Source organism: Streptomyces sp. NPDC046870 (assembly GCF_040704595.1).
Taxonomy (GTDB): Bacteria; Actinomycetota; Actinomycetes; order Streptomycetales; family Streptomycetaceae; genus Streptomyces; species Streptomyces argyrophylli.
Window position 1 is genome coordinate 227415 of sequence record NZ_JBEYXM010000007.1, and the last position, 110749, is coordinate 338163.

The window sequence follows — 110749 nt, forward strand, 5'->3', positions numbered from 1 at the left end:
GTTGTCCCGGTTCCACTTCTGCCAGCTGGTGGGCCACTTGGCGTCGGCGCACTCGACGGCGGTGTAGACGGCGTTGCCGTTCTCCGCGCTGATGTTGCCGGCCGTGTCCGACAGGTCGGGGGCGGCGGCGTCGACCAGCGCCTGGGTGTCGCCGGCGAAGTACTTGCTGAACACGGTGGCGACCGGCACCCAGGAGGAGTCGTAGTACGGCGCGCCCTGGAAGAAGGAGATCAGCTCGGCCGGGCCGACGACCCCGCCGATCGGGCTCTTCTTGGCGGTGGCGCGCAGCTGGAGCCACTTGTCCTGGACGGCGGCGCGGGTGGTGCCGAGGTGGAAGGCGGCGTCGTTGGCGGCGACCCAGTCCTGCCAGTCCTTCCAGCGGCCCTCGAAGGCGACGTCCTGGTCGAGGTTGGCCTCGTACCAGATCTTCTCGCGGGAGGGGTTGACCACGCTGTCCACGATCATGCGGCGGACGTGGCCCGGGAAGAGCGTGCCGTAGACGGCGCCCAGGTAGGTGCCGTAGGAGACACCGAGGTAGTTGAGCTTCTTCTCGCCCAGCGCGGCCCGGATGACGTCGAGGTCGCGGGCGGTGTTCGGCGTGGTCATGTGCGGCAGCATCGCGCCGCTGTGTTCGGCGCAGCCCTCGGCGTACTCGCGGGCCAGCTTGCGCTGCGCGGTCTTGTCGGCCTCGCTGTCGGGCACCGGGTCCATCTTGGGTGCCTTGACGAACTCCTGCGGGTCGACGCAGGAGATGGGCGCGGAGTGGCCGACGCCGCGCGGGTCGAACCCGACGAAGTCGTAGGCCTTGGCCACGTTCGCCCACACCGGGGCCTTGGTCGTGACCCGGCGCGGGAAGCGCAGACCGGAGCCGCCGGGGCCGCCCGGGTTGTAGACCAGCGCGCCCTGGCGCTCCTTCTTGGTGCCGGTGTTGCCGATGCGGTCCACGGCGAGCTTGATCTGCTTGCCGTAGGGGTGGGCGTAGTCGAGCGGCACGCTGACCCAGCCGCACTGGATGGGCTTCTCCAGCCCCCAGTCGGCCGGGCAGTCCTGCCAGTCGATGCCCGTCTTGGCGGCCCGGGCGGCGGCGATCTCTGCGCCCTTGGCCTCCCGGTCCTGCGCGGGCCGGCCGGTGGCGCCGGCCGTGGGAGCCGAGACCGCGCCGGCGATCAGGGTGGCGGTGACGAGTGCTCCAGCGGAACCGAGTGCCATCAGGCGGCTCTTCGGTCTGTTCTCCCTCAAGTGGGGCCCCTCCCCGTACTCGCTGCCAGTTGTCAGGCGGGGATCCTCTCGGCTGTGAGTCGGCTGAGAACAGGGGTCGTCACCTATCTTTACCAATCCGATAACCGGATGATCATGTTCGGTTCCTCGGGTGACCGGACGCCTCACCGGACGGCCCGCATGCCTCGGCCGAGCTCGGCCAGTGCCTCGTCCAGGAGCCCGCGCAGTCGCAGCGCGTCCGGCGCGACGGCGGTGACAAGGGCGGCCGGCCCGGTCAAAGGTACCAGCGAGGCACACTCCCCCAGCATCCGTGCGGCCACCGGCTCCTCGGTGAACTCCGGTCGCACGACCACGAGTTGTCCCAGCGCACGGCACCCCGACAATACGGCCGGCCCGTCCCAGCCGCCCGGTGCGCCGGGTCCGCAGGCCAGTTCCTGGTCCAGTACGGTCCGGCCCGCGACCCGTACGGTGAGCCGGCTGGTGAGGCGCCCGGGCGTCTCCCCGGCCCGCCCCAGCACCTGCTCCTCGCGCAGCACGAACCGGGCGCCGGCGGCGAGGTCGGCACGGGTGGTGACGCGCAGGTCGCTGCCGCCCGCGGAGATCAACTGCTCGGGCAGCCAGTGCAGTTCTGCACCGGCGGCCACCTCGAGCCGGACATCGTAGCGGGCCTCGCCCTTGGCCTGGCCCGGCAGGGCGAGGGTGGCGGCGGCCGACCCCACGTGCAGCCGGGCACCCTCCTCTACCCGTGCGTCCAGCGTGAAGCGGTCACCGCCGAGCGGCCCGCTCATGGCGCCGACGACCATGACCCTCGCCTCGGCTCCGGCCGACCGGGTGCGGCGCGGCGCCAGGGGGCCCTCACCGTCCAGGACGGGCAGGGCCGTCCCGCCGCGACCGTCGGCGCGGGCGACGATACGGGCGTGTCCCCGGACCCCGGCGACGGTCACGCCGTCCACGCGGCGAGCCGCTCACGGACCCAGGCGGCCACGTCGGCGACGCCGGTCTCCCCGCGCAGCGACTGGAAGACGACGGGGAGTTCGGCCCGTTGCGCCTTGGCGTCGGCGGCCATCCGGGCGAGGTCGGAGCCGACGTGCGGGGCGAGGTCGGTCTTGTTGACGACGAGGAGGTCGGCGGTGGTGACGCCGGGTCCGCCCTTGCGCGGGATGTCGTCGCCGCCGGCCACGTCGATCACGAAGACCTGGGCGTCCACGAGCCCCTTGGAGAAGGTGGCGGTGAGGTTGTCGCCGCCGGACTCGACGAGGATCAGGTCCAGGGGGCCGACCGCGTCCTCCAGGTCCTCCACCGCTTCGAGGTTGGCGGAGATGTCGTCGCGGATCGCGGTGTGCGGGCAGGCGCCCGTCTCGACGGCGGTGATCCGCTCGGGCGGCAGCACGGCCTCCCGGAGCAGGAACTCGGCGTCCTCGCGGGTGTAGATGTCGTTGGTGACGACGGCGAGGGAGAGCTCGTCGCGCAGCGCCCGGCAGAGGGCGGCGACGGTGGCGGTCTTGCCCGAGCCGACCGGGCCGCCGAGCCCGATCCGCAGGGCGCGCCGGGTCCCGTCGGGGCGGCGCGCGTCCGCGCTGAGGGCGGCGGGGGCGGGGTGGGTGTGGTCGAGGTGCATGTACGGCTCCTGTGATCGGTGGGTTCTCAGCCGAGCGCGTTGCGGGTGGGCGGACTCATGACGCGAACAGCCGCACGGGCCAGCCCGCGTGCCACTCCGCGCCCACCTCCAGCAGGGGTGCGGAAGCCGCGGGCAGCGCGTCGGCCCCCTCGCCGGCCACCCTGCGCGCCGCCTCCACGGCGGAGTCCGCCACGCGGTCCAGTTCGGGGGCCAGCCGGGCGAGAACGCCGGTCGCGTCGAACGGGTCGAGGCTGAGCAGCCGCACGGTGGCCGTCGCCGGCCCGCTCACGCTCTCGTACACCGCGCAGTGGGCCGCGTCCTCGGGAGCGAGTCCGGCCGCCCGGGCGGCGAGACCGAGCACGACGGGCTGATGGGCGCCCTTGGGGAACCGGCGGGCCAGGGCGTCCAGTTCGGCGGACGGCCAGGTCGACCTGGCGGCCCGCAGCAGCTGCCGGCCGAGTCGTCGCGCGGCGGCCCGCAGGGCCGGGGACGGCGTACGCGCGTCGGCCGCCGCGTCCAGCTCGCCCGGGTCGGCGCCGAGGACGGCCGCCGCCGCCAGTGCCGCCGCGACGAGCCCGGCGGTGTGCAGCCGGCCCCGGCAGAACTCCTCCAGGCTCGGCGCGTCGGTGACGCGGCCCGCCCTGACGGCGGCCTCCGCGCCGCCGGAGTGCGCGTGGCCCCCGGCGGGGAAGCGGCCGTCGGCCAGGACGAGCAGTGCTGCCCTGGACATCAGAAGAGGAAGTAGCGCTGGGCCATGGGCAGTTCGGCGGCCGGGGCGGCCTCGACGAGTTCGCCGTCGATGTGCACGGCGAAGCTGTCGGGGTCGATCCGGACGTCCGGCCGGGCGTCGTTCTCGCGCATGTCGGCCTTGGTGATCGCGCGCGTGGACTCGATCGCCGCGAACCGCTTGCCGAGTCCCAGCCGTTGCGGCAGCCCGTCCTCGATCGCGAGGTCCGCGACGAAGTTGACGGAGTTGGCGGCGGGTGCCCGGCCGATGGCGCCGTACATAGGGCGGGGCAGGATCGGCTGCGGAGTGGGGATGGAGGCGTTGGCGTCGCCCATCTGCGCGTACGCGATCTGCCCGCCCTTGATGACGAGGAGCGGCTTGACCCCGAAGAACGCGGGTTCCCACAGCACCAGGTCGGCGAGCTTGCCGGGCTCGACGGAGCCGGTCTCGGCGGCGAGGCCCTGGGCGAGCGCGGGGTTGATCGTGTACTTGGCGACATAGCGCCGGACCCGGTGGTTGTCGGCGCGGCCGTCGCCCGGCAGGGCGCCGCGCCGGCGCTTCATGACGTGGGCCGTCTGCCAGGTGCGCAGGATCACCTCGCCCACCCGTCCCATCGCCTGGGAGTCCGAGGAGATGATCGAGATCGCGCCGAGGTCGTGGAGGATGTCCTCCGCGCCGATGGTGGAGGGCCGGATCCGGGACTCGGCGAACGCCAGGTCCTCGGGGACGGCCGGGTTGAGGTGGTGGCACACCATCAGCATGTCGAGGTGTTCCTCGGTCGTGTTGACCGTGAAGGGCCGGGTCGGGTTGGTGGAGCTGGGCAGGACGTTCGGCTGCGAGACGACCGTCATGATGTCCGGGGCGTGGCCGCCGCCGGCGCCCTCGGTGTGGTACGAGTGGATGCCCCGGCCCGCGATGGCGGCGAGGGTGTCGCCGACGAACCCGGCCTCGTTCAGGGTGTCGGTGTGGATGGCGACCTGGATGCCGGTGCGGTCGGCGACGGTGAGCGCCGCGTCGATGACGGCGGGCGTGGAGCCCCAGTCCTCGTGCAGCTTGAGACCGACGGCGCCGCCGCGGATCTGGGAGAGCATGGCCTCGTGGCTGACGGTGTTGCCCTTGCCGAGGAAGCCGACGTTGACCGGGTAGGCCTCCATCGCCTCCAGCATCCGGGCCAGGTGCCAGGGGCCGGGGGTCACCGTGGTGGCCTTGGAGCCCTCGGCGGGTCCGGTGCCGCCGCCGACCAGGGTGGTGACGCCGGAGGCCAGCGCCTCGTCGGCCACCTGCGGGCAGATGAAGTGGACGTGCGCGTCGATGGCGCCGGCGGTCAGGATGCGCCCGTTGCCCGCGATGATCTCCGTCTCGGGGCCGATGACAAGGTCCGGGTGGACGCCGTCCATGGTGTCCGGGTTGCCGGCCTTGCCGAGGGCGGTGATCCGGCCGTCGCGGATGCCGACGTCGGCCTTGACGACGCCCCAGTGGTCGACGACGACGGCGCCGGTGATCACGGTGTCGGGGGTGCCCTCGGCGCGGGTGGCGCGGGACTGGCCCATGGACTCGCGGATGACCTTGCCGCCGCCGAAGACCGCCTCGTCCCCGGAGCCGCCGGGGCCGCCGCAGCGGTCCTCCTCGATCTCGATGAGCAGGTCGGTGTCGGCGAGCCGGATGCGGTCGCCGGTGGTGGGGCCGAACAGGTCGGCGTAGGCGGCGCGGGAGATCTCAGGCATCGAGGGCGCCTCCGGTCTCCCCGCGCAGCCCCGGCACGATCCGGGCACCGGTCAGGGGGACGAGCTCGACCGCCACGGGGATGCCGGGCTCGAAGCGGACGGCGGTGCCGGCGGCGACGTTGAGCCGCTTGCCGCGGGCGGCGGCGCGGTCGAACTCCAGACCGGGGTTGGCCTCGGCGAAGTGGTAGTGGGAGCCGACCTGGACCGGCCGGTCGGCGGCGTTGAGGACGGTCAGCCGGGTGACCTCGCGGCCCGCGTTGCAGACGACGGGGTCGTCCGCGAACAGGATCTCTCCGGGAATCATCGCGTCCCCTCAGACGATCGGCTCGTGGACGGTGACGAGCTTGGTGCCGTCCGGGAAGGTGGCCTCGACCTGGACGTCATGGATCATCTCGGCGACCCCGTCCATCACGTCGTCCCTGGTCAGGATCTTGCGGCCGGAGGACATCAGCTCGGCGACGGTGCGGCCGTCCCGCGCGCCCTCCAGGATGTGCGACGTGATGAGGGCGACCGCTTCCGGGTGGTTGAGCCTGAGCCCGCGGGCCCTGCGCTTCTCGGCCACGTCGGCCGCCACGTGGATGAGCAGCCTCTCTTGCTCATGCGGGGTCAGTTGCACGTCCCACCTCACAGTCCTTGCTCCGGACCGTGCGGGGTCCGGTCGCCGCGGCCACCACGACGGGGACAGATGTAACACACAGACAAATCCCCGGAGTTTCGTCAATCCGGGCAGAAAAACCCCTGGTGGCATGGATCGGCAGGCTAGAACGCCGGAGTTTCAACGACGTTAACCAGACCTTGGCCGACGCATGACCGGCCGATGGGCTCCCGCGGGGGCGCGGGACTCAGGAGGCGCCCGGCCCGCGGTGCTCCGCCGCGATCCCGAAGCGCCGCTGTTCGCGGGAGGCGGAACCGGCCTCGCGGACCCCGGAGACGGAGCTGATGATCTGCTCGTCGGCCGGCTCGTCCAGGGCGTCCAGCCGTTCCAGATCGGCGGCCGAGACCAGCGCGACCAGCGGCTTGCCGTGCCGGGTCACGACGACGCGCTCACCGCCGTACACGACGCGGTTGATCAGGTCGGCGAGTTCAGCCCTGGCTTGCGTCACCGGAATCTCGTAGGCCATACCCCCATCATAACGTCACGTACGTCCTGTACATTTTTTACAGAAGTCGAGCCCATCGGGGCCTCGTCATGAGGAGGGGTACGTCCATGTCCCGACCGTCCGCCCGCCATGTCCTGCCCGAGTACACCGAACGCACCGGGAGCGCCGTGCGCACCCTCGACCCGTACGCGAAGCTCTTCGAGGACCGCATCGTCTTCCTCGGCACGCCGGTCGACACCGCGGCGGCGAACGACGTGACCGCGCAGCTCATGTACCTGGAGCACGCGGCGCCGGACCGGGACATCACGCTGTACGTCAACTCGCCGGGCGGCTCGTTCGACGCCATGACGGCGATCTACGACGTGATGCAGTACGTCGGCTGTGACGTGGCGACCTACTGCCTGGGCCAGGCCTCCGCCTCGGCCGCGGTGCTGGTCGCGGCCGGCACCCCGGGCAAGAGGTTCGCGCTGCCCGGCGCCCGCATGGTGATCGAGCAGCCCGCGCTGCCCGAGCCGGTGCGCGGACAGCCCAGCGACCTGCTCATCCAGGCGGAGGAGCTGACCCGCATCCGCGCGACGCTCGCGGAGATGCTGACGCGGCACACGGGGCGCACGGCCGGGCAGGTCCACGAGGATCTGGAGCGCGACCTGATCCTGGACGCCGCCGGGGCGGTCGCCTACGGTCTGGTGGACGGCATCGTGCCGAGCCGCCGGGGCACGCCCGGCGCACCGGACGCGAGGTGAGCCGCCCATGCTGCCGGACCTCCCGCCCCTTCCCGCGCTGACCCGCGCCGAGGGCGAGTTGATCGACCGTTACCTGGAGGCGGTCGACCTGCTGGGCCGCATCAACCCGGCCCGGCCCGGGGACACCTACCGCGGGCTGCGCGCCGCCCAGGCGCTGGTGCGCAAGGCGGCGGAGCTGCGGGACGCGCTCGCGCTGATGCACCAACGGGGTGAGACGGAGCTGCACGGGGACACGCTGGCACGGGCGTTGCGGGTGCTGGACGGCGAGCGCCGGGCCGCTCGCGTCGCGCTCCCGCCGGACGGCGCCGGCTGAGGGGGACGCCCCGCCCGGCCCGGCCGGCCCCGTGCGTCGACACGCTTCGTCCGGACGGGACTTGAAACGGTCCGAACGACGTACCGCCGACCGGTGTACTTCCAGATCGCTTTCCGGGCCTCCCGAGTTGCGCCAAGCGCCGTCGCGTCGGCCGCCGGGAGGCGCATCGCCCCAGGTCGGGGGCTACGTCCGGGATCTGACGGAGGCTCGAACAGGGCAGTGTCCACCCGAACGGGTGAGTGGTGAGTAACACCACAAATCCCCGATTCCGTTGGGATTTTCCGACGATCGTGAGCCAAGATCCGTGTCTGACGACAAGCCCCCGCCACCGCGGCGGGGCGATCCGGGCGGACGCCGAGTCCTGCCGCCGCCCGGATGACCGGTCGACGGAGTGGATCGGCAGGAGTGGAGGACCCAAGCAAGGCGGGTCGCCGGAACAGATGTTCGTCCGTACGACACGGACGGTCGTCGGCTCCGGGCGACCCTTGGGGTGAAGCCGTGGCAACACGGCCGGGCAACTTCGCCAGCCCGAATCCGACAGGTCATCCTTCACAGGCGGCTGACGAAGGGTTGCGCATGACTGCGCTCAATCGTGTCCCGTCGCTGATGGCCCGGGCTGGCACGGCCTCGGCTCTGACCCTCGCCGCCGTGGGCGGCTCGATCGCGGTGCCCGGCCTCGCCACCGACGCCTCCGCCGCGACGATGGCGACGAAAGCACTCAAGGTCGCGGCCTCCAAGAAGGGCGCCCCCTACGCGTGGGGAGCCACCGGCCCGCGCCGGTTCGACTGCTCGGGGCTGACGCTCTACTCCTACAAGAAGGCCGGCAAGAAGCTGCCGCGCACGGCCGCCCAGCAGTACAACAAGACGCACCACATCTCCTCCAGGAGCCGCAAGGCGGGCGACCTGGTCTTCTTCCACTCGGGTTCGTACGTCTACCACGTCGGCATCTACGCGGGTCACGGCAAGATCTGGCACGCCCCGAAGACCGGGGACGTGGTGAAGCTCGAGAGGATCTGGACGAAGAGCGTCTGGTACGGCCGGGTGAGCTGACCCGCCTCGGACCAGCAGCGGCTCCAGCAGCAGGGCCGCCGACGCCGCCCCGGCGCCCGCCCGCACCCCACGGACGCGGGGCGCCTGGGCGGGCCGCCTGAGCGAGCCACGGGTGAGACCCCGGAACCGCGACGCCGCCCGGCGCCCGGGTGGCTGCCGCAGGGTTCCGGGGAAGTGACGTCGGGCTGGGGCTCCCAGGCGCCGCCTCGCGCCCACGGCACGCCCCGCCACCGGCCAGACCGGGCGCGACGCCGCGCACTGCCAGGGCTGCCCTCAGCGAGGCTCCACCCGCGACGCCGGCCCGCAGACCGCGCCGACGCCCGGGCGGGCCACCGATGCGTCCCGGTAACGAGACGCCAAGCTGGGGCGCGCAGGCGCCGCCTCGCGCCCACGGCACGCCCCGCCAGCCGCCCGGCACCGCCGCGGCGGCGAGTACTACGGCTCCGCCCCGACGCCGGCCCGCAGACCGAGTCGACGCGCGGGCGAGCCATCGCACCTCCCAGGGGCGAGACGCCGTACTGGGGCACGCAGGCGACGCCTCGCGCCCCGGCACGGCGGGGACGGCCGCGACGCCGGGCACCGCCAAGGCGGCCTGCGCGGGGGCCGTGACGCCGAGCCGCAGACCGTGTCGGCGCGGGGCGGGGACTCGCGCGCGAGCGCGTGACGTCGGCGCCCGGCCTGGCGCCTGTACGGCCCTGGTCCCGGCGTGCCGGTGACGGAGGCCGGCACGATCGGCCGGACCGCCCACCGGCTCGGGCACGCGCCGCCCCTCCTCTCCCGGCAGTCGGCCCCGGCACGAGTCGGCGTGGTTCACCGGCGCCCCGCTGCGGCTCGGGTGCTCCCGGCCGCCGGGGGTGCATGCGGCGCACCCCGACGTACGCGTCGGATCTGGCGCTCACCACGCCTACCGGCCGGCCTGGGCACGCGCGGCCAGCCTCCTCTGTCGGGGCAGCCGCGATGCGCGTGGTGCCGCGCCCTCCGGACCGGCGGGAGATCGAGGCACTGCTCGCCGGGGCGTACCGGACGTCGTGGCCGGGCCCCGGCCGGGGAAGAGTGGCCGGGCGTGCCTGCCGCGCCGGCGCCCGGCCGGTCAGGAACGCCCCCGCCCCGCCCGGAGGGTCACTGCTCCTGCTGGCCCGCCGGTACCGGGGTCGCCGGGATCGTCCAGGGCAGTTCGATCGAGACCGTCTTGCCGCCCTCGCGCGTGGGGCGGACGCGGAGTCTGCCGCCGCACTCGGCGGTGAGACAGCGGATGATGACCATGCCGCGGCCGTTGTCCTGCTGGACGGCGGCGGGCAGTCTCTTCGGGAAGCGGGGATGGCTGTCCGTGACGCCGATGCGCAGGTGTTCGTCATGGTGCAGCGCGACGTCGACCGTGAAGGTGGGTGACTGGCCGAAGGTGTGCTGTACGGCGTTCGTGGCGAGTTCGGAGACGATGAGCCGCACGGTGTCGGCGACGTCGGTGTCGGACGGCAGGCCCCACTCCGCCAGGGTGCCCACGACGTAGGAACGGGCCGCGGAGACCGAGGCCGGATCGCTCGGCAGAGTGACGGATGCTTCCAGGTGGTCTGCCATGGCGACGTCGTCCCTTTCCCACGGGGCCGTGGTCCGACATGTGGCGGAGGGTTCGAGTACGGTCCCGGACTGGTGCTTGTTCGCCAGACTGCCACCAACGGGCGGTCACGGGGAGCGATCCACCAAGATATGCATATATCTGTCGCTCGAAGCGGTGAACTCTGCGACGCGAGACCGTATGTGGGCGGCCCGGAAGGAGTAAGGAGGAGCCCATGCAGAACGGTCCGGCAGTGCGCCGCCGCAAACTGGGCGCCGAACTGCGCACGCTGCGTACCGGTGCGGGGCTCACGAGCGGTGAGGCCGCCCGGCTCGTCGGATGGCACCAGTCGAAGGTGAGCCGCATCGAGACCGGCGCCAGCGGTGTGAAACCGGCCGATCTGCGGTTACTGCTCGACGCCTACCAGGTGCGGGACGCACACCTGCGCGAGTTGCTGCTGACGCTGGCGGGGTCGGAGGACGCGGGCGGCCGGGACCGCTGGTGGCACGCCTACCGCGGGGTGCTGCCCCCCACCTACCGTGACTTCATCAGCCTGGAGTCGCAGGCGAGCGCGATGCGCACGCTGGAGACGACCGTGGTGCCGGGGCTGCTCCAGACACCGGAGTACGCCCGCGCGGTGACCCGTGCGGCCGTGAAGGACCTGGACGAGGACCGCCTGGACACGCTGGTGGAGGTGCGCCTGGCCCGGCAGCACGTGCTGCGTTCCGACCCGCCGCTGGTGCTGAGCGCCGTACTGGACGAGGCGGTGCTGCGCCGCGAGGTCGGTGGTCCGAAGGTGATGGCCCGGCAGCTGGAACGGCTGATGGAGGCGGCCCGGCTGCCCCAGGTACGGCTTCAGGTGCTGCCGTTCGCGGCCGGGGCGCACGTCGGACTCACCGGGCCTTTCGTTATCTTCTCATTTCCGAGCACTTCTGATCTGGACGTGGTTGTTCTCGACCAGTTGACGAGTAGCCTCTACCTGGAGCGGAAAGAAGACCTCATGGCCTACTCCGAGGCCTTCAACTCCCTTCAGTTCCACGCCCTTTCCCCCGAGGAATCGTTGGACTACATCGCCGGAATAGGTGACGGCGCGTAAGGAGGCACCATGTCAGCTCTGCCTCGGAACGTCCCAGCCAGTACCGACCTGCACGCCGTGCGCTGGCTGCGCAGCAGCTACAGCACGGGCGCGAACAACTGCGTGGAGACGGCCCGGCCGCGCTCCGGCCCCGGGGCCGGACTGCTCGCCGTGCGCGACTCGAAGAACCCCGCCGGACCCGCCCTGCTCTTCTCCGCCGGCAGCTGGTCGGAGTTCGTCGTCACGCTCTGACCGCGGGCCGGCCACTCCGGCCGGAACCGGTCACCCGTTCATCACCCTCGTGCGGCACACGGCCGTGTACGCCGACTCATGGTCGCGTTTCGCCGATGACTCGTACAGCGCGTTCGATCTCCGCCCCGGAGAGGTCCGCCCGGGCGGTCAGCCTCAGCCGTGAGACGCCGTCGGGCACGGAGGGAGGACGGAAACAGCCCACGGCCAGGCCTGCCGCACGGCAGTCGGCCGCCCAGCGCACCGCCCGCTCCGGGGACGGAGCCCGCACGGAGACCACCGCGGCGTCCGGACGCACCGCTTCCAGACCCGCGGCGGTCAGCCGTGCGTACAGCTCCGCGGCCACCTCACGGGCCCGCGCCGCCCGTTCGGGTTCACGCTCCAGCAGCCGCAGCGCGGCCAGCGCGGCGCCGGCCGCGGCCGGCGCCAGGCCGGTGTCGAAGATGAACGTACGGGCCGCGTTGACCAGGTGGTCGATCACCCGGGCCGGGCCGAGCACCACCCCGCCCTGGCTGCCCAGCGACTTGGACAGGGTGGCCGTGACGACCACGTCCTGCGCGCCCGCGAGCCCGGCCGCGTACGGAGCCCCCCGGCCACCGTCGCCCAGCACGCCGAGCCCGTGGGCGTCGTCCACGACCAGCCCGGCGCCGTGCTCCCGGCACGCCTCGGCCAGCGCGGTCAGCGGCGCCCGGTCCCCGTCGACGGAGAACACCGTGTCGGACACGACGATCGCGTCTCCCGCGTGTCCGGCCAGGGCCTTGCGCACGGCCTCCGGATCGGCGTGCCCCACGACCTGCGTCTCGCCCCGGGCCAGCCGGCAGCCGTCGATGAGGGAGGCGTGGTTGCCCGCGTCGGACACGATCAGCGAACCGTGCGGACCGAGCGCGGTGACGGCGGCCAGGTTGGCGGCGTACCCCGAGGAGAACACCAGGGCCGCCTCGAACCCGCAGAACGCGGCCAGCGCCCGCTCCAGTTCGGTGTGCAGGGCCGTGGTGCCGGTGACCAGCCGGGAGCCGGTGGAGCCGCCGCCCCAGGTCCGGGCGGCCCCGGCCGCTCCCTCGACGACCTCCGGATGGCGGGTCAGGCCCAGGTAGTCGTTGCTCGCCAGATCCAGCAGCGGCGTGTCGGCGGAACGCGGACGCAGGGTGCGCACGAGTCCGGCGCTGCGGCGCGCCCCGGCCTGCTCGTCGATCCAGCCGAACGCCATGGGTCCTCCGGTGCTTTTGTAGGTAGCGGACAGACCCTAGCGGTACGACCAGCCGCCCAGTGTGTGGCAATACCCACACGGTGAACCTGCTCCGTTGTGCGAAGTCTCCTTGGCCCGGGGCGGTCCCGTAGGACAGGATCAGGGCTCATGGACCTGCTGAACACGCTGGTGGACAAGGGGCTTCGGCGCGAGCTGCCGACCCGCGAGGAAGCGCTCGCCGTGCTGGCCACCTCCGATGACGACCTGCTCGACGTGGTGGCCGCGGCCGGCAAGGTGCGCCGGCACTGGTTCGGGCGCCGGGTGAAACTCAACTATCTGGTGAACCTCAAGTCGGGCCTGTGCCCGGAGGACTGCTCGTACTGCTCCCAGCGGCTCGGTTCCAAGGCCGACATCCTGAAGTACACCTGGCTCAAGCCGGACGAGGCCTCCCAGGCCGCCGCCGCGGGCCTCGCGGGCGGCGCCAAGCGGGTCTGCCTGGTGGCCAGCGGACGCGGACCGACGGACCGGGACGTGGACCGGGTCTCGCAGACCATCAAGGCCATCAAGGAGCAGAACGAGGGCGTCGAGGTGTGCGCCTGCCTCGGCCTGCTCTCCGACGGCCAGGCCGAACGGCTACGCGAGGCCGGCGCGGACGCGTACAACCACAACCTCAACACCTCGGAGTCCACGTACGGGGACATCACCACCACCCACACGTACGCCGATCGGGTGGACACGGTGCAGAAGGCGCACGCGGCCGGTCTGTCCGCCTGCTCCGGACTGATCGCGGGCATGGGCGAGAGCGACGAGGACCTCGTCGACGTGGTGTTCTCGCTGCGGGAGCTGGACCCCGACTCCGTCCCGGTGAACTTCCTGATCCCGTTCGAGGGCACTCCGCTGGCCAAGGAGTGGAACCTCACCCCGCAGCGCTGCCTGCGGATCCTCGCGATGGTCCGGTTCGTGTGCCCGGATGTGGAGGTCCGAATCGCGGGCGGCCGCGAGGTCCATCTGCGCACGATGCAGCCGCTGGCACTGCACCTGGCCAACTCCATCTTCCTCGGCGACTACCTGACCAGCGAGGGCCAGGCCGGCAAGGCCGACCTGGAGATGATCGCGGACGCCGGGTTCGAGGTGGAGGGCGCCGATCAGGTGACGCTGCCGGAGCACCGGACGGAGGCCGCGGCCTGCGGGGACACCGGGGGCTGCCACGAGGGCGGCGGCGTCTGCGGGTCGGCGCCGGCGGTGGCGGGCGAGCCGCGGACCGACCTGGTCGCGGTCCGCCGCCGGGGCGCCGGGACGGACCTCGCGCCCAATGCCTGAGCTCGGCGTGCCGGAGCTGCTGGAACTGGACCGGCGGCACGTGTGGCATCCGTACGGCCCGATGCCCGGCCGCGCCGAACCGCTCGTCGTGGAGGCGGCGAGCGGGGTCCGGCTGCGCCTGGCGGACGGGTCCGGCGAACTGGTCGACGGCATGTCGTCGTGGTGGTCGGCCATCCACGGCTACCGCCACCCGGTCCTCGACGAGGCCGTGCGCGAGCAGCTCGGGCGGATGAGCCATGTCATGTTCGGCGGGCTCACGCACGAGCCCGCCGTCCGGCTCGCGAAGCTCCTTGTCGACATGTCGCCTGACGGTCTGGAGCACGTCTTCCTGGCCGACTCGGGGTCCGTGTCGGTCGAGGTCGCCGTGAAGATGTGCCTCCAGTACTGGCGTTCGCTCGGCCGGCCGGGCAAGCAGCGGCTCCTGACCTGGCGCGGCGGCTACCACGGCGACACCTGGAACCCGATGTCCGTGTGCGATCCCGAGGGCGGGATGCACCAGCTCTGGACCGGTGTGCTGCCCCGCCAGGTGTTCGCGGACGCGCCGCCCGCCGGGTACGACGAGGCGTACGCGGACCACCTGCGGGAGCTGATCGGGCGGCACGCCGACGAGCTGGCCGCGGTGATCGTGGAGCCGGTGGTGCAGGGCGCGGGCGGGATGCGGTTCCACTCCCCCGCCTACCTGCGGGTGCTGCGCGAGGCGTGCGACGCGCACGACGTGCTGCTGGTGTTCGACGAGATCGCCACCGGCTTCGGCCGCACCGGCGCGCTGTTCGCGGCGGACCACGCCTCCGTCAGCCCCGACGTGATGTGCGTGGGCAAGGCGCTGACCGGCGGCTATCTCACCATGGCGGCCACCTTGTGCACCGCGCGGGTCGCCGACGGCATCTCGCGGGGCGAGGTGCCGGTGCTCGCGCACGGACCGACGTTCATGGGCAATCCACTGGCCGCGGCCGTGGCCTGCGCCTCCGTCGAGCTGCTGCGGGGCCAGGACTGGCTCGCCGAGGTCAAGCGGATCGAGGCGGGACTGCGGGAGGGCCTGGCGCCGGCGCTCGACCTGCCCGGGGTGCGGGACGTCCGCGTCCTCGGCGCGATCGGGGTCGTCCAGCTCGACCACGCGGTGGACATGAGGGCCGCGACCGACGCCGCCGTACGGGAGGGCGTGTGGCTGCGCCCGTTCCGCGACCTGATCTATACGATGCCGCCGTACGTCACCTCGGACGAGGACGTGGCACGGATCGCGCGCGCGGTGTGCGCCGCGGCGCGGGAGGGATGACATGCCGGTACTGGTGATCACGGGGACGGGCACGGAGATCGGCAAGACCGTCACCACCGCCGCCGTCGCCGCCGCCGCCCTCGCGGCCGGGCGCTCGGTGGCCGTGCTGAAGGCCGCCCAGACGGGTGTGGGGCCGGGCGAGCGCGGGGACGCCGACGAGGTCGCGCGCCTCGCCGGGCCGGTCACGACCGGTGAACTGGCGCGGTTCCCCGAGCCGTTGGCGCCGGGTACGGCGGCCCGGCGGGCCGGGATGGCGCCGGTGCACCCGCACGAGGTGGCCGAGCGGGCCGCCAAGCTGGCCACGGAGCACGATCTGGTGCTGGTCGAGGGGGCGGGCGGGCTGCTCGTCCGCTTCGACGCGGCCGGCGGCACGCTGGCCGACGCGGCCAAGCTGCTGGGGGCGCCGGTGCTGGTCGTCGCCCAGGCCGGACTCGGCACGCTCAACGTGACGGAACTGACGGCACGTGAACTGCGGCGCCGGGAGCTGGAGCTGGCCGGTGTCGTGATCGGCAGCTGGCCCGCCACGCCCGATCTCGCCACCCGCTGCAACGTGGCCGACCTGCCGGAGGTCGCCGCCGCCCCCCTGCTCGGCGCGCTGCCCGCCGGCGCCGGCACCCTGCCCCCCGCGGAGTTCCGCACAGCGGCCCCGACCTGGCTGTCCCCCCGCCTGGACGGCACCTGGGACGCGGAGGCGTTCCGGGTACGGCAGACACCGTAGCCGCACCGGGGCCGGGCGTCGGCGGGGCAGCGCGGCGGCGCCGGGCGGCCGAGGCCGACGGGGGCAGCGCCGCGGTACCGGGGCCGGACCTCGGCGGGGCACAGCGGTACCTGGCAGCCGAGGCCGACGGGCAGCTGCCTCCGCCCGGCGACGGGCACCCGCGTCGGCGGGCCGCTGGCGCGCACGGCCTGCGGTCCGCGCCCGGCCGGACGTGCCGCAGGCTGATCGGTGGGGTGCGTCGGGGCGGGTCTGGGGACACTGTTCCCAGGGGCGTGCTGTCCAGGGAGGTTGCCATGCGGCTGCTGTCCGCCCGTTCCGGCCAGGTGGGCCGGGGTCCCGTCCACCATCCGCTGTTCGCTCGCTACTACGCCCGGATCAGCGTCGGCGCCGAGTCCCGGCTCGGGATGGCCGGAATGCGGGAGCGGCTCCTCGCCGGGCTGTCCGGGAGGGTGATCGAGATCGGCGCGGGCAACGGGCTGAACTTCCGGCACTACCCCGGCACCGTCGCCGAGGTCGTCGCGATCGAACCGGAGCCGCTGCTCCGGCAGTTGGCGCTGGAGTCCGCGCTGCGCGCCGAGGTGCCGGTCGACGTGGTGCCGGGCGCGGCGGAGGCCCTGCCGGTCAAGAGCGAGGCGTTCGACGCGGCCGTACTGTCGCTGGTCCTGTGCAGCGTGCGGGATGTCGCGCGGACGCTCGGCGAGGTACGGCGGGTGCTCCGGCCCGGCGGCGAAGTGCGGTTCTTCGAGCACGGGCGGGGCGGCGGCCGGATGATGACGGTGACCCAGCAGGCGCTGGACCGCACCCTGTGGCCGGTGCTGAACGGCGGCTGTCACCTCTCCCGGGAGCCGGTCTCCGCGCTGCGCGCCGCGGGCTTCCGCCTCGGCCCGCACCGCCGGGTACTGCTGCCGGAGAGGGGACCCACGCTGCCGGCCTCCTACTGCGCGCTCGGCGTGGCCTGGCGGCCGGACGAGCCGGAGGCCCGCTGATCACAGGCTCCAGCCACGCAGCTCACGCGCGATGTCGTCGACGCTCGCGGAGCCGTCCTTGACCAGCCGCGCCAGGTCCCGGACCTGCTCGGGTGTGGGGGCGGCCTTCTCGCCGCTGGCCACCAGGTAGGCGTAGGCGACCGCGGAGGCGAACAGTGCGTTGGCGCGTTCCAGCGCCGGGACGTGGATCAGGAGCTGGAGCAGGGAGGCGGCGCGGGCGTGCGGGGTGTCGTACACGGGCACGCCGAATATCTCGGCCCGGTGCCGGGCGACGGCGGCGACCAGGGCGCCCCAGTCGGTGACCTGCGGGTCCCCCGGGGTCCTCTGTTCGGCGAGCATGAGCAGCCAGGCGAGGTCGATGCTGAGATCGTTCAAGGGATCAGCGGCGGCCTTCACCGGCGTCGGTGCCGCGGGTCTCGGCGAACTCCTCGGCGAACACGGCCTCGTACTGCTTCATGAAGTCGGCGGCGGCATCGACGAAGGTGCGGCCCGCCTCGCCGGTGTCCTGTCTGACCAGCTCTTCGATGTACCGGTTGACGCTCATGCCGCGGGCCAGGGCGCGCTCGCGGGCGGCCCGGGCGGTGCCCTCGTCCACGCGCACGTTCAGCTGGGTCTTCGCCATGCCTCGACGCTAGCGCCGGAACGCTAGCGGCGGCAAGGGCGCACGGAAGCGCGGCGCAGGGCCGGGGCCGGACGAGCGAGCGGGTGCCGCGCCTGACCCTCGCCCGCGCGCACATCGGGGCCACCGGCGCCCGGCCGGGCAGGACAACGGCACGCTCGATCGGCTCGGTGCCGGGGAGCCGGACGAGCGGGTGGGCCGCTGCCGCGCGCCGGCGGCGGACCGGGCGGTGCCCGCCGAGCCGAACCCGCCGATCCCGGCCGTGGCCGTCACCGACAACCTCGAGCCGGTGCTGGAGCGGCTGCCAGGGACGGCCGTGGACCGGGCGCCGGCCCTGCCCCTCGTGCCGGCCGGTCCGCCGGCGGAGGTGGCCGCGGCGCGGGCCCGGCGGGAGCGGTCCGGGTCCTCGTACCCGACCGTGCTGGAGTTCTTCACGGAGGCGTTCGCGCCGGTGACGGAACGGCCGCGCGCGGAGTCCGGATGACGGAATACGGGGTGGCGCGCGGACGGCGCCGATCATGATGAGCGCATGACTGATCTGCGTCTGCGCGCCGCCGTGTCCGACGATCTCGACGCCGTCCTCGCGTTCTGGAGGACGGCCGCCGAGGGCACCAGCATCAGCGACGACCGCGCCGGGCTGGAGCGGCTGACCGACCGCGACCCCGGGGCCCTGATCCTCGCCGAACGGGACGGTGAGCTGGTCGGCACGGTGATCGCCGGCTTCGACGGCTGGCGGTGCCATCTGTACCGGCTCGCGGTGCACCCGCGGCGGCGGCGGCAGGGCATCGCCTCGGCGCTGCTGGGTGCCGCCGAGGAACGGTTCGTACGGCTCGGCGGGCGGCGCGCGGACGCGATGGTGCTGGTGCGCAACGAGACCGCGCACCACGCCTGGGGAGCGGCCGGGTACGGGCCGCAGGAGCAGTGGCGGCGCTGGGTGAAGCCGCTCACGGAATGAGACCGCAAAGCTTCTTTGCTCATCCTTTACCCTGGAGGGAGCACTCGGCCCTCTATGAAAGGTTGTGAGCGTCCGCCCATGGGCGAGCCTCCCAGTCCGCGACACCGCGCGTTCTCCCGAGCCCTGTCCGATCCTGGGACGGGGGTGAACCGATGACCGAAGTGCTCCTTCTTCTGCTGGCGGTCCTGCTGTCGCTGGCCTGTGGCGCCTTCGTGGCGGCGGAGTTCTCGCTGACCACGGTGGAACGCGGCGAGCTGGAGCGGGCCGCCGCGCGTGGCGAACGCGGCGCCGCCGGTGCCCTGAAGGCCGTACGGAACCTGACCTTCCAGCTGTCCGGCGCGCAGCTCGGCATCACCGTCACCAACCTGGTGGTCGGCATGCTCGCCGAGCCGTCGGTCGCCAAGCTGCTCGCCGGGCCGTTCCGGGCGGTGGGTCTGTCCCGGACCACGGCGAGCTCGGCCGCGCTGGTCCTGGGCACGGCCCTGTCGACGGTGGTCCTGATGGTCGTCGGCGAGCTGGTGCCCAAGAACTGGGCGATCTCCTCGCCACTGACCATGGCCAGGCGGGTCGGCAACGCCCAGCGCCTGTTCAGCGCCGCTTTCCGTCCCTTCATCACCCACCTGAACAACACCGCCAACCGCTTCGTGCGCCGGCTCGGCATCGAGCCCGCCGAGGAGCTGGCCTCCGCGCGCGGACCGCAGGAGCTGGCCGCGCTCGCCCGGCACTCGGCCAAGGAGGGCGCCCTGGAGGCGGACACCGCCGAGCTGTTCGTCCGGACGCTGAACCTGGCCGACCTCACCGCGGAGAACGTGATGACACCGCGTGTCCAGGTCATCGCCCTGGACACCCAGGCGACCTGCGAGGACGTGGCCAACGCCACCCGGGCGACCGGCCTGAGCCGGTTTCCGGTCTACCGGGGCAGCCTGGACTCGGTCGTCGGCACGGCCCACATCAAGGACGTGCTGGCGGTTCCCGCCGACCAGCGGCGGCACCGCACGGTCGCGCAGGTGATGCGCGAGCCGCTGCTGGTGCCCGAGTCCCTGACCGTCGACCGGCTGCTGGACCGGCTCGGCGGCAGGCGCACCATGGCCGTCGTCATCGACGAGTACGGCGGTACGGCCGGGGTGGCCACTCTGGAGGACATCGTGGAGGAGGTCGTCGGCGAGGTGCGGGACGAGCACGACCCGCACGAGACGCCCGACCTCGCCCCCGCGGGCGCGGACGAGCGGGGCCGGGCCCTCTACATGGCGGACGGCGCCGCCCGCACCGACCAGCTCGCCCGCGTGGGGCTGCGCGTGCCGGAGGGTCCGTACGAGACCCTGGCCGGCCTGGTGGCCACCGAGCTGGGCCGGATACCGGCCGCCGGTGACAGCGTCGAGGTGGCCGGCTGGCTGCTGGACGTCGTCGACGCCTCGGGCCGCAGGGCCGCCCGGGTGCTGATGCACGCGCCGCTGGACGACGAACGGCCCGTCGGACCCGACGGGACCGATCGCTCAGGACGCCGTGGGACCGAGGGGCACCGCGGGACGCGGGAGGGGACGCGATGACCGCCGTACAGCTGCTGATCGGTCTGGCGACCCTCGTCGTCAACGCCTTCTTCGTCGGCGCCGAGTTCGCGCTGATCTCCGTGCGCCGCTCGCAGATCGAGCCACTGGCCCAGGAGGGCGACCGGCGCGCGCGGAGCGTGCTGTGGGGTCTGGAGCACGTGTCCGCGCTGCTGGCCGCGGCCCAGCTCGGCATCACGCTGTGCACGCTGGTGCTGGGTGTGGTCGCCGAGCCGGCCATCGCACATCTGCTGGAGCCGGTGTTCCACGCGGTGGGCGTGCCCACGAGCGCGGGACACGCCGTGTCCTTCGTGATCGCGCTGACGCTCGCGACCTATCTGCACATGCTGCTGGGCGAGATGGTGCCCAAGAACATCGCGCTCGCCGAACCGGTGCGCAGCGCGCTGCTGCTCGGCCCGCCGCTGGTCGCGCTGTCCCGGGCGCTGCGTCCGGTGATCTTCGCGATCAACGCCTTCGCCAACGGGCTGCTGAAGCTGCTGCGCGTGGAGGCGAGGGACGAGGTCGCGGCGACCTTCACGGACGCCGAGCTGGCCGAGATCGTCAAGGACGCCAGCGAGGCCGGCCTGATCGACGACCGTGCGCAGGAGCGGCTGCACGACGCGCTGGAACTGGGCAGCCGGCCGGTGCGGGACGTGGTCGTACCGCTGCAACGCGTCGTCTACGCGCGCGTGGGCGTCACCCCGGAGCAGTTGGAGCGGCTGTCGGCCGAGTCGGGGTTCTCCCGTTTCCCGGTGGTCGACACCGGCCGCCGGATCGTGGGCTACCTGCACGTCAAGGACGCCCTGGACGCCTCGCCACGGGACATGGCGTTCCGCCTGGGCGACATGCGGCCCATCGCCCGCGTCCGTGAGAACACCCCGCTGGACGACGTCCTCACCGCGATGCGCGGCGGCCGCACCCACGTGGCGGCCGTGCTGGGCGACGACGGCCGGCTGGCGGGCCTGGTGACGATGGAGGACGTACTGCGGGAACTGTTCGGCCAGCCGGTACAGGGCTGAGGCGGCTGACGCGGGTCGGCAGCGGCGGCTCCCGGGGGCGCCGGTGCCGGCCTGCGGCTGTCCGACGCGGCTGGGCCGGACGGGCGAGACGGGCCGACCGACCGGCAGGTATCGGCCTCGGGATACCATCTCTGTCGCCATGCAGACGAACCCCACACCTCCCCCGTACACCAGCCTCGTCGCGGTCGGCGACTCCTTCACCGAGGGCATGTCGGACCTGCTTCCCGACGGCTCCTACCGTGGCTGGGCCGATCTGCTCGCCGCGCGGATGGCCGCCCGCACGCCCGGGTTCCGGTACGCCAACCTGGCCGTGCGCGGGAAGCTGATCGGGCAGATCGTCGACGAGCAGGTGCCGGTGGCAGCGGCCATGGGCGCCGACGTCGTCACCCTGGTCGGCGGGCTGAACGACACCCTGCGCCCCAAGTGCGACATGGGCCGGGTCCGGGGCCTGCTGACCGAGGCCGTGGAACAGCTCGCGCCGTCCTGCAAGCAGCTGGTGCTGATGCGCAGTCCCGGCCGTCAGGGGCCGGTGCTGGAGCGGTTCCGGCCGCGCATGGAGGAGCTGTTCGCCTGCGTGGACGAGCTGGCCGAGAAGCACGGCGCGCTGGTGGTCGACCTGTACGGGGCGCCCGCGCTGGCCGACCCGCGGCTGTGGGACGTGGACCGGCTGCACCTGACGGCCGAGGGACACCGCCGGGTCGCCGAGGCGGTGTGGCAGACGCTCGGCCACGACGCCGAGGACGCGGAGTGGCACGTGCCGATGGCGGCGACCACCCCGCCGGGCTGGGTCACGCGCCGGGTCGCGGACGCCCGGTTCGCCCGGCAGCACCTGCTCCCGTGGATAGGCCGCCGTCTGACCGGCCGGTCCTCGGGCGACGGCCGCCCGCCGAAGCGGCCGGATCTGCTGCCGTACGAGGGCCAGGCGTAGCCCCTCCGGCACGACCGGGCGTGTCATCCGGGCCGATGGAGGGCCGGGACCCGCCCGGCCCCCGCCGCACGCTCCCCGCTCCCGCTCCCGCGCCACGGGGCGGGCCGGCGCCGACGACGTGACCGGGGTCTCGTAGCTTCCGCCGAACACACCCATGGCGCTGGCCTGCACGAATCGCCAGTAGACTCTGGACACGTGACTTCTGCGCCCGCCAAGCCCCGCATCCCGAACGTCCTCGCCGGACGCTACGCCTCCGCCGAGCTCGCCACGCTCTGGTCGCCCGAGCAGAAGGTGAAGCTGGAGCGCCGGCTCTGGCTCGCCGTGCTGCGGGCCCAGAAGGACCTCGGCATCGAGGTGCCGGACGAGGCCATCGCCGACTACGAGCGCGTCCTCGACACCGTCGACCTGGCCTCGATCGCCGAGCGCGAGAAGGTCACCCGGCACGACGTGAAGGCCCGGATCGAGGAGTTCAACGACCTCGCCGGGCACGAGCACGTGCACAAGGGCATGACCTCCCGCGACCTCACGGAGAACGTCGAGCAGCTGCAGATCCGGCTCTCGCTGGAGCTGATGCGCGACCGTACGGTGGCCGTGCTGGCGCGCCTCGGCAAGCTCGCGGGCGAGTACGCCGAGCTCGTCATGGCGGGCCGCTCGCACAACGTGGCCGCGCAGGCCACCACCCTCGGCAAGCGGTTCGCGACCGCCGCCGACGAACTGCTCGTCGCCCACGGCCGGGTGGAGGAGCTGCTGGCCCGCTACCCGCTGCGCGGCATCAAGGGCCCGGTCGGCACCGCGCAGGACATGCTGGACCTGCTGGGCGGGGACGCGGCGAAGCTGGCCGAGCTGGAGAACCGGATCGCGCGGCACCTGGGCTTCTCGCAGGCGTTCACCTCCGTCGGCCAGGTCTACCCGCGCTCGCTGGACTACGAGGTCGTCACCGCGCTGGTGCAGCTGGCGGCGGCCCCCTCCTCGCTGGCCAAGACGATCCGGCTGATGGCCGGGCACGAGCTGGTCACCGAGGGATTCAAGCCGGGTCAGGTCGGCTCCTCGGCGATGCCGCACAAGATGAACACCCGCTCCTGCGAGCGCGTCAACGGCCTCATGGTCGTCCTGCGCGGCTACGCCTCGATGACCGGCGAGCTGGCGGGCGACCAGTGGAACGAGGGCGACGTGTCCTGCTCGGTGGTGCGCCGCGTCGCGCTGCCGGACGCCTTCTTCGCCCTCGACGGGCTGCTGGAGACCTTCCTGACCGTCCTGGACGAGTTCGGTGCCTTCCCGGCCGTCATCGCCCGTGAGCTGGACCGCTACCTGCCGTTCCTGGCCACCACCAAGGTCCTCATGGGGGCCGTGCGGGCAGGGGTCGGCCGCGAGGTCGCCCACGAGGCGATCAAGGAGAACGCCGTGGCCACCGCGCTCGCGATGCGTGAGCAGGGCGCGGAGCGCAACGACCTGCTCGACAAGCTCGCCGCCGACGAGCGGCTGCCGCTCGACCGCGAGCAGCTGGCCGCGCTGATGGCCGACAAGCTCTCCTTCACCGGTGCGGCCGCCGACCAGGTCGGTGTGGTCCTCGGCCGCGTCGAGGAGATCGTCAAGCAGCACCCGGAGGCCGCCGGCTACACCCCGGGAGCGATCCTCTGACCGGCGCACCCCGTTCACCACGCTCCCCGCGCTTCACCAAGGCGGAGCTGGAGGCCGCCCGCGACCGTCTCGTCCCGGACGTCGTCGCGGACGGCCTCCGCGTGCTCTTCTGCGGCATCAACCCCGGGCTGATGACGGCCGCGACCGGCCACCACTTCGCCCGCCCCGGCAACCGGTTCTGGCCGGTGCTGCACCTGTCCGGCTTCACGCCCCGGCTGCTGAAGCCGGCCGAACAGCGGGAGTTGCTGTCGTACGGGCTCGGCATCACCAACGTGGTCGCGCGGGCCACCGCGCGGGCCGACGAGCTGACCGCCGAGGAGTACGTCGAGGGCGGACGGCTGCTGGCCGAGAAGGTGACACGGCTGCGGCCGGGGTGGCTGGCCGTGGTCGGCGTGACCGCCTACCGGGCCGCCTTCGGTGACCGCACGGCCCAGGTCGGTCCGCAGGAGCGGACGATCGGGGACACCCGGGTGTGGGTGCTGCCCAACCCCAGCGGGCTGAACGCGCACTGGACGGCGGCCACCATGGCGCAGGAGTTCGCCCGGCTGCGGGAGGCGGCGGGCGCGCCCGGTCACGGCGGGTCGGTCTCCGTCACTATCCCGAGCAGCTGAAACGGCAGTTCCCTGTCCCACTGGGACACCCCGAGGGCGATCCAGCGGCCCGTCTCCGGCGCCCGCCACAGGTGGACGTCGGGGACGTGACCGCTGAGCCCGGCCCACGGCTCCGCGACGTCCTCGCCCGCCAGGGTCCGTTCGAGCACGCTGTACAGGCTGAACCGCTGTGGCCGGCCCCAGCGCTCCCCCAGCCGCTCCGCGAGGCCGTCCCGGTCGGCCTCGTACTGCGCTTCCGTCTCCTCCCGTGCGCTGCCGTCGCCCTCCCAGAACTCCTCGCTCGTCCGTAAAGCGGCTATGTGGTAGCCGGGCCCGCTCTCACCGTGCTCCGTCCTGCCGTGCGCCGGCGGGAACTCCCGGGCGCACAGCAGGTCGATGAGGGTCAGGCACGTGGCGATGTCCATGGGATCCAGTAAAGCGGGGGCCACTGACAATTGGCGGTGCGTCAGTCAGGCGTCCCTGCGCCGCACGCTCCACGCGCCCGCCACCAGGGCGGAAGCCGTCCACAGCGCGCTCACCGCGAGCCCGCTCCAGGGGCCGAGGGTGCCGTCCCAGGTGCTGTGCAGGGCCACTTGGCCGGCCCGGTCGGGGAGGAAGTCGGCGGCGGAGCCGGACAGATCGCCGACGACGAAGGAGACGATCAACAGGAACGGGATCAGCACGGAGAGGGTCGCGACGGCGCTGCGCAGCACGGCCGCGAGCCCGGCGGCGAACAGGGCCATCAGGGTCAGGTGCAGACCGCAGCCGACGGCGCCGCGCGCGCCGTCGCTCCAGCCGGGAGCGGACGCGCCGAGCACCGCCCGGCCCGCCAGGAGCGTGACGAACCCGGTGAGCAGCCCGACGGCCAGCGCCGGCAGCGCGATCGCCGCCGCCTTGGCGGCGAACCAGCGCCCCCGGTCGGGCATCGCCGACAGCGTCAGCCGCAGCGCGCCGTCGCGGAACTCCGACCCGACGGCCGTCGTACCGAAGGCGATGGCGGCGATCTGCCCGAAGTTGACACCGAAGAACACCGAGAACAGCGGGTCGGCGTCGTCGGCGTCGACCGCGGCCGGCACCGAGAACACGACGGTGGCCACGAGGACCGCGGCGAGCGCGCCCGGCAGCGAGCGCAGGGTACGGATCTTGATCCACTCGGCGTGGAGCGCGGGTACGAAGGACATGGTCAGGTCTCCAGGGGCTGTGCGGTGAACTCGGCCTCGGCCGCGGTCAGATCGAGGTAGGCCTCCTCCAAGGTGGCCTCGCGGGCGGAGAGTTCCAGGACGGGCACCCCCGCCTCGGACATCAGCCGACCGAGGTCGTCCACGCGCGCGTGCCGCACCGTCCAGGTCCCGTCCTCGTCCCTGGAGGCGTCGTGGCCGTGCCGGGCGAGGAGGTCGGCGAGGGCCGCGGGGTCGGTGGTGCGGACGCGGACGTGGGGCCGTACGCGCGCGTGGATGAACTCCCGCACCGGTGTGTCGGCGAGCAGGCGGCCCCGGCCGAGGATCAGCAGGTGGTCGGCGAAGGCGGCGGTCTCGCCCATGAGGTGACTGGAGACCAGGACCGTGCGGCCCTCGGCGGCGAGCCGGCGCAGCAGTGCGCGGATCCACACGATGCCCTCGGGGTCGAGCCCGTTGGCGGGTTCGTCGAGCAGGACGACCTCGGGGTCGCCGAGCAGGGCGGCGGCGATGCCGAGCCGCTGGCGCATCCCGAGGGAGTACGTCCGTACCCTGCGCCGCGCCACGGACGCCAGGCCGGTCTCCTCCAGGACCGCGTCGACCCGGCGGGCCGGGACGCGGTTGCTCACGGCGAGGGCCAGCAGATGGTCACGGGCGGTGCGGGAGCCGTGCGCGGCACCCGCGTCGAGCAGGGCGCCCACCCGGCGCAGGGGTTCACGCAGCCGGGAGTAGGGGTGACCGCCGATCGTGGCGGTGCCGGCGGTGGGCCGTTCGAGGCCCAGGACGAGGCGCAGGGTGGTGGACTTGCCGGCGCCGTTGGGGCCGAGGAAGCCGGTGACCCGGCCGGGCCCCACGCGGAAGGTGAGGCGGTCCACCGCCCGCCGGCCGCCGTGCTCCTTGGTGAGGTTCCGTACGTCGATGCTGGTCATGGCAACAGCCTGGCCAGGACGGGCGATCGGCTCCTCCCCCGCCGGTGCGGACCGTCTCCCCCGTGCGGGGGAGGTCCGGTGCCGGTGCCGCCTGCGACGATGAGGCCATGGCTCGCCTTCTGCGCCCGCTGCTGCGCGGGACGACGTACACGCGCCTGCTGCACCTGTGGGTGCCGATGCTGGTGGTCAGCGTCTGGCTCTTCGTCGTCCCGTCGGCGCCCTGGGTGCCCGCGCTGTTCCTCGTCCCGCTCGGTCTGGTGCCGGCGGTGCGCCGGGGCGAGGGTGTGCAGGCGCGGCTGCTGCTCACGCCCGGCGAGCCGGAGCCGGGCATCTCCGAGGCGCCGGCGGCGACCTGGCGGGACCGGCTGCGCACGGTGCTCTGGCTGGAACTGCGGATGCTCCTCGGCCTCGTGGCCGTGTTCGCCTCGGTGTGGCTGCCCGTCCTCTGCTTCGAACTGGCGCGATGTGCCTGGGGCGCGGCGCCGGAGGGGGTCGCGCTGCTGGACCGGCTGCCGGCGCACCGCGCCTGGGCGTTGCTGGCGCCGCTGCCCCTGCTCGCCCTGTACGGGCTGGTCGTCGGGCTCGGGGAGCTGGTCACCGCCGGTGCGCGCCGGCTGCTCGGGCCGTCGGCGGCCGAGCGGCTGGCCGCGCTGGAGGAACGCACCGAGCAGTTGCTGGAACGCGCCCGGATCGCGCGGGAGTTGCACGACTCGATCGGGCACGCTCTGACGGTGGCCGTGGTGCAGGCGGGCGCGGCGCGGGCGGCGGGCGATCCGCGGTTCACCGACCGGGCGCTGGGGGCCATCGAGGAGACCGGCCGGGCGGCGCTGGAGGATCTGGAGCGGGTGCTGGGCGTGCTGCGGGAGGCCGAGCGGCCGGTGAGCGCGCGGCCCACGCTGGCCGACGCGGGCCGGCTGCTGGAGTCGGCGCGGGCCTCGGGGGCGAAGGTCGACGCGGAGGTGACCGGTCCGGTGGAGGCCCTGCCGGGCCCGGTCTCCCGCGAGGGCTACCGCATCCTCCAGGAGGCGCTCACCAACGTGCTGCGGCACGCGGGAGCCGTGCCCGTGCGGGTCCGGGTCGCGGTCGGCGACGGGACGCTCGCCCTGGAGGTCCGCAACCCGCTGCCGGGAGCTGTACCCCGCTCCGGGCGGGGCGGCGGTCTGCGGGGCATACGGGAGCGGGCCGCGCTGCTCGGCGGCACCGCCCGGACCGGCCCGGACGAGGGCGACTGGCAGGTCCGCGCGGAGCTGCCGGCCGGCTGATCTACGCTGGCCGGATGCCGGTGACCGTACTCCTCGTCGACGACGAACCCCTGGTCCGCGCGGGTCTGCGGGCCGTGCTGGAGGCGCAGCCCGACATCGAGGTGGTGGGGGAGGCGGCCGACGGCGCGGCCGTCATCCCGCTCGTGCGGCGACTGCGGCCGGACGTGGTCGCCATGGACGTACGGATGCCCCTGATGGACGGCATCGAGGCCACGCGCGCGGTGCTGCGCACCGTTGCGGAGCCACCGAAGATCCTGGTGGTGACCACCTTCGAGGACGACGAGTACGTGTACGAGGCGCTGCGCGCGGGCGCCGACGGGTTCCTGCTGAAGCGGGCCCGCCCGGCCGAGATCGCGCACGCGGTGCGGCTGGTCGCGGAGGGCGAGTCGCTGCTGTTCCCGGCGTCCGTACGGCGCCTCGCCGCCCGGTACGGCGACGGCGCCCGGCCGGCGCGGACCGTGCTGGAGCGTGCCCGGCTCACGGAGCGGGAGGCGGAGGTGCTGCGGCTGATGGCACGGGGGCTGTCGAACGCGGAGATCGCCGCCCGGCTCGTGGTGGGCGCGGAGACGGTGAAGTCTCATGTGAGCGCCGTGCTGGCCAAGCTCGGCGCGCGCGACCGCACCCAGGCGGTGATCGCGGCCTACGAGTCCGGGTTCGTGGAACCGGGGTGAGCGAGGGCCGGCCGCGGGCGGGGCCGGGCACTCGCCGGGGGCGGACCGGGCCGAGTACGATCCGGCCAACACGGCCGCGAGCTGGGAGGACGGACGGTGGGGCAGCTGACCGGTGGCGATCCCTCGCTGCTGCGAAGGATCAATTCCGCGGTGGTGCTGCACGCGCTGCGTGCCACGGACTGCGCGACGCTCACCGAGATCACCCGCGTCACCGGACTGTCCCGGCCGACCGTGGAGGGCGTCGTGGAGGGCCTCATCGAGGGCGGACTCGTCGTGGAGGCGGCGGCCGAGGACGGCGCGCGGCGGCAGGGCCGGCCCGCCCGGCGGTTCCGGTTCCGGGCCGAGGCGGGGCACCTGCTGGGTCTGGAGATCGGTCCGCACCGGGTCGCCGCGCTCCTGTCCGACCTGGACGGGCGGGTGCTGGGCGCGCAGGCCAAGGAGGTCGACGAGACGGCTCCGGCGGACGAGCGGCTGGACCGGCTGCGCGGCGCGGTCGCGGAGCTGCTGCGCCGGGCCGGGGTCGCGCGCAGCTCGCTGCGGGCGGTGGGCGTGGGCACGCCGGGCATCGTGGAGGCGGACGGCACGGTACGGCTGAGCACGGCCCTGCCGCAGTGGACGGGCCTGAAGCTCGGGGAGCGGCTGAGCCGTTCCTTCCGGTGTCCGGTGCTGGTGGAGAACGACGCCAACGCGGCGGCGGTCGCCGAGCACTGGAAGGGTGCGGCGAGCGAGACGGACGACGTGGTGTTCGTTCTGGCGGGGCTGAGCCCGGGGGCCGGTTCGCTGATCGGCGGGCGGCTGCACCGGGGGTACGGCGGGGCGGCCGGGGAGATCGGCGCGCTGCACCTGCTGGGCCGGGAGGCGAAGCCGGAGGCGCTGCTGTCCACCACCGACGAGCCGCTGCACCCGCTGGACGAGCAGGCGGTCGCCGAGGTGTTCGCGCTGGCGCGCAAGGGTGACCAGCGGGCGCGGGCGGCTGTCGAGCGGTTCATCCAGCGGCTGGTGCACGACGTGGCCGCGCTGGTGCTGGCGCTCGATCCGGAGCTGGTCGTGATCGGGGGGTGGGCGGCCGGTCTGGACGGCGTCCTGGAGCCGCTGCGGTGCGAGTTGGCCCGCTACTGCCTGCGGCCGCCCCGGGTCGCGCTGTCCATGCTGGGCGAGGCCGCCGTGGCCACGGGGGCGCTGCGCCTGGCTCTCGACCATGTGGAGGAGCAGTTGTTCGCGGTCGACGGCACGGTGACCGCGCGCCGGTGAGCGAGGCGTCCGGCACCGCGCGCGCCCGGCGGTGGGACAGCGGGGCGCCTGGCGCGGCGATCGCCGCGCGGCGCGGCGGTCGTGCCGGATACGGCAGCTGCCGCCCGGAGGGGTGATCCGGCTTCTGCCCGGTGTCAGGGCCCTGCGCAGCGCGGCGTCCGCCGGTGCGCAGGGCCCTGACGCGCAGAGCGGCTGACCGCGTAGGGCGGCGCCAACAGATCCAGTGGCCCACCGCGTAGGCGGCCCCACCAGGTCCAGCCGCCCACCGCCGTGGCCGTCGTATCGGAGACGCGGTGGCCTCGTCGCCGGCCGCGTCCCCCGCCGCGGGGCCGCACTGACTGAATGCGGCCCTCGCCCCTGGGCCGGTTGCCCGCCCGGCGTCAGGACGCCCGCTTCTCCGGGTCGTGGTGTATTTCCACTCCGGCCGACTCACCGAAGGTCAGCCGGCAGGTGTCGGCGCGGTAGGTCGCGACCGAGAGCGCCGCGGTACGGCCCTGGACGAAGAAGCGCGTGGTGACGACGAGGACGGGTGAGCCGGGGAGCCGGTCGAGTTCCTTGGCGTCGTCCGCGCGCGCGGAGCCGAGCTCGACGGCGCGGTCCTCCCCCTCCAGCGGCAGGTGCTGCAGCTCGCGCAGCACCGCACGCGCGCGCGCCGCGCCGGACGGGGCGTCGATCGCGGTCAGGCCGGGCACGGAGGCCGCCGGGATGTAGAGCAGTTCGGTGGCGACCTGCTGGCCGTGGGACATGCGGGAGCGGCGCACGGTGTGGACGGACTCGTCCGCGCCGGTCTCCAGGGCCGCGGCGACGGCGGCGGGCGGTGGCGCCTGGACGCTGTCGAGGGGCTGCCAGGCGTCTCCGGCGGCGCCGGGCCAGGTGTGCTGCTCGGTGCCGACGGCCACGCCCACGCGCGGGGGCGCGACGGTCGTGCCGACCCCGCGGCGGCGCTGGAGCCGGCCCTCCAGCTCCAGCTGTTCGAGTGCCTGGCGGAGCGTGGCGCGGGCCACGCCGAAGCGGGCCGCGAGATCACGCTCGTTGGGCAGGATCTCGCCGACCGAGAACTCGGAGTCCAGTGCCTCGGTGAGCACGGTCTTCAGATGCCAGTACTTCGGTTCCGGTACCGATTCCAGCTGCGTGGTCCCCACCCTGTCCTCCGCAAGAGCCGTGGTCCGGCGGTTTTTAGCGCCCTTGTTTATTAAAGGTTGTTGCACTTCTCTGCGACGATAGGGCGGCCGTCACCCTTGGTCAAGACCAATCCTCGGTCCCCGCGTGAACAGTCGGGCGGTCCGCACGCGCAGCGTTCACGCGGCGTTCGTGTGCGGCGGTGCGTGTGACACCGCGGCAAAGCTCCCGTCGCACGGCGCAGCTCGCGTCGCACGACGGAGCCCCCGCCGGACGACGGGGGCTCGGGCGCGCGCGGGCGGTGGCTCAGTGGCCGGTGAGGTGCCGCAGCTTGTCGGGGTTGCGGACGACGTAGACGGCGGTGATGCGGCCGTCGGCGACGTCCACCTGGAGGAGGCTGTCGGGCTTGTCGCCGGACAGGAGGAGGAGGGCCGGACCGCCGTTGGCCTCCAGGAGGCGGTAGGAGATGTCCGCGGGGGCCGAGCGCGCGGCGCCGACGAGGAAGCGGCCGACCTTGTCGGCGGTGTGCAGGACGCGCACCGGCGCCTTGGCCTTGCCGCCGCTGTCGCCGACCAGCCGGACGTCCGGGGCGAGCAGGGACATCAGCCCCGCGAGGTCGCCCTCGGAGGCGGCGGCGAGGAAACGTTCGGTCAGGTCCCGGCGCCGGACGGGGTCGACCTCGTACCGGGGGCGTCCTTCCGCCACGTGCCGGCGGGCGCGCCCGGCGAGCTGCCGTACCGCCGGCTCGGCGCGGTCGAGCAGCTCGGCGATCTCGGCGTACGGGTAGCCGAACGCCTCCCGGAGCACGAACACGGCCCGTTCCAGCGGGGACAGCGACTCCAGGACGACCAGGACGGCCAGGGAGACCGTGTCGGCGAGCACCGCGCGGTCCGCGCTGTCCGGTGCGGTGTCGGCGAACTCGGTGAGGTACGGCTCCGGCAGCCACGGCCCGACGTACGCCTCGGCACGCGACCGCACCTGGCGCAGCCGGTCGATGGCCAGCCGGGTGGTGACGCGCACCAGGTAGGCGCGCGGTTCGCGGACCGCCGCGCGGTCGGCCTGGTACCAGCGCAGCCAGGCCTCCTGGACCACGTCCTCGGCGTCGGCGACCCGGCCGAGCATGCGGTACGCGACCCCCATGAGCAGGGGCCGGTGCTCTTCGAACACATCGGTGGCGAGGTCGGCGGTCACGGGTCCATCCCAGCCGACACGTCGTGCCCTGTCCACCCGGAATGCCCGGCTCCAGGAGCGGTCCGGATCACAATGACCGCGGGCCGCCGGCGGTCGGCGGCCGGTGACCGTGAGGTGGGCGATGCGGTACGCGGTGCTGGGCACGGGCGAGGTGGGCCGCACGCTGGCCGGCCGGCTGCTGGAGCTGGGGCACGAGGTGACCCTCGGGTCCCGCTCCCGGGACAACCCGGTGGCGGTGCAGTGGGCGACGGCCGAGGCCGGCCGGGCGCACGCGGGAACGTTCGCGGACGCGGCCGCGGCGGGCGAGGTGGTCGTCAACGCGGTGGGCGGCCGGGTGGCGCTGGACGCGCTGCGGGCGGCGGGTGCGGAGCACCTGGACGGCAAGGTGCTGGTGGACGTCTCCAATCCACTGGCGTTCGAGGACGGTCAGCCCCGCCTGGACCCGGTGGAGTCGGACAGCGTGGCCGAGCGGATCCAGCGGACGTTCCCGCACGCGCGCGTGGTCAAGACGCTGAACACGGTCAACTGCCAGCTGATGGTGGACCCACGGCGCGTCCCGGGCGACCACCACGTGTTCGTGTGCGGGGCGGACCCCGACGCCAAGCAGCAGGTGACAGCGCTGCTCGGGGAGTTCGGCTGGCCGGCCGGGCGCGTGCTGGACCTGGGCGGCATCCGCTCGGCACGCGCGGTGGAGATGTACCTGCCGCTGTGGCTCGCGCTCTTCGGCCGTTTCGGGAACGCCGACTTCAACGTCGAGGTCCACCGGACGCGTTGAGGACCGCACGACGGGGCCGTGGGGCAGGGCCGCACGACAGGGCCGTACGACGGGCACGAGCCCGGGGGCTACCGGCCGGTAGTAATTGCTGACAAGCTGTCTACGGCGTCCGTCAGCAGCCCAGCCGAGGAGCACCCCCATGTCCGCCACCGTCTCCTTCAAGGTCCCCACCCCGCACGGCCCCCGCGATGTGAGCGTCTCCTACGCGCGCGTGGGCCGCGGCGAACCCCTGGTCCTGCTGCACGGGATCGGCCATCACCGGCAGGCCTGGGACCCGGTCGTGGACATCCTGGCCACCGAGCGGGAAGTGGTCGCCGTCGACCTGCCGGGCTTCGGCGCGTCCCCGGCGCTCCCGGACGGCCTGACCTACGACCTGCCCACCACCAACTCCGTGCTCGGCGCCCTGTTCGAGGCGCTGGAGCTGGAGCGTCCGCACGTCGCCGGCAACTCGCTGGGCGGCCTGCTCGCCCTGGAACTGGGCCGGGAGAAGCTCGTACGGTCCGTCACCGCCCTCTCCCCCGCCGGGTTCTGGTCGGAGGCCGAGCGGCGGTACGCCTTCACGGTGCTGCTCGCGATGCGGGGCATCGCCCAGCGGCTCCCGCTCCCGCTGGTGGAGCAGCTGTCCCGCACGGCGGCCGGCCGTACCGCACTGACCAGCACCATCTACGCCCGTCCCGCCCGCCGTTCGCCGGAGGCGGTGGTCGCCGAGACGCTCGCGCTCGTCGGCGCCACCGGCTTCGAGGCGACGTTGCGCGCCGGCGCCACCGTCCGGTTCACCGACGACCTGTCGGGCCTGCCGGTCACCGTGGCCTGGGGCACCCGGGACCGGATCCTCGTGCGCCGCCAGGGCGTCCGCGCCAAGCAGCTCATCCCGCACGCCCGGCTGGTGCGGCTGCCCGGCTGCGGCCACTGCCCGATGAACGACGACCCGGCACTGGTCGCGCGGGTCATCCTGGACGGCAGCCGCTGAGCACGGCTGACCGCCCTCCGGCCGGCTGGAGTTCACTTCCGGTTCGTGTGCGCGCCGCGGCGCCCCAGTAGGTGTGGCTCTGCACACTGGCCGGATCCCGTCCCTGGAGGCGCAGCCATGTCCCACCGTCCGCTCCCCGGTCGCCGCAGCGTTCTGCGCGGCTCCCTCGCCGCGTCCGCGGCCCTGACCCTGCCCGTGGGCCTCGGCGCGGCCCCGGCGTTCGCCCGCTCCGGACGGCCCACGGCGGGCTGGGGCGTGCAGACCGGTGACGTGACCGCCGACTCCGGTCTGGTGTGGGTGCGTTCCGACCGTCCCGCCCGGATGATCGTGGAGACCTCGGCCACCGAGTCGTTCCGCGACCCGCGCCGGTGGCACGGTCCGCTGCTGGGCGCCGGCACGGACTTCACCGGCACCACCCGGCTGCACGGCCTGCCCTCCGGCGAGCAGATCCACTACCGGGTGCTGCTCGCCGACCCGGACGACCCGCGCCGCACCGGCGAGCCCGTGACCGGCACCTTCCGCACGGTCTCCCGGCGCCGCCGTGACGGCGTGCGCTTCCTGTGGTCGGGCGACCTGGCCGGCCAGGGCTGGGGCATCAACCCCGACGTCGGCGGCTACCGCATCTACGACGCGATGGCGAAGCTGGACCCGGACTTCTTCCTGTGCAGCGGCGACAACATCTACGCCGACGGCCCGATCACCGCCACCCAGGCGCTGCCCGACGGCAGCACCTGGCGGAACATCACCACCGAGGAGAAGTCGAAGGTCGCCGAGACCCTCGCCGAGTACCGGGGCAACTTCCGCTACAACCTGCTCGACGCCAACCTGCGCCGCTTCAACGCCCAGGTGCCCGCGATCATCCAGTGGGACGACCACGAGGTGCGCAACAACTGGTACCCGGGCGAGGTCATCGCCTCCTCCGACACCCGGTACACCGAGAAGAGCATCGACGTCCTCGCCGCGCGCGCCCGGCGGGCGTTCAGCGAGTACTTCCCCCTGTCCACGCTGCGTCCCGGCGCCAAGGAGGGCCGCGTCTACCGCGTGCTGCGCCAGGGCCCGCTGCTGGACGTGTTCGTGCTCGACATGCGGACCTACCGCAACGCCAACTCCCCCGACGACCAGACCGTGGACCCGCAGGGCATCCTCGGCCGGGAGCAGCTGGAGTGGCTCAAGCGGGAGCTGGCCCGGTCGCGCGCGGTGTGGAAGGTGATCGCCGCCGACATGCCGCTCGGCCTCGTCGTCCCCGACCCGGTGGAGAACAGGCCGAACTTCGAGGCGGTGGCCCAGGGCGACCCGGGCGCCCCGCTCGGACGGGAACTGCAGATCGCCGAACTGCTGCGCTTCATCAAGCACCGGCGGATCACCGGCACGCTGTGGCTGACGGCGGACGTGCACCACACCTCCGCCCAGCACTACCAGCCGTCCCGGGCCGCGTTCACCGACTTCGAGCCGTTCTGGGAGTTCGTCTCGGGACCGCTGAACGCGGGCGCCTTCCCGGCCAGCGCGCTGGACGGCACGTTCGGCCCGGAGCGGGTGTTCGTGAAGGCTCCGACCGCGTCGAACGTCTCGCCCGCGGGCGGCTACCAGTTCTTCGGCGAGGTCGACATCGACGGGGACAGCGGCGAGCTGACGGTACGGCTGCGGGAGCAGGACGGCACCGTGCTGTTCACCCAGACGCTCCAGCCGGGCCGGGTCGGTCAGTAGCCGGCGACATCGGCGGGCCGTCGCCAGGGGCCCCGGACGCCTCGGACCGCGCCGCGCGTCGGTGCCGTCTTCCGGTACGCGGCCCGGCGCCGCGCCTGCCGGCGTGCGGATCGTCGTGGAGCCGGGGGCCCCGGAGCGTGGGCGGACTTCGGGAACGAGGCGATACGTCGGCACGGAGCGGCGGGGCCGGACGCCCTGCTGGTGCTTACCGCGCGCTGCTCCGACGAGGGGCGGTGAAGGTGCGACGGCCGGTGCGGGAGGTGCTCCGCCACGCCTTGCCCGTGCCGTCGGCGCGTCTCGCGACCGCCTGCCCGCAGGCGGCTGCCGTGGCGGCCGGGAGTCCACCTCCCGGCTGCTCACCCAGGTGCGGCGACTGCGGGCCGGCCTCGCCTGCCCCGGACAACGACGCCCGCGCCCGCTACCCCCGCCGCGCTTCCGCTTCGCCCCCGTCCCGCCTCCGCCTGCGCCTGTGCTTCCGCCCCCGATCCCGCCGCCGCCCCGATCCCCTCCCGCCCCCACGGCCAGTGGAAAATGCAACAAAGAGGACGGAAGCATGCTTTACCCATCGGTCACAATCAGTTCGTGATCACGCAACACCCTTCCTTCACAGTGGCTGCATGACTCCAGACATTCCTGATGTGACCCGGGCGAGGCACGGGCGGCCCGTGCACCACTGGCGGCGGGACGTCGTCGAGCTCGCCGCGCTGTTCACCGCCGTGGCCGTCGCGGACGCCGTGGCCAACCTGATCGGGCACGGGCCCGACGGCCCGGCCCTGCTGATGATCTCGGCCATCGTGCTGGCCGCGACGGCGGGCTTCCACGTGTGGTGGTCACGCCGCCATGGACACGCCCCGCCGGTGAGCGATACCGGTGCCCGGACGGCCGCCGCGGCGCGGCCCGCCGGGCCTTCCGAGCAGCCCGCCGCCGACGAGGTCGCGGGCGTGCTGTGGCGGATGCGGACCACGGTGAAGGACGAGCCGGGCTCCCTCGCCGCCCTGTGCACGGCGCTCGCCGAGCGGCGGGTGGACATCCTCAGCCTGCAGACGCACCCGCTGGCCGACGGCACCGTGGACGAATTCCTGCTGCGGGCGCCGGGCACGCTCGTGGCGGCCGAGATCACCCGCGCGGTGGCGCAGGCCGGCGGCACGGCCACGTGGATCGAGCGGGCGGACGCCCATGACCTGGTCGACGCGCCCACCCGGGTGCTCGGGCTGGCCGCCCGCACCGCCCTGGACACCGCCGAACTGCCGCTCGCGCTGCGCCAGCTGCTGGGCCGCTGCACGATCCGGACGCTGCCCGGCGCACCGGCCGGCGGCGGCCGGGGCCCCGAGCCGGTGCCGGCCGGAGGGGTCCTGGAGGACACCGTGATGCGGCTGCCGGCGCCCGAGGGCGGGGTGCTCACCGTGGAGCGGCCGCATCTGCCGTTCACTCCCACCGAGTTCGCGCGCGCCCGGGCGCTCGTGGAGCTGGACACCCGGCTCGGACCCCGGATCCCGCGCGGTCACGATGTGCTGACCCTGCCCGAGGGCGACCACATCACCGTGCGCCGGGTCGACACCGGGGACCTGGCGGCGGCCCGGGCGATGCACGACCGGTGCTCGCCGCACACCCTCGGCCTGCGCTACAACGGCCCCGTCGGCGACGCGGACCGCTATCTGAACCACCTGCTCAGCCCCCGCTTCGGCCGGACGCTGGCCGCGCAGACCGCGTCCGGCCGGATCGTCGGCCTCGGGCATCTGCTGTGGGACGGCGACGAGACCGAGGTCGCGCTGCTGGTCGAGGACGCCTGGCAGCAGCGCGGCGTCGGCGGTGAGCTGCTCGGCCGGCTGGTGGCGATGGCGGCGGAGGCCGGCTGCGAGAGCGTGTACGCCGTGACGAAGGCGTCCAACACCGGCATGGTCGCCGCGATGCGCGGCCTGGGCCTGCCGCTGGACTACCAGGTCGAGGAGGGCACCCTGGTCATCACGGCCCGCCTGGACCCCACCCCGGTCGCCACCGCGTCCGGCCCCCAGCCGCCCCGCCTCGGCTGACGGCCCCCGTCGACGGTTCCCCCCTCAGCGCACCGCCTCCCGCAGTGGCGTCACCCGGCGTGCGCCGGGGGCGCCCAGGGCCTGGTCCAGGTCGGACCACAGGTCGTCGACGTCCTCCAGGCCCACCGACAACCGCAGGAGCCGGTCGCTGACGCCGGCCCCGCGGCGGTCGTCGGCGTCCACGATGCGGTGGCTGATGGAGGCGGGGTGCTGGATGAGCGTGTCGACGCTGCCCAGGCTGACCGCGGGGGTGACGAGCCGGACCCGGGAGATCACCTCGTGCGGGTCGCCGTGCACCTCGAAGGCGATCATCGCGCCGCCGAGCCGTGGATAGCGGACCCGGGCCACGCGCGGGTCGGCGGCGAGCCGGCGGGCCAGTTCGGCGGCGTTCGCCGAGGCGGCCCGCACCCGCACCGGGAGCGTGGACAGTCCCCGCAGCAGCAGGTAGCCCGCGAGCGGATGCAGGACTCCCCCGGTGGCGAACCGTATCTGCCGTAGCCGCCCCGCGAACTCCTCGTCGCAGGCGACCACCCCGGCCAGCACGTCGCCGTGGCCGCCCAGGTACTTGGTGGCGCTGTGCAGCACCAGCCGGGCCCCCTGCTCGGCCGGGCGTTGCAGCACGGGCGTGGCGAAGGTGTTGTCGGCGAGCAGCGGCACCGAACCGCAGGCGTGCGCGACGGCCCGCAGGTCGAGTTCGGCGAGGGTCGGGTTGGCCGGGGACTCGACCATCACCAGACCGGTGTCCGGGCGCAGCGCGTCCTCGATGCCGGCCGGGTCGGTCCAGGTGACCTCCGTGCCGAGCAGCCCCGCGGTGAGCAGGTGGTCGCTGCAGCCGTACAGGGGCCGTACCGCGACGACGTGGCGCAGGCCCATGGCGGCCCGGGCGAGCAGGACCGCGCTGAGCGCGGCCATGCCGCTGGCGAACGCGACGGCGGACCCGGTGCCCTCCAGCCGGGCGAGGGCGGTCTCGAAGCGGGCGACGGTCGGGTTGCCGAGGCGGCCGTAGACGGGCGGCCCGGCCGGGTCGGCGCCGTCGGTGGCGAAGGCGTCGATGCGGGCGGCCTCGGCACGGCTGTCGTAGGAGGGGTAGGTGGTGGACAGGTCGATCGGCGGGGCGTGCAGGCCCTGGCGGGCGAGGTCGTCGCGGCCGGCGTGCACGGCCTCGGTGGCCAGCGCTCTCGATGCGGTGCGTACGTCGTCGTAGGCACTCGTGCTCGATGTGTCCATGACCGGAAGGGTGAACAGGGAACGGTACCTGGGAGCCGGGTGCCGTGCTACGTTCGGCCGGTGGCCGAATCTGTCGTACTGGATCCGGTCGATCTGCATCTGCTGCGGCTGTTGCAGAACGACGCCCGGACCACCTACCGCGACCTCGCCGCGCAGGTGGGCGTGGCACCGTCGACCTGTCTGGACCGGGTGACCCGGCTGCGCCGCTCGGGTGTGATCCTCGGGCACCGGCTGCGGCTCGACCCGGCGAAGCTCGGGCGCGGTCTCCAGGCGCTGCTGTCGGTGCAGGTGCGGCCGCACCGGCGGGAGCTGGTGGGACCGTTCGTGGACCGGATCCGGGCGCTGCCGGAGGCGCGGTCGGTGTTCCATCTGACGGGGCCCGACGACTACCTGGTGCACGTGGCCGTCGCGGACATGGCCGATCTCCAGCGGCTGGTGCTCGACGAGTTCACGGCGCGGCGCGAGGTCGCCCGGGTGGAGACCCGGCTGATCTTCCAGCAGTGGGAGTGCGGGCCGCTGCTGCCGCCCGGCCACGCCCAGAGCTGAATCCCGGCGAACCCGGATGACGCGGCGATCGTCCTCGTACGAGGATGGGCCGCATGTCTGATACCCAGAGCCCGCTGCCCCGTCAGATCGCCGACGCCTATGTGGACGACCTCGTCTCCCTCGACCCGGTCATCGGTACGTACCTCGGTGTGAAGGAGAGTTCGAGCAGGCTGCCCGACTACTCGCCGGCCGGTCGCGAGGCCCTGGCCGAGCTGGCACGGAACACCCTCGCGAAGCTGGACGAGGCCGAGCGGCGGCCCGGTGCGGACAGCGACGCCGAGCGGCGCTGCGCGCGGCTGCTGCGGGAGCGGCTGACCGCCGAGATCGCCGTGCACGAGGCGGACGAGCACCTGCGGGCGGTCGGCAACATGAGCACGCCGGGCCACTCGGTGCGGGACATCTTCACGGTCACCCCGGCGGACACGGAGGAGGACTGGGCGGCGATAGCCGAGCGCCTGCGCGCGGTGCCCGGCGCGGTCGCGGGTTACCGCGCGTCGCTCGAACTCGGCCTGGAGCGCAAGCTGTTCGCCGCTCCCCGGCCGACCGCCACGTACATCGGCCAGCTCACCGAGTGGACGGACACGGACGGCACGGGCCGCGGCTGGTACGAGGACTTCGCCGCCGCGGGTCCGCAGGCGCTGCGCGCGGAGCTGGACGAGGCGGCGCGTGCGGCGACCGGCGCCCTGGTGGAGCTGCGGGACTGGCTGCGGGACGTGTACGCGCCGGCGATCGAGGGCGCCCCGAACGTGGTCGGCCGGGAGCGGTACGCGCGCTGGGCCCGCTACTTCAACGGCACGGACCTGGACCTGGACGAGGCGTACGCGTACGGCTGGGCGGAGTTCCACCGCATCCTCGGCGAGATGAGGACGGAGGCGGAGAAGATCCTGCCCGGCGCGGAGACGCCCTGGGCGGCGCTCGCGCACCTGGACGAGCACGGCCGGCACATCGAGGGCGTGGACGAGGTCCGGGAGTGGCTCCAGGGCCTGATGGACAGGGCGATCGAGGAGCTGGACGGCACGCACTTCGAACTGGCCGAGCGGGTGCGGAAGGTGGAGTCGTGCATCGCCCCGCCCGGTGGTGCGGCGGCGCCGTACTACACGGCCCCGTCCGAGGACTTCTCCCGGCCGGGCCGCACCTGGCTGCCCACGATGGGCCAGACCCGCTTCCCGGTCTACGACCTGGTCTCGACGTGGTACCACGAGGGCGTGCCCGGCCACCACCTCCAGCTCGCGCAGTGGGCGCACGTGGCCGAGAACCTCTCCCGCTACCAGGCGACGGTCGGCGGGGTCAGCGCCAACGCGGAGGGCTGGGCGCTCTACGCGGAGCGGCTCATGGACGAGCTCGGGTACCTGACGGGTCCGGAGGAGCGGCTCGGTTACCTGGACGCGCAGATGATGCGGGCGGCCCGGGTGATCGTTGACATCGGCATGCACCTGGAGCTCCCGATCCCGGCGGACTCGCCGTTCCACCCCGGGGAGCGGTGGACGCCCGAGCTGGCCCAGGAGTTCTTCGGCGCGCACAGCAGCCGTCCGGCGGACTTCGTGGAGAGCGAGCTGACCCGGTACCTGACGATCCCGGGCCAGGCGATCGGCTACAAGCTCGGGGAGCGGGCGTGGCTGCTGGGCCGGGAGAAGGCGCGCGAGCGGCACGGTGACGCGTTCGACCTGAAGGCCTGGCACATGGCGGCACTGTCGCAGGGCTCCCTCGGCCTGGACGACCTGGTGGACGAACTGTCCCGGCTGTGACGCCCGCGCCGCCCCGCCGTGACCGCCTGTCCCGTCTCAGTACCGGAAGCCGCCGTCCGAGGTGATGACCTGCCCCGTGATCCAGCCCGCCTCGTCCGTGGCCAGCCAGGCGATGAGGCGGGCCGGGTCGTCGGGTGCGCCCCAGCGTCCGGCGGGGAACCGCGCGGCCACGGCCGCGTGGACCTCGCCGGTGGCGTATCCGGTGTCGACGGGGCCGGGGTTCACGGCGTTCACCGTGATCCCCCGTGCCGCGAGCGTCGTGGACAGGGAGCGGGTGACGGAGGCGAGGGCGCCCTTCTGGAGGGCGTAGGCGATCTCGCCCGGCATGCCGCCGCCGAGGTCCTGTCCTGACGTCATCAGCACCACGCGTCCGCCGGGCGTGCCCGGCGGCAGGGCGGCGCGCGAACGGGCGTACGCCTGGACGAGCAGCAGCACGGAGCGGGTGTCCACGGCCCAGTGGGCGTCGAGCATCGCGGCGTCGATGTCGTCGAGGGTGCCGTCGGAGCCGCTGAGGGCGTGGTTGGCGACGAGGATGTCGAGGCGGCCGAACTCCTCGATCACGGTGTCGACCAACCGGGCCGGTTCCGTCCGGTCCGCGAGGTCACCGGGGCCCCGCACCACCCGCGCCCCGGGGTCGCCGAGCGCCTCGCGCACGGAGCCGGCGACGGCGTCGGGGTCGTCGGCGCCCCAGGGCATCGCGGCGTCGTGCGGCACGTGGTGGTGCAGGTACACACTGGCGCCGTGGGCGGCCAGCCGCCGGGCCACCGCGTGCCCGATCCCGGCCCGCCGGCCGGCGCCGGTGACGAGTGCGGTACGGCCGCGCAGGGGCAAGGGATCACGGCGGAGTTCGGCGGGGGCCGGCTGCGGGGGTGTGGGCACGGACGACGACCTTAGGGAGGGCGGCGCGCGAGCGCGAGTGGATTTCCGCTCGGCCGTACGGCCGCGTCCCGGGTGGCGCCGGCGGCATCCGGACGGCTAGCTGGTGCCGGGGGCCGATGCGGAAGGCGGGCCGGGCATGCGGGAGATCGGGCCGGGGCAGCGGGCGCTGCGGACACCGCGCTCCGCGGGGCTGGCCGGGGTCGTCTTCGCGCTGCTCCTGGCGGCGGCGATCGTCCTGGTCAGACTGGGCATCCCGGAAGGGGCCGACGCGGTGACCGCACACGGCTTCACGGACTCTACGCAGCGCCGGGCGTTGCGGACGGCCCTCGCGCTGGTGCCGTTCGCCGGCATCTTCTTCCTGTGGTTCATCGGCGTGATCCGCGCGCACGTCGGCGCGGGCGAGGACAAGTTCCTCGCCACGGTCTTCCTGGGGAGCGGGCTGGTCTTCACCGCCACGCTGTTCGGCGCGGCCGCGGCGGCGAGTGCCGTGCTCGTGCTGGCCCACCCGGCCGGCGTGTCACCGCCGCCGGCCACCTGGGACTTCGGCCGTCACCTCGCGTACACGCTGATGACGGAGTACGCGATGCGGATGGCGGCCGTCTTCGTGTCCTCCATGTCGGTCATCGGCCACCGCCTCGGTGTGCTGCCGCCCTGGCTCACCGTCCTCGGCCTCCTCACCGTGGTGACGCTGCTGTTCGTGTCGTCCAACGTGCCGTGGGCGGAACTCGCCTTCCCGGCCTGGTCGCTGCTGCTCAGCGTGCACATCCTCATGGCCGGCCGCCGTGAGGGTCCCCGGACCCCCGTCGCCGGATGACGCCGGGACCGCCGGCCGCTCACCCGATCGGCGTGCCCGGCGCGCGGCCACCGCGCCCGGGCTCGCATGCTGGCGGGCGGGGGACGACCGCCGTCCGCAGCCGCCCGCGCTCGCCGCGCGGTGCGTCCGGACCTGGCCATGGGAAGGGCGGAGCGTCGATGAGGCTCGTCGTCGATCTCAACAAGTGTCAGGGGTACGCGCAGTGCGCGTTCCTCGCGCCCGACGTCTTCGCCATGCACGGCGAGGAGGCGCTGATCTACAACCCTCGCGCGGACGAGGAGCAGCGCGAGCGGGTCGCGCGTGCCGTGGCCGCGTGCCCGGTGCAGGCGATCACGGCCGACGGACTGGAGCGCACGGGTGGGACGCGGGAGGCGTCCGATGGCCGCTGACTACGTGGAGTGGCTCAGGCGCGAGGGCCGGATCGTGATCGTCGGTGCCTCGCTGGCCGGTCTGCGGGCCGCGGAGACCCTGCGCGCGGAGGGTTTCGCCGGTGAGCTGACCCTGATCGGTGACGAGCCCCACGAGCCCTACGACCGGCCGCCGCTGTCGAAGTCCGTGCTGCTGGGCAGGGCGTCCCCGCACCACACCGAGCTGCCGCACCGCCGGGAGATCGACGCCAAGTGGCGCCTGGGCGTGGCGGCGGCCGGCCTGGACCTGACGGCCAAGCGGGTCCGGCTCGCCGACGGTGACGAGGTGGAGTACGACCGGCTGCTCATCGCGACCGGCGTCCGCGCCCGGCCGTGGCCGAAGGAGGAGGAGGCCCGGCTCGACGGGGTCTGCCTGCTGCGCACCCGGGAGGACGCGGCGGACCTGTACCGGCGGCTGAAGGCGGGGCCGCGCCGGGTGTTCGTGATCGGCGCCGGGTTCGCCGGTTCCGAGGTCGCCTCGGCGTGCCGGGAGATGGATCTCCAGGTGACCGTGGCGGAGCGCGCGGGCGCGCCGCTGGTGGGCGCGCTCGGCGGGGTCGTCGGCGCGGTCGCGGCGGACCTGCAGACCGAGAACGGCGTGGACCTGCGCACCCATGTCACGGTGACCGCGCTGGAGGGCGACGGGGTCGGCAGGGTGCGGGCCGTCCATCTGTCCGACGAGAGCGTGGTCGAGGCGGACGTGGTCGTGGTGTCGCTGGGTTCGCTGCGGAACACCGAGTGGCTGACCGGGTCGGGGCTCGGCGCCGGGCCCCGGGGCGTCGCCTGTGACGCGGGCTGCCGTGCCTTCGACTTCCGGGGGATCGTCACGGACGACGTCTTCGTGGCGGGCGATGTGGCGCGGTCCCCGCACGCGCTCTTCGGCTACCAGTTCCTGTCGCTGGAGCACTGGGGCAATGCCGTCGCCCAGGCGGAGACCGCCGCGCACAACATGATCTGCCACGGTGCCGACCGGCGGCCGCACCTGTGGATGCCCGCCTTCTGGTCGTCGATGTTCGGCGTGAACATCAAGTCGGTCGGGGTGCCGCCCATGGGCGAGGAGCTCATGATCACGCAGGGCTCGCCGGCCGAGCGCCGGTTCGCCGGCGTCTACGGTCACCAGGGCCGGGTCGTGGCCGCCGTGACCTTCGACAACACGCGGTGGCTCGAGTTCTACCAGAGGCAGATCGAGCGGGGGGCGCCGTTCCCGGTGGAGTACCCGACGGTGGACCGGCGTCCCGAGGGCCGACAGCCGGTGCCGGCCGGGTTCCCGGACCCGTCCCTGCCGACGCACGGCGCGATGGTCACCCTCAGCGGCTACTCGCCGGCCGACCAGCAGCTGGTCTTCCACCCCGCCCGCCACTGACCCCGTCACGGCCCCGACGCCCCGAGGACCCGCCATGCCGCACGCATCGCTCACACGCCGGATCACCGACTACGCCAACCGCGCCGACCCGTACCCCCTCTACGAGGAGCTCCGCAGGACCCCGGTGCTCCACGAGGAGGAGGGAGGGCCGTACCTCATCAGTTCCTACTACGACATCAAAGCCCTCCTCCACGATCCCCGGATCAGCTCCGACGCGGCCAACCTGGCCGCCGCCGGACCCGACGAGCTGGACCAGACCGAGGAGACGGGAGGACTGCCGCCGTCGTTCCTGCGTCTGGACCCGCCCGAGCACGACCGGTTGCGGCGCATCGCGAACAGCGCCTTCGGACCGCCGCACCGGCCGCGGCGGATCGAGGACATGCGGGGCGCGATGCGGGAGATCGTCACCGGGCTGATCGACGGTTTCGGCGACGCGCGTCAGGTGGACCTGGTCGACCAGTTCGCCTACCCGTTCCCCGTGACGGTGATCTGCCGGCTGCTCGGGGTTCCCCGGGAGGACGAGCCGCGGTTCCGCACCTGGGTCGACCCGCTGGTCGCCGGCCTCGAACCGGCGGCCGGCCCGGACCAGGACGCCGACGCCCAGAGGACGGCGCGGGAAGCCCGGATGCAGCTCGGCATGTACCTGGCCGGACTGGTCGAGGAGCGCACCAAGGAGCCACGGGACGACCTGCTGTCCGACCTGGTGGCCGGCCGTGGCCCGGACGGCTCCCTGTCGATGATGGAGGTCCTCAGCACCTCGGTGCTGCTGCTGATCGCCGGTCACGAGACGACGGTCAACCTGATCACCAACGGCATGCTCACCCTGCTGCGCCACCCGGAGATCCTCCAGCGGCTGCGGGAGGACCCGGGGCTGTCGGTCACCATCGTGGAGGAGCTGCTGCGGTACGAGCCCCCCGTGCAGTTGCTGCCGCAGCGCACCAGCATCGCCGACATCGAGGTGCGCGGGGTCACGATCCCCAAGGGCTCGCGCATCTGGCTGGTGCTCGCCGCGGGCAACCGGGACCCGGAGCGGTTCAAGGACCCCGAGCGGTTCGACCCGGACCGCGGTGACATCCAGCACCTCGGCTTCGGCAGTGGCATCCACAGCTGTTTCGGCGCCCCGCTGGCGCGGCTGGAGGCCCAGATCGCGCTGTCCGAGCTGGCCCGGCGGCTGGAGGGGCCCCGGCTGGTCGAGGACCCGCCGCCGTACCGCCGCAACGCCGTGCTGCGCGGCCCCCGTCACCTGGGCGTCGCCTTCGACGCGCTGCGCTGAGCACGTCGTGGCTGGGCGTCGCCCTCGACGCGCTGCGCCGAGCACCTCGTCCGCTCACCCCGTGACTTCCGCCGGCAGCACCACGCAGACCTCGTAACCGCCGTCGCTCGTCGGGCCCGCGGTCATGGTGCCGCCGAGGAGTTCGGCGCGCTGGCGCAGCCCGATCAGGCCGTGGTGGGCGCCGGGCAGCGGCAGCGGCGGCTGGGTCGGCGCGGTGTTGGTGACCCGGACCCGGATCGACCCGTCGGTGTGCAGCAGGTCGATGCGCGCCTTGGCGCCGGGGGCGTGTTTGCGGGTGTTGGTCAGCGCCTCCTGGACCGTGCGGTAGACCGCGCGCTGGACGGTGGCCGGGAGTCCTTCGGGCAGGTCCGTCCTCAGCTCGGTCTCGATGCCGCAGCTGTCGGCAAGCCGCTGTATGTCGGTGAGCGCCGGCTGCGGGGTCAGCTCCGTGGGGTGGCCGCCGGAGGCGCGCAGGACGCCGACCATGTGGCGCAGCTCGTCCAGCGTCTGCACGCTCAGCCGCCGGATCGTCGCCGCGGCCTCCTTGGTGTCCGTGTCCTCCGCGCCGACCTGCAGCGCTCCGGCGCGCACGGCGATCAGGCTGACCTGGTGCGACACGACGTCGTGCATCTCCCGCGCCAGCTGGGCGCGCTCCTTGGCCAGGACGGCCTGGGCCGTCAGCAGCTGCTGGTGGTCGCGCGCCTCGGAGATCTCGGTCAGTCTCAGCGACAGGTCGCGCCGGGTCCGCACGAGCTGTCCGAGGAACACGGCGGCGGCCGCGGTGGCGGCGCTGTAGCCGAACGGGATCAGCCTGCCGAGCGCGGTCAGATCGAAGTTCGGTGACGGCAGGGCCGTCGTGTCGCAGAACGCGAAGGCCAGGACGCACAGGAGCAGCAGCGTCCGGGGGCGGCTGAGGGAAGCGAGGGTGTACAGCGCGGCCAGGCAGGCGACGACCGAGTCGGACAGCAGGACGGCCGGAAGGGTCAGCAGGAAGGTGAGCAGCGGCTGGCGCCGGCGCAGCAGCAGGACGACGGCGGCGGCCAGGGCGCACGCCATCCGAAACGGCTCGGCGATGTCCCAGTGGGCCCACACGTCGAGGAGGGCCATGGCGATCGCCACGCCGTCCAGCAGCAGCGGGGACGGACGGCGCAGCGGGGACGGACGGCGGGTCATCCGGTCCCCTCCGCGAGGAGTCCGGCCCGCTGGGCGAAGAGGGCGGCCTGGACCCTGCCGCTGACCTCCAGTTTGGTGAGGATGGCGCTGACGTGGTCCTTGACCGTGCCGGTGCTCAGGTGCATGCGGGCCGCGATCTCGGCGTTCGACAGGCCCTCGGCGAGGAGGAGCAGCACCTCGCGCTCCCGGCCGGTGAGCCGTTCGAGGGCCTTGGGCGGGCGCTCCGGCCCTCCGGCGCTCAGATAGGCGTCCACCACCGTGCGCGTGACCTTGGGCGACAGCACCGTGCCGCCGCGGGCCAGGTTCTGCACGGCCAGCGGCAGCGCCTCGGGGTCGGTGTCCTTGAGGAGGAATCCGGCGGCGCCCGAGCGCAGCGCCGTCTCCACGTACTCGTCCATGTCGAACGTGGTCAGCATGGCCACCACGGGTGGCTCCCGCAGCCGGCGGATCTCGCCCAGGACGGTGAGCCCGTCCACGTCCGGCATGCGGATGTCCAGCAGGACCACGTCGGGGCGCTGTTCGCGCACCGTCCGCAGGGCCTGGCCGCCGGACACGGCGCCGACGACCTCGATGCCGTCGGCGGCGGCCAGGATGCGCTGGAAGCCCGTGCGGATCAGGGCTTCGTCGTCGACCACCAGTACCCGGATCACGTGCGCTCCAGCCTGTATGGAACCACTGTCCGATTCGTACCACGCCCGGGGCGGCTTCGCCGCTGGGCGCCGTACGGACAGGCGTCGACGGCTCCGGTGCCGTGATCAGGTGGTGGCGCGTGTTCCCTTCGGTGTCAGGGGCGGCCGGTGAGGCACACGCGCTGTCGCGTGGTGGGCGTGGTCGGCACCGCCACGGTGGGGACGCCGTCGGCCGACGTGCGGTGCCGGGGGACGGTGATCCGGTCGAACCGGGTGCTCCAGCGGCCGTCGCTCAGCGTCAGCGTGACCGCGGAGCCGGGCGGGATCTGAAGGTGACGGAAGGAGCGGACGGGTACGGACAGGGCGTGGACCAGCGCGGCCCTGATGACGGACAGCTCGGTGATGACGAGGACGCGTCCGGTGCCGGCGGGCAGGCCGTCCAGCCACGCGGCCGTCCGGCGGCACAGCTCGCGGACGCTCTCGCCGCCGTGCGGTGCGGCGTCGGGATCCGTCAGCCAGACGGACAGCCCGTACGGGTCGACGGCCGCGATGTCCTCGGGGGTACGGCCGTTCCAGGTGCCGTGGTCGAGGTCGCGCAGCTCGGGCTCGGGCACGGCCGCGACGGCGAGGGCCTCGGCGGTCTGCGCGCAGCGGGCGGAGGGCCCGCGCAGGGCCACCGCGTACGGCGGAAGGGTCGCTGTCATGGCTGCCAGCTCACGCCGGCGGCGCTCGCTCACGGCACCGTCCCCGAAGACCCGGCCGAGGCCGTCTTCCGCGGTGGTCGCGCAGAGCATCGTCAGTCGCACCGTCACTGTCCGACCTCCTTCTCCGATCGGGAGGGCCACGCGGCCGGCGGACCAGCCGGGGCAGAGCCGTTTCCCTTGGTCACAACGTTCCAGGAAAGGTGCTGCTGCAACCTCCGGCAGGTGGCCGGACCACCCCCGCCGGTCGGGGGGTCACCCCACCGGCCCAGGGTGTTTCGCGCGGATCCGGCCTGATCCGAACGAAAGACCCTAGCGCCGGAGCGTGGCCAGGTCGCACTGGTACCAGGTGCCCGGCTTGCCGCCGAGGTCGGCGGGGTCGGCCGGTCCGATCGGGATGAAGCCCGATTTGGTCAGCACCCTGTGGGACGCGACGTTCTGGTGGGAGGTGGCCGCCCGCAGTACGCGCAGTCCGTGCCGGCGGGCCGCCAGGCGGCACAGCTCCCGGACGGTCTCGGTGGCCACGCCGCGGCCGGCGGCGTGCTCGGCGACCCGGTAGCCGAGTTCCGCGGTGCGGTTCTCGATGTTGACCAGATTGAACCGGCCGAGGACCGACCCGTCCTCGGCGAGGAGCACGTAGAAGGCGCAGCTGCCCGCCTCCTGCTCGGCCAGCAGGGCGTTGTAGCGGTCGGTGAACTGCTCGAAGTAGTCGTCGCCGCGGTCGGAGACGGAGGCGGCGAAGTAGGCGCGGTTCGACAGCTCGAAGTCCAGGACCGCGGGGGCGTGGCTGGCGTGCAGCCGCTTCAGCTCGGGCACTGCCCGACTGTACCCGGACGGGCTGCCGGGGCCGCTCCACGCGGAGGCGCGCCTCAGCAGCCGCACTCGCCCGCCACGGGTGCCGTCAGCGGATCGGCGGCCCGGCGCGCCGGGCCCTGCCAGGTCTCGTAGGGGAAGCCCTCGCGGGCCCAGTACTCGAAGCCGCCGAGCAGTTCCTTGACCCGGTAGCCGAGTTCGGCGAGGGCGAGGGCGGCGCGGGTGGCGCCGTTGCAGCCGGGGCCCCAGCAGTACGTCACCACCGGCACGTCGGGATCGAGGAGCCGTGCGGCCTGCTGCGGGACGAGCGCGGTGGGCAGGTGGACGGCGCCGGGGATGTGGCCCTGGTCCCAGGACTCGGTGGAGCGCGAGTCCACGACGACGAAGCCGGGGTCGCCGCCGGCCGCCAGCGCGGCGGCGACGTCGGAGACGTCGGCGTGGAAGGCGAGGTTCGCCCGGAAGTAGGCGGCTGCGTGTGCGGGGGCTGCCGGGGCGACGCGCAGGACGGGGTTCTCGGAAGCGGTGTCGATCATGTGGGAAACCTACGGTCCGGCAGCCGCCTGCTGAAGGGACGATCCCCGGGTCCGCCCTTGCCCGGCCGGGGATTCCCCTGCTATCCATCCGGGATGACCGCGCATTCCCCGGACGCCACCGACTGGCGCATCCTCGACGTCCTCCAGCGCGACGGACGGGCCAGCTACGCCGAGCTGGCGCGGGCGGTTTCCATGTCGCCGAGCGCCGTCACCGAGCGGGTACGACGGCTGGAGGAGGCCGGCGTGATCCAGGGGTACGCGGCGGTGGTCGACCCCGAGCGGCTGGGCCTGCCGATCCTGGCGTTCGTACGCCTGCGCTATCCGAACGGCAACTACAAGCCGTTCCACGACCTGGTCGCGGTGACGCCGGAGATCCTGGAGGCGCACCACGTCACGGGCGACGACTGTTTCGTCATCAAGGTCGCCGCGCGGTCGATGTCCCATCTGGAGGAGATCTCGGGACGGATCGGCGCGCTGGGCTCCGTGACCACCAGCGTCGTGTACTCCTCCCCGCTGACCCGGCGTCCGCTGGGGGGCCGGACCGCTCCCTGACGCCCTCCCCCGGATGCGCCGGCCTGGTCCCCCGGGCCGCGTCCTGCGCATGCGCGGCGCCGCCGAGCGGGGTACAGCCCTGCGTCCTACGGTGGAAGTGGGGCCACTGCCATGGCCGGTGGGGCCTCGCTCCCCCCAGTCCGCGCGAGCCGCGGGAGATTGCAGATGACACCGGACACCACACCGTTGAGCCGGATAGACCATCTCGTGGTCCTCATGCTGGAAAACCGTTCCCTGGACAACATGCTCGGGTTCCTCTACACCGACCAGGACAACCGCTCGCCCTCCGGCGATGCCTTCGAGGGACTGACCGGCGCGGAGGCCAACCCCGACGGGAACGGCGGCAAGGTCACCGTCTTCCGGATCGACCCGGCCAGACCCGGGGCGTACTTCATGCCGGGTTCCATCCCCGGGGAGGAGTTCGACCGGGTGAACGTCCAGTTGTTCGGCACGGAGCATCCGCCCACGCCCGTCCCCGACGCGACCAACGACGGCTTCGTCATCGACTACGCGCAGGTCTATCCGACGCGGAGCGGCAACTCCCCGGGCGTGAGCGCGAGCGACATCATGGGCTGCTTCACCCCGGAAGGGGTGCCGGTGCTGTCCGGACTGGCCCGGGGTTACGCGGTGTGCGACCACTGGTACTGCTCGGTTCCGACCCAGACCCTGCCCAACCGGGCTTTCGCCCTTGCCGGGACCAGCCTGGGCTACCTGCTCGACAGGACCAGCCTGCACCTCGCGGAACAGACGAAGCGACCCTTGTTCGACACGCCGAGCATCTTCGGCCGACTCGGTGAGGAGATCGACTGGATGGTCTACGGGTACAACAAGTGGCCGAAGACCATGGCTGATTTCCCCGACACCCAGCAGGCCGGTATGCGCCACTTCGGCCAGTTCATGGACTTCGCGAAGGCGGCCGCCACCGGCCGTCTGCCCGCCTTCACCTTCCTGGAGCCCTCATGGGGGACCACGGGAAACAGCCAGCACCCCAACGATGACGTGGCTCTGGGCGAGCGCCTCGTGTACGACACCTATCAGGCTCTGCGCCGCGGACCGGACTGGGCCGGCACCTTGCTGGTCGTCACCTACGACGAGCACGGCGGCTGTTACGACCACGTACCTCCGCCTGCCGGCGCGACGCCACCCGACGACATCAAGGGAGTGGAGTTCGACTTCGACTTCACCCGGTTCGGGGTACGCGTGCCCACGGTGCTGGTCTCGCCCCTCATCAAGCCCGGGACCGTCTTCCGCGTCCCCGACGACAGCGTGCCGCTGGACCACACTTCGCTGCTCAAGACGATCGAACAGAGATGGGGTTTGGAACCGCTGACGGGTCGTGACGCCGCCGCCCCCGGCATAGGGGACGTCCTGACCCTGGAACAGCCACGCGACGACGATGCGCTGTCCGATGTCCTCGTCCCCGTTTCCAAGGGCAGCAACCCCGCCCGGACCGAGACTTCACACCTCGACGCCGCGTACCACAGCCTCGTCGCCGCGAACCTCATCCCGAGCATGTGAGGACGGCGGGAACCCGGCGACCGGAAACCTCGCGCGCAACGCGTCACCTGACACCCCGCTGCCGCAGTGTCGAGCCCGAGCGGTCCTTGACGATCTCCAGCTGGGCGTGGATGCGGCGGCGCAGGTCGGCGACGTGGCTGACGATGCCGACGCTGCGGTCGCGTTCGCGCAGGGAGTCCAGGACGTCCAGGACCTCGTCCAGGGTCTGGTCGTCGAGGCTGCCGAAGCCCTCGTCGATGAAGAGGGTGTCCAGGCGGACGCCGCCGGCCTCGTCGGTGACGACGTCGGCGAGGCCGAGCGCGAGCGCGAGGGAGGCGAAGAACGTCTCGCCGCCGGACAGGGTGGCGGTGTCCCGTTCCCGTCCGGTCCAGGCGTCGACCACGTGCAGCCCCAGCCCGGAGCGCCCGCGCCCGGTGCGGTCGTCGGAGTGGACGAGGGTGTAGCGGCCCGACGACATGCGCTGGAGGCGGACGGTCGCGGCGGCGGCGACCTGTTCGAGACGGGCCGCCAGGACGTACGACTCCAGGCGCATCCGGCGTTCGTTGTCGGCGGAGGTGCCCGCGGTGAGGGCGGCGAGCCGGGCCACCCGGTCGTACTCCTCACGCAGCGGGCCGAGCCGGCGTACGGCCTGGGCGGCGCGGGCGGAGAGGCGGTCCAGCTGCGCGCAGCAGCGGGCGGCGGCGTCGCGCGCGGAGGCCGCCTCGCGCAGCCGCCGTTCCGCCGCGGCCGCGTCCCGCTCGGCCGTGGCCGGGTCGGCGGGCGGCTGCTGGGCGGCCGCCGCGGTACCGGGTTCGGCGAGGACCGCGCGGACGGCGGCCTCCTCGTGCTGCCAGGCGTCCAGACGGTGCTGGAGTTCACGGTGGGCGGCCGGGTCCAGCAGCGCCGCCGCGGCGGCCTGCGGCGTGTCGAAGCCGGCCCGGTAGGCGGCGTCGGCGAGGCGGGCGTCGGCGTCCTTCAGCCGCTGGGCGGCGTCCTCGGCGGCGCGCACGGCGTCGGCGGCCTCGGTGAGCAGGGCCGCCCGCCGCTCCAGCTGGGCGGCGCGCGCGGCCACGCTGCCGGCGTCGCCCCGTGCCTGCTCCAGCTCCGCCCGCAGCAGGGCCTGTTCCCGCTCCAGGGTGTCGCGGCGGGTGAGCCGGGAGGCGGCCCGTACGGCGGCCTGCTGGCGGTCGGCGAGCCGCTGCTCGCGCTCCCGCTCGGCACGCCGCAGCTCCTCCTGGGCGGGGTGCAGCGCGGAGGCCGCGCGGCGGGCGCGGGCGTAGTCCTGCTCCAGCAGGTCCGCCTCGGCGGCGAGTCGGTCGGTGGGCGTGTCCCCGGCCTCGGCGGTGGCGGCGGCCAGGGCCTCACGGACCTCGCCGAGCCGCCGCTCGTCCCCGGTGTGCTGCTCCTCGGCCCGCCGGCACGCGGCGAGGGCCTGGTCCTCGGCCTCGCGGTCGACGTGTCCGGCGACCTTGCGGGCGGGGGCGGGGTGTTCGGTGGCTCCGCAGACCGCGCAGGGCTCGCCGTCGGTGAGGTGGGCGGCCAGTTCGGCGGCGATGCCGTTCAGCCGCTGTTCCTTGAGGTCGAGCCAGTGGGTGCGGGCGTCGAGGGCGCGCTGCCGCGCGGTGTCCGCGCGCTGCCGGGCCTGTTCGAGGTCGGCGGCGAGCCGGTCGCGGGTGCGGGCCGCGTCGAGCCGGCGCCGCATGGGGTCGCGCTGCACGGCGAGCTGTTCGGCGCGGGTGGCGGCCTCCTGGGCGGAGTCGACGCGGGACCGTAGGGCCGCGCGGACGCCCTCCCAGTCGGCGAGCCAGGCCTCGGCCTCGCGCAGGACGTCCTCGTCGGCGCGCTCCTGCCGGTCGAGTCCGGCCCGCTCCTCGGCGAGTTCGGCGAGCCTGCGTTCGGCGCGCCGGGCCGCGTCCAGGCCGCCCAGCTCCTCGGCGGCCCGGCGGGCGGCGGCGGCGAGTCCGCTCGCGCCGGCGTCGGCGAAGGAGTCGGGCAGCAGTCCGCGCGCGCGTGCCTCCGCCGCGGTGGCCCGGCGGTGTTCCGCCTCTGCGTCGTCCCGCAGCTCCAGGGCGGGGGCGACCGCCTCCGCCTTGCGCGCCCGCTCCATGCGCCGCTGGTTCTCCCGGTGGGCGCCGGACCGCTCCTGGAGGCGCTCGGCGCGCAGCCGGGCCTCGGCGAACCGGGCCTGAAGACGGGCGAGTTCGCGTGTCTCGTCCAGGGCGCGGCGGGCTTCGGCGTGCGCGGACTCGGCGGCGGAGAGCCGGCAGTAGGCCACGGTGAGGCGTTCCCGGGCGGTGCTGCGGGCCACGGCGGCGGCGCCGAGGACGGCCTCGGCCAGTCCCGGGTCGCCGGGGGCCAGGTCGGGCAGCTCCATGGCGTCGCCGGCCTCCTGCTGCATGCGGTGGGCGTCGGCGAGGAGGGCCGTGTCGCCCTCGCGCACGCGTGCCTCGGTGCCGCGGCGGCGTTCGGCGAGGCGCTTCTCGACGTCGGCGAAGCGCTGGGTGTCGAAGAGGCGGCCGAGGAGTCTGCCGCGGGCCTCGGCGTCGGCGCGCAGGAAGCGGGCGAAGTCGCCCTGGGGCAGCAGGACGACCTGGCAGAACTGCTCCCGGCTCATGCCGAGCAGCTGGGTGATCTCCTCGCCGATCTCCTGGTGGGAGCGGCTGCGGTCCTTCCAGACGCCGGCCGTGCCGTCGTACTCGCGCAGCCAGGTCTGGGCCTTGTCGACGGTCGTGCCCGTGCCCCGCAGCTTGGGGCGCTCCCACGGGGGCTGCCGGGTGATCTCCAGCCGGCGTCCGGCGACGGTGAGTTCGAGACGGACCTCGGTGCGGGTGCCCGGCCGGGCGTGGTCGCTGCGCAGGGTCATGCCCTGGCCGTTCTGCCGGGCGCCGGGGACGGAGCCGTAGAGGGCGTAGCAGACGGCGTCCAGGACGGACGTCTTGCCGGCGCCGGTGGGGCCGTGCAGCAGGAACAGCCCGGCGGCGGACAGGGCGTCGAAGTCGACGCTCTGGGCGCCCCCGAAGGGCCCGAAGGCGGTGAGGTCGAGCCGGTGCAGCCTCACCGGGCCACCTCCCGCACGGCGTCGTCGGCACGCACGGCGTCGAACGCCTCGCGCAGCACGGCCGCCTCCTGCTCGTCGGGTCCGGCGCCGCGCACGTGGGCGACGAAGTCCTGGGCGATCTGCTGGTCGCTGCGGCCGGCGAGGCGGCGGGCGTACGACACCTGGCGGTCGTCCGGAGTGCGCTCGGGGGCGAAGACCAGGCTGAGGGTGTGCGGGAACCGCTCGGTGAGCCGGGCCATGGGGTCGGCCGGGCGGACGGGGTCGGTGAGGGTGGCCTCGATCCAGGCGTCCTCGTGGCGGGTCAGCTCCGGGTCGGCGAGGAGGTCGTCCAGGGTGCCGCTGATGCGGGCGAGCGGACGGGGCACCGGGCAGTCGACGCGTTCGGCGGTGAGGGAGCCGTCCGCGTCGAGGTCGATCAGCCACATGCTCTTGCGGTGGCCGGCCTCGGAGAAGGAGTAGGCGAGCGGCGATCCGGAGTAGCGCACGCGCTCGGTGATGACCTGGCAGCCGTGCAGGTGCCCGAGCGCCACGTAGTCGACACCGTCGAAGACACCGGCCGGTACGGCGGCCACTCCGCCGACGGTGATGTCCCGCTCGCTGTCGCTGGCCTCGCCGCCGGTGACGAAGGCGTGGGCGAGGACGACGGAACGCGTGCCCGGCGCGCGGGTGGCGAGGTCGGCGCGTACGCGGTCCATGGCGGCGCCCAGCACGCTCTCGTGGCCGGCCTTGTCGACGCCGAACTCGTCCTTCACCAGGGCCGGTTCCAGGTACGGCAGCCCGTAGAAGGCGACGTCGCCGTGGGCGTCCGGGAGCACGACGGGGGTGCCGGCAGCGGACGGCTCGGTGCGCAGGTGGATGCCCGCGCGGCCGATGAGTCCGGCGCCGACGCCGAGGCGGCGGGCCGAGTCGTGGTTGCCGGAGATCATCACCGTGGGCACGCCGAGGTCGGCCAGGCGGTGCAAGGCGGCGTCGAACAGCTCGATCGCGGCGAGCGGGGGTACCGCGCGGTCGTACACATCGCCCGACACGACCACCGCGTCCACCTCGCGCTCACGCACGGTGGTGACGAGGTGACCGATGAACTCGGCCTGGGCCCCGAGCAGGTCCACCCGGTGGAAGGCCCGGCCGAGGTGCCAGTCGGACGTGTGCAGGATCCTCATGATCCCCGAGCGTAACGGCCGGGTCCGACAGCACGGGCGGTCACTCCGGTATCAGCCCGTCATGACCCGCACACCATAGGCCCGTTATGCCCGATTCACCCCAATCGTCAGGCGTCTCCGTAGGCTTCGCCGCCGAGTTCGAGGCCCGCCGTGCCCGCCGTCACATCGGCGAGCCAGGAGCGGAAGGCGTCGACGTCGGCGTCGGGCAGGCCGATCTCGATGGTGACGGCCTCGCCGTAGCGGACGTCCCGCACATCGCGTCCGGTGGCGCGCAGGTCGTTCTGGACCTTGCCGGCGCGCTGGTGGTCGACGGTCACCGTGGCCAGCCGGAAGCGGCGCCGGGTGATCGTGCCGAGCGCGTCCAGGGCCTCGCCGACCGAGCCGCCGTAGGCGCGGATGAGTCCGCCGGCGCCGAGCTTCACGCCGCCGTAGTAACGGGTGACGACGGCCACCACGTACCGCATGTCGCGGCGCAGCAGCATCTGCAGCATGGGCACGCCGGCGGTGCCGCCCGGCTCGCCGTCGTCGCTGGCCTTCTGCACGGAGGCGTCGGCGCCGATGACGTACGCCCAGCAGTTGTGGGTGGCGTCGGCGTGCTCCTTGCGCACGGCGGCGATGAAGTCCTGGGCCTCCTGCTCGGTGGCGGCCGGGGCGAGGGCGCACAGGAAACGGGAGCGGTTGATCTCGGTCTCGTGCACGCCCGCGCGGGCGACTGTGCGGTACTCGTCCTGCATCCGGCCAGCCTATGCGAGCGCCGGACGCCCCGGTTCAGCTCCTCTTCCTCCCGCGCGGGACCGTGAAGGAGGTGAGCAGGGCCGTGCCCGGGGCCAGGTCCGGCCAGTCGGTGCCGTGCCACGCGAGCACGGCGATGGCGCTGGTCGGGAACTTCGCCCGCACCCGGTCCAGGTTGTCGTCGAGGCCGTCCGCGGCCAGTGCCAGCACCAGTTCCTCCAGGCCGGGATTGTGGCCGACCAGCAGCAGCGTCCGGACCTCCGGCGGCGCCTCGCGCACGACCTCCAGCAGCTCGGGTACGCCGGCCGCGTACAGCCGCCGGTCGTAGCGCACCGGCGGCGGCGTGGCCCATTCGGCGGAGGCCAGCTCCCAGGTGCGGCGGGCGCGTACGGCGGTGGAGCACAGGGCGAGATCGGGCAGCGTCACGGCGGCGAGGGCCCGCCCGGCGGCCGGCGCGTCGCGCAGCCCGCGCGGGGCGAGCGGCCTGCGGTGGTCCTCGACACCCGCGGGCCACGCCGACTTCGCATGCCGCAACACCACGAGCCGCCGCAGCGGACCGGCACCGGCGGGGGCGCTCACGCGGGGCTCCCCACCGGGGCGCTCACGCGCGGCTCCCGAAACGACGCGGCACCGGCGACCCGCCGTGGCCCCCGGCACCCCCGGGACTCGGCCCGGCGGAACACCACCGGCCCCCCAGCCGGCCCGCAGCCGCCGGGGCGATCACGGGAGACTCCCGGCGCCGGCAAGTCGCGGCACTCGGCCCCCCGCAAGACCACCGACCGCCACAGCCGACCCGCACCCACCGGGGCGCTCATGCGGACCCCACGACCCAGCGGCACCCCGCCGACGCGCTCACGCGAACCTCCCGACACCACGCGACGCCTGCAACCCGCCGCGGCCTCCGGCACCCCGCATGGCCTGGACCCCGGCCCACGGAACACCACCGGCCACAGCCCACCCGCCGACGCACTCACGCGAACCCCCCGACACCACGCGGCACCAGCAACCCTCCATGGCCCCCGGCACCTCCGGACTCGGCCCGCCGGAACAGCACCGTCCCGCACCCGCCGGGGCGCTCACGCGGGGTTTCCGAGGTCGTGTGCGAGATCCAGGGCGAGCAGGCGGTCGGCGTAGGCGTAGGTCTCGAAGCGGGCTCCGTCGGTGAGGTCCGGGGCGGACGCCACGTCCCGCAGCACGTTCAGCACCCCCGGCACGTCGAGGTCGTTCTCCCAGGCGGCCCGCAACCGTGCGCGCACCGGTTCCGGCACCGGTCGTGAGGGTTGCCGCGCCCAGCCGGCCATGGCCCGCCGCCAGTCCGCGAGCTGCCCGGCGGCCCGGGCCAGGGCGTCGCCGTCCAGCCGCGCGGGCCGGTGCCGGGGGACGGAGAGCAGCGCGAGCCGGAGCGCCGCGGGGTCGGCGAGCAGGACCGGGAGCGACGGCTGCGGCCCGGCCCACTCCACCGGGGCGACGGCGGCCAGCGGAGCCTCGCCCCGTGCGCCCGGCACCGAGTCCCCCGTCGGACCTCCGGCCGACCGAGCCGTCAGCGCCGGGTCCTCGGCCCGCTCCGCCCGTTCCTCCCCCCGGGCGACGTGGATCACCTGGGCCTCGCCCAGTCCGGACGCGAGGTCGCGGTCGTCCTCGAAGGGGCGGATGGCGAGGTGGGTGGCGGCTGTGCGGAGTTCCGGCTGGTCGCGGGGGGCGGTGAGGATCGTCCAGACCGGGGTCCCGCCCAGTTCCAGCGCCCGTACCAGCAGATCCGCGGTGAGCATCACCCGAAGCGCCGTCGGGTCGAGCCCGGAGGCGTGGGTCGCGATCCGGGTCAGGCCGCGCCGGGCGGGCGCGGCGGGGACGGGCTCACCGGTTCGGGCGTCGAGAATGCGCAGCACGGGGCGAGCGTAGGCGGGTGGACGGCCGTATGCAGCGGCTTGCGCCGATTCCGGACAGCGTGGCGGGGTACGGCGGGAATCCACACCCGCCGTGGCGATGTTGCCCCGACGCACAGTTCCCCGCAGCCCGAGGAGGCGGCCGATGTACGCCGACGACGCGACGATCCGCAGGATCCTGACCGAGCTGGGCGACACCTGGGCGGTGGTCGGCCTGTCCTCCAACCAGAACCGGCCCGCCTACGGGGTGGCGCGGGTGCTCCAGCGGTTCGGCAAGCGGATCGTGCCGGTGCACCCCAAGGCCGAGACGGTGCACGGGGAGCAGGGCTACGCCTCCCTCGCGGACATCCCCTTCGACGTGGACGTGGTCGACGTCTTCGTGAACAGCGACCTGGCCGCCGCGGTGGCGGACGAGGCCGTGGCGAAGGGCGCGCGGGCGGTGTGGTTCCAGCTCGGGGTCGTCGACGAGGCCGCCTACGAGCGGACGCGGGCGGCGGGCACGGACATGGTGATGGACCGGTGCCCGGCGATCGAAATTCCGCGCCTGAACTAGCCTGTCTCACCTTCTTCTCACAATTCGACGCTGAATATTGACATTCTCTAACCGCGCTGACCTGTACGAAGGCTGTGCCAAGACACCGGAGATCCCGGGTCAAGACTTGGTTATCGGTCTTCTGTCGGCGCGGAAAGCGTCTCTAATCTGTGGCCTCCTTGCTCGTCGGTCCCGCGTAAACGATCTGAGAGGCCACTCCCCATGCCGAAAGTCGACCATGCTGTGCCGGTAGCCACGACGGAGTCCGGTGGTCTGCGCCGGGACGTCGGGCTCATCGGTCTGATGTGGGCCTCGGTGGGCTCCATCATCGGATCCGGCTGGCTCTTCGGCGCCGAGAAGGCGGTCGTCGCGGCGGGCCCGGCCGCGATCATCTCGTGGCTGATCGGCACGGTGGCGATCGTGCTGCTGGCGCTGGTGCACGCCGAACTCGGCGGCATGTTCCCGGTGGCGGGCGGCACGGCCCGCTACCCGCACTACGCGTTCGGCGGTCTGGCCGGCATGTCCTTCGGCTGGTTCTCCTGGCTGCAGGCGGCGACGGTGGCCCCGATCGAGGTCGAGGCCATGATCGGCTACGCCAAGCACTGGCAGTGGGCCGACGGCCTCCAGTACCACGACCAGACGCTGACCCCGAGCGGCTTCGCCGTGGCCGTGGTCCTCATGGCGGTGTTCGTCGGCGTCAACTTCTTCGGCGTCCGCGCCCTCGCGCACACCAACAGCGCCGCCACCTGGTGGAAGATCGCCGTCCCCCTCGCGGCGATCTTCATCATCGCGATCGGCAACTTCCACCCCGGCAACTTCACCTCCGAGGGCTTCGCGCCGTTCGGTGCCAAGGGCGTGCTCGGCGCCATCAGCGACAGCGGCATCATCTTCGCCCTGCTCGGCTTCGAGCAGGCGATCCAGCTGGCCGGCGAGAGCCGCAACCCCCGGCGGGACCTGCCGCGCGCGACCCTCGGCTCGGTCGCGATCGGCGCCGCCATCTACATCCTGCTCCAGATCGTCTTCATCGCCGCCCTGCCGCGCATCTCCTTCGCGCACGGCTGGGCCCACCTGGACTTCGCGGGCATCAGCGGTCCCTGGGCGGGTCTGGCCACCCTGGTCGGCCTGGGCTGGCTGAGCGTGGTGCTGTACATCGACGCGGTGATCTCGCCCGGCGGCACGGGTCTGATCTACACGACGGCCACCTCCCGGGTGTCGTACGGCCTCGCGATGAACGGCTACGCGCCGAAGCTGTTCACGAGGACCGACAAGCGAGGCGTGCCGTGGTTCGGCCTGATCGTCTCGTTCGTCACCGGCGTGATCTGCTTCCTGCCGTTCCCGAGCTGGCAGACGCTGGTCGGGTTCATCACCTCGGCGAGCGTGCTGATGTACGCGGGCGCGCCGCTGGCCTACGGGGTGTTCGCCGACCGGCTGCCGCACCGTGAGCGCCCGTACCGGCTGCCCGGCGGCAGGATCATCTCCCCGCTGTCCTTCGTGGTTGCCGACCTCATCATCTACTGGGCCGGCTGGGGCACCCTGTGGCGCCTGGGCTTCGCGATCCTCCTCGGATACGTGCTGCTCGGCTCGTACGCCTGGTACGCGATCCGCAAGGGCCTGCCGGACGCGCCGCGCCTGGACTTCAGGGCCGCGCAGTGGCTGCCCGGTTACCTGGTGGGCATGGGCGTGATCTCCTGGCTGGGCGGCTTCGGCGGCGGCCGGGGCACCATCGGCCTGTGGTGGGACCTGCTGATCGTGGCGGCCTTCTCCCTGGTCGTCTACTACTGGGCCAAGGCCACCGCGTCGCGGCCCGAGGCGATCGAGCGGAGCATCGACGAGGTCGTGGTGACGGACGCGCCCGCGCACTGACCGCCTCCGTGCGGTGACGTCCGTGTGCCGGCCACGTCCGCGCACGGGCCGCGCCCGCCGCCCCGCGGTGTCCCGGCGGCCGGCCGGCTGACGGGACACCGTCATAATGCCCCGCGTGACGTCTCCTTCCCCCCATCCCACGTCCCCTTCCGCCGCGCACTGCCCGGTCGTCGTCATCGGCGCCGGACCGGCCGGGCTGACGGTCGGCAACATCCTGCGCGCCGCCGGTGTCGACTGCCTGGTCCTGGAGACCGAGAGCAGAGCGTTCATCGAACAGCGGCCGCGCGCCGGCGTGATCGAGGAGTGGGCCGTACGCGCCCTGGAACAGCGCGGGCTGGCCGGCGACCTGCCGAAGCGCGCCGAGCGGCACACCGAGTGCGAGTTCCGCTTCGACGGCCGTGGGCACCGCTTCGCCTACACGGAACTGACGGGGTACCACCACTGGGTCCACCCGCAGCCGTTGCTCGTGACGGACCTCGTGCGCGAGTACGCCGACGTGCGCGGCGGGGAGATCCGCTTCGGCGTGCGGGACGTACGCCTGCACGACCTGGACTCGGACCGGCCCGCCGTGTCGTACACCGACCCGGACAGCGGTGAACGGCACCTGGTGACCTGCGCGTTCGTGGCCGGCTGCGACGGGGCGCGCGGGGCGAGCCGGGCCGCGCTGCCGTCGCGGGCGCGGATCTCCCGGCACGACTACGGCATCGGCTGGCTGGCGCTGCTGGCCGAGGCGCCGCCGTCCTCGGACCGCGTGCTGTTCGGCATGCACGCGGACGGGTTCGCCGGGCACATGCCGCGCGGCCCCGAGCTGACCCGCTACTACCTCCAGTGTCCGCCCGGCGACGATCCGGACTCCTGGTCCCACGAGCGGGTCTGGGCCGAGCTGCAACGGCGGCTGCGCGCGGCGGACCGCCCGCCGCTGACGGAGGGGCGGCTGCTGGAGAAGCGGGTGCTGGACATGCACACCTACGTGGTCGAGCCGATGGTGTTCGGCCGGCTGTTCCTGGCCGGTGACGCCGCGCACCTCGTCGCGCCCATCGCCGCGAAGGGCATGAACCTGGCCCTGCACGACGCGTTCCTGCTCGGTGACGGCCTCGTCGCCCGGCTGACCAGGGGCGACGCCACCGGGCTGGACGGCTACTCGGACGCGTGCCTGCGGCGGGTGTGGGACTACCAGGAGTTCTCGGAGTGGCTGTCCGGGATCTACCACGGCACCTCCTCCGGCGACCCCTACCGCGCCGGCACCGCGCTGGCCCGGCTGCGCCGGATATTCACCTCACCGGTCGCGGCGGCGGCCTTCGCCGAGCAGTACCTGGGGACGGCCGGGGCGTTCTGAGCCGGTCAGCGCGCCGCCCCGCCGTCTCGTTCGGCGAGGCGGTGGTCGGCCGTCCTGAGGGCCTCCTCCACCAGGCGCCGCACGTGTCCGTGGCGCAGTGAGTAGATCACCCGGCGGCCCTCCTTGCGGGTGTCCACCACACCGGCCAGCCGCAGCCGGGCCAGGTGCTGGCTGACGGCCGGGCGGGCGGCGCCGCACGCCTCGGTGAGCGTGCCGACGTCGGCCTCGCCGGCCGCCAGGGTGTGCAGCAGGGCGAGCCGGGTGCGGTCGCCGAGCAGGGCGAGAAGCTCGGCGGCGAGCGTGAACTGCTCCTCGCCCGGGGTGCGCTCGTGCGCATGGTGCGCAGATGACAGGTGCATGCGTGCGCTCATAGGCACATAATGGCTCCGTGGGCGCCGCGGCGTCCACTCCCGCCCACCGGAAGGGGATCGACGTGAGCGACCGGCACCCCCCTGCGCACGGCCCGCACGAGCACGGCCCGCACGAGCACGGCCCGCACGACCACGCCGGCAGGCATGAGCACGCGCCCGGCTCCCCCCGCCCGCGCGGTCGCCTGGCCCATCTCCTCACCCCGCACTCCCACGAGACCGCCGGCAAACTGGACGCGGCCCTGGAGTCCTCGGTGCGCGGGACGCGTGCGCTGTGGCTGTCGCTGGCCGTGCTGGGGGCGACGGCGCTGGCCCAGGCGGTGGTGGTGGCCGTGTCCGGGTCGGTGGCGCTGCTCGGGGACACGGTGCACAACGCGGCCGACGCGCTGACCGCCGTGCCCCTCGGCATCGCCTTCGTGCTGGGCCGCCGGGCGGCGACCCGCCGGTTCACCTACGGGTACGGCCGTGCCGAGGATCTCGCGGGGCTGGTGATCGTGCTGACCATCGCCGCGTCGGCGGCGTTCGCCGCGTGGGCGGCCGTCGGCAGGCTGCTGGATCCGCGCCCGGTCGCGCAGGTGCCGGCGGTCGCGCTGGCCGCGCTGCTCGGCTTCGCGGGTAACGAGTGGGTGGCCCGGTACCGGATCCGGGTGGGCCGGGAGATCGGCTCGGCCGCGCTCGTCGCCGACGGGCTGCACGCGCGTACCGACGGGTTCACCTCGCTGGCCGTGCTGCTGGGCGCCGGCGGGTCCGCGCTGGGGTGGCACCTGGCCGACCCGCTCGTGGGGCTGGCGATCACGGCCGCGATCGTGCTGGTGCTGCGGGACGCGGCGCGGGAGGTGTTCCGGCGGGTGCTGGACGCCGTCGACCCGGCACTGGTGGACCGGGCCGAACAGGCGGCGCGCGCGGTCGTGGGGGTGCGTGAGGTGGGCGAGCTGCGCCTGCGCTGGATCGGGCACCGCCTGCGGGCCGAGCTCACGGTGGTGGTGGACGGCGAGGCGACGCTGCGCCAGGCCCACGCGATCGCCGTCGAGACCGAACACGCCCTGCTCCACGCGGTGCCCCGGCTGACGGCCGCCCTGGTCCACGCCGACCCGGCCCCGGCCCCGGGGGAGGCGGACCCGCACCTGGCACTGGCCCACCACGCGACGGCGTGAACCGCGCAGGCAAGGGACCGGGGGCCGGGCCGGCCGGGGGTCAGTCGACGCCCAGGCCCTCCAGCACCACCGCGCCGGGCAGCTCGGCCAGGGCCTTGCCGGGGACCAGGAGCTTGCCGCGGCGGCGGCCGCTGCCCACCAGGACGTAGGGCAGGTCGACGACGGCCGAGTCCAGCAGGACCGGCCAGCCCGTGGGCAGGCCGAGGGGGGTGATGCCGCCGTACTCCATGCCGGTTTCGCCGGTCGCCGTCTCCATCGAGGCGAACGACGCCTTGCGGGCGCCCAGTTGGCGCCGGACGATCCCGTTGACGTCGACCCGCGTGGTGGAGAGGACCACACAGGCGGCGAGCGTCGTCTCGCCGGCCCGCTTGCCCGCGACGACGACACAGTTCGCCGACCGCTCCAGCAGGTCCCGGCCGTAGTGCTCGACGAACACGGCCGTGTCGGCCCACTGCGGCTCGGTGTCGACGTACAGGATCCGGTCGGCCGGGACCGCGCCCTGCCAGCCGCGTACGGCCTCGGCGACCGGGGCGGTCAGCTCGTCCAGGCAGTCCGGGGCGGGGGTCGCGGTGTCGAAGTCTCCGATGGGTGCGCGCATGGCCGCACGCTAGCAAGGGCCGCCCGCCGGCCGTACCGGTGTCTCAGGGCACGGGCGGCACGGAGACGGCCATCACCATCTCCATCGGCTCCTCACCCCGATTGCCGTACCGGTGCGGGACGTTGGCCTCGAAGGAGACGCTCGCGCCGGCCGGGACGCGGTACTCCTCGCCCTCGACGGTGAGCGTCAGCTCACCCGCGGTGACGTGGACCAGTTCGATGGTGCCGCCGGGGTGCGGCTCGGAGGGGCTGCTCTCCCCGGGCATCAGCCGCCAGTCCCACATCTCCAGCGGTCCCGGCGCCTCGGTGCCGGCGAGGAGCCGGTTGTAGCTGCCCGCCTCGGTGTGCCACAGCCGTACGGCGCGCTCGGCGGGGACGACGCGGACCCGGGGGCCCTGCTCGTAGTCGAGGAGGGTCGTGATGCTGACGCCGAGGGCGTCGCCGATCTTGACGACCGTGCCGATGCTGGGGTTGGTGCGGGCCTGCTCGATCTGGATGAGCATGCCGCGGCTGACACCGGCCCGGGCGGCGAGCACGTCGAGGGTGAAGCCGCGCACCGAGCGCCAGTGCCTGACGTTGCGCGCCAGGGACTGGGTCAGGAGTTCGAGGTCCGACACATTGCGTCCAATATCCGGGAAGTCCAGTATTTTCGATGGCCTGGTACAACAGGTTGAACTACGGTGGGATGCACCTGATCGTTCACCGAACTGTACTGCGAGGCCGGTCGTGACAGCATTCTTCGCCCTGACCACCAGCCTGCTGTGGGGGCTGGCCGACTTCGGCGGCGGACTGCTGGCCCGGCGCACCCCGGCGCTCACGGTCGTGGTGGTCTCGCAGGCCGTCGCGGCGGCCGTCCTGGGCGCGATCGTGCTCGCCACGGGCGGCTGGGCCGAGGCCGGACCCCGGCTGTGGTTCGCGTTCGCGGCGGGCCTGGTGGGACCGGTGGCCCTGCTCTCCTTCTACCAGGCCCTCGCGCTCGGCCCCATGGGCGTGGTCTCGCCCCTCGCCACCCTCAGCGTCGCGGTCCCCCTCGGCGTCGGCCTCGCCCTCGGCGAGCGGCCGGGGCTGCTCCAGGCCGCGGGGATCGCGGTCGCCGTCACCGGGGTCGTTCTCGCCGGCGGTCCGCAGCTGGGCGGCGCGGCCGTGCAGCGGCGCGCCATCCTGCTCACGCTGGTCGCGGCGCTGGGCTTCGGCACGGTGTTCGCGCTGATCACGGAAGCCTCGGAGAACGTCACGGGCCTGTTCCTCGCCCTGTTCGTGCAACGGCTGACGAACGTCGCGGTGGGCGGGGCCGCGCTCGCCGTCTCGGTCCGGCGCGGCGGCACCGCCCTCCCGGAGGGCGGCTTCCCCTGGGCCTCGCTGCCCGCGCTGGCCTTCGTCGGACTCGCCGACGTCGCGGCCAACGGCACGTACGCCGTCGCCGCCCGGAGCGGCCCGGTCACCGTCGCGGCCGTGCTCGCCTCGCTCTATCCGGTGGTGACCGCGCTGGCCGCGCGCGGTTTCCTCAGCGAGCGGCTGCGCGCGATCCAGGCGGCGGGCGCGGGCCTGGCCCTGCTGGGCACGCTGCTGCTGGCCACGGGCTGAGCCGGCCCCGTCAGCCCTCGGGCTCCAGCGCGGCGAGCCGGGCCACCGCGTCCTCGTCCAGATCCGCGAGCGCCCGCAGCTGCCCCGGCGTCATGCCGTCCGGGATCGGTACCGGGGCGGGGGTCCGCAGCGGCGGCCGCCAGCCCTCGTCGGGCGTCCAGCGGCGTACGACCCTGGCGGGCGCGCCCGCCACCACCGCGTGGTCGGGCACCGTGCCCCGCACCACCGCGCCGGCCGCCACGACCACGTTCCGGCCGATCCGCGCGCCCGGCAGGATCACCGCGCCGGTGCCGATCCAGCAGCCCGGGCCGATCTCGACGGGCTGCATCCGCGGCCACTGCCTGCCGATGGGCTCGTGCGGGTCGTCGTAGGAGTGGTTGGTGGAGGTGACGTAGACGTACGGGCCGAAGTAGCAGTCGCTGCCGATGGTGACGGTGGTGTCCGCGATGACATGGCTGCCGCGGCCGAGGACGACGCCGTCGCCGATGCGCAGGATCGGCTCCGGGCCCAGGTCCAGGTCGGGCATCAGACCGGCGGTCAGGGTGACCTGCTCGCCGATGATGCAGTGGGAGCCGAGCCGGATCCAGGGTTCGCCGAAGACCGTGCCGAGCGGGAACGCCAGCCGGGTGGCCTCGCCGATGGAGCCGAAGCGGAAGCCCGCGGGCCGCTCGGCCGTGACGGACCCGTTGCGCTGCATCCAGGACCAGGCCGCGTGTACGGCTCGCTGGGCGAGGCCCTGTCGCCAGGATGAGAACGTGTTCTTGCGCTTCGGCACGGGGTCACGTTACTCACCGGTTGCCCACGGCGGAGAGTGCGGCCCGCTGTGATCTTTGCCCCACCGGGTGCCGTACGGTGCCGTGTACCGCTGACACGAGGAGACGGTGATGACGCACAAGGCGCTGATCGTGGGTATCGGGGGCAAGGAGCCGCGGGTCGACCCGGAGGCGTTCGTGGCGCCCACGGCGTCCGTGATCGGGGACGTCACCCTGCACGCGGGGGCCAGTGTCTGGTACGGGGCCGTGGTGCGCGGTGACGTCGAGAAGATCACCGTGGGGGCACGGGCCAACGTGCAGGACAACGTCACCCTGCACGCCGATCCCGGGTTCCCCGTCACCGTCGGGGAGCGGGTGTCCATCGGGCACAACGCGGTGGTGCACGGGGCGACCGTCGAGGACGACTGCCTCATCGGGATGGGGGCGACCGTGCTCAACGGGGCGGTGATCGGCGCGGGTTCGCTGGTCGCGGCTCAGGCGCTGGTGCCGCAGGGGATGGTGGTGCCCGCCGGGTCGCTCGTGGCGGGAGTGCCGGCGAAGGTGAAGCGGCCCCTCTCCGAGGAGGAGCGGCAAGGGGTCACCCTCAACGGCACCCTGTACGCCGAGCTGGGCAAGGCCCACAAGGACGTGCACCGGTAACGGCGCTCACGGCGGCGCGCTGCCTCCTCGCCGGGCGCCTCAGTCGCCGGCGCCCACCGGTTCCGCTTCCCGCCGGTCCGGCTGGGCCTTCCTCGCCTTGCGCCTGATGATCAGCATGGAGGCCAGGCCGATCAGCACCGCCACTCCCAGGCCCACGTACGAGAAGCGCTTCAGCCAGTCCTCGGCGACGATGCCCACGTAGTAGATGACGGCCGTCGTGCCACCGGCCCAGCAGATGCCGCCGAGGACGTTGGCGATGAGGAACTTCCAGTACGGCATGTGCAGGACGCCCGCGAGGGGCCCGGCGAAGATGCGCAGCAGGGCGACGAAGCGGCCGAAGAAGACCGCCCACATGCCCCACTTCTCGAAGGAGCGCTCGGCGGTGGCCACATGGCCCGCGCTGAAGTGACGTGGGAACTTCCGGGCGAGCCAGGCCAGCAGCGGGCGTCCGCCCTTGCGGCCGATGGCGTAGCCGATGGAGTCGCCGACCACCGCGCCCGCGGTGGCGCAGGCGCCGAGCACCACCGGGTTGACGCCCGAGTGCTGGGAGGACAACAGCGCCGCGGAGACCAGGATGATCTCCCCCGGCAGCGGGATGCCCAGGCTCTCCAGACCGATCACCAGGGCCACCACGGCGTAGACGGCGATCGCCGGCACCGAGTCGAGCCATTCCTGGACGTGCACCGCCGGTCCTCCCCTGTCGCTGTCCTTGCCCGCCGGGCCGCCGCATGTAAAGCGCGTCCCAAGGGAAGGCTACCTGGTCGGCGGTGAACGGCCGCTCGCCCGCGCCCGGCCCGCGGCACCGTTGCGCCCTCGCCCCTTACGTTTCCGGCCATCCCGGTGTCACGCGGGAGGGGAAGGCTCTCCGCGGTTCAGCCCGGCCCGCCTCCCCCAGGCCCCGCCGAGGGGCCCACCGCGGAAGGACGACGTCCCCGTGTCCTCACTGCCGCCATCCCGCTCGCTGCCCCCGGCCGCGGCTCCCCGCCACGGTCCCGCCGCGCCGGCCCCGTCGGTCCCCGGCGTGTCTCCCGGAACCACGGCCACGGCCCGGCCGGCGTCCCGGGTGTCCGCCCGGCCGGTGCGGCTGGCCCTGTGCCTGGCGCCCCTGCTGCTCGCGGCCGGCTGGGCCGTGGCCAACCGGCCCGTGGTGTACGAGGGGGTACGGCGGCTGATCGCGGCCGACCCGGGATGGCTGCTGGCCGGAGCCGGTCTCACCTGTCTGACCTGGGTGGCCGCCTCCTGCGCCCGGCAGGGGGCCCTGCCCGACCGGGTGCCGCCCGGGCTGCTGCTGGCCTCGCAGTTCGCCGCCGGCGCCGCCAACCACGCGCTCCCCGCCGGACTCGGCGCGCACGCGGTCACCCTGCGCTTCCTGCGCGGGCGGGGCGTACCGCTGGAGCGGGCGACGGCGTCGATCGGGTTGTACTCGCTGGCCCGGTCCACGGCGAAGACGCTGGTCCTGCTGGTGTTCCTGGCGGTCTCCCCGGCCTCGCGCCGCCTCGGGGACCTGGTCCCCGACGGGCGGCTGCTGGTACCGCTCGCCGCCGTCGCGGGCGGCGCGGCCGCCGTGGCCGGGGTGCTGCTGACGGTCGTACGGCCGTTACGGCGGCCGGTGACCGGGCTGCTGCGCTCCGCCCTGGCCGACGTGCGCGTGGTGCACTCCCGGCCCTGCCGCGTGATCGCCCTGTGGGGCGGGGCGGTCGCGATGCCGCTGGTGCAGGCGGGCACGCTGGCCTGCGTCGGGGCCTCGCTCGGGCTGGGGCTGCCGTGGGAACAGGTGGTGCTGGCCCACCTGGCGGCGGGCACGGCCGCCGGGGCGGTGCCGGCGCCGGGCGGGCTGGCGGTCGACGCGGCGCTGGTGTGGACGCTGGTCACGTTCGGCGCGGGGCCCACGGTGGCGACGGCCACGGTGATCGGGTACCGGGTGCTGTCGGACTGGGTGCCGTTGCTGCCGGGGGCGTTGGTGTTGTCGGTGCTCATCCGGGCGGAGGTGCTGTGAGCGGGCTCGCGCGGGCCTGCCCATCCACCCGCTCGAAGCGTGCGCTGACGCCCACCCCGACCGTGACTCCTCCTCCCCCGGTCGGCGGCTCCGGCGCCGCCGCACGGACCTGCGCGATGCGCGGCTCGCCCCGCTCCCCGGCCTGACCGGGACGCACCGGCTTCGCCCGCGAACGGCCGCCGCCCCCCTCGTGCCCGGGGATCTGCCCGCCACCGCCCTGCGGCGCTTCCGGCCGCCCGGCACCGGTCCCGCGGGACCCGCCGGACCCACTGGAGTCGCTGTGCTCGCGGGGCACAGCCCGCACACCGGGCAGGCCCGGTCCCGCGGATCCGGCACGCAAGCCCTGCGGCCCGCCATCCGGCCCGTCCGCCCCCGCGCCGGAACGCTGCCGCCCACTACCCGGCCCGTCCGTACCCGCGCCGGAACCCCCCGGTCCCGTACCGGACCGTGCCGCCGTGCCCATGTGGGCCTCCAGCACCCACCTCTGCCGCGCCGACCCGTCGCGTTCCCCCACCCCGACTTCCGCGCCGGGACGGCCGGACCCCTGTGTCAGGGCCGACCGGCGGTGTCCGCGCAGCAGGATCTCGCCGCGCACCGTGACGTCGTACGACACCTCGCCGGCGGGGGCGACGCAGCCGGCCAGGGTGACGCTCCTGGTCACGGGGTCGGCGGCGAGGCACAGTGCGGGGTCGGCGGCGCTGTGCAGCAGACCGTCGTCCCGGTACGACCACTGCTGCGAGGCCGCAGCCGAGCACCGTGCGAGCCGGGCTTCCGCACCCGCCGCCACCCTGGCGCCGCGCACGTCCAGACAGAGCCCGGAGCCCAGGCCCCGCAGGGAACCGCGGGCGACCTCGACGGATGCGCCGGCGGAGGCGGCGGAGGATGAGGTGACGGGCCGGGCGCCGGTGCCGCTCGGCCGTGCGGTGCCTGCGGCGGGGGCACCCCAGGTGGCGCCGGGGTCCGGGACACCGCTGTCGCCGGACCGGCCGCGGACCACGAGGACGGTGGCGAGCAGCGCGAGCGAGGTGAGTCCGACGCCGATGGCGACGGCCTTGCGGTGCCCGGTTCCGGTGCGGTGCCGGCCGCCGGTGGCCGGGGGTGCGGCCGACGGCACCGGCGGGGGCGGCCACTCCTCGCGGGCGGCGCGGCCGGGGCGTGATGCGAGGTAGCGGCGGGCTCCCCAGCCGAGCACGGTCTCGGCGAGCAGCAGGGGCAGGCCGCCGTCGAAGAGGCCGAGTTGTTCGGCGGCGTACCGGCAGTGGGCGCAGACCGCCAGGTGCCGGCGCACGTCGGGCAGCAGGACGCCGCCGCGCCGGATGGGGACGTCGAGGAGCCGGTTGAGGAAACGGCATTCCTCGGTGGGCGCGAGTTCCCGGTGGGCGCGTACGCAACCGGCACGGAATTGCTCGCGTGCCTGCTCCAGGGCGGTTGTCGCGGTGATCGTGTCGATCCCCGACAGACCAGCGGGTATGTTTATGGGTTCGGCTTCGACCTCGGTGTGCCAGAGAAGGCATTGCGAGGCGCCGGGAAGGGCCTGGAATGCGCGGGCGGCGAGCTGCCTGCTTTCCGGCGGTCCGGGCTTTGTGGCGTACAGTCCGCGCCCGCCCGTGGTTTTGCGCAATTCCGGCAGGGCGATGCGGGCCGCCTCGTCCGCGGCCCAGGCGCGGACGGTGTCGCGGACGGCGACCAGCAGCCGCAGCCGCAGGGCGCCGCCGGCCACGCCGCCCGCCGCACGGCCGAGCACCTGGTGGAAGGCGGCGGTGGCCGCCAGTTGGGCGGCGGGCCCGGCGGCGGCCAGGCAGACCACGGCGTAGTCGCGGGTGGCCCGCCAGTGCCGGGCGAGCAGCAGCGCGACGGCGTGGTGACGGCCGTCCTCGGGACCGCTCAGCCGGGCGACGAGTGCGCGGTCGGGCTCCCCGGCCGGGCCGGGGAGGGGCGGACAGGGCGGGTGTGGGGGGTGAGAGGACCGCACGGAACCATTTCCTTTCCAGCCGCGGGACCGCATGTGGGGGAGCGGATCCCGTGGGAAAGCAGTGCCTGATTGGTGCATACCTAAAGGGCCGGCCTTGACGTCGACGCCGTCTGCCTTTGCCCCTCCGTGGGGAGGCTCACCTTGGCACAAGCGGCTCACAGGAAACAAGGAGCGGGAATGCCTTCGGTGGAAATCGGGTTTGCCGTACCAGGGTTACCGTGGGTATGCCCTAACCGGCCTCGTCGAGCGCCGAGTTGGTGCCGGGAGACGAGCGGCAGGGCCCCTGCTATGGTGCGCGGATGTCATCGGTCAAGCAGTTCCAGGTCACCTTCGACTGCAGGGAACCCGAGCGCGTCGCCCGCTTCTGGTGCGAGGTGCTGGGGTACGTCGTATCGCCGCCGCCGGCGGGATTCGCCACTTGGGACGACTTCGACCGCTCCCGCCCGCCCGAGGACCGGGGTTCGTGGTTCGCGTGCAGTGACCCCACGGGGGTGGGACCGCGCCTGTTCTTCCAGCGCGTACCCGAAGGCAAGGTCGTCAAGAACCGGGTGCATCTCGACGTGCGGGTCGCCACCGGGCTCGTGGGCGAGGAGCGCCTGGCCGCGCTTGAGGCCGAATGCGCACGACTGGTCGCGCTCGGCGCCGTACGCGAACGTCTCCTGTACGACGGCACCGACGCGTGCATCGGGATGCTGGACGTCGAGGGCAACGAGTTCTGCCTCGACTGAGCACGCCCCTCAAGGACGTGCACCCGGCAACGCCCCGAACCGTGCCGGGAGTTGCCGGGGTGCGGGGCTCACTTCCGCTGGTCGGCCGGGCGGAGGGTCCACACGACGGTCATCTCGCCGGTCACGGCGCCGTCCGCGCGCAGGATCTCGACGGACACGGGGAACTCGGGGCGCTGTCCGGCGTCCAGTTCGGCGACGACCTCGGCGGCCGGGCGGCCCAGCGTCGCGGTCGCGGTGACGACGCCCATGGCCAGCTTCTTGTAGGCGATCTCGGCGCGCACGGCGAGCGGCACGGCGCGCGCCAGCTGGTCCCCGAAGGCGGCCAGCACGATGGCGCCGCTGGCGGACTCCCCGAGGGTGAACATCGCACCGGCGTGCGGGCCGCCGACGTGGTTGTGGTAGGCGCCCTGGTCCGGCAGGGAGACCACGGCCTTGTCGGGCGCGGTTTCGAGGAACTCCAGGTTGAGGGTCCGGGCCATGGGCACGGTGGCGGCGAGCATGTCGCCGATGGACATCTGGTCTGCGCTCATGACCTTCATGTTACTCACGAGTAGCAGGGCCTGGCCAGGGATGCCACTAGGGTTACTGGCCATGTGGCCAGATCAGCAGCCGCCGGGGGGCGCGCCCAACCCGCAGCAGAGCCAGCAGAACAACCCGTACCAGCAGCCTGGTTACCAGCAGCCGAACCCGTACCAGCAGCCCGGCTACCAGCAGTACCCGCAGGCCGGTGCCTACGGTCAGCAGGGGCAGGCGGGCCCGTACGGACAGCAGCCGCAGACCGGCCCGTACGGACAGCAGCCGCCGTGGGGGCAGCCGGGGCAGCCCCCCGGCGCGCCCGCGCCCCGGCCTCCGCGGGGCGGTGACGGCCGCACCAAGCTCGTGGCGATCGTGGCGGCCACGGCGGTCGTCGTCACCGCCGCCGTGACCGGCTACCTGGTGCTGGGCGGCTCGAAGGACGACGAGGCGGACAACGGCAAGGGCGGACAGCGCACGAGCCCGTCGCCGACGGCCACCGGGCCCGCCTCGCCCACGTCGTCCGCGACCGGCGACCCACGCGGCAACGAGACCGCGAAGCCGACCGTGGCTGGCTGGAAGGTCGTGGTCAACCCCAAGTACGGCACGGCCTTCGACGTACCCGCCGACTGGGAGGTGGAGCGGCCCGGCGTCTTCTCCTTCTTCGAGGACGAGAAGAAGGGCGACGGCTCCGCGTACATCGGCTTCTCCGGCACCACGTTCCTGAAGCCCGACTACTGCACCTCCGAGGACAACGGCACCAAGGAGTCGCACGCGCTCGCGGCCGGCGGCACGAAGGGCGAGAACGGCGCCAAGGACACCGCGAGCATCGCCCGCGGCGACTCGGCCACCTTCGCCTTCGGCGGCTACACCGACCAGTCGGAGGCCGCCAAGAAGTACCTGCGGATCGGGAAGGCGAAGTCCTTCACCACGGCGTCGGGCGTGAAGGGCAGCGTCGCGACGTCGTACGTGATCGGTGCGCCGAAGAAGAACAAGTGCGACACCGACGGCAAGGCCACCACGTTCGCCTTCAAGAACTCCACGGGCAGCTTCGTCTCCTGGACGTTCTACGGCGCGAAGGGCGTCAAGGACGAAGTGCCCGACGCGACCATGAACAAGATCCTCGCCACCGTGCGGCTGCACGGCGACCCGATCACGGACTGACCCTCACGGGGGCCGCGCGCCCCGCCCACGGCGTCCGCGAAACCGACTTGGCACAGCGGGAGCCGGGCGGGGATAGTCGGCCGGTGACCCAGACCGCCGGCTCCCCCGTCCGCCCCCGTGGCCCCGCCTGGGCGGGGCGCAACTACTCCCTGCTGACCGCGGCCGCCATCGTGACCAGCCTCGGCGCGAACGGCTCGCTGATCGCCGCCGCGTTCGCCGTGCTGGAGTCGGGCGGCGACGGCGGGGACGTCGGCCTGGTCGCCGCGTCCCGCACCCTGCCGCTGGTGGTCTTCCTGCTCATCGGCGGCGCGGTCGCGGACCGGCTCCCCCGGCACCGGGTGATGGTCGCCGCCAACACGCTCAACTGCCTGTCCCAGGCGGCGTTCGCGGCCCTGGTCCTCGCCGGTGAGCCCAGGCTGTGGCAGATGATGCTGCTCACCGCGCTCGGCGGCACCGGTCAGGCGTTCTTCGGCCCCGCCGCGGAGGGCATGCTGATGTCGTCCGTGGAGGGCGAACAGGCGGGCCGGGCGTTCGCCGTCTTCCGGATGGCCACCCAGGGCGCGGCGCTCGGCGGCGCGGCACTGGGCGGCGCCCTGGTCGCGGCCGTCGGCCCCGGCTGGGTGCTCGCCCTCGACGCGGCGGCCTTCGCCGTCGCCGCCGCGCTGCGCTCCTTCCTCGACGTCGGCCACATCCCGCCGCGCGCGCCGGGCGGGGGCCTGCTGGCCGATCTCCGCGAGGGCTGGCGGGAGTTCAGCGGCCGGCCCTGGCTGTGGGGCATCGTCGTGCAGTTCTCGATCGCCAACGCGGTGGTCGGCGCGGCCGACGCGGTCTACGGTCCCCTCGTCGCCCGGGACAGCCTGGGCGGCGCGGGGCCCTGGGGTCTGGCGCTGGCCGCGTTCGGCGCGGGCACGGTGGCCGGCGCCCTGCTGATGACCCGCTGGAAGCCGCGCCGGCTGCTGCTCGCCGGCACGCTGTGCGTCTTCCCGCTGGCCCTGCCGGGGGCCGCGCTCGCCGTGCCGGTGCCGGCGGGCGTGCTGTACGGGGTGATGTTCGTCGCGGGTACGACGGTGGAGGTGTTCGGCGTCTCCTGGATGACCGCGCTGCACCAGGAGATCCCCGAGGACAAGCTCTCCCGGGTCTCGGCCTACGACTGGTTCGGCTCGGTCTCGCTCATGCCGCTCGCCACGGCCCTGGCCGGCCCGGCCGAGACCGCCGTCGGCCGCCCGGCCGCCCTGTGGGGCTGCGCCGGCCTGGTGGTCCTGGTCACCGCCCTGGTGCTGCTGGTCCCGGACGTCCGCCGTCTCACCCGCCGCACGCACCCGGTCACCGGCTCCCCGACGCCCTCAGCCGAAGCCGGACGACCCGTCGCGGGACTCGAGTGACGCACCGTGTTCACCCGCGCCGCAAAGGCGTCACGGCGCCCGGCGACCAACGCGAGACGACGACCACCGCGCTCCCGAACCGCCCACCCAGCACGGCCGGCCCCCGACGTCCTCAGCCGACACCGGACGACCTGGCCGGGGGCTCGAGTGACGACCCACCCCGTTCACCCGCGCCGCAAAGGCGCCACGGCGCCCGGCGACCAGCGCGAGACGACGACCACCGCGCTTCCGAACCGCCCACCCAGCACGGCCGGCCCCCGGCGCCCTCAGCCGATGCCGAACGAGCCGGCGGGGGGCTCGGGTGACGGTACGGCGTCCGCGTCCTCCACCGGTCGTGCCGCACCGATGAACTCCCGCACCGCCGCACCGTGTGCCACCCGCGCCGGAAAGGCGTCCGCCGCGGCGCGCCGGGCCGGCGTCGCGGTGTCGAGCGGCCGGTGCGAGGCGACGAGCACCGCGTTCCCGAACCGCCGCCCGCGCAGCACGGCCGGCTCCGCGATCAGCGCGAGCTCCTCGAACACGGACGCCAGCGCGGCCAGTTGGGACCGCAGGAACGCGAACGGCGCCGCGTCCGCGAGGTTGGCCAGGTACACCCCGTCGGCCCGCAGCACCCGCTCGGCCTCACGGACGTAGGCGAGCGTGGTCAGGTGCGCCGGCACCCTGGACCCGCCGAACACATCGGCGACCAGCACGTCGGCGTGGTCGTCCGGAGCCCCCTCCAGCCAGGCCCGGGCATCGGCAGCGTGCAGCGTGATGCCCGAGCCCTCCGGCAGCGGCAGCCGCTCGGTGACCAGCTCCAGCAGGCCCCGGTCGGCCTCGACGACGTCCTGCCGGGAGCCGGGGCGGGTGGCGGCGAGGTAGCGGGGCAGCGTGAGCGCGCCCCCGCCCAGGTGCACCGCGTCCACCGCCCGCCCGGCCTCGGCCACGGTGTCCAGGACGTACCCCAGCCGTCGCGCGTACTCGAACTCCAGGTACTCCGGGTCGTCGAGATCGACGTACGACTGGGGCGCCCCGTCGACCGTGAGCAGCCAGGCCCGCTCACGGTCGACGTCCGGCATCAGCTTGGCGGTGCCGTGGTCGGTGGTGCGGGTGACGGGTATCGATGCGTTCACCTCTCCATTGTCGGCGTCCGCATCCGCGGCCCTTCACTCCACGGCGACGACGGTCCCCGCCCCCACGGTCCGCCCGCCCTCACGGATCGCGAAGCCGAGCCCCGGCTCCAACGGCACCTCCCGTCCCAGCTCGACGCTCATCTCGACCGTGTCCCCGGGCCGGGCCACGGCCGCCTCGCCGAGGTCAACGGAGCCCATGACGTCCGCCGTCCTGATGTAGAACTGCGGCCGGTACCCGCTGACGACCGGCGTCGTGCGGCCCCCCTCCCGCGCGGACAGCACGTACACCCGCGCGGTGAACCGCCGGCTCGGCGCCACACTGCCCGGTGCCGCGACCACGTGCCCGCGCCGGACGGCGTCCCGGGGCACCCCGCGCAGCAGCAGCGCCACGTTGTCGCCGGCCTGTGCCTCCTCCATCGGCTTGCCGAAGGTCTCGATGCCGGTGACCACGGTCTCGGTCTCCGCGCCCAGCACCGTCACCCGGTCGCCCAGCCGGAGGGTCCCGCGCTCCACGGCCCCGGTCACGACCGTGCCGCGCCCGGTGATGGTCAGGACGTTCTCGACCGGCAGCAGGAACGGCGCGTCCAGGTACCGCTCCGGCACCGGCACGTAGGTGTCCACCGCGTCGAGCAGCGCCTCGACCGACGCCGTCCAGCGTGGGTCGCCCTCCAGGGCCCTCAGCCCGGAGACGCGGACGACGGGTACGGCGTCGCCCGGGTACCCCTGGGCGGTGAGCAGGTCGCGGACCTCCAGTTCGACCAGGTCGGTCAGCTCCTCGTCGCCCGCGTCGGCCTTGTTCAGCGCGACCACGATGTGGTCGACGCCGACCTGCCGGGCGAGCAGGACGTGTTCGGCGGTCTGCGGCATGATCCCGTCGAGCGCGGAGACGACCAGGACGGCCCCGTCGAGCTGGGCGGCGCCGGTGACCATGTTCTTCACGTAGTCGGCGTGGCCCGGCATGTCGACGTGGGCGTAGTGCCGGGTGTCGGTCTCGTACTCGACGTGGGCGATGTTGATGGTGATGCCGCGGGCGGCCTCCTCCGGGGCGCGGTCGATGCGGTCGAACGGGACGAAGGTGCCGGTGCCGCGCTCCGCGAGGACCTTGGTGATGGCGGCGGTCAGGGTGGTCTTGCCGTGGTCGACGTGACCCATGGTGCCGATGTTCAGGTGTGGCTTGGTGCGCACGTAGGCCGTTTTGGACATGGCTGTACCTCGAAGCCTCTCAGCCGTGACAGAAGACGCAGGACCCCGGTGACCGGCCGACCCTCCCCCTGCGGGGTCCGCCGGACGATCCGGGGAGGGTCAGCTTCGGGCGCCGTCGACGGCGGCCGCGAGGTGCGGGACGGCAGCCTTCGGAGCATCCGCGACGGCGGATGCTGCGACGTGGAAGGCGTACCGGAACATGCCGTCGATCATCGCCGACGGCACGCCGGGCGTCGAATGGTTTTCGCGCATCGTTCGCTTCCGCGATGTCGGTGCTCGGTACACCGGTCCTTCGCGACGTGGCTTGCGGCCCCTTCCGTGCGGGCGTTCCCTGGAAGACAGGGGGGTGACGCTCGACGCGGAGGTGACAGACGTGAAAGCCGTCGTCTACGAAGAGCCTTTCAGCGTGGTGGTGAAGGAGGTCCAGGACCCTCGGATCCAGCACCCCAACGACGTCCTCGTACGGGTCACGTCGACCGCCATTTGCGGGTCGGACCTGCACATGTACGAGGGCCGCACGGCGGCCGAGGCGGGCATCGTCTTCGGACACGAGAACCTGGGCATCGTCGAGGAGGTCGGCGACGGGGTGACCTCCCTGTCCGAGGGTGACCGCGTGGTGATGCCCTTCAACGTCGCCTGCGGATTCTGCAAGAACTGTCTCGTCGGGAAGACCGGGTTCTGCCTGACGGTCAATCCCGGATTCGCCGGCGGGGCCTACGGCTATGTGGCGATGGGGCCGTTCATCGGCGGGCAGGCCGAGCGGCTGCGGGTGCCGTACGCCGACTTCAACTGCCTGAAGCTGCCCCCGGGCGAGGAGTTCGAGACGGACTTCGTGCTGCTCGCGGACATCTTCCCGACCGGCTACCACGGTTGCGAACTCGCCCAGGTGTCGCCCGGTGAGTCCGTGGCCGTCTACGGCGCCGGACCGGTGGGCCTGATGGCCGCCTACTCGGCGCTGCTGCGCGGTGCGGCGAAGGTGTTCTCCGTCGACCGGGTGCCCGAGCGGCTGGCCAAGGCGGAGGAGATGGGAGCCATCCCCATCGACTTCACCCAGGGCGACCCGGCGGAGCAGATCAAGGAACAGACCGGAGGTGAGGGCACCGACAAGGGCGTCGACGCCGTCGGCTACCAGGCCCAGAGCCACGACGCCAGCCACGAGGAACCCGCCATCGTCCTCAACGAGTTGGTCGAGACGGTACGGCCGACGGGCATGCTCGGCGTACCGGGTCTGTACGTGCCCTCGGACCCCGGCGGCCCCGACGAGCACGCCAAGAAGGGTCAGCTGCTGGTCTCCATCGGCCGGATGTTCGAGAAGGGCCAGCAGATGGGCACCGGTCAGTGCAACGTCAAGCGGTACAACCGCCAGCTGCGCGACATGATCATCGCCGGGCGGGCCAAGCCCAGTTTCGTGGTCTCCCACGAGCTGCCGCTGGACCAGGCACCGCAGGCGTACGAGAAGTTCGACAAGCGGATCGAGGGCTACACCAAGGTGGTCCTGCACCCCGGTCACGCCCTGGCCGCGTGAGGCACGGGTCCAGGCGTCCTGAACGCCTGGACCCCCTCTCGTCCCGCCCCGCCTCCACCGGTGTCCCGAGGGCGCCGGTGCCGTGCTGTGACGGTCCCGGGACGGAGCTGACGGCGATCACACATGTTCGTCGGCTAATGTCATCGGATGCTCGATGCCAACCGCTCTGGCACCGCCACGGCCTCTCCCCGGGCCGCCGCCCAGGAGCTCGTCGTCCCCGTTCTCCCGCTGCGCCCCGCGGGGTTGGCCGCCCGCTGCACCCGCGCGCTGCTGTCCCCGTACGCACGGCTGTCGCTGCTGGTCGCCCTGCTCGTGGGTGCCGCCGCGTGCGTGCTGCTCTTCGAGCCGCAACGGCTGCTGACGCACGGCTGGCCGCCACAGCTCGGCGGGGCCGCGGCGGCCGTCGTGTTCGCTGCGGCGTACGGGCTGTGCACCGTGGCGTTCGTGCCGCGTCCCCTGCTGAACCTGGCCGCGGGCGCGCTGTTCGGCTCGCAGCTGGGGCTGGCGACCGCGCTGACGGGCACGGTGCTCGGAGCCGGGGTGGCCTTCGGGCTGGGCCGGCTGCTCGGGCAGGACGCGCTGCGCCCGCTGCTGCGGGGCCGCTGGCTGCGCGCGGCCGACGGGCAGCTCAGCCGGCACGGGTTCCGGTCCATGCTGGCCCTGCGGCTCTTCCCGGGGGTGCCGTTCTGGGCGGCGAACTACTGCGCGGCCGTCTCCCGCATGGGCTGGCTGCCCTTCCTGCTGGCCACCGCTCTGGGCTCGATCCCCAACACCGCCGCCTACGCCGTCGCGGGCGCCCGTGCCTCGGCACCGACCTCCCCGGCCTTCCTGATCGCGATGGCCTGCATCGCCGTACCGGCGCTCGCGGGCACGGTGGTGGCCTGGCGCAAGCGCCACCAGCTGCGCGGCCGGTGAGCGGCGGCGCCCGTCCGCCGGGGAGGGCCTTCCATGTGGTCGAGCGTCATCGCCGTCGCCGGCACGCTGCTCGGCGGCGCGTTCACCGCACTGCTCCAGTCGCGGCGTGAGCGGGCCGCCCGCGCCGAGCGGCGGGCCGAGGCACTGCGGGTGGCGCTGGGCGAACTGGTGGCGGCCCTGGGCGACCACCGGCGGGCCCTGTGGCACCGCGAGGACCTGCGCCTGAGCGGCGCGGGCAGGGACGCCACCGAGGCGGCACGGGCCGCGTCCCACGCCACCCGCTCCGCCGTCACCGCCCCCTTGGTCGCTGTCTCCGTCCTCGAACCGTCCCTGGCGCCGGTGGCCCGCCAGGCGGCCCTGGCCGCGTTCGGCCTGCGCGACGCCGCCGACCGCACCGTGCTGGCCGCGCGCCGGGAGGCGGCCATCGCCGCGACCGACGAGCTGGTGGCCGCCGCCGGGCGGGCCATGGCCTGGTGACCGGCGGCCCGGCGCCGTCCCGACCGGTCGGGTGCCCTGCCGCAGCCCGGGCTCAGACGCCTTCCAGGATCATCGCGTTGGCGAGCCCGCCCGCCTCGCACATGGTCTGCAGGGCGTAGCGGGCGCCGCGTTCGCGCATCGCGTGGACCAGGGTCGTGGTCAGGCGGGTGCCGCTGGCGCCGAGCGGGTGGCCGAGGGCGATGGCACCGCCGTGCACGTTGACCTTGGCGAGGTCGGCGCCGGTCTCCTGCTGCCAGGCGAGCACCACGCTGGAGAAGGCCTCGTTGACCTCGAACAGGTCGATGTCGTCCAGCTTCAGTCCGGCCCGGCGCAGCACCTTCTCGGTGGCCGGGACGACCCCGGTGAGCATGAGCAGCGGGTCGGATCCGGTCACGGCGAAGCTGTGGAGGCGGGCCAGCGGGCGCAGGCCGAGCCGGGCCGCGGTGTCGCTGGAGGTGATCAGGACGGCCGAGGCACCGTCGTTGACGGGGCTCGCGTTGCCCGCGGTGACGTTCCACTCGATCTGCGGGAAGCGCTCGGCGAAGCCGGGGTCGTAGTAGGCGGGCTTGAGACCGGCGAGGATCTCCGGGGTGCTGTCCGGGCGGACGCACTCGTCGCGGGCGACGCCGTCGAGCGGGGCGACCTCGGCGTCGAAGAGCCCGGCCCGCCAGGCCGCGGCGGCCTTGTGGTGCGAGGAGACGGCGAACTCGTCCATCCGCGCGCGCGTGAGGGACCACTTGGCGGCGATGAGTTCCGCGCTGATCCCCTGCGGGACCAGGCCGTCCGGGTAGCGCTCGGCGACCCCGGGCCCGAACGGGTCCTTGCCGGCGGGCACGTTGGACCACATCGGCACCCGGCTCATCGACTCCACACCACAGGCGACCACGAGGTCGTACGCGCCCGAGATCACGCCCTGCGCGGCGAAGTGGACGGCCTGCTGTGAGGAGCCGCACTGGCGGTCGACGGTGGTCGCCGGGACGGACTCGGGGAGGTCGGCGGCCAGCACGGCGTAGCGGGTGGTGTTCATGGCCTGCTCGCCGACCTGGTCGACGGTGCCGCCGATCACGTCGTCGATGAGGGCCGGGTCGACGCCGGAGCGCTCGACCAGGGTGCGCAGGGTGTGGGCGAGGAGTTGCACGGGGTGGACGTGGGCGAGGGAGCCGTTCGGCTTGCCCTTGCCGACGGGGGTGCGTACGGCTTCGACGATGACCGCGTCTCGCATGGCGCCGGCCTCCAGCTTGATCGGACGAGCTACCGGTGAGTAGGAAATACGAACTCACCATAGCCCCTCGGGTTGGAAATTCAAACCCTCCTCTAGACTGGAGCGCATGGCCGCCACGAAGGATTCGCGCCCCTGCTCCATCGCCGACGCCCTCGCGGTCGTCGGCGAGAAGTACTCCCTGCTCGTCCTGCGGGAGGTGTGCCTGGGCAACGGCCGCTTCGACCAGCTCGTGCGCAACATCGGCGCCCCGCGCGACATCCTGTCCACCCGGCTGCGCCGCCTGGTGGAGGCCGGCATCCTCACCAAACGCCTCTACAGCGAGCGCCCCCAGCGCTTCGAGTACCGGCCCACGCAGGCCGGGCTGGAGCTGGAGCCCGTCCTGATGACCCTCAAGGAGTGGGGCGACCGGCACCTGCGCAAGGGCGTCGACCTGCCCATGGTCGTCGAGCACAGCTGCGGCGAGGAACTGGTGCCGGTGGTCACCTGCCGGGCCTGCGGCGACCCCGTGCGCCACGAGGACCTGACGGCCCGTCCGCAGACCCCGGGCTGGACGGTCACCGGCCCGTCGGCCGCCTAGGGAAGACGCCGGCCCCTGCCCGGCGGCCTTCGGGAGGGACCTCGCCGCCGCGCTGTCGGCGGGGCCCGCTACGCTTCCTCCGTCACATGATCACCTCTTCACCCCTCAGCGCTTGGACGCCATACCTTCATGTCTTGGTTTGAATCCCTCGTCCTCGGACTCGTCCAGGGGCTGACCGAGTTCCTGCCCGTCTCCTCCAGCGCGCACCTGCGGCTGACCGCGGCGTTCTCGGGCTGGAAGGACCCGGGGGCGGCCTTCACGGCCATCACGCAGATCGGCACGGAGACCGCGGTCCTCATCTACTTCCGCAAGGACATCGGCCGGATCATCTCGTCCTGGTTCCGCTCACTGTTCGACAAGGCGATGCGGCGCGACCACGACGCGCAGATGGGCTGGCTGGTGATCGTCGGCTCCATCCCGATCGGGCTGCTGGGCGTGACGCTGAAGGACCAGATCGAGGGGCCGTTCCGCGATCTGCGGATCACCGCCACCATGCTCATCGTCATCGGTGTGATCATCGGCATCGCCGACCGGCTGGCGGCCCGCGACGAGACCGGCGGCCGGCACCGCGCGCCCAAGCAGCGCAAGACCCTGGAGAACCTCGGCGTCAAGGACGGCCTGATCTTCGGCCTCTGCCAGGCCTGCGCCCTCATCCCCGGCGTCTCCCGCTCCGGCGCGACCATCAGCGGCGGCCTGTTCATGGGCTACCGGCGCGAGGCCGCGGCCCGCTACTCCTTCCTGCTCGCCATCCCGGCCGTCCTCGCCTCCGGCGCCTTCGAGGTGAAGGACTCGCTGGGCGAGGGCCACGTGGACTGGCCGCCCACCCTGTTCGCGACGGTGATCGCGTTCGCCTCGGGATACGCCGTCATCGCGTGGTTCATGAAGTGGATCTCCAACAAGAGCTTCATGCCGTTCGTCTGGTACCGCATCGCCCTCGGTGTGGTCATCATCGCGCTGGTCAGCGCGGGCGTGCTGAGCCCGCACGCGGCGGAGTCGGCGGGCTGACCCCAGCGCCCCACCCGCTCTGTTTCGGACATCTTCGCGCCCGCGGCGGCCCGCCCACGACCTGGGCAACGCCCCGCGGGCGCCGCCCTGTTCGCCGCCACGGACGGATGACCGGCCGCGGCCGGTGACCAACCCCATACCTTCTGCGTAGCCATCCGGTAGCGCACGGTCAGCCCTTGCCCCTAGGCTGGTCGCCATGTCCCCCGAATCCCCGCCCCCTGGTTCCGTGCGCTCCGCTGCCGAGGTGAACGAGCAGATCCGGGCGCTGTGGCTGCGTGCGGGCGGCACTCTGTCGGCCCAGGAGCGCGCGGAGTACGAGCTGTTGGTGATCGAGTGGGCCGAGGCGATCCGCGGTCAGGTCTTCGAGGCGGCCTGACCGGCGCGGCGCGCCGGGGACCGGCACCCGCGTCCCCGCGATCCTGTCGCCCTCCTACGCCCGCAGACGGGCCAGCACCTCGTCGGCCACCGGATACGGCCGTTCCTCCGGCAGCAGCGCCTTCGCCCGCTCCAGCTCCCCCGCCCGCACCAGCCCGTGGATCTGCGTGGCCAGCGGCGTGACGTCCTCGATGCCGACGATCCACTCGTCGGCGTACCGGGCCGCCGCCTCCCCGGCGAGACCGAGCTGCAACGACCGGTGCGGCAGCGGGTTCAGGCGCAGATCCCGCTCCGGGTCCCACTGCACCCGGGCGGGGCAGCGCGCCAACTCGGCCTTCCAGGCGGCCTGGTCCGCGTGGAGCGCGGGCACGTAGTGGGACAGGCAGGCGTGGCGCAGGGCCCACTCGAAGCCGTCCCGGCCGATCTCGACGGCCAGGACGGTCTCCTCGTTCTCCTTGGTGCCCCAGCCGCAGCGGTACATCATCCACAGGAACGACGGCTTGATCCAGGTCATCCGGTCCCGCTTCCAGGCGGACGGAAAGCGTCCGGTGCGGGCGGCGGCCCGGCCGATCTTCGGGCGGTAGGCCTGGTAGACGGTGAGCGTGCTCTCCGTGTGCCGGGCGCGGACGCGGAACCGGGGCTCCGTGCCGACGAGTTGTTCGTTCTGTGCGTTCACCGGGACAGGTTCGGCCGTGCGACCCGCCCGGCACCACCGAATATTCACCCCGCACACCCCTTGGCTGCGCGCCCGCCGTGCCCAACACTGTGCCGATGACCCAGCGTGCGGAGTTCGCGACCGTGAGGGACCGCCTGGCCGTGGACGACCTGGTCACCGCGTACGCGGTGGCGGTGGACGACGGCGACTGGACGGCGTACCGAGGGCTGTTCACGGCGGACGGACGCGCCGACTACCGCTCGGCGGGCGGTGTCGAGGGCGACGCCGGCCGGGTCGCCGCCTGGCTCGCCGAGAACCTGGCCCTGTTCGCCGTGCGCCAGCACCTGATCGTCAACCGCCAGGTCCGCTTCGGCGTCCTGGACCAGGACACCGGCGACACCGCCCGCGTCCGCGCCGACTACCTCAACCCCATGGGTGTCGCCGACCCCGGCGGCTTGGCCACCCCGGACCTGGTGTGCGGCGGCCGCTACGACTTCGGGCTCCTGCGCACCGCCGAGGGCTGGCGCCTGAGCGAGGTCGTCGTGCACGAGAGGTGGCGCCGCGGTCCGGGCGCCCCGTGACGGCGCGAGCCTGTGGGGGCGGCCGTACCGGAGTGCGGCTCCGCGGCGCCCGCACGCCCGCGGACGCCGTACGGCCGCCGCCGACCGGCCGGAAGACGCACGGCCTCCCACGCACCGCGCACACTGGACCCATCGCTGGGTAGGGAGGCTCCCTATGAGGACGATCAACAGCTGGCTGACCTCCCCCTGGCGCCGCTCGGCCGCCGCCGCCCTCGCCGGTGCCCTGCCGGTGCTGTCGTTCCCGGCCCCCTCGCTGTGGTGGTTCGCGTACGTCGCGCTGGTTCCGTGGATCCTGCTCGCCCGCTCCGCGCCGACCGGGCGACGGGCCGCGTACGACGGCTGGTGGGGCGGCGTCGGCTTCCTGACGGCCGTCCACCACTGGCTGCTGCCGAGCCTGCACGTGTTCATCTTCCTGATCGCCGCCCTGCTGGGCCTGCTCTGGGCACCCTGGGGCCTGCTGGTGCGCCGGTTCCTGGGCGGGGCGCCGTCGGCGGGCCGGTGCGCCGCCGCGCTGGTGGTGCTGCCCTCGGCCTGGCTGGCGGTGGAGCTGGTCCGGTCCTGGCAGGGGCTCGGCGGGCCCTGGGGCATGCTCGGCGCCAGCCAGTGGCAGGTGGGTCCGGCGCTGCGGCTGGCCTCGGTCGGCGGGGTCTGGCTGCTCAGTTTCCTGGTGGTGGCCGTCAACGTGGCCGTGGCCGTGCTGGTCGCCGTCCGCGCGTCGCGGGTGCCGGCCGTGGCCTCGCTGGTCGCCACCGCCGCCGTGACCACGGCCGCGTGGGCCTGGGCACCGCGCCCGGACGTCGACGGACGGGTGCGGATCGCCGTCGTCCAGCCGGGGATCGTGGCCGGACAGGACAGCGGTGACAAGCGGTTCGACCAGGAGGAGCGGCTGACCCGGCGGCTCGCCGGGCAGGGCGCCGACCTGGTGGTGTGGGGCGAGTCCAGCGTCGGTTTCGACCTGGACGACCGCCCCGACCTGGCCCGGCGGCTCGCCGCGCTGTCCCGCGGGACCGGTGCCGACGTACTGGTCAACGTGGACGCCCGCCGCTCCGACCGGCCCGGCATCTACAAGAGTTCGGTGCTGGTCGGCCCGGACGGCCCGACCGGCGACCGGTACGACAAGATGCGGCTGGTCCCGTTCGGCGAGTACATACCGGCCCGTTCCCTGCTCGGCTGGGCCACCTCGGTGGGCCGGGCCGCCGGCGAGGACCGGCACCGCGGCTCGGAACAGACCGTGATGAACGTCGGGCACGGGCTGCGGATCGGCCCGCTGATCTGCTTCGAGACCGCGTTCCCCGACATGAGCCGGCACCTCGCCGAGGACGGTGCGGACTTCCTCCTCGGCCAGTCGTCCACCTCGTCCTTCCAGCACAGCTGGGCGCCGGAGCAGCACGCCTCGCTGGCCGCGCTGCGCGCCGCGGAGACCGGCCGCCCGATGGTGCACGCCACCCTCACGGGCGTCTCGGCGGTGTACGGCCCGGACGGGCAGCGCCTCGGCCCCTGGATCGGCACCGGCGCGAGCACCGCCCGCGTGTACGAGGTCCCGCTCGCGCACGGCGTCACACCGTACGTCCGCTACGGCGACTGGCCGGTGGACGCGGCGCTGCTGGTGCTGGCCTCGCTGTGCGTGAGCGAGGGAGCGCGGGCGCTCAGGCTGCGCCGCAGCGGTCCTGAACCGCTCGGACCACCCGCTCGCACAGTTCATGGGTCGCCAGCGCGTCCCTCGCGCTGAGCCGCTTCCCGGCCCGCACGGCGTCGAGGAACGCGAGGGCCGCCTGCTCGATGCCGCGCTGGCGGGCCACCCGAACCCAGTCGCCGCGCCGGCGCACGGTCGGCTGCCCCTTGTGGTCGATCACCTCGGCGAGGTTGACCACCTGGCGCTTGGTGTCCTGTCCGGACACCTCCAATATCTCCTCGGTGGAACCGCTGAGCCGGTTCATCACGCCGAGCGCGGTGAAGCCGTCGCCGCCGAGCTGGAGCACGACGTGGTGCAGCAGCCCGCCCTCGGCGCGGGCGCGCACGGTGACGTCGTCGACCGGGCCCGGCACCAGGAAGCGCAGGGTGTCGACGACGTGGATGAAGTCGTCAAGGATCATCGAGCGCGGTTCCTCGGGCAGCCCGACCCGGTTCTTCTGCATGAGGATCAGCTCGCGCGGGTGGTCCAGGCACTGGGCGTACCCGGGGGCGTACCGGCGGTTGAAGCCGACGGACAGCGAGACGCCCCGCCGCTCGGCGAGATCCACCAGCCGTTCGGAGTCGGCGAGTTCGTAGGCGAGGGGCTTGTCCACGTACGTCGGCACACCGGCCTCCAGCAGCCGGGTGACGATCTCGGGGTGGACGGCGGTGGGGGCGTGCACGAAGGCCGCGTCGAGACCGGCGGCGAGCAGCGAGTCCAGGGTGGTGTGCCGCTGCTCCCGGGGCAGGTGAAGGCTGTCGCCGACCCGGTCCAGGGTGGCGGGCGTGCGGGTCTGCAGGTGCAGGTCGACCCCCGGCTGCGTGCCGAGCACCGGCAGATACGCCTTCTGCGCGATGTCCCCGAGTCCGATGCAGCCGACCTTCACGTGCTCTCCCCTACGGCTTGCCTGCGTGTTTCCTGCCGGAAGCATACGGGGGCCGTCGTTCGGCGATGCCGCGGCGGCGGCTGGACGTCAGCTCCGGTACGGCGCGTCCCCCGGCGGGGGCATCCGGTCACCCGTACGGGGCATCGGATCCGGCGTCCCCGGTGCCAACACGGCCACCGACGCAGCAGAGTTGCGCGGGTGCATCGAACGACGACCACCGCAGCGCTTCTGGTCACCGTGGCCGTCTCGGCCCTCTCCGGCTGTGTGACGGTGCGGCACGCGGGGCCCACGGCGCCGCCGCCGGACAGCGCGCCCTCGCAGCCCGCGGTGCCCCGGCCGGACGGCAGCGCGGAGCCCCGGGTGGTGCAGGCACCGGTCCGCGAGGCGCTGGAGAGGACCGGCCCGTCCCGGCGTCCGGAGCGCTCCGGGCCGCCCGCCCGGCACCGGGCCCCGGCCGCTCCCGAGGTCACCCGTCGCCCGCCGGCCCCGCCCGGGCCCCCGCTCCCGGCCCCCTCCCGCCGGCCGCACACTCCCGTGGCCCTCCCGCCCCCGGCGGTGACCGGTCCTCCGGATGTCTGCGCCCTGGGCAGGACGTACGGCGGCTGGCAGCGGGACAGCCCGCAGGCGCGGATCTGCGCACAGGTCTACGGCCGCTGACCGGCGCCCCAGCCCTCGTCGCCCGGGGTGCCGTCCTCCCCCAGCCGCAGTGCCAGACGGCTGATCTCGGTCCGGACGCCCGCGCCGTAGCCGTCGTCGGTGAGGCAGTGCGCGGCGCTGCGGGCCCGGCGCAGATGGCTGCGGGCGGCCTCGGCGCGGCCCAGCTTGGCGTAGTCGGCGGCCAGGTTGAGGTGCAGGGAGGGGAAGAAGCCGCGCACGCTCGCCGGGTCGGCGTCCACGTGCCCGCCGGCGATCTCCTCCGCGGCCGACAGCGCCCGCAGGTCCCAGGCGAGTTCGTCCGCCGGGTCGTCCTGGGTGTCGGCCAGGTAGTGGGCCAGGGTGCAGCGGTGCAGGGGGTCGCCGTCCTCGCCGACCTCCGCCCACAGGTGCAGGAAGCGGCTGCGGGCCTCTTCGCGGTCGCCTCCGTGGTGCAGCATCACGACCTGCCCGATCCGCGTCAGCACGGCGTCCGGCGCCGCCTGTTCCTGTCGCTCCGCCACGGGGTCCCTCCGGGCCGTCGGCAATGGTCCGCTGCTGACGCTAACCGGCGCGCACCGGATTCCCGGACAGGCGGCGCCGTCGTGCCGACGGCCGCTGGGCGGCTGCGGCCCGCGGTGGCCGGTCGTGGGCCCGGGGCCGTTCCCGTTCCCCCCGGTCCCGGCCGCCGTCAGCCCAGGTTCGGGATGCGCCAGTCGACCGGCTCGTGGCCCTGCGCGGCGATCGCCTCGTTGATCTGCGTGAACGGGCGGGAGCCGAAGAACTTCTTCGCGGACAGCGGCGAGGGGTGCGCGCCCTTGACCACCACGTGCCGGGTCTCGTCGATCAGCGGGAGCTTCTTCTGCGCGTAGTTGCCCCACAGGACGAAGACGGCCGGGTCGGGACGGGAGGCCACCGCGCGGATCACCGCGTCCGTGAACTTCTCCCAGCCCTTGCCCTTGTGCGAGTTGGCCTCGCCGGCCCGGACCGTGAGGACCGCGTTGAGCAGCAGCACGCCCTGCCGGGCCCAGGGCATCAGATAGCCGTTGTCCGGGACGGGCAGGCCCAGCTCCTCCTGCATCTCCTTGTAGATGTTCCGCAGGGAGGGCGGGGTCTTCACGCCGGGCCGGACCGAGAAGCACAGGCCGTGGCCCTGGCCCTCGCCGTGGTACGGGTCCTGGCCCAGGATCAGGACCTTCACCCGCTCGTACGGCGTGGCGTCCAGCGCGGCGAAGACCTCCTCGCGCGGCGGGTACACCGGACCCCTCGCCCGCTCCTCCTCGACGAACTCGGTCAGCTCCTTGAAGTAGGGCTGCTGCAGCTCGTCGCCCAGAACCCCGCGCCAGGACTCGGGCAGCATGGCGATGTCGGTCACGTCAACGTCCTCACGATGTCGATCAACTACGGCGTGCGGTCACTTCAGGTCTCCGAACCTACAGGCGACCACTGACAACCGGCGCCGCGAGGACGTGCGCCCGGGACCCGGCAGCCGGGCTCACCAGCTCGTCTTGCGGTGCAGTGTCCACATCATCATGATCGTCGAGGGGTCCAGGGCCTGCTCGCCGCCGGAGATGTCCACGCTGGCCGCGAGGAACTGCCGGCCCTGCCACAGCGGGATCAGCCGGGCGTCGTTCACCATGATCCGCTGGGCCGCCTCCACGTCCTTGACGGTCTGGGCGCGGTCGCTCTCCGCGCGCGCGTGGGGCAGCAGCCGGCCGGTGATCTCCTTGGCCGGGTAGGGCGTACCGAGCGCGTTGTGCTCGCCGACGAACGGGGCGATGAAGTTGTCGGCGTCCGGGAAGTCGGGGAACCAGCCGCGTCCGAACACCGGGTACTCGCCGTTCTGGTAGCCGACCACATAGCTCTTCCAGGGGCGGCTTCTCAGGGTGACGCTGAACAGGCCGGAGCCGTCCAGCTGCCGCTTCAGCTCCCGGAACATCAGGGCCGTCTCGGAGCCGTAGCGGTCGGTGGTGTACCAGAGGGTGAGCGGGACGGGCCGGGTGATGGCGGCGTCACGGAGGATCGTGCGGGCCTTGGCGACGCTCGGTTCGCCGTAGTCGTCGAAGAACGGGGTGGCGTGGCCGGTCAGCCCCTTGGGGACCATCGAGTACAGCGGATCGACCGTGTCCTTGTAGACCTTGTGCGCGATGGCGCCCCGGTCCACGATCTGGGCGATGGCCTTGCGCACGGCGGGCTGCCTGGCCCAGGGATCCTTGGGGTTGAACACCAGGTAGCTGATGTCGGTGCCGGCTCCGTCGACCAGTTGCAGGTCCTCGCTGTCGTGCTCCTGGAGGGCGAGGATGTCGTCGGCGGCGAGGCCGCGGTAGGTGACGTCGATCCGCTTGTCCCGCAGCGCCTCGACCATGCCGGCGGAGTCCTTGAAGTAGCGGATGGTCACCGCGTCGTTCTGCCGTTTGGCGAAGCCCTGGTACTTGTCGTTGCGCACCAGGACGGCCTTGCCGCCCTCCTCGTAGGACTGGAGCCGGTACGGGCCGGAGCCGTGGACCGTGGCGTCCTTGCGCAGGGAGTTGGCGGGGTAGTCGTCCGGGTCGACGATCGACATGGCGGGGGTGGCCAGCACGAACGGGAAGGTCGCGTCGGGCTGGTTGAGGTGGAAGACGATCTCGCGGTCGCCGTCGGTCCGGACGCGGTCCAGGCTTCCGAGCAGTCCGGCCGGGCCGCCGGGGGCGTCGATGGTGCGGATGCGGTCGATGGAGTGCCGGACGGCCTCGGCGGTCAGCGGGTCGCCGTCGGCGAACTTCAGGCCGGGGCGCAGCGTGCAGCGGTAGGTGCGGCTCGTGGAGTCGGTGAAGGAGCAGCTCTCGGCGGCGTCGGGCTGAGGGGTGGTGGCACCGCTCGGGTAGGCGAGGAGCGTCTGGAAGATGTTCCGGTACAGCTCCCAGGAACCGTCCCAGGCACCGGCCGGGTCCAGGGTGCTGGGGGCGCTGGTGGTACCCACGACGATCGGACCCTGGCTGTCGGGGTCGCCGTCGGACAGCAGATTGCATCCGGCCACCAGCGATAGGGACGCGATCGCCGCGACTCTCCGCAGGAATCGGTTCCGGTTGAACACGCGCACGCTCCTCGATCTGCCGTACCAAGGGTCGGCAGACCATACCGCAGCGTTCGGGGCCCTGAACCTGCCCGAATTCAGACCGCGTTGATCGACTGAGCGGTGACGACGTTGTCATTCCGCTGTGCGGACGCCGTACGGCCTTCCGGGCGCCGATCCGTCCGAAAATCGACGCCCGGAAGAGATGCGCGGCTCAGCCCACGCCGGCGTTGAGGAAGATGCCGCCGTCCACGACGAGGGTCTGACCGGTGATCCAGTCGGACTGCTCGGAGGTGAGGAACGCGGCGGCCCCGCCGATGTCGGAGGGCACACCGAGCCGGCCGAGCGGGTAGGCCGCGGCCGCCTCCTCCTCGCGGTTCTCGTACAGGGCCTGGGCGAACTTGGTCTTGACGACGGCCGGGGCGATCGCGTTGACCCGCACCCTGGGCGCGAACTCGTGCGCGAGCTGCTGTGTCAGGTTGATCATCGCCGCCTTGCTGACGCCGTAGGCGCCGATGAAGGGCGAGGGCGCGAGGCCCGCGATGGAGGCGATGTTGACGATCGCGCCGCCGTTGTCCTTCTGCCAGGCGTGCCAGGTCTTCTGGGCGAAGCCGAGCGCGGAGATCACGTTGGTCTCGAAGACCTTGCGGGCGACGTTCAGGTCGAGGTCCGCGATCGGGCCGAAGACGGGGTTGGTGCCCGCGTTGTTGACGAGGAAGTCGACGCGGCCGAAGGCCTCCATGGTGCGTTCGACGACCTCGGTCTGGTGGTCGAGGTCGTGGGCCTTGCCGGCGACGCCGATGACCCGCTCGGCGCCGAGCCTCTCGACGGCCTCCTTCAGGGCGTCCTCGCCCCGGCCGGTGATGCACACGCGGTCGCCGCGCGCGATCAGCGCCTCGGCGACGCCGTAGCCGATGCCTCGGCTGGCACCGGTGACGATCGCGACCCTGCCGGACGGCTCCGGGAGTTCAGTCATGTCCGTGTTACCCCTGGATCCTTAGTTGAGCGGTCCGCCGGCGACGTACAGCACCTGGCCCGAGACGAAGCCGGCCGCCTCGCCGGTGAAGAACGCGATGGCGTTGGCGATGTCCTCGGGCTCACCGACGCGCTGCACCGGGATCTGGGTGGCGGCGGCCTTCTTGAAGTCGTCGAAGCCCATGCCGACCCGGTCGGCGGTGGCCTTGGTCATCTCGGTGGCGATGAAGCCGGGGGCGACGGCGTTGGCGGTGATGCCGAACTTGCCCAGCTCGATGGCGAGGGTCTTGGTGAAGCCCTGCAGACCCGCCTTGGCGGCCGAGTAGTTGGCCTGGCCGCGGTTGCCGAGCGCCGAGGAGGAGGAGAGGTTGACGACGCGGCCCCAGCCGGCGTCGACCATGTGCTTCTGGACGGCCTTGGTCATGAGGAACGAGCCGCGCAGGTGCACGTTCAGGACCGTGTCCCAGTCGGAGGCGCTCATCTTGAACAGCAGGTTGTCGCGCAGCACGCCCGCGTTGTTGACCAGGATCGTCGGGGCGCCCAGCTCCTCCGCGATCCGGGCGACGGCCGCCTCGACCTGCGCCTCGTCGGAGACGTCCGCGCCGACCGCGATGGCCTTGCCGCCGGCCGCGGTGATCTTCTCGACGGTGTCCTTGCAGGCGGCCTCGTCCAGGTCGATCACGGCGACCGCGCGGCCCTCGGCCGCCAGTCGCACGGCGGTTGCGGCGCCGATGCCGCGCGCCGCGCCGGTGACGACCGCGACCCGCTGTTCAGTGGTGGACATTGCTGTGTCTCCTCGCCCTTGAGAGAACCTGTCGGGTCCTCGGAGAGGACCCCCTGGTGCGGTGAGCGACCGCTTAGTACCTTCAGCACCCGTGACGCTAGAAGCCCTGGCACCCGGTGTCAACGGCACGTCGGCCCGGTGTGATCCATTACCTCACCAGGAGGTCCAGCAACCGCTCCGTCTCGGCCGCCGGGTCGGCCGTCAGGCCGGTGTGCACGGGGCCGGGCTGGACCACGGTGGAACGGGGCGCGATCACCCAGCGGTAGCGGCGCCCCGCGTCGTCGTCCGCCGCCTGCCCGGCCTGGTCGCCGCCCGCGCAGTGGCGCTCGATTGCGCGCAGCGCGGCCCGCACCCCGGCGACGTCGGCGGCCGGGTCCAGCGCGAGCAGCCGGGCGTCGTCCAGATGGGTGCCGGCACCGACGTAGCCCCGGGCGCGGCAGTACACGACCACGCCCGCGTTGATGCACTCCCCGCGCTCCACTCTGGGCACGACCCGCAGCAGCGCGTACTCGAACACGTCCCGGTCGCCGCCCTGGCCCGCCCGGGTGATGTGCCGCTCGGTCACATGGCCGGCCATGTGGATGTGGCGCTCGCTCACTTGCCCTCCCCTGTCACGGAGCCGCTGGTGGTGCCGATGCCGGTGATCCGCCCGGCGATGACGGCCGCCCGCGCGAGCAGCGGCCGTGCGTAGGCCCGGCGCAGGTCGTCCGGTGTGCCGAAGCCGGGTTCGCCGTCGAGCCAGACGTCGGGGATCTCGGCGGTGACCTCGGCCAGCAGGTCCTCGGTGACCCGGGGGGCCAGCTCGGCCGCGGCGGCCGTGACGTCCGGGGCGAAACCGGCGAGGGCGTGGTCCGAGGCGTCGTAGGGACGGGCCGCCGAGGCCTCGGCGCCGGGCCAGTTGTGGTGCCAGATCATGGTGGCGCCGTGGTCGATGAGCCACAGTTCGCCCTGGCGCACGAGCAGGTTGGGGTTGCGCCAGGAGCGGTCGACGTTGTTGATCAGCGCGTCGAACCAGACGATCCGGCCAGCCTCCTCGGGGCTCACCGGGAAGGCGAGCGGGTCGTAGCCGAGGGCGCCGGACAAAAAGTCCATGCCGAGGTTGGTGCCGCCACTGCCCCGGAGCAGGTCCTGCACCTGCTGCTCGGGCTCGCCGAGCCCGAGGACCGGGTCCAGGTGGACGGTGACCAGGCGGGGCACGCGGAAGCCGAGGCGCCGGGCGAGTTCGCCGCACACCACCTCGGCGACGAGTGTCTTGCGGCCCTGTCCGGCACCGGTGAACTTCATGACGTACGTGCCGAAGTCGTCGGCCTCGACGAGCCCCGGCAGCGAACCCCCCTCACGCAGCGGCGTGATGTAGCGGGTCGCGGTGACCTTCTTCAGCACTTCCCGGGCCATCCATCTCTTCAGCCTCCGGCATGAAGAGAGCATAGTAACCGAGAGTGATCGTGGGCGAGGAGTGCCCGAGTCCCCGGACGAGGGGGCCTCAGGCCTCGTCCCGCAGTCTCCGCCAGGCGCGGGTGCGGTGCAGCACGAAGAGGGAGACCAGCAGGACGGCCGCCTGGAGCCCTATGGCCAGCAGCCAGAAGACCACCCTGCTCTCCAATTCGTCGGTCATGAACGCGAAGTTCATGCCGAAGAAACCCGTCAGGAACGACAGTGGCAGGAAGATCACCGACACGATGGCCAACCGGTTGATCACACCGTTCTGCTCGCCCGCGACCAGGGACCCGTAACTGGCGAAGGCCCGGCGGGTGGCCTCCTGCAGGGACTCGATGTCCGCGAGGACCAGTCGGGCCGCGCGCTGGAACTCCTGGGCGAGCCGCTGGCGCTCCACCGGGAAGTCGCGGCTCATCATCCTGCGGGTGATCATCTCCTCGACCACCTGGAGGTACGGCAGCAGCGAGTGGTGCAGCAGGGCGGCTCGGCGGCGCAGGTGGGACAGGCGGTAGAGCTGCTCGGGGCGCCGCTGCGCGAACATGTCGTCCTCCAGTTCCTCCACTTGGAGCAGGGCGGCGACCGCGGCACGGCGGAACGTCGCCAGCGCCTCCTGGAGCACCAGGAACAGCGTGGCCACGGCGTCGTGCGGCTGCTCCCGACGCAGGTGCGTGGTCAGCTCCTCCGCGAAACGGGCCCGGCCCCGGTGGGAGACGACCAGATGACGCTCACCGGCCAGGACGTGGAGGTGGGCGACCCGGCCGCCCTGGACCACCGGAACGACGAAACCGGCGAGGTCGCCCAGGAACTCGGCCCGCGCGGACTCCCCTTTCCGGCCGAACCACGCCAGCTCCTCCGCGTCCAGGCCGAGCCGGTGGGCCAGTGACTCGTCCGCCGGCCCCTCCTCCGTGGGCTGCTCGACGTCGAGCAGCAGGAAGGGGTCGAGGGCGAGTCGCCGACGCGCCTCCGCCACGGAGAGGCGCGTGGTCGCCGCCTCCGGCATCGACACCGTCCTTATGATCATCGCCCTCACCGCGGTCCTCGCCCACGTCCCGCGTGCCCGGCCCTCAGTCGGACGTGCCGGACGCGCCTTGCCGCCCCACGCACAGGGCCCAGATGACGAATGCGGAGAAGGCCATCAGAACGATCGACCAGACCGGGTAGTACGGCAGGGAGAGGAAGTTGGCGATGATGACCAGCGAGGCGATGGCCACTCCGCCGACGCGGGCCCACAGGGCGCCCCCGAGGAGACCGAAGCCGACCAGCAGCGCGACGGCGCCGAGGATCAGGTGGATCCAGCCCCAGCCCGTGAGGTCGAACCGGAAGACGTAGCTGCGCGTCGCGAGGAACACGTCGTCGTGCGCGATCGCCATGATGCCGCGGAAGACGTCCAGCATCCCGGAGAGCAGGAGCATGACGGCGGCGAAGGCCGTGAGGCCGGTGGCCCATTGTTGTCTGGCGGTGGGTGTGGACGCGGTGTGTGCGGCGGGCATCGTGCGACCTCGTTTCTGTGCTGTGCGCCGTGTTCGGCGCGCTGTGGCGAAGACGGTCCGGCGCGTGCGCGTCGCGGGCGGTCCCGCGAGCCCGTCGCCCCCGCTCAGGGGGTCCGCCCGGGCGGTGCGGCGGATGCTCTCCGCCTGCGTCCCGGGTCCGTGTACGGCGGCCGTCCCGTACGGCCAGCGTGCGCGGGGCGGGCCGCGACCGCCTCACCCGGTACGGGTGAACGTCCGTCACGGGACCGGCCGCTCGGCGCGGTCGGCCGTCGGTCCCGTCGCCGCGGACAGCACCGCCGTGACGGCGAGCACGACCACGACCAGGAGCAGGACGAGCGCCACCGCGCCCACCGTGGGGTGGTTCCACAGCACGAGGGCCAGGACACCGGCCCCGATGGTCACCCCGGTGGTCCACGACCGGTGAGCGGCCAGCCACTGTCCGAAGTGGCCGGTGCGCACCCCGGCGCCGCTCAGCTCCCGCCCCGCTGCCGTGGTCCCCTTCCGCGCCGCGGACCGGGCGGCGCGCGCGGCGCGGCTCGGTCCGTGGAGCCAGGCCGCCAGTGCGGTGATCAACGAGACGACGAGCAGTGTGCGGACACTGTCGCGCAGGAATCGGACGAAGGTGTCGAAGATCGCCGCCGCCGCGTCGGGGGGCAAGGTGGCCGGCGGGACGGAGTCGAGATAGACCCGCCGTACGACGGCGAGTGCCACGAGCAGCACGGCCATCATGGCGCCGACGCCGAGGGCGGTGACCAGCAGCATCACCCGGTGTCCCGGGGCCGTCCACACGGCCGCGACGGCAGCGGCCAGGGCCAGTACGGGGACCCAGACGCCGAGGATGTCGAGCAGCCGCATCGCGTTCTGGGCCTTGTGCAGCTTCTCAGTGCGGAACAGGGTGATCGAACGGTCGATCCGCGGGATCGCGGAGGCGTGCTTGAACCCGGCGTCCACGAGGCGCTTCTGCACCTGGTCGATCACCACGCCGATGTCGAGCTGGACGGTGTCGCCGTTCGCCCGGAGTGCTCCCTGCCCTTCCCCGGTGAGCATGCCCACGACCGCCGACTGTGCCCGCCGGTTGCCCGCCACCCATGCCTGCGCGAAGACGTCGCTGGTCACGACCCGGTGGACGGTCCGGTGCACGAGCGTCCGCAGGGCGGAGCGCAGCGGGCCGGTCAGTTCCCCGGCCGCGTCGACCACCCGGGGCGGCGCTCCCTTGTCCGCCAGGACCTTGGCGAGCGAGTCCGTCACGGCCTGGACGTCGACCTGGCTCACCACACGGTCGGTCAGCCGGTCGACGAGGGCGTTCTGGACGGCCGGCTCCGAGGCGAGCGGCGCCACGGTCTGCACGTACCGGTCGGTGTCGGCGACCGTGTCGTGCACCCAGACCGCGACGACGGCCAGCGGGGCGAGCACGAGCGTCAGCACCAGGAGGACCGATGCGCCCAGGTGCCGCAGGCGCCGGTGACGCAGGCGCGCGGCACGCCGGAGCCGCAGGTACTCCGCGTGTTCACCGGCGGTCAGGACATGACCGGCCGGCGCGGACGAGTCCGGGCCGGAGGGTCCGGAGGCGGTGCCGGAATCCATGGTCCTCCTTCGCGGGGAGTGTGGCCGGCGGCGTCAGCACCCCGGGCCGTGGAAGGCTCCTCCTCCGGGGGCGGACGGCCGGCGGCCCGGCGTCCGCGCCCGGCTCGCACCGCGAGCGGCCGGTCCGCGCGGCGCGGTTCCCCGGGCGACGGCGCGCCCGGCCTGGGCGCGGCGCGCAGGACGGACCACGGGCCCGGTCCCGGCACGGGCCGGCGTCGACGCACGCGTGAGCGCCGGCGATCACCGCGGCCGGATGAACGCGGTTCACGCGGGAGCACGAGGCCCGTCACCGGTCCGGCCACCCGGTGACCCGGACGGGCGGCCCGGCCGGAGGTGCCCCGCCGGACGGCCGGTGCGATCCGGTGTACGGCTCGTGACCGCGGGAGTCGGTCATGGCTCCTCCTCACGCGATCGGCGGATCCCTTCCGGCCGGCCGACGGGGCCGTGCGGGGGCACCTCACCGGGACAGAGTGCCGCCTTCCGGGCGCCGTGGGGTCACCCACAGCGGGTGATCCGTGCGGCGGACCGCGACGATGGGGTAGGTGCGGTGGGCCGCCGGCCGGCCCGTGGCGGAGCGGACGAAGAGGCACCAGATGACCGATCCAGTGGCTCCCGGCAGGCAGCCGGCCCCGCCCGGGGGAACCGCACGCTCCCGCGGGCCGGGCCCCTGGGCCATGGCCGTCTCGGCCGCCCGCACTGCCGCTGTCGCGGCCGGCCTCGTCACCGCCTACTACCTGCTGCCGCTGGACTGGCACGGAGAGGACCTCACCGCCCTGGCCCTCGCCGGTGGGCTGCTGGCGACCGGCCTGTTCTTCGGCTGGGAGCTGTGGCTCATCAAGCGCTCACCCTGGCCGCGGCTGAAGGCCGCCGAGGCCGTGGCCGCCACCGTGGCGCTGTACCTCGTCCTCTTCGCGAGCGGCTACTACCTGCTCGAACTCGCTGTGCCCGGGTCCTTCAACGAGCCCCTGAGCAGAACCGACGCGCTGTACTTCACCTTCACCACGTTCACCACCGTCGGCTTCGGCGACATCGTCGCGCGCTCGCAGACCGGGCGGGTGCTGGTGATGTGCCAGATGACCTGCACCCTGCTGATCGTGGGGCTTGCCGTACGGGTGCTGGGGGCCGCGGTCCGCGCCGGTCTCCGGCGCCAGGGGCGGGACACGCCCCAGTGAGCGGTGCCCGGATCAGGACGGCGTCTGGCGCATCTCCAGCACCCTCAGCCCCAGTGACTGGCAGCGGGCCAGCAGCCCGTACAGCTGTGCCTCGTCGACGACCGCTCCGAAAAGGATGGTCTGACCGGCCATCAGCACGTGGTCCAGCTCGGGGAACGCCTTGACCAGCGTCTCGGTCATCCGTCCGTCGACGCGAATCTCGTAGCGCATGAGCTGCTCTCCCCACGTCTCCCCGAGGGGGCTGCCCGACCCCGTCCGTGCGATCCTCCGGCTCCGTGCGTCGCACCGCTTCGCCCGTGGGAGGTGATACCGCCTGCCGCCGGGGCGGTACGACCGCACCGGTCCGGCGCGCCCGCTCACGGGCGTGCCGTCACAGGAGTCCGAGTTCCCGCGCGCGGCGCACCGCGTCGTGACGCCGGCTGACGGCCAGCTTCCGGTAGGCACTCTTGAGGTGGGTCTTGACCGTGTTCACCGACACGTACAGGTCGGCGGCGATCTCCTCGGTGGACATCATCTGCGCCAGCCGGCGGACGACGTCGCGCTCCCGTCCGCTCAGCTCCTCGACCACCGGCGGCGCCGCTCGCTGCCCACCGCACGCCGGGGCGGCGCGTCGCGGGGGCGCGGGAGGCCGGCCCTCGGCCGGCGCATCCGGCGGCAGCGTACGCAGCCACGGCCCGGCGTCCACGAAGGGGCGCCGCAGCCGCTCGCGGCGGGCTTCGCGCAGCGCCCGCGAGAGGAGACTCCGCTGGGCGGCGTGGTCTCCCTGCTCGCCTGCCAGGCGGGCTCCGACCAGTGCGGCCCGTACGGTGACGGCGGGGCCGATGTCGGCCTGTGGCCGCAGTCTGTCGAGCAGTTCGGCCGCGGCCTCGGGTCTGCCCGCGGCCAGTTCCGCCTGCGCGGCCCCCACGAGGCACACCGGCTCGTCACCGGGCACGTCGCGCAGCAGCTTGAGGGCCGTCTCCGGCCGGTTCTCGGCGAGGTGGGCGGCGGCGGCCACGGACGCCGTGTGCGCTTCGGCCCACGGGGACGCCACGTCGGCCACGACGGCCCGGTCCGCCGCTTCGAGCGCGGCCTGCGTGTCGCCGCGGGCCAGCAGGATCCGTCCGGCGACGATGGCCCGCCCCGCTTGCGTCACCGGGTCCGGCGGCGGATGCCGCGCGTCCACCGCCGCGTCCAGGAGCGCCTCGGCCCGGTCCAGCTCGTCGCGTTCGACGGCCACCGCGGCCAGGACCAGCGATGCCAGCCCCGGCCCGGGGGCGGGGGGCGGGCCGCCCGGGTGCGCCGGGGTGACCGTGGCCGACGCCGTGCGCTCGGCTCTGCCCGGCCAGCCCCGCAGATAGTCGATCAGGGCCAGGTGGCCCAGGCACTCCCGGCGCGCCTGTGCCGTCGCTCCCGTCCCGCCGGAGTCGACCACCGTGGTCAGGGCGGCTCGGGCGGCCCGGACACGGCCTGCCCACAGTCGTGCCGAGCCGAGGTGGGTGAGCAGGAGCGCCATCAGCTCGGGGTGCGCCTCGAGGAGCGTGCCCGGCACTTCGCGCCGCACCTGCTCGGCGAACCGTGCCGCCCGCTCCGCCCGTCCCGGCGCCCCCGTCAGGCGCGCCACCAGAGTCTCCAGCAAGGCGCAGCTCAGCCGGGTCGCTGCCAGGTCGGCCGGATCACCCTCCGCGGTTCCGTCCTGCGCCGCCAGGATCTGTACCGCCCGTCGCAGGCGGGAGGAGCCCCGCGCGACCTCGCAGCGGGACAGCGCGCAGGCCGCGCGGACGAGGTCCGGGGCCGGACCGGTGGGCTCGGGCCCCATACGGGAGAACAGCTGGGCCAGATCGCCGGAGTGCAGGCCGGTGAAGAGCTCCCCCAGGGCGAGGTCGCCGACGAGCGCGCCGGCGGCGGTCTCCCAGTCGTCCGCGGCGGCCGCGTGGCCGAGCGCTTCGCCGAGGGAGCCCGAGCGCCGCAGCCAGCGTGCCGCGCGGCGGTGCAGCTCGGCTTCCAGCCCCGGGGAGCGCACCCGCAGGTGGGCGCGGAGGATCTCGCCGAACAGCGGGTGGAGACGGAACCAGGCGTGCCCGAGGTACTCGACGAAGGCGTTCTGGCCGTGCAGGGCGGTCAGGACGCGTTCGGCGTCGGTGCGTCCGGTGAGGGCGTTGGCGAGGTCGGGGCAGAAGCGTTCGAGGACGCTGACCCGCAGCAGCAGGTCCTGCGTCCCGGCCGGCTGCCGTTTGAGCACCTCGGCGAGGAGGAAGTCGGCGATCGTGGTGCGGTCGGCCTCGAACTCCTTGAGGAACGTCCGCGGATCCGTCTCCCCCCGCGCGGCCAGGGCGCACAGCCGCAGCCCGGCTGCCCAGCCACGGGTGCGCTCCACCAGGGCGCCCACGTCGTCGGCCGGCAGACGCAGGCCGTGCAGCGCCAGCAGGGCGGCGGCCTCGTCGGGGGTCAGGGCCAGCTCGGCGTTCCTGATCTCCGTGATGGTGCCGGCCACCCGGTAGCGGTGCAGAGGCAGGAGGGGCTCGGTGCGCGTGACGAGGACCAGGCGCATGCCGTGGCCCGCCTGGTGGAGGACGAATTCCAGCTGGTCCGCGATCTCCGGGTCGGTCACCCGGTCGTATTCGTCGATGACGAGGATCACCGGGGTGTTCCTGGTGCCCAGTTCGGCGGCGAGCCGCGTGAGCAGCCTGTCGTCCGCGCGGCCCGCTGAGGCGGGGAGGCCGATGCCGGCGGACGTCGGCACGCCGGCGAGGCGCAGGGCCTCCAGCACGTACGCCCAGAAGGTGCCGCCTCCCCTGTCCGCCACCTGGGCGGTGAGCCAGGCGACGGGCTCGTGCCGGGTCGAGGCCCAGTCGGCGGCCAGCAGGGTCTTGCCCGCTCCGGCGGCTCCGTGGACCACCGTCAGCGGGGTCAGGAGGGCCTCGTCGAGGTGGACGACCAGCCGGTCCCGCCGAAGGTACGTCACGGGACGCGCCGGTACGGCGAACTGCGTCCGCAGGAACGGGTCCCCTCGGGGATCGGCGTGTGGTGGGTCCGGCGCCCGTCCGGTCCCGCCCGGTACGGCCATGCTCCTCACCACCTCGGTCGCCGCCCGGTGGACGACGCGGGAAGGGGAGAACTGCCCTGGGCGCAGCCGGGACCGAGGGCTCCCCGGCGCCGGCTGTGACGAGCGCCGGCGGACAGTGCGGACGGCGCCCTTCCGCTTCAGCTTACCCTTCCGGATCGCCGGGGCTCGTGGTCGCCGCCGGCCTCGCCGCCCCTGCGCAGGCGTGTGAGTTGGTAGGACCGCTCGCTGAGACGGGTGGTCAGCCGGTGCTTCGCTGCTGCCGCCAGTTCGTCGAGACGCTGCTGAAGCCCGCTCAGATCCGGGGAGGAGTCGCCCTTCGCCACCCGGCCCAGGACGGTCGCGGCTTCCCGGTCGAGGGCGGCCATCGCCGCGCGCACCTCGCCACTGTCGATGTCCACCTGGGCGGTGTCCCACACGGCGTGGCACTCCTCGCCGTGCCGGGCCGCTTCCGCCCTGATCCGGTGGCGGTGCCCGGGTGAGTCCGCCGGGCCGGTCGTCTCCGGCAGCGCGGCCACCCAGTCCCTCGCCGCGCACACCTGCCTGAACTGCCTGTGGACGGCCTGCCGCTGGGCCTGCAACCCCGACTGCTCGTCTCTGTGGCGCTGTCCCAGGGTCCTGACCACGTAGTGGGCCGTCGCCCCGAGGAAGCCTCCGCCGAGGGCTCCGCCGATGCCTGCGAGCGCCGTACCAAGCCTGATCACACCTCTCAGTCAACGGCTTGCGGGGGCGGGTACGGCGGTCCACGCCGCGCGCGTCACCCGTTGTGCCCGCAGACGGGCACGCGGTCGGTCGAGTGGGGGAAGTCCCCGACGGCCCGGCGGAAGACCGCAGTTCGTACGGCACGGTGCACGGCCGCGACCGGCGTGTATCCGGCGTGTTCCCGCGAGCGGGGGGCGGTCACGGGCCCGTCCTTCGAGATGCGGTCATCAGCGCCTGCTGGTTACGCTCGCTGAGTGGCCGGGTGGAACGGCCCATGGCCCGGCGCGGCACGCGTCCCACCCCGCCCGGCGGAACCGAGGAGTTCCGCGGTCCGCACCGTCACGGTGCTCGCACCTCCACGGGAGGAAGTCGCGATGAGGTTCACCCGCATGCGTACAGCGAGGGCCACCGGGGCGGCTCTGGTCGCCGTTCCGCTCGCGCTCGGAGGTCTGGCGTCGCAGAGCCACGCCCAGGAGGCGTCCCCCAGCCCGTCGGGAACGTTCGGTCCCGGCTGCTCGTCGCTCTCCCAGAAGGCCGGTACGGCCAGGGACAAGGTCGTGGAGGCGGCGGCCGCCTACCCGGAGCTCAGTCAGCTGGTGGCGGCGACGGTCCGGGCGAGGCTGAACAGCGCTCTCGACGGCAAGCCCGACATCACCGTCTTCGCCCCCGACAACCAGGCCTTCAAGAAGGTGTCCGTCTCGCAGCTCGCCGCGCTGCTGAAGAACGAGGGGCAGCTGAAGAAGGTGCTGGGCTACCACGTGGTCGGCCACCGGATCACCCCGGAGCAACTCTCCAAGGGCTCCTTCACGACGGTGGAGGGCGGCAAGCTGACGACGTCGGGCTCGGGCACCCACTTCAAGGTCAACGGCAAGGCGAACATCGTCTGCGGCAACATCAAGGCCGCCAACGCCACCATCTACGTCATCGACGCGGTTCTGCGGCCCCCGTCCTGACCCGACTCTCCCGCTCCCGGCCCTCGGGGTGCCTCCCGAGGGCCCTGGAACGGGCGACCCACAGCCGTGCCTCACGGTCCCTTCATCACCGGGCTGCAAGGATCCGGGTACCCGTCTGAACGGTCGCCGTCCGCCGGCCGTACCCCATGACGGACCAGGAGAAGCTCCGCGGAAGGGAACCCCCAGATGACCAGCCCATCCCAGCACCCCGCTGTGGGACCGGCCCGCCGTACCGTCATGGCGGCGGCCGGAGCGGCGGGGCTCGCCGCCGCGCTGACCGCCTGCGGTTCGGACGACGGCTCGTCCGCCACCGCCGACACCGGCTCGGGGTCGGGCGGTTCCGCGCAGGAGGGCGCCGACACCGCCGGTCGCACCGCGCTGGCCAGCACCGCCGACATCCCGGAGGGCGGCGGCAAGATCTTCAAGGACCAGGGCGTCGTGGTCACCCAGCCGTCGGCCGGCACCTACAAGGCGTTCTCGTCCAAGTGCACCCATCAGGGCTGCGCGGTGGGCAGCGTGGCGAACGGCGTGATCGTCTGCCCGTGCCACCACAGCGAGTTCTCCGTGACGGACGGCAGCGTGAAGAAGGGGCCCGCGACGCAGCCGCTGCCCGCGGCGAAGATCACCGTCTCCGGCGACGAGATCACACTGGCCTGAGCGGGCTCGACGCCCTCCGCGTGCCCTCCCGAAGGAGCCTCGCACTGGTCGCCATGGTGGCGGACGGCGGCGAGCTGCCCGGATCGGGGGGCACGCGGACCTCCGTGCCGCCGGTTCGGCGGCCTGGAACGGGCGTGCGTCGCGGTTCGCACCCCGGCCGTCGGCGACCGCGTCGATCACCTGCACACCGGTCTCACGGTAGGGCCGTGTTCCCTTGAGGATTGACGGCGTCTCTTTTCTGACGTGAGGTCAGAACATCGGTATGACTTTCTGACACGACGTGGGAGAAGAGGGGGCCGCATGACCGTCGCACAGCAGCGCCGGGGCCGGAAGATCATGATGACGCCCGGTGAGCTGGACGAGTTCCTCACCGCCCAGCGCACCTGCCGGGTGGCGACCGTATCGGCCGACGGCGCGCCGCACGTCAGCGCGCTGTGGTTCGCCTGGGACGGCACGTCGCTGTGGCTGTACTCGGTGGTGCGCAGCCGGCGCTGGGCGCAGTTGCGCCGCGACCCCCGGGTGGCTGTCGTGGTGGACTCCGGCGAGGAGTACGACCAGTTGCGCGGCGTCGAGCTGTCCGGCCGGGTGGAGTTCGTCGGCGAGGTGCCGCGCCGGGGTGAACTGTGCGCCGAACTGGACACGGCCGAGACGCTGTTCGCCCGCAAGAACTTCGGCCTGGACGAGATGCCGCACGACGGCCGGCACGCCTGGGCCCGGCTGACCCCGGACAAGCTGGTGTCGTGGGACTTCCGGAAGCTGGGCGGGGCGTAGCCGGGACCGTGACGCTCAGCCCAGTTTCCGGGCCGCCGTCCGCAGTGCCTCGACGGCCGCGCGGATGGAGGGGCGGCGGTCGGCGTCCGCCCGCCAGACCACGTACACATGGCGGCGCACGCGCTGCCTGAGCGGCACCAGGACCACACCCTCGGGCACCGGGTGCCGGCCCAGCAGCGGCGCGATGCACACGCCCAGCCCGGCCGCGACGAGCCCGAGCTGGGTGTGGGTCTCGCCCGCGCGGTGGCCGACGATCGGCTCGACGCCCTTGGACCGCAGGGTGAACATCAGCCACTCGTGGCAGAACTCGCCCTCGCCCCAGGTGATCCACTCGTCCTCGGCGAACTCGGTGAGGTCCACCTCGTCCCGGTCCGCGAGCCGGTGCGTCGCGGGCATGGCGACCTCGGCCGGGTCGTCCAGCAGGGGCGCCTTGACCAGGCCGTCGGGCACGGGCATCGGCTTGTTGTACCAGTCGAGGACCACCGCGAGGTCGAGATCGCCGCGCACGACCCCGGCGATGCCCGCTTCCGGCTCCAGCTCGCTGGAGCGCACGCGCAGTCCCGGGTGCTCGACGCGCAGAGCGCCGAGCGCGGCGGGGAACAGACCCCGGGCGGCGGTCGGGAACGCCGACAGCCTCAGTTCGCCGACGACCTGGCCGCGGTGCGCCTCCAGGTCGGACCGGGCCAGCTCGACCTGCGACAGGATGCGCGCCGCGTGCTCCGACAGCAGCCGGCCGGCGTCCGTGAGCCGTACGCCCCGGCCGTTCTTGGCGAGCAGCTGCTGACCGACCTCCCGCTCCAGCTTGCCGAGCTGCTGCGAGACCGCTGACGTGGTGACGTGCAGCGCGTCGGCGGCGGCGCTGACCGAGCCGTGCCGGGCCAGGGCGTCGAGGGTCCGCAGGCGCTCCAGGTTCAACATGTAAGCGATTCTAAGAGGTACCAGGTGAGAAATCTCGATTGTGCTAAGAGGTTGCCTCCAGCATCGTAGAGCCCATGAGCACGGTCACCGCATCGACCCGAACCAGGTCCCAGTCCCCCGCCCCCTCCAGGCCGCGCGCCCGCCTCGACTGGCGGCTCCGCTTCGGCGTCCTGTCCCTGATCTGGGGCTTCAGCTTCCTGTTGATCAAGGTCGGGACCGGCGGGTACGCGCCCTTCCAGGTCACGCTCGGACGGCTGGTGTTCGGTACGGCGGTACTGGTGGCGGCGATGGCGGTCAAGCGGGAGCGGCTGCCGCGCGGGGCGCGCCTGTGGGGGCACATGGCGGTCGCCGCGTTCCTGCTGAACGCCCTGCCGTTCTCCTTGTTCGCCTACTCCGAGCTGACGATCCCGTCCACCCTGGCCGGCATCTGCAACGCCACGTCCCCCCTGTGGGGCATGGCCCTGTCCCTGGTCGCCCTGTCCGAGGACCGTCCGACCCGGGTGCGCGTCGCCGGGCTCGGCCTGGGCTTCCTGGGCGTCCTCACCGTGCTCGGCGCCTGGCAGGGCTTCCACGGGCTGGACGCCACGGGCACGGCGATGGCCCTGCTGGCCTCGCTGAGCTACCCGGTCGGCTGGATCTACGTACGGCGGAAGCTTGCCGGGACGGGGAACTCCCATCTGTCGATGACCGGGGGCCAGTTGCTGCTGGCGACCGTGCAGCTGGCCGTGGTGACACCGTTGTTCACCAGCGTCCCGGAGCACTTCGCCGTCGTTCCGCTGCTGGCCGTCGCCGCCCTGGGCGCGTTGGGGACCGGGCTGGCGGTGCTGCTCCAGTACGGTCTGGTCGCCGAGGTCGGGCCCACCACCGCCCAGATGGTCACCTACTTCATCCCCGTCATCGCCACGGCCGCGGGCGTGGCGATCCTCGGGGAGTCCCTCCGGTGGACCACACCGGTGGGCGCGGTGATCGTACTGGCGGGGGCCGCACTCACGCAGATGCGGGGCAAGGAGGCGTGAGGCGACGGGGCGCGGGGGGTGCGGGCCCGCTCTGACGCGGGGTGAGGGGGCGTTTGGACCCGTTGTGACGCGGCGGGGCGTGGGGGTGCGGGCCCGCTCTGACGCGGCGTGAGGGGGCGTTTGGACCCGTTGTGACGCGGCGCGGTGAGGGGGCGTGAGCCCGCCGGGACGCCGCCGGGCGCGGGGACACGGGCTACGGGAACGCGACGGGGCACGCGAGCGCGGACCCGCCGGGCACGGAGACACGGGCCGCCGGAACGCGACGAGGCACGCGAGCGCGGACCGCCGGGACGCGACAGGATGCAGGGGCGCGGACCCACCGCGACCCAGCACGGGCGACAGCGCCGACCCGCCGCGACCAAGCAGGACACGGGGGCACGGGCACGCCGTGACGCGCCAGGACGCGGGCCCGCCATCACCCAGCAGGGCGCGACAGCGCGGACCCACCGCAACCCAGCAGGACGCAGGAGCACAGACCCCTCGCGACCCGGCAGGGCCCGGGGACGTGGACCAACCGTGGCCGGCAAACCCGGGGGCACGGGTCTGTCATGACCCAGCAGGGCGCGACCGCGCGGACCCACCGCAACCCCGCGGGACCCGACCGCGCGGACCCACCGCAACCCCGCACGACGCAACCGCGCCGACCCACCGTCACCAGGCAGGGCGCAGCCGCGTGCCTCCCGCCTGACTCCGCGCTTCGTGGTCCGGCCTCGCCCGCCGCGCCCCTTTCTCCGTCACCGCCGTCACCGTCAGCCGTAGACACGGGCCGGGGACGGGCGTACCGCCGCCGCCACCGCGTCGGCCAGCGGGGTGATGTCGTCCTCGGTGAGCGGTGAGATCGTGATGCGCACCGCTTGTGGCGAGGCCAGGCGGAAGCGGGCGCCCGGGGCGACCGCCCAGCCCCGGTGGAGCAGGCGGGCGACGGCGCCCGTCTCGTCGGGGACCGGGACCCAGACGTTCATGCCGCTGCGGCCGTGCGCGACGATCCCCCGCTCCGCCAGCGCGTCGACCAGGCCGGTCCTGCGGGCCCGGTACGCCTCCGCCACCGCCGTCCGGTCGACGGCGCCCTGGGTCCACAGGTGGGCCACGGCCCGTTGCAGGAGGAGGCTCACCCAGCCGGGGCCCAGACGCTGGCGGCCGCGGACCCGGTCCACGGTGACGGGGTCCCCGGTGAGGACGGCGAGGCGCAGGTCGGGGCCGTAGGCCTTGGCGGCGGAGCGGACGAGGGCCCAGTGACGGGTGACGCCCGCGAGGGGGTGCAGCGGCAGGTCGACGATGCCGTGGCCGTGGTCGTCCTCGATGAGCAGGGTCCCCGGGTGCTCCCGCAGCACCGCGCGCAGGGCACGCGCGCGCGAGGCGGTGACCGAGGCGCCGGTCGGGTTCTGGGCCCGGTCGGTGACGATCAGGGCGCGGGCGCCGGACTCCAGGGCGCGGCGCAGGTCGTCGGCGCGCGGTCCGTCGTCGTCCACGCCGACCGGCGCCGTGTGCAGGCCCAGGGCGGGGACGAGGTCGAGGAGGCTGCCCCAGCCCGGGTCCTCGACGGCGACCGTGTCGCCGGGTTTGAGGTGCGCGGTGAGGACGCGTTCGATGGCGTCGAGGGAGCCGGAGGTCACGGTCAGCGGACCCGCCGGGACGCCGTCGGCGTCGAGTTCGGAGCGGGCGAGGCGGGCGAGGTCCGCGTCCACGGGGTCGTCGCCGTAGCGGACGGGCCGGCGGTCACCCTGCTCCGCCGCCGCGGCCAGGGCCGGGGCCAGGCGGGGCAGGAGAGCCGGGTCGGGATTGCCCGTGGAGAGGTCGCGGCCTCCGGGGGGCACCTCCACGCGCAACTGCTCGCGGCCGGTGGTGGCCGGCTTGGGACGGACCCGGCTGCCCCGGCGGCCGGCCGTCTCGATCACCCCGCGCTCGCGCAGGATGCGGTAGGCGGCGGCCACGGTGTTCGCGTTCACTCCCAGCCGGCCCGCCAACTCCCGCATGGGAGGCAGGGCCTGGCCCGGTCGCAGCTCGCCGGCGCCGACCGCCTGCTCGACGCCGGCCGCGATCTCGGCTGCGCCGCGCCCGGTGATCCGATATTCTCCTAGCACAAACGATATTATGCACTAGTGCAAAACCGCCGCCACCGGAGGGGACGACATGCAGGGCACGACCGAGGACACGCGGGCCACCGCCTACACACCGACCGACCGGACCGTGCCCACGCGCTCCGCCGAGCGGGCGTCCTACGACAAGGAGCTGGTCCACGCGATCCTGGACGAGGGGTACGTCTGCCACCTCGGCTTCGTCCGGGACGGCGCCCCGGTGGTGCTGCCGACGCTGTACGGCAGGGTCGGCGAGCGGCTCTACGTGCACGGCTCGACCGGCTCACGGCCGCTGCGGATGACCGGCCAGGCCGACCCCGGCCTGCCGGTGTGCCTGACGGTCACCCACGTCGACGGGCTGGTGCTGGCCCGCTCCGCCTTCCACCACACGATCAACTACCGCTCGGTCGTGGTGCACGGCACCGCGCACGAGGTCACCGACCCCGAGGAGCGGCGGCTGGCCCTGGACGCGCTGGTCGACCACGTCGTGCCGGGCCGGGCCGCCGACTCCCGGCCCGGGAACAAGAAGGAGCTGGCCGCCACCGCGGTCATCCGCCTGGACCTGGAGGAGGTCTCGGCCAAGGTCCGCACCGGCGGCGCCGACGACGAGCCCGAGGACATGGACCTGCCGCACTGGGCCGGGGTCGTCCCGCTCCGCAAGGGCTACGAGGCTCCGGTCCGCAACGCCGACCTGGCGCCCGGCGTCGAGCTGCCGGACTACCTGGCGGCGCTGTAGCCGCGGCGGCTCACACCGGGGCGGGTTCCCGCCGGCCGGCCCCGCGGGCCTCGCCCACCGCCAGGCCCGCGACCGCGCCGAGCATCAGCAGCGTGCCGGCCGCGGTGGTCACCGTGAGCCGCTCGCCGAGCAGGACGACGGCGAGCACGGCCGCGGTCACCGGCTCCAACAGCATGATCACGGAGACGGTCGCGGACCGGACGACGGCGGCTCCGGCGAAGTAGAACGCGTACGCGAGGGCCGTGGGCACGGCGGCGATGTACAGCAGCAGCCACAGCAGCGGGGCCGGGTGGGCGGTGTGCGGCAGCAGCCCTTCCCCCACCGCGAACGGCAGCAGGAACAGGCTGGTCACGGCGAAGGCGCCCACCGTGGTGCCGGCGGCGTCGGTGCCGCCGTCCCTCCCCCACCAGCGGGTGAGCAGGGTCATCACGGCGTAGCCCGCCGCCGAGGCCAGGGCCAGCAGCACGCCCGCCGGGCGTACGGTCGTGGCCGAGCCGCCGAAGGTGAGCACGGCCAGCCCGGCGAGCGCGCCGCCGACCGCCGCGGCACCGCCTGCGCCCAGCCGTTCGCCGAGCAGCAGCCGGGCGCCGAGCGCGATGAGCACGGGGCCCGCGCCGAGGGTGACGACGGTGGCCACGGCCAGTCCGGTCGACGCCACGGCCGCGAAGTACGCGGTCTGGAAGACGGCCAGGCCGAGCCCGGTGGCCAGCGCCCTGGTGAGGGTGCGGCGCACGGACCGGGCCGGGGCCGTACGGCGGGCGCGCGGGCGCAGCAGCCGGCCGGCCAGCAGCAGGGTGAGCCCCAGCGCGCAGCGCCAGAAGGAGAGGGCGAAGGCGCCCATGTCGCTGGTCCGGTAGACCAGCGAGGCGGCGGCGCCCGCGGTGCCCCAGGCGGCACCGGTGACGATCAGGTAGAGCAGGCCACGCCCGACGGGCAGGCCTGAAGCGGGGTGCGACAAGGTCGACAAGGCAATCTCTCCGCAGAAGCGCACCTGGAGGTGCGGAAGTTCGGGAGCGTCCCGCTCGGGCGGGACGCACGGACTTCGTCTGCGGGCAGCACCGTCCGGCCCGGCGCGCGAAGCGCCGGGCGGGACCCGGAGGCCCGCCTCAGGCGGCCGGGGGTGAGAGGACGAGTGCGTGGTGCGCCATGATCCGGACTCTAGGCGGCCGTACCGCGCGCGGACAACTCCCTTTCCGCGCCACCCGAGGTGACGGGCTCCGACGGGCCCCTGGCCGGGGTGGCGGACTGCGCGATGAACGCGCCGACCAGGACGACCGCGCCCCCGGCGACCTGCGGCGCGGACAGGTGCTCGCCGAGCAGCACCCAGGCCAGCACGGTCGCGATGACCGCCTCCAGACAGGCGACGACCCCGGCGACCTGCGGCGACAGCCGGCGCACGGACAGCACGCCGGTGACGTACGCGATCACCGTGGCGACCAGCACGATCCAGGCGAGCAGGGCGACCGCGGGTACGGCGGTGCCGTTCAGGCGCGCGGAGCCGCCCAGCACCGACCAGTCCATGCCCCAGGGGCGGGCCACCACGGTCAGCACGGCGGCGCCGGCCAGCAGCCCGTAGGCGATGACGCCCAGCGGGTCCGGCGCCGCTTCACCCGCGTCGCTTCCCTGGTCGGACAGCACGAAGTAGCCGACCTGGCAGCAGGCGGCGCCGAGCGCGAACACGAGGCCCAGCGCGTCGAAGCCCAGGCCGGACCAGACCTCGACCACGCAGGCGAGGCCG

At 73.7% G+C, this 110749-nt stretch carries 116 protein-coding genes and 1 riboswitch (2 of these 117 only partly in view); of the genes, 56 read left to right on the top strand and 60 right to left on the bottom strand.

The window, feature by feature from the left end; translation table 11 throughout:
- The 8 genes from AB0946_RS18530 to AB0946_RS18565 form a co-directional block, all read right to left on the bottom strand.
- Window positions 1–1209: the 5' portion of an alpha/beta hydrolase gene (locus AB0946_RS18530; protein WP_366761653.1), read on the bottom strand. Its footprint begins 357 nt before the window's first position; only the first 1209 of its 1566 coding nucleotides appear in the window; its start codon is at window positions 1207–1209; its stop codon lies beyond the left edge, outside the window.
- Between the two features lie 173 nt (window positions 1210–1382).
- On the bottom strand, window positions 1383–2171 hold the full coding sequence (locus AB0946_RS18535) for an urease accessory protein UreD (protein ID WP_366761654.1): 789 nt from the start codon (window positions 2169–2171) through the stop codon (window positions 1383–1385).
- Entirely contained in the window at window positions 2159–2836 is a 678-nt protein-coding gene (gene ureG, locus AB0946_RS18540) for an urease accessory protein UreG (RefSeq protein WP_366761655.1), read from the bottom strand. Before ureG ends, AB0946_RS18535 begins: the two co-directional genes overlap by 13 nt.
- A gap of 55 nt (window positions 2837–2891) precedes the next feature.
- Entirely contained in the window at window positions 2892–3566 is a 675-nt protein-coding gene (locus AB0946_RS18545; protein ID WP_366761656.1) for an urease accessory UreF family protein, read from the bottom strand.
- Window positions 3566–5287 (bottom strand): urease subunit alpha, encoded by a 1722-nt coding sequence (locus tag AB0946_RS18550; RefSeq protein WP_366761657.1) that lies wholly within the window; start codon window positions 5285–5287, stop codon window positions 3566–3568. Before AB0946_RS18550 ends, AB0946_RS18545 begins: the two co-directional genes overlap by 1 nt.
- Complete coding sequence (locus AB0946_RS18555; RefSeq protein ID WP_014671283.1) at window positions 5280–5591, bottom strand: urease subunit beta; 312 nt, start codon at window positions 5589–5591, stop codon at window positions 5280–5282. The genes AB0946_RS18550 and AB0946_RS18555 overlap by 8 nt, the downstream gene beginning before the upstream one ends.
- A 9-nt stretch (window positions 5592–5600) precedes the next feature.
- A complete protein-coding gene (locus tag AB0946_RS18560; RefSeq protein ID WP_030655145.1) occupies window positions 5601–5903 on the bottom strand; it encodes an urease subunit gamma in 303 nt (100 codons plus the stop codon).
- A 226-nt stretch (window positions 5904–6129) separates the two neighbouring features.
- Window positions 6130–6408, bottom strand: a complete 279-nt coding sequence (locus AB0946_RS18565) for a type II toxin-antitoxin system Phd/YefM family antitoxin (protein WP_366761658.1) — start codon at window positions 6406–6408, stop codon at window positions 6130–6132.
- A gap of 86 nt (window positions 6409–6494) precedes the next feature.
- Here AB0946_RS18565 and AB0946_RS18570 point away from each other — a divergent pair, with 86 nt between their 5' ends.
- The 3 genes from AB0946_RS18570 to AB0946_RS18580 all read left to right on the top strand — a co-directional run bounded on the left by AB0946_RS18570 (window position 6495) and on the right by AB0946_RS18580 (window position 8493).
- Entirely contained in the window at window positions 6495–7130 is a 636-nt protein-coding gene (locus tag AB0946_RS18570; protein WP_366761659.1) for an ATP-dependent Clp protease proteolytic subunit, read from the top strand.
- A gap of 7 nt (window positions 7131–7137) precedes the next feature.
- Complete coding sequence (locus AB0946_RS18575; RefSeq protein WP_366761660.1) at window positions 7138–7443, top strand: hypothetical protein; 306 nt, start codon at window positions 7138–7140, stop codon at window positions 7441–7443.
- A 342-nt stretch (window positions 7444–7785) separates the two neighbouring features.
- Window positions 7786–8016: riboswitch (cyclic di-AMP (ydaO/yuaA leader) on the top strand.
- Window positions 8017–8019: 3 nt separating this feature from the next.
- Complete coding sequence (locus AB0946_RS18580; RefSeq protein WP_171158592.1) at window positions 8020–8493, top strand: C40 family peptidase; 474 nt, start codon at window positions 8020–8022, stop codon at window positions 8491–8493.
- A gap of 1119 nt (window positions 8494–9612) precedes the next feature.
- Here the strand turns inward: AB0946_RS18580 and AB0946_RS18585 are convergent.
- Window positions 9613–10068, bottom strand: a complete 456-nt coding sequence (locus AB0946_RS18585; RefSeq protein ID WP_366761661.1) for an ATP-binding protein — start codon at window positions 10066–10068, stop codon at window positions 9613–9615.
- Window positions 10069–10280: 212 nt separating this feature from the next.
- Here AB0946_RS18585 and AB0946_RS18590 point away from each other — a divergent pair, with 212 nt between their 5' ends.
- Window positions 10281–11141: a helix-turn-helix transcriptional regulator gene (locus AB0946_RS18590; protein ID WP_366761662.1), complete on the top strand. Its 861-nt coding sequence runs from the start codon at window positions 10281–10283 to the stop codon at window positions 11139–11141.
- A 9-nt stretch (window positions 11142–11150) separates the two neighbouring features.
- Complete coding sequence (locus AB0946_RS18595; protein WP_366761663.1) at window positions 11151–11372, top strand: DUF397 domain-containing protein; 222 nt, start codon at window positions 11151–11153, stop codon at window positions 11370–11372.
- A gap of 76 nt (window positions 11373–11448) precedes the next feature.
- Here AB0946_RS18595 and AB0946_RS18600 read toward each other — a convergent pair whose 3' ends face one another.
- A complete protein-coding gene (locus tag AB0946_RS18600) occupies window positions 11449–12576 on the bottom strand; it encodes an 8-amino-7-oxononanoate synthase (RefSeq protein ID WP_366761664.1) in 1128 nt (375 codons plus the stop codon).
- Between the two features lie 147 nt (window positions 12577–12723).
- Between AB0946_RS18600 and bioB the strand changes: the two genes are divergently transcribed.
- From bioB to AB0946_RS18620, 4 genes are all read left to right on the top strand, one after another.
- Window positions 12724–13875: a biotin synthase BioB gene (bioB, locus tag AB0946_RS18605; RefSeq protein ID WP_366761665.1), complete on the top strand. Its 1152-nt coding sequence runs from the start codon at window positions 12724–12726 to the stop codon at window positions 13873–13875.
- Complete coding sequence (locus tag AB0946_RS18610; RefSeq protein WP_366761666.1) at window positions 13868–15148, top strand: adenosylmethionine--8-amino-7-oxononanoate transaminase; 1281 nt, start codon at window positions 13868–13870, stop codon at window positions 15146–15148. Before bioB ends, AB0946_RS18610 begins: the two co-directional genes overlap by 8 nt.
- A gap of 1 nt (window position 15149) precedes the next feature.
- A complete protein-coding gene (gene bioD / locus AB0946_RS18615; protein WP_366761667.1) occupies window positions 15150–15866 on the top strand; it encodes a dethiobiotin synthase in 717 nt (238 codons plus the stop codon).
- Between the two features lie 293 nt (window positions 15867–16159).
- A complete protein-coding gene (locus tag AB0946_RS18620) occupies window positions 16160–16852 on the top strand; it encodes a class I SAM-dependent methyltransferase (protein ID WP_366761668.1) in 693 nt (230 codons plus the stop codon).
- Here the strand turns inward: AB0946_RS18620 and AB0946_RS18625 are convergent, their stop codons facing one another.
- Together AB0946_RS18625 and AB0946_RS18630 are read right to left on the bottom strand one after the other, a co-directional pair.
- A complete protein-coding gene (locus AB0946_RS18625; RefSeq protein ID WP_366761669.1) occupies window positions 16853–17227 on the bottom strand; it encodes a fic family toxin-antitoxin system, toxin component in 375 nt (124 codons plus the stop codon).
- A gap of 4 nt (window positions 17228–17231) precedes the next feature.
- Window positions 17232–17474 (bottom strand): toxin-antitoxin system HicB family antitoxin, encoded by a 243-nt coding sequence (locus AB0946_RS18630; RefSeq protein WP_366761670.1) that lies wholly within the window; start codon window positions 17472–17474, stop codon window positions 17232–17234.
- Window positions 17475–17700: 226 nt separating this feature from the next.
- On the opposite strand from AB0946_RS18630, the gene AB0946_RS18635 reads away from it, so the two are divergent.
- The 7 genes from AB0946_RS18635 (at window position 17701) to mug (ending at window position 24166) form a co-directional block, all read left to right on the top strand.
- Window positions 17701–17955 (top strand): hypothetical protein, encoded by a 255-nt coding sequence (locus AB0946_RS18635; protein ID WP_366761671.1) that lies wholly within the window; start codon window positions 17701–17703, stop codon window positions 17953–17955.
- A gap of 45 nt (window positions 17956–18000) precedes the next feature.
- Window positions 18001–18426, top strand: coding sequence for a GNAT family N-acetyltransferase (locus AB0946_RS18640; RefSeq protein WP_366761672.1), 426 nt, complete (start codon window positions 18001–18003; stop codon window positions 18424–18426).
- A gap of 152 nt (window positions 18427–18578) precedes the next feature.
- Entirely contained in the window at window positions 18579–19973 is a 1395-nt protein-coding gene (locus AB0946_RS18645) for a hemolysin family protein (RefSeq protein WP_366761673.1), read from the top strand.
- Entirely contained in the window at window positions 19970–20989 is a 1020-nt protein-coding gene (locus AB0946_RS18650; RefSeq protein WP_366761674.1) for a hemolysin family protein, read from the top strand. Before AB0946_RS18645 ends, AB0946_RS18650 begins: the two co-directional genes overlap by 4 nt.
- A 139-nt stretch (window positions 20990–21128) precedes the next feature.
- Window positions 21129–21917, top strand: coding sequence for an SGNH/GDSL hydrolase family protein (locus tag AB0946_RS18655; RefSeq protein ID WP_366761675.1), 789 nt, complete (start codon window positions 21129–21131; stop codon window positions 21915–21917).
- 195 nt (window positions 21918–22112) lie between these two features.
- Window positions 22113–23555 (top strand): adenylosuccinate lyase, encoded by a 1443-nt coding sequence (purB, locus tag AB0946_RS18660; protein WP_366761676.1) that lies wholly within the window; start codon window positions 22113–22115, stop codon window positions 23553–23555.
- Window positions 23556–23602: 47 nt separating this feature from the next.
- The gene (gene mug, locus AB0946_RS18665) at window positions 23603–24166 is read left to right on the top strand and encodes a G/U mismatch-specific DNA glycosylase (protein ID WP_366761784.1); all 564 of its coding nucleotides are present in this window, start codon (window positions 23603–23605) and stop codon (window positions 24164–24166) included.
- Here the strand turns inward: mug and AB0946_RS18670 are convergent.
- The 3 genes from AB0946_RS18670 to AB0946_RS18680 are packed head-to-tail and all read right to left on the bottom strand — an operon-like array spanning window position 24127 to window position 26249.
- Window positions 24127–24570: a hypothetical protein gene (locus AB0946_RS18670; RefSeq protein WP_366761677.1), complete on the bottom strand. Its 444-nt coding sequence runs from the start codon at window positions 24568–24570 to the stop codon at window positions 24127–24129. The two genes, mug and AB0946_RS18670, sit on opposite strands and share 40 nt — an antisense overlap.
- 45 nt (window positions 24571–24615) lie before the next feature.
- A complete protein-coding gene (locus AB0946_RS18675; protein WP_366761678.1) occupies window positions 24616–25326 on the bottom strand; it encodes an ABC transporter permease in 711 nt (236 codons plus the stop codon).
- Window positions 25327–25328: 2 nt separating this feature from the next.
- Window positions 25329–26249, bottom strand: a complete 921-nt coding sequence (locus AB0946_RS18680; protein ID WP_366761679.1) for an ATP-binding cassette domain-containing protein — start codon at window positions 26247–26249, stop codon at window positions 25329–25331.
- Window positions 26250–26356: 107 nt separating this feature from the next.
- Here AB0946_RS18680 and AB0946_RS18685 point away from each other — a divergent pair, with 107 nt between their 5' ends.
- The 3 genes from AB0946_RS18685 to AB0946_RS18695 all read left to right on the top strand — a co-directional run bounded on the left by AB0946_RS18685 (window position 26357) and on the right by AB0946_RS18695 (window position 29433).
- On the top strand, window positions 26357–27511 hold the full coding sequence (locus tag AB0946_RS18685) for a histidine kinase (RefSeq protein ID WP_366761680.1): 1155 nt from the start codon (window positions 26357–26359) through the stop codon (window positions 27509–27511).
- Between the two features lie 14 nt (window positions 27512–27525).
- Window positions 27526–28182 carry a response regulator transcription factor gene (locus tag AB0946_RS18690; protein WP_366761681.1) on the top strand — a complete coding sequence of 219 codons (657 nt, stop codon included), beginning with the start codon at window positions 27526–27528 and terminating at the stop codon, window positions 28180–28182.
- Window positions 28183–28278: 96 nt separating this feature from the next.
- Entirely contained in the window at window positions 28279–29433 is a 1155-nt protein-coding gene (locus AB0946_RS18695; protein WP_366761682.1) for an ROK family transcriptional regulator, read from the top strand.
- Window positions 29434–29813: 380 nt separating this feature from the next.
- Here AB0946_RS18695 and AB0946_RS18700 read toward each other — a convergent pair whose 3' ends face one another.
- Window positions 29814–30575, bottom strand: a complete 762-nt coding sequence (locus AB0946_RS18700) for a GntR family transcriptional regulator (protein WP_366761683.1) — start codon at window positions 30573–30575, stop codon at window positions 29814–29816.
- Between the two features lie 283 nt (window positions 30576–30858).
- Window positions 30859–31743 carry an RNA polymerase sigma-70 factor gene (locus tag AB0946_RS18705; protein ID WP_366761684.1) on the bottom strand — a complete coding sequence of 295 codons (885 nt, stop codon included), beginning with the start codon at window positions 31741–31743 and terminating at the stop codon, window positions 30859–30861.
- Window positions 31744–31864: 121 nt separating this feature from the next.
- Here AB0946_RS18705 and AB0946_RS18710 point away from each other — a divergent pair, with 121 nt between their 5' ends.
- From AB0946_RS18710 to AB0946_RS18725, 4 genes are all read left to right on the top strand, one after another.
- The gene (locus tag AB0946_RS18710) at window positions 31865–32518 is read left to right on the top strand and encodes an NAD(P)-binding domain-containing protein (protein ID WP_366761685.1); all 654 of its coding nucleotides are present in this window, start codon (window positions 31865–31867) and stop codon (window positions 32516–32518) included.
- A 139-nt stretch (window positions 32519–32657) separates the two neighbouring features.
- Window positions 32658–33488, top strand: coding sequence for an alpha/beta fold hydrolase (locus AB0946_RS18715; protein ID WP_366761686.1), 831 nt, complete (start codon window positions 32658–32660; stop codon window positions 33486–33488).
- A 117-nt stretch (window positions 33489–33605) separates the two neighbouring features.
- Window positions 33606–35192, top strand: a complete 1587-nt coding sequence (locus AB0946_RS18720) for an alkaline phosphatase D family protein (protein WP_366761687.1) — start codon at window positions 33606–33608, stop codon at window positions 35190–35192.
- Between the two features lie 617 nt (window positions 35193–35809).
- Window positions 35810–37222, top strand: coding sequence for a GNAT family N-acetyltransferase (locus tag AB0946_RS18725; protein ID WP_366761688.1), 1413 nt, complete (start codon window positions 35810–35812; stop codon window positions 37220–37222).
- Window positions 37223–37246: 24 nt separating this feature from the next.
- Here the strand turns inward: AB0946_RS18725 and AB0946_RS18730 are convergent, their stop codons facing one another.
- Window positions 37247–38449, bottom strand: a complete 1203-nt coding sequence (locus tag AB0946_RS18730; RefSeq protein ID WP_366761689.1) for a PLP-dependent transferase — start codon at window positions 38447–38449, stop codon at window positions 37247–37249.
- 60 nt (window positions 38450–38509) lie between these two features.
- Here AB0946_RS18730 and AB0946_RS18735 point away from each other — a divergent pair, with 60 nt between their 5' ends.
- Together AB0946_RS18735 and AB0946_RS18740 are read left to right on the top strand one after the other, a co-directional pair.
- The gene (locus AB0946_RS18735) at window positions 38510–38995 is read left to right on the top strand and encodes an Lrp/AsnC family transcriptional regulator (RefSeq protein WP_171158473.1); all 486 of its coding nucleotides are present in this window, start codon (window positions 38510–38512) and stop codon (window positions 38993–38995) included.
- Between the two features lie 53 nt (window positions 38996–39048).
- On the top strand, window positions 39049–40740 hold the full coding sequence (locus AB0946_RS18740; protein WP_366761690.1) for a DUF885 domain-containing protein: 1692 nt from the start codon (window positions 39049–39051) through the stop codon (window positions 40738–40740).
- A gap of 36 nt (window positions 40741–40776) precedes the next feature.
- On the opposite strand, the gene AB0946_RS18745 is transcribed toward AB0946_RS18740, so the two are convergent.
- Window positions 40777–41619 (bottom strand): SDR family oxidoreductase, encoded by an 843-nt coding sequence (locus tag AB0946_RS18745; protein WP_366761691.1) that lies wholly within the window; start codon window positions 41617–41619, stop codon window positions 40777–40779.
- Between the two features lie 136 nt (window positions 41620–41755).
- Here AB0946_RS18745 and AB0946_RS18750 point away from each other — a divergent pair, with 136 nt between their 5' ends.
- The 4 genes from AB0946_RS18750 (at window position 41756) to AB0946_RS18765 (ending at window position 45476) form a co-directional block, all read left to right on the top strand.
- The gene (locus AB0946_RS18750) at window positions 41756–42433 is read left to right on the top strand and encodes a hypothetical protein (protein ID WP_366761692.1); all 678 of its coding nucleotides are present in this window, start codon (window positions 41756–41758) and stop codon (window positions 42431–42433) included.
- A 158-nt stretch (window positions 42434–42591) separates the two neighbouring features.
- A complete protein-coding gene (locus AB0946_RS18755; RefSeq protein ID WP_366761693.1) occupies window positions 42592–42822 on the top strand; it encodes a ferredoxin in 231 nt (76 codons plus the stop codon).
- Window positions 42812–44203: an FAD-dependent oxidoreductase gene (locus AB0946_RS18760; protein WP_366761694.1), complete on the top strand. Its 1392-nt coding sequence runs from the start codon at window positions 42812–42814 to the stop codon at window positions 44201–44203. Before AB0946_RS18755 ends, AB0946_RS18760 begins: the two co-directional genes overlap by 11 nt.
- 34 nt (window positions 44204–44237) lie before the next feature.
- Window positions 44238–45476 (top strand): cytochrome P450, encoded by a 1239-nt coding sequence (locus tag AB0946_RS18765; RefSeq protein ID WP_366761695.1) that lies wholly within the window; start codon window positions 44238–44240, stop codon window positions 45474–45476.
- 54 nt (window positions 45477–45530) lie between these two features.
- Here AB0946_RS18765 and AB0946_RS18770 read toward each other — a convergent pair whose 3' ends face one another.
- The 5 genes from AB0946_RS18770 to AB0946_RS18790 form a co-directional block, all read right to left on the bottom strand.
- Window positions 45531–46649 carry a histidine kinase gene (locus tag AB0946_RS18770; RefSeq protein ID WP_366761696.1) on the bottom strand — a complete coding sequence of 373 codons (1119 nt, stop codon included), beginning with the start codon at window positions 46647–46649 and terminating at the stop codon, window positions 45531–45533.
- Window positions 46646–47299: a response regulator transcription factor gene (locus tag AB0946_RS18775; RefSeq protein WP_366761697.1), complete on the bottom strand. Its 654-nt coding sequence runs from the start codon at window positions 47297–47299 to the stop codon at window positions 46646–46648. Before AB0946_RS18775 ends, AB0946_RS18770 begins: the two co-directional genes overlap by 4 nt.
- A 134-nt stretch (window positions 47300–47433) precedes the next feature.
- Window positions 47434–48090, bottom strand: a complete 657-nt coding sequence (locus AB0946_RS18780) for a histidine phosphatase family protein (protein WP_366761698.1) — start codon at window positions 48088–48090, stop codon at window positions 47434–47436.
- Window positions 48091–48291: 201 nt separating this feature from the next.
- Complete coding sequence (locus AB0946_RS18785; protein ID WP_366761699.1) at window positions 48292–48795, bottom strand: GNAT family N-acetyltransferase; 504 nt, start codon at window positions 48793–48795, stop codon at window positions 48292–48294.
- Window positions 48796–48848: 53 nt separating this feature from the next.
- Window positions 48849–49325: a rhodanese-like domain-containing protein gene (locus AB0946_RS18790; RefSeq protein WP_366761700.1), complete on the bottom strand. Its 477-nt coding sequence runs from the start codon at window positions 49323–49325 to the stop codon at window positions 48849–48851.
- A gap of 93 nt (window positions 49326–49418) precedes the next feature.
- Between AB0946_RS18790 and AB0946_RS18795 the strand changes: the two genes are divergently transcribed.
- Together AB0946_RS18795 and AB0946_RS18800 are read left to right on the top strand one after the other, a co-directional pair.
- Complete coding sequence (locus tag AB0946_RS18795) at window positions 49419–49877, top strand: Lrp/AsnC family transcriptional regulator (protein WP_366761701.1); 459 nt, start codon at window positions 49419–49421, stop codon at window positions 49875–49877.
- Between the two features lie 216 nt (window positions 49878–50093).
- Window positions 50094–51395, top strand: a complete 1302-nt coding sequence (locus tag AB0946_RS18800) for an alkaline phosphatase family protein (RefSeq protein ID WP_366761702.1) — start codon at window positions 50094–50096, stop codon at window positions 51393–51395.
- A gap of 43 nt (window positions 51396–51438) precedes the next feature.
- Here AB0946_RS18800 and AB0946_RS18805 read toward each other — a convergent pair whose 3' ends face one another.
- From AB0946_RS18805 to AB0946_RS18825, 5 genes are all read right to left on the bottom strand, one after another.
- Window positions 51439–54432 (bottom strand): SMC family ATPase, encoded by a 2994-nt coding sequence (locus AB0946_RS18805; RefSeq protein ID WP_366761703.1) that lies wholly within the window; start codon window positions 54430–54432, stop codon window positions 51439–51441.
- Window positions 54429–55592 (bottom strand): exonuclease SbcCD subunit D, encoded by a 1164-nt coding sequence (locus tag AB0946_RS18810; protein WP_366761704.1) that lies wholly within the window; start codon window positions 55590–55592, stop codon window positions 54429–54431. Before AB0946_RS18810 ends, AB0946_RS18805 begins: the two co-directional genes overlap by 4 nt.
- 107 nt (window positions 55593–55699) lie before the next feature.
- Window positions 55700–56326 (bottom strand): YigZ family protein, encoded by a 627-nt coding sequence (locus AB0946_RS18815; RefSeq protein WP_366761705.1) that lies wholly within the window; start codon window positions 56324–56326, stop codon window positions 55700–55702.
- A 34-nt stretch (window positions 56327–56360) separates the two neighbouring features.
- Window positions 56361–56903, bottom strand: a complete 543-nt coding sequence (locus AB0946_RS18820; RefSeq protein WP_366761706.1) for a histidine phosphatase family protein — start codon at window positions 56901–56903, stop codon at window positions 56361–56363.
- A 497-nt stretch (window positions 56904–57400) separates the two neighbouring features.
- A complete protein-coding gene (locus AB0946_RS18825) occupies window positions 57401–58210 on the bottom strand; it encodes a hypothetical protein (RefSeq protein WP_366761707.1) in 810 nt (269 codons plus the stop codon).
- 142 nt (window positions 58211–58352) lie between these two features.
- Here AB0946_RS18825 and AB0946_RS18830 point away from each other — a divergent pair, with 142 nt between their 5' ends.
- The 3 genes from AB0946_RS18830 to AB0946_RS18840 all read left to right on the top strand — a co-directional run bounded on the left by AB0946_RS18830 (window position 58353) and on the right by AB0946_RS18840 (window position 61938).
- Window positions 58353–58760, top strand: a complete 408-nt coding sequence (locus AB0946_RS18830; RefSeq protein ID WP_366761708.1) for a CoA-binding protein — start codon at window positions 58353–58355, stop codon at window positions 58758–58760.
- Between the two features lie 201 nt (window positions 58761–58961).
- Window positions 58962–60602, top strand: coding sequence for an APC family permease (locus AB0946_RS18835; RefSeq protein WP_366761709.1), 1641 nt, complete (start codon window positions 58962–58964; stop codon window positions 60600–60602).
- A 106-nt stretch (window positions 60603–60708) separates the two neighbouring features.
- Window positions 60709–61938, top strand: coding sequence for a 4-hydroxybenzoate 3-monooxygenase (locus AB0946_RS18840; RefSeq protein WP_366761710.1), 1230 nt, complete (start codon window positions 60709–60711; stop codon window positions 61936–61938).
- 5 nt (window positions 61939–61943) lie between these two features.
- On the opposite strand, the gene AB0946_RS18845 is transcribed toward AB0946_RS18840, so the two are convergent.
- Window positions 61944–62309, bottom strand: a complete 366-nt coding sequence (locus tag AB0946_RS18845; protein ID WP_366761711.1) for a metalloregulator ArsR/SmtB family transcription factor — start codon at window positions 62307–62309, stop codon at window positions 61944–61946.
- A 62-nt stretch (window positions 62310–62371) separates the two neighbouring features.
- Between AB0946_RS18845 and AB0946_RS18850 the strand changes: the two genes are divergently transcribed.
- Window positions 62372–63460, top strand: a complete 1089-nt coding sequence (locus tag AB0946_RS18850; protein WP_366761712.1) for a cation diffusion facilitator family transporter — start codon at window positions 62372–62374, stop codon at window positions 63458–63460.
- 40 nt (window positions 63461–63500) lie between these two features.
- Here AB0946_RS18850 and AB0946_RS18855 read toward each other — a convergent pair whose 3' ends face one another.
- Together AB0946_RS18855 and AB0946_RS18860 are read right to left on the bottom strand one after the other, a co-directional pair.
- Window positions 63501–64058 carry a YbaK/EbsC family protein gene (locus AB0946_RS18855; protein ID WP_366761713.1) on the bottom strand — a complete coding sequence of 186 codons (558 nt, stop codon included), beginning with the start codon at window positions 64056–64058 and terminating at the stop codon, window positions 63501–63503.
- 43 nt (window positions 64059–64101) lie between these two features.
- Window positions 64102–64674 carry an XRE family transcriptional regulator gene (locus AB0946_RS18860; RefSeq protein ID WP_030339850.1) on the bottom strand — a complete coding sequence of 191 codons (573 nt, stop codon included), beginning with the start codon at window positions 64672–64674 and terminating at the stop codon, window positions 64102–64104.
- A 109-nt stretch (window positions 64675–64783) separates the two neighbouring features.
- Between AB0946_RS18860 and AB0946_RS18865 the strand changes: the two genes are divergently transcribed.
- Window positions 64784–65641: a DMT family transporter gene (locus AB0946_RS18865; RefSeq protein WP_366761714.1), complete on the top strand. Its 858-nt coding sequence runs from the start codon at window positions 64784–64786 to the stop codon at window positions 65639–65641.
- Between the two features lie 10 nt (window positions 65642–65651).
- Here the strand turns inward: AB0946_RS18865 and AB0946_RS18870 are convergent, their stop codons facing one another.
- Window positions 65652–66416, bottom strand: coding sequence for an acyltransferase (locus AB0946_RS18870; RefSeq protein ID WP_366761715.1), 765 nt, complete (start codon window positions 66414–66416; stop codon window positions 65652–65654).
- Window positions 66417–66525: 109 nt separating this feature from the next.
- Here AB0946_RS18870 and AB0946_RS18875 point away from each other — a divergent pair, with 109 nt between their 5' ends.
- Window positions 66526–67053, top strand: coding sequence for a gamma carbonic anhydrase family protein (locus AB0946_RS18875; protein WP_366761716.1), 528 nt, complete (start codon window positions 66526–66528; stop codon window positions 67051–67053).
- Window positions 67054–67092: 39 nt separating this feature from the next.
- On the opposite strand, the gene AB0946_RS18880 is transcribed toward AB0946_RS18875, so the two are convergent.
- Complete coding sequence (locus AB0946_RS18880; RefSeq protein ID WP_366761717.1) at window positions 67093–67737, bottom strand: DedA family protein; 645 nt, start codon at window positions 67735–67737, stop codon at window positions 67093–67095.
- A 250-nt stretch (window positions 67738–67987) separates the two neighbouring features.
- Here AB0946_RS18880 and AB0946_RS18885 point away from each other — a divergent pair, with 250 nt between their 5' ends.
- Window positions 67988–69049: a lysylphosphatidylglycerol synthase transmembrane domain-containing protein gene (locus tag AB0946_RS18885; protein WP_366761718.1), complete on the top strand. Its 1062-nt coding sequence runs from the start codon at window positions 67988–67990 to the stop codon at window positions 69047–69049.
- On the opposite strand, the gene AB0946_RS18890 is transcribed toward AB0946_RS18885, so the two are convergent.
- The gene (locus AB0946_RS18890) at window positions 69027–71021 is read right to left on the bottom strand and encodes an RICIN domain-containing protein (RefSeq protein WP_366761719.1); all 1995 of its coding nucleotides are present in this window, start codon (window positions 71019–71021) and stop codon (window positions 69027–69029) included. The two genes, AB0946_RS18885 and AB0946_RS18890, sit on opposite strands and share 23 nt — an antisense overlap.
- A 299-nt stretch (window positions 71022–71320) precedes the next feature.
- On the opposite strand from AB0946_RS18890, the gene AB0946_RS18895 reads away from it, so the two are divergent.
- Window positions 71321–71749: a VOC family protein gene (locus AB0946_RS18895; protein WP_366761720.1), complete on the top strand. Its 429-nt coding sequence runs from the start codon at window positions 71321–71323 to the stop codon at window positions 71747–71749.
- 68 nt (window positions 71750–71817) lie between these two features.
- On the opposite strand, the gene AB0946_RS18900 is transcribed toward AB0946_RS18895, so the two are convergent.
- On the bottom strand, window positions 71818–72279 hold the full coding sequence (locus AB0946_RS18900) for a DUF4442 domain-containing protein (RefSeq protein WP_366761721.1): 462 nt from the start codon (window positions 72277–72279) through the stop codon (window positions 71818–71820).
- Between the two features lie 61 nt (window positions 72280–72340).
- Between AB0946_RS18900 and AB0946_RS18905 the strand changes: the two genes are divergently transcribed.
- Window positions 72341–73426, top strand: a complete 1086-nt coding sequence (locus AB0946_RS18905) for a hypothetical protein (protein WP_366761722.1) — start codon at window positions 72341–72343, stop codon at window positions 73424–73426.
- 83 nt (window positions 73427–73509) lie between these two features.
- On the top strand, window positions 73510–74808 hold the full coding sequence (locus AB0946_RS18910) for an MFS transporter (protein ID WP_366761723.1): 1299 nt from the start codon (window positions 73510–73512) through the stop codon (window positions 74806–74808).
- A 266-nt stretch (window positions 74809–75074) separates the two neighbouring features.
- Here the strand turns inward: AB0946_RS18910 and AB0946_RS18915 are convergent, their stop codons facing one another.
- The 3 genes from AB0946_RS18915 to AB0946_RS18925 form a co-directional block, all read right to left on the bottom strand.
- A complete protein-coding gene (locus AB0946_RS18915; RefSeq protein ID WP_366761724.1) occupies window positions 75075–75920 on the bottom strand; it encodes a fused MFS/spermidine synthase in 846 nt (281 codons plus the stop codon).
- Between the two features lie 33 nt (window positions 75921–75953).
- On the bottom strand, window positions 75954–77123 hold the full coding sequence (gene tuf / locus AB0946_RS18920; RefSeq protein ID WP_366761725.1) for an elongation factor Tu: 1170 nt from the start codon (window positions 77121–77123) through the stop codon (window positions 75954–75956).
- Between the two features lie 99 nt (window positions 77124–77222).
- Window positions 77223–77375: a hypothetical protein gene (locus AB0946_RS18925; protein WP_366761788.1), complete on the bottom strand. Its 153-nt coding sequence runs from the start codon at window positions 77373–77375 to the stop codon at window positions 77223–77225.
- Between the two features lie 121 nt (window positions 77376–77496).
- Between AB0946_RS18925 and AB0946_RS18930 the strand changes: the two genes are divergently transcribed.
- From AB0946_RS18930 to AB0946_RS18940, 3 genes are all read left to right on the top strand, one after another.
- Window positions 77497–78648: a glutathione-independent formaldehyde dehydrogenase gene (locus AB0946_RS18930; RefSeq protein ID WP_366761726.1), complete on the top strand. Its 1152-nt coding sequence runs from the start codon at window positions 77497–77499 to the stop codon at window positions 78646–78648.
- 147 nt (window positions 78649–78795) lie between these two features.
- Window positions 78796–79563: a VTT domain-containing protein gene (locus AB0946_RS18935; protein WP_366761727.1), complete on the top strand. Its 768-nt coding sequence runs from the start codon at window positions 78796–78798 to the stop codon at window positions 79561–79563.
- A 33-nt stretch (window positions 79564–79596) separates the two neighbouring features.
- Complete coding sequence (locus AB0946_RS18940; protein WP_366761728.1) at window positions 79597–80040, top strand: protein kilB; 444 nt, start codon at window positions 79597–79599, stop codon at window positions 80038–80040.
- 52 nt (window positions 80041–80092) lie between these two features.
- Here the strand turns inward: AB0946_RS18940 and AB0946_RS18945 are convergent, their stop codons facing one another.
- Window positions 80093–81262 carry a thiolase family protein gene (locus AB0946_RS18945; protein ID WP_366761729.1) on the bottom strand — a complete coding sequence of 390 codons (1170 nt, stop codon included), beginning with the start codon at window positions 81260–81262 and terminating at the stop codon, window positions 80093–80095.
- 106 nt (window positions 81263–81368) lie between these two features.
- On the opposite strand from AB0946_RS18945, the gene AB0946_RS18950 reads away from it, so the two are divergent.
- The 3 genes from AB0946_RS18950 to AB0946_RS18960 all read left to right on the top strand — a co-directional run bounded on the left by AB0946_RS18950 (window position 81369) and on the right by AB0946_RS18960 (window position 83220).
- Window positions 81369–81839, top strand: coding sequence for a helix-turn-helix domain-containing protein (locus tag AB0946_RS18950; protein ID WP_171158398.1), 471 nt, complete (start codon window positions 81369–81371; stop codon window positions 81837–81839).
- A 129-nt stretch (window positions 81840–81968) separates the two neighbouring features.
- Entirely contained in the window at window positions 81969–82844 is an 876-nt protein-coding gene (locus AB0946_RS18955; RefSeq protein WP_366761730.1) for an undecaprenyl-diphosphate phosphatase, read from the top strand.
- Window positions 82845–83040: 196 nt separating this feature from the next.
- The gene (locus tag AB0946_RS18960; protein ID WP_366761731.1) at window positions 83041–83220 is read left to right on the top strand and encodes a hypothetical protein; all 180 of its coding nucleotides are present in this window, start codon (window positions 83041–83043) and stop codon (window positions 83218–83220) included.
- Window positions 83221–83274: 54 nt separating this feature from the next.
- Here the strand turns inward: AB0946_RS18960 and AB0946_RS18965 are convergent, their stop codons facing one another.
- Window positions 83275–83895, bottom strand: coding sequence for a DUF4291 domain-containing protein (locus AB0946_RS18965; protein ID WP_366761732.1), 621 nt, complete (start codon window positions 83893–83895; stop codon window positions 83275–83277).
- A 95-nt stretch (window positions 83896–83990) separates the two neighbouring features.
- On the opposite strand from AB0946_RS18965, the gene AB0946_RS18970 reads away from it, so the two are divergent.
- The gene (locus AB0946_RS18970; RefSeq protein ID WP_366761733.1) at window positions 83991–84455 is read left to right on the top strand and encodes a nuclear transport factor 2 family protein; all 465 of its coding nucleotides are present in this window, start codon (window positions 83991–83993) and stop codon (window positions 84453–84455) included.
- A gap of 154 nt (window positions 84456–84609) precedes the next feature.
- A complete protein-coding gene (lnt, locus tag AB0946_RS18975; protein ID WP_366761734.1) occupies window positions 84610–86184 on the top strand; it encodes an apolipoprotein N-acyltransferase in 1575 nt (524 codons plus the stop codon).
- Here the strand turns inward: lnt and AB0946_RS18980 are convergent.
- Window positions 86102–87013: a Gfo/Idh/MocA family oxidoreductase gene (locus tag AB0946_RS18980; RefSeq protein ID WP_366761735.1), complete on the bottom strand. Its 912-nt coding sequence runs from the start codon at window positions 87011–87013 to the stop codon at window positions 86102–86104. The genes lnt and AB0946_RS18980 overlap by 83 nt on opposite strands.
- A gap of 198 nt (window positions 87014–87211) precedes the next feature.
- Between AB0946_RS18980 and AB0946_RS18985 the strand changes: the two genes are divergently transcribed.
- Complete coding sequence (locus AB0946_RS18985; protein ID WP_366761736.1) at window positions 87212–87670, top strand: hypothetical protein; 459 nt, start codon at window positions 87212–87214, stop codon at window positions 87668–87670.
- On the opposite strand, the gene AB0946_RS18990 is transcribed toward AB0946_RS18985, so the two are convergent.
- The 10 genes from AB0946_RS18990 to AB0946_RS19035 form a co-directional block, all read right to left on the bottom strand.
- The gene (locus AB0946_RS18990) at window positions 87658–88170 is read right to left on the bottom strand and encodes a hypothetical protein (protein ID WP_366761737.1); all 513 of its coding nucleotides are present in this window, start codon (window positions 88168–88170) and stop codon (window positions 87658–87660) included. The two genes, AB0946_RS18985 and AB0946_RS18990, sit on opposite strands and share 13 nt — an antisense overlap.
- Window positions 88171–88337: 167 nt before the next feature.
- Window positions 88338–89021 carry a uracil-DNA glycosylase gene (ung, locus tag AB0946_RS18995; RefSeq protein ID WP_103817045.1) on the bottom strand — a complete coding sequence of 228 codons (684 nt, stop codon included), beginning with the start codon at window positions 89019–89021 and terminating at the stop codon, window positions 88338–88340.
- Between the two features lie 120 nt (window positions 89022–89141).
- Complete coding sequence (locus tag AB0946_RS19000; protein ID WP_366761738.1) at window positions 89142–90719, bottom strand: ABC transporter substrate-binding protein; 1578 nt, start codon at window positions 90717–90719, stop codon at window positions 89142–89144.
- A 193-nt stretch (window positions 90720–90912) separates the two neighbouring features.
- On the bottom strand, window positions 90913–91674 hold the full coding sequence (locus tag AB0946_RS19005) for an SDR family oxidoreductase (RefSeq protein ID WP_366761739.1): 762 nt from the start codon (window positions 91672–91674) through the stop codon (window positions 90913–90915).
- A 21-nt stretch (window positions 91675–91695) separates the two neighbouring features.
- Window positions 91696–92457, bottom strand: a complete 762-nt coding sequence (gene fabG, locus AB0946_RS19010; protein ID WP_366761740.1) for a 3-oxoacyl-ACP reductase FabG — start codon at window positions 92455–92457, stop codon at window positions 91696–91698.
- Between the two features lie 148 nt (window positions 92458–92605).
- Window positions 92606–93055, bottom strand: coding sequence for a DUF3037 domain-containing protein (locus AB0946_RS19015; RefSeq protein ID WP_366761741.1), 450 nt, complete (start codon window positions 93053–93055; stop codon window positions 92606–92608).
- Window positions 93052–93840 carry a HipA family kinase gene (locus tag AB0946_RS19020; RefSeq protein ID WP_366761785.1) on the bottom strand — a complete coding sequence of 263 codons (789 nt, stop codon included), beginning with the start codon at window positions 93838–93840 and terminating at the stop codon, window positions 93052–93054. Before AB0946_RS19020 ends, AB0946_RS19015 begins: the two co-directional genes overlap by 4 nt.
- A gap of 100 nt (window positions 93841–93940) precedes the next feature.
- Window positions 93941–94915, bottom strand: a complete 975-nt coding sequence (locus AB0946_RS19025) for a CorA family divalent cation transporter (protein WP_366761742.1) — start codon at window positions 94913–94915, stop codon at window positions 93941–93943.
- 43 nt (window positions 94916–94958) lie between these two features.
- Window positions 94959–95384: a hypothetical protein gene (locus AB0946_RS19030; protein WP_366761743.1), complete on the bottom strand. Its 426-nt coding sequence runs from the start codon at window positions 95382–95384 to the stop codon at window positions 94959–94961.
- A gap of 237 nt (window positions 95385–95621) precedes the next feature.
- On the bottom strand, window positions 95622–96968 hold the full coding sequence (locus tag AB0946_RS19035; RefSeq protein WP_366761744.1) for a hypothetical protein: 1347 nt from the start codon (window positions 96966–96968) through the stop codon (window positions 95622–95624).
- A gap of 593 nt (window positions 96969–97561) precedes the next feature.
- Here AB0946_RS19035 and AB0946_RS19040 point away from each other — a divergent pair.
- A complete protein-coding gene (locus AB0946_RS19040; RefSeq protein WP_366761745.1) occupies window positions 97562–98140 on the top strand; it encodes a potassium channel family protein in 579 nt (192 codons plus the stop codon).
- 12 nt (window positions 98141–98152) lie between these two features.
- Here AB0946_RS19040 and AB0946_RS19045 read toward each other — a convergent pair whose 3' ends face one another.
- From AB0946_RS19045 to AB0946_RS19060, 4 genes are all read right to left on the bottom strand, one after another.
- Entirely contained in the window at window positions 98153–98350 is a 198-nt protein-coding gene (locus AB0946_RS19045) for a hypothetical protein (RefSeq protein ID WP_225810976.1), read from the bottom strand.
- A gap of 160 nt (window positions 98351–98510) precedes the next feature.
- A complete protein-coding gene (locus tag AB0946_RS19050) occupies window positions 98511–101084 on the bottom strand; it encodes a LuxR C-terminal-related transcriptional regulator (RefSeq protein WP_366761746.1) in 2574 nt (857 codons plus the stop codon).
- 239 nt (window positions 101085–101323) lie between these two features.
- Window positions 101324–101887: a hypothetical protein gene (locus AB0946_RS19055; RefSeq protein WP_366761747.1), complete on the bottom strand. Its 564-nt coding sequence runs from the start codon at window positions 101885–101887 to the stop codon at window positions 101324–101326.
- 53 nt (window positions 101888–101940) lie between these two features.
- Window positions 101941–102087: a hypothetical protein gene (locus tag AB0946_RS19060; RefSeq protein ID WP_366761748.1), complete on the bottom strand. Its 147-nt coding sequence runs from the start codon at window positions 102085–102087 to the stop codon at window positions 101941–101943.
- A gap of 187 nt (window positions 102088–102274) precedes the next feature.
- Here AB0946_RS19060 and AB0946_RS19065 point away from each other — a divergent pair, with 187 nt between their 5' ends.
- The 3 genes from AB0946_RS19065 (at window position 102275) to AB0946_RS19075 (ending at window position 104266) form a co-directional block, all read left to right on the top strand.
- Window positions 102275–102838, top strand: a complete 564-nt coding sequence (locus tag AB0946_RS19065) for a fasciclin domain-containing protein (RefSeq protein WP_366761749.1) — start codon at window positions 102275–102277, stop codon at window positions 102836–102838.
- A gap of 186 nt (window positions 102839–103024) precedes the next feature.
- The gene (locus AB0946_RS19070) at window positions 103025–103495 is read left to right on the top strand and encodes a Rieske (2Fe-2S) protein (protein ID WP_366761750.1); all 471 of its coding nucleotides are present in this window, start codon (window positions 103025–103027) and stop codon (window positions 103493–103495) included.
- Window positions 103496–103795: 300 nt separating this feature from the next.
- A complete protein-coding gene (locus AB0946_RS19075; protein ID WP_366761751.1) occupies window positions 103796–104266 on the top strand; it encodes a pyridoxamine 5'-phosphate oxidase family protein in 471 nt (156 codons plus the stop codon).
- A gap of 15 nt (window positions 104267–104281) precedes the next feature.
- Here the strand turns inward: AB0946_RS19075 and AB0946_RS19080 are convergent, their stop codons facing one another.
- On the bottom strand, window positions 104282–105184 hold the full coding sequence (locus tag AB0946_RS19080) for a LysR family transcriptional regulator (RefSeq protein ID WP_366761752.1): 903 nt from the start codon (window positions 105182–105184) through the stop codon (window positions 104282–104284).
- Between the two features lie 74 nt (window positions 105185–105258).
- Here AB0946_RS19080 and AB0946_RS19085 point away from each other — a divergent pair, with 74 nt between their 5' ends.
- A complete protein-coding gene (locus AB0946_RS19085; protein ID WP_366761753.1) occupies window positions 105259–106200 on the top strand; it encodes a DMT family transporter in 942 nt (313 codons plus the stop codon).
- Between the two features lie 749 nt (window positions 106201–106949).
- On the opposite strand, the gene AB0946_RS19090 is transcribed toward AB0946_RS19085, so the two are convergent.
- Window positions 106950–108281, bottom strand: a complete 1332-nt coding sequence (locus AB0946_RS19090) for an aminotransferase class I/II-fold pyridoxal phosphate-dependent enzyme (protein ID WP_366761754.1) — start codon at window positions 108279–108281, stop codon at window positions 106950–106952.
- 49 nt (window positions 108282–108330) lie between these two features.
- Here AB0946_RS19090 and AB0946_RS19095 point away from each other — a divergent pair, with 49 nt between their 5' ends.
- Window positions 108331–109011, top strand: a complete 681-nt coding sequence (locus AB0946_RS19095; RefSeq protein WP_366761755.1) for a pyridoxamine 5'-phosphate oxidase family protein — start codon at window positions 108331–108333, stop codon at window positions 109009–109011.
- 10 nt (window positions 109012–109021) lie between these two features.
- Here the strand turns inward: AB0946_RS19095 and AB0946_RS19100 are convergent, their stop codons facing one another.
- Both AB0946_RS19100 and AB0946_RS19105 read right to left on the bottom strand, forming a co-directional pair.
- Window positions 109022–109969: an EamA family transporter gene (locus AB0946_RS19100; RefSeq protein WP_366761786.1), complete on the bottom strand. Its 948-nt coding sequence runs from the start codon at window positions 109967–109969 to the stop codon at window positions 109022–109024.
- Between the two features lie 200 nt (window positions 109970–110169).
- Window positions 110170–110749: the 3' portion of an EamA family transporter gene (locus AB0946_RS19105; protein WP_366761756.1), read on the bottom strand. It continues 425 nt past the right edge of the window; 580 of the gene's 1005 nt are visible here — the last part of the coding sequence; its start codon lies off the right edge, out of view; the stop codon is at window positions 110170–110172.

Excerpts from the sequence above, each read along its gene's own strand:
- ureG (WP_366761655.1), bottom strand. The coding sequence starts at position 2,836 with ATGCACCTCGACCACACCCACCCCGCCCCCGCCGCCCTCAGCGCGGAC.
- AB0946_RS18545 (WP_366761656.1), bottom strand. The coding sequence starts at position 3,566 with ATGTCCAGGGCAGCACTGCTCGTCCTGGCCGACGGCCGCTTCCCCGCC.
- AB0946_RS18550 (WP_366761657.1), bottom strand. The coding sequence starts at position 5,287 with ATGCCTGAGATCTCCCGCGCCGCCTACGCCGACCTGTTCGGCCCCACC.
- AB0946_RS18555 (WP_014671283.1), bottom strand. The coding sequence starts at position 5,591 with ATGATTCCCGGAGAGATCCTGTTCGCGGACGACCCCGTCGTCTGCAAC.
- AB0946_RS18565 (WP_366761658.1), bottom strand. The coding sequence starts at position 6,408 with ATGGCCTACGAGATTCCGGTGACGCAAGCCAGGGCTGAACTCGCCGAC.
- AB0946_RS18570 (WP_366761659.1), top strand. The coding sequence starts at position 6,495 with ATGTCCCGACCGTCCGCCCGCCATGTCCTGCCCGAGTACACCGAACGC.
- AB0946_RS18575 (WP_366761660.1), top strand. The coding sequence starts at position 7,138 with ATGCTGCCGGACCTCCCGCCCCTTCCCGCGCTGACCCGCGCCGAGGGC.
- AB0946_RS18580 (WP_171158592.1), top strand. The coding sequence starts at position 8,020 with ATGACTGCGCTCAATCGTGTCCCGTCGCTGATGGCCCGGGCTGGCACG.
- AB0946_RS18585 (WP_366761661.1), bottom strand. The coding sequence starts at position 10,068 with ATGGCAGACCACCTGGAAGCATCCGTCACTCTGCCGAGCGATCCGGCC.
- AB0946_RS18590 (WP_366761662.1), top strand. The coding sequence starts at position 10,281 with ATGCAGAACGGTCCGGCAGTGCGCCGCCGCAAACTGGGCGCCGAACTG.
- AB0946_RS18595 (WP_366761663.1), top strand. The coding sequence starts at position 11,151 with ATGTCAGCTCTGCCTCGGAACGTCCCAGCCAGTACCGACCTGCACGCC.
- AB0946_RS18600 (WP_366761664.1), bottom strand. The coding sequence starts at position 12,576 with ATGGCGTTCGGCTGGATCGACGAGCAGGCCGGGGCGCGCCGCAGCGCC.
- bioB (WP_366761665.1), top strand. The coding sequence starts at position 12,724 with ATGGACCTGCTGAACACGCTGGTGGACAAGGGGCTTCGGCGCGAGCTG.
- AB0946_RS18610 (WP_366761666.1), top strand. The coding sequence starts at position 13,868 with ATGCCTGAGCTCGGCGTGCCGGAGCTGCTGGAACTGGACCGGCGGCAC.
- bioD (WP_366761667.1), top strand. The coding sequence starts at position 15,150 with ATGCCGGTACTGGTGATCACGGGGACGGGCACGGAGATCGGCAAGACC.
- AB0946_RS18620 (WP_366761668.1), top strand. The coding sequence starts at position 16,160 with ATGCGGCTGCTGTCCGCCCGTTCCGGCCAGGTGGGCCGGGGTCCCGTC.
- AB0946_RS18630 (WP_366761670.1), bottom strand. The coding sequence starts at position 17,474 with ATGGCGAAGACCCAGCTGAACGTGCGCGTGGACGAGGGCACCGCCCGG.
- AB0946_RS18640 (WP_366761672.1), top strand. The coding sequence starts at position 18,001 with ATGACTGATCTGCGTCTGCGCGCCGCCGTGTCCGACGATCTCGACGCC.
- AB0946_RS18645 (WP_366761673.1), top strand. The coding sequence starts at position 18,579 with ATGACCGAAGTGCTCCTTCTTCTGCTGGCGGTCCTGCTGTCGCTGGCC.
- AB0946_RS18650 (WP_366761674.1), top strand. The coding sequence starts at position 19,970 with ATGACCGCCGTACAGCTGCTGATCGGTCTGGCGACCCTCGTCGTCAAC.
- AB0946_RS18655 (WP_366761675.1), top strand. The coding sequence starts at position 21,129 with ATGCAGACGAACCCCACACCTCCCCCGTACACCAGCCTCGTCGCGGTC.
- AB0946_RS18670 (WP_366761677.1), bottom strand. The coding sequence starts at position 24,570 with ATGGACATCGCCACGTGCCTGACCCTCATCGACCTGCTGTGCGCCCGG.
- AB0946_RS18675 (WP_366761678.1), bottom strand. The coding sequence starts at position 25,326 with ATGTCCTTCGTACCCGCGCTCCACGCCGAGTGGATCAAGATCCGTACC.
- AB0946_RS18680 (WP_366761679.1), bottom strand. The coding sequence starts at position 26,249 with ATGACCAGCATCGACGTACGGAACCTCACCAAGGAGCACGGCGGCCGG.
- AB0946_RS18685 (WP_366761680.1), top strand. The coding sequence starts at position 26,357 with ATGGCTCGCCTTCTGCGCCCGCTGCTGCGCGGGACGACGTACACGCGC.
- AB0946_RS18690 (WP_366761681.1), top strand. The coding sequence starts at position 27,526 with ATGCCGGTGACCGTACTCCTCGTCGACGACGAACCCCTGGTCCGCGCG.
- AB0946_RS18710 (WP_366761685.1), top strand. The coding sequence starts at position 31,865 with ATGCGGTACGCGGTGCTGGGCACGGGCGAGGTGGGCCGCACGCTGGCC.
- AB0946_RS18715 (WP_366761686.1), top strand. The coding sequence starts at position 32,658 with ATGTCCGCCACCGTCTCCTTCAAGGTCCCCACCCCGCACGGCCCCCGC.
- AB0946_RS18720 (WP_366761687.1), top strand. The coding sequence starts at position 33,606 with ATGTCCCACCGTCCGCTCCCCGGTCGCCGCAGCGTTCTGCGCGGCTCC.
- AB0946_RS18725 (WP_366761688.1), top strand. The coding sequence starts at position 35,810 with ATGACTCCAGACATTCCTGATGTGACCCGGGCGAGGCACGGGCGGCCC.
- AB0946_RS18730 (WP_366761689.1), bottom strand. The coding sequence starts at position 38,449 with ATGGACACATCGAGCACGAGTGCCTACGACGACGTACGCACCGCATCG.
- AB0946_RS18740 (WP_366761690.1), top strand. The coding sequence starts at position 39,049 with ATGTCTGATACCCAGAGCCCGCTGCCCCGTCAGATCGCCGACGCCTAT.
- AB0946_RS18750 (WP_366761692.1), top strand. The coding sequence starts at position 41,756 with ATGCGGGAGATCGGGCCGGGGCAGCGGGCGCTGCGGACACCGCGCTCC.
- AB0946_RS18755 (WP_366761693.1), top strand. The coding sequence starts at position 42,592 with ATGAGGCTCGTCGTCGATCTCAACAAGTGTCAGGGGTACGCGCAGTGC.
- AB0946_RS18760 (WP_366761694.1), top strand. The coding sequence starts at position 42,812 with ATGGCCGCTGACTACGTGGAGTGGCTCAGGCGCGAGGGCCGGATCGTG.
- AB0946_RS18765 (WP_366761695.1), top strand. The coding sequence starts at position 44,238 with ATGCCGCACGCATCGCTCACACGCCGGATCACCGACTACGCCAACCGC.
- AB0946_RS18770 (WP_366761696.1), bottom strand. The coding sequence starts at position 46,649 with ATGACCCGCCGTCCGTCCCCGCTGCGCCGTCCGTCCCCGCTGCTGCTG.
- AB0946_RS18790 (WP_366761700.1), bottom strand. The coding sequence starts at position 49,325 with ATGATCGACACCGCTTCCGAGAACCCCGTCCTGCGCGTCGCCCCGGCA.
- AB0946_RS18795 (WP_366761701.1), top strand. The coding sequence starts at position 49,419 with ATGACCGCGCATTCCCCGGACGCCACCGACTGGCGCATCCTCGACGTC.
- AB0946_RS18800 (WP_366761702.1), top strand. The coding sequence starts at position 50,094 with ATGCTGGAAAACCGTTCCCTGGACAACATGCTCGGGTTCCTCTACACC.
- AB0946_RS18810 (WP_366761704.1), bottom strand. The coding sequence starts at position 55,592 with ATGAGGATCCTGCACACGTCCGACTGGCACCTCGGCCGGGCCTTCCAC.
- AB0946_RS18815 (WP_366761705.1), bottom strand. The coding sequence starts at position 56,326 with ATGCAGGACGAGTACCGCACAGTCGCCCGCGCGGGCGTGCACGAGACC.
- AB0946_RS18830 (WP_366761708.1), top strand. The coding sequence starts at position 58,353 with ATGTACGCCGACGACGCGACGATCCGCAGGATCCTGACCGAGCTGGGC.
- AB0946_RS18835 (WP_366761709.1), top strand. The coding sequence starts at position 58,962 with ATGCCGAAAGTCGACCATGCTGTGCCGGTAGCCACGACGGAGTCCGGT.
- AB0946_RS18840 (WP_366761710.1), top strand. The coding sequence starts at position 60,709 with ATGCCCCGCGTGACGTCTCCTTCCCCCCATCCCACGTCCCCTTCCGCC.
- AB0946_RS18845 (WP_366761711.1), bottom strand. The coding sequence starts at position 62,309 with ATGAGCGCACGCATGCACCTGTCATCTGCGCACCATGCGCACGAGCGC.
- AB0946_RS18855 (WP_366761713.1), bottom strand. The coding sequence starts at position 64,058 with ATGCGCGCACCCATCGGAGACTTCGACACCGCGACCCCCGCCCCGGAC.
- AB0946_RS18875 (WP_366761716.1), top strand. The coding sequence starts at position 66,526 with ATGACGCACAAGGCGCTGATCGTGGGTATCGGGGGCAAGGAGCCGCGG.
- AB0946_RS18895 (WP_366761720.1), top strand. The coding sequence starts at position 71,321 with ATGTCATCGGTCAAGCAGTTCCAGGTCACCTTCGACTGCAGGGAACCC.
- AB0946_RS18900 (WP_366761721.1), bottom strand. The coding sequence starts at position 72,279 with ATGAGCGCAGACCAGATGTCCATCGGCGACATGCTCGCCGCCACCGTG.
- AB0946_RS18905 (WP_366761722.1), top strand. The coding sequence starts at position 72,341 with ATGTGGCCAGATCAGCAGCCGCCGGGGGGCGCGCCCAACCCGCAGCAG.
- tuf (WP_366761725.1), bottom strand. The coding sequence starts at position 77,123 with ATGTCCAAAACGGCCTACGTGCGCACCAAGCCACACCTGAACATCGGC.
- AB0946_RS18925 (WP_366761788.1), bottom strand. The coding sequence starts at position 77,375 with ATGCGCGAAAACCATTCGACGCCCGGCGTGCCGTCGGCGATGATCGAC.
- AB0946_RS18935 (WP_366761727.1), top strand. The coding sequence starts at position 78,796 with ATGCTCGATGCCAACCGCTCTGGCACCGCCACGGCCTCTCCCCGGGCC.
- AB0946_RS18940 (WP_366761728.1), top strand. The coding sequence starts at position 79,597 with ATGTGGTCGAGCGTCATCGCCGTCGCCGGCACGCTGCTCGGCGGCGCG.
- AB0946_RS18945 (WP_366761729.1), bottom strand. The coding sequence starts at position 81,262 with ATGCGAGACGCGGTCATCGTCGAAGCCGTACGCACCCCCGTCGGCAAG.
- AB0946_RS18950 (WP_171158398.1), top strand. The coding sequence starts at position 81,369 with ATGGCCGCCACGAAGGATTCGCGCCCCTGCTCCATCGCCGACGCCCTC.
- AB0946_RS18955 (WP_366761730.1), top strand. The coding sequence starts at position 81,969 with ATGTCTTGGTTTGAATCCCTCGTCCTCGGACTCGTCCAGGGGCTGACC.
- AB0946_RS18960 (WP_366761731.1), top strand. The coding sequence starts at position 83,041 with ATGTCCCCCGAATCCCCGCCCCCTGGTTCCGTGCGCTCCGCTGCCGAG.
- AB0946_RS18970 (WP_366761733.1), top strand. The coding sequence starts at position 83,991 with ATGACCCAGCGTGCGGAGTTCGCGACCGTGAGGGACCGCCTGGCCGTG.
- lnt (WP_366761734.1), top strand. The coding sequence starts at position 84,610 with ATGAGGACGATCAACAGCTGGCTGACCTCCCCCTGGCGCCGCTCGGCC.
- AB0946_RS19005 (WP_366761739.1), bottom strand. The coding sequence starts at position 91,674 with ATGACTGAACTCCCGGAGCCGTCCGGCAGGGTCGCGATCGTCACCGGT.
- fabG (WP_366761740.1), bottom strand. The coding sequence starts at position 92,457 with ATGTCCACCACTGAACAGCGGGTCGCGGTCGTCACCGGCGCGGCGCGC.
- AB0946_RS19025 (WP_366761742.1), bottom strand. The coding sequence starts at position 94,915 with ATGATCATAAGGACGGTGTCGATGCCGGAGGCGGCGACCACGCGCCTC.
- AB0946_RS19030 (WP_366761743.1), bottom strand. The coding sequence starts at position 95,384 with ATGCCCGCCGCACACACCGCGTCCACACCCACCGCCAGACAACAATGG.
- AB0946_RS19035 (WP_366761744.1), bottom strand. The coding sequence starts at position 96,968 with ATGGATTCCGGCACCGCCTCCGGACCCTCCGGCCCGGACTCGTCCGCG.
- AB0946_RS19040 (WP_366761745.1), top strand. The coding sequence starts at position 97,562 with ATGACCGATCCAGTGGCTCCCGGCAGGCAGCCGGCCCCGCCCGGGGGA.
- AB0946_RS19045 (WP_225810976.1), bottom strand. The coding sequence starts at position 98,350 with ATGCGCTACGAGATTCGCGTCGACGGACGGATGACCGAGACGCTGGTC.
- AB0946_RS19065 (WP_366761749.1), top strand. The coding sequence starts at position 102,275 with ATGCGTACAGCGAGGGCCACCGGGGCGGCTCTGGTCGCCGTTCCGCTC.
- AB0946_RS19070 (WP_366761750.1), top strand. The coding sequence starts at position 103,025 with ATGACCAGCCCATCCCAGCACCCCGCTGTGGGACCGGCCCGCCGTACC.
- AB0946_RS19075 (WP_366761751.1), top strand. The coding sequence starts at position 103,796 with ATGACCGTCGCACAGCAGCGCCGGGGCCGGAAGATCATGATGACGCCC.
- AB0946_RS19080 (WP_366761752.1), bottom strand. The coding sequence starts at position 105,184 with ATGTTGAACCTGGAGCGCCTGCGGACCCTCGACGCCCTGGCCCGGCAC.
- AB0946_RS19085 (WP_366761753.1), top strand. The coding sequence starts at position 105,259 with ATGAGCACGGTCACCGCATCGACCCGAACCAGGTCCCAGTCCCCCGCC.
- AB0946_RS19095 (WP_366761755.1), top strand. The coding sequence starts at position 108,331 with ATGCAGGGCACGACCGAGGACACGCGGGCCACCGCCTACACACCGACC.